The sequence below is a fragment of the Cellulomonas sp. C5510 genome (genome assembly GCF_019797765.1).
GTDB lineage: Bacteria > Actinomycetota > Actinomycetes > Actinomycetales > Cellulomonadaceae > Cellulomonas.
Genome location: NZ_CP081862.1, coordinates 2,059,121 through 2,169,099, shown reverse-complemented (window position 1 = coordinate 2,169,099; position 109,979 = coordinate 2,059,121). Strand labels below are relative to the sequence as shown.

Genomic DNA, 109,979 nt, shown 5'->3' with positions numbered 1-109,979 from the left:
TCGGCATCCTGGCCGCGATCGCGGTCCCGCTGTACCTCAACCAGCAGAACAAGGCGAAGGAGTCCGCGGCTAAGGCGGACCTGTCGACCCTGCGGACGAATGTCGCCGTCGTGCTGTCGGAGTACCCCGACGCGACCGGCATCGGATTCAGCGCCGCCGGGTCGAACCCCGTGGTCATCACCCCGTCGGGCGTGACGGGCGCGACCGCGACCAGCGTCGCCGTGAGCGACGGCGTGGAGTTCGTGAGCGGCACCGTCGACATGGCAGCGGGCACGTTCAGCATCTCCGTCTCCTCGGCGAACGGGAAGACGTTCGAGACCGACCAGGCCGGTTCGATCACCGAGAGCTGAGACTCGTCTCGTCTCCTGCCGGAGGCACGCCGCGGCGGCGTGCCTCCGGCACCGGTATGTGGAGGAGGTGCGGGGTGCGCAACCGTGACGAGGAGTCCGGCTTCAGCATGATCGAGGTCGTCGTGGCACTGACGCTCGCGGGCATCCTGCTCGCCGTACTCGCCCCGCTCGTGATCGGCACCGTCGTCGCGACGGGCAAGATGACCACGATCTCCTCCGCCACCCAGGTGGCCGCGGCAGGCAACGACGCGGCGCGGGCGCAGCTGGACGCGGGAGGCCTCGCGAGCTGCTCGTCGCTCGTCAGCGGCTCCCCGGGCCTCACGACGAGCACGGACCAGCGCGGAGTGACGATGCGGCGCGCGGTGACTGTCACCGGAGCTTGCACCGCGAAGTCGGTCGCCACGGTGGTGGTGCGCGTGACGGCCGTCGGTGACACCGGTCTGTTCCGCGACGGGACGGAGCTCGCTTCGACGAGGACGCGGGTGTACCTGCCGTGAACCGCCCGCGCCATCGGCTCGACACGACCCGGGAGGGCGGCTTCACTCTCGTCGAGCTCCTCGTCGCGATGACCGTGGGTCTCCTCGTGCTCGCCATGGTCACCGGCGGCCTGATCATGCTGATCGGGCAGCAGCGTCGAGTCGTCGACACCGGTCAGACCGGCAGCGAGGTGCAGGCCGCCTTCTCCGGGATCCAGCGCGGGGTACGCAACTCCACGGCGGACGGCATCGAGGTCAGCGACAGCGGGCGGCTCATGGTCGCGCTTACTGGCGGCGGCACCAGCACATCCGCGTGGCGCTGCCAGGCGTGGCGTTACGTACCCGCGGCGGATGCGGGAGACGCCGGGACGCTCTATTGGACGATCCGCCCGCAGGGAACGGCGCTGGATGTCGTCACCGACCCCGAGGCCGCCGGGTGGACGGTGCTGGTCGAGAACGTCGTGACGGACGGGAGCCAACCGGTCTTCACCCTGCAACCGAGCGGGTCGGTGCGGATCGCGATGGTCGCGTCGCGTACGGGTCAGCCTGATGACATCGAGGCTGTACGTATGGACACCGAGGTGGTGCGGTTGCCGCAGGCGCACTCGGGCAAAGGTGGGTGCTTCTCGTGACGGGAGTAGGGATGCGAAGGCTGCTGCCGGGCCGGCCCGGCAATGACGAGGGTTTCGCTCTGGCCTCGGTGATCGGGCTCATGCTGCTCGGTGCGCTGATCGTCTCGCTGATGCTGACGGCCACGCTGCGGTCGATCGGCTCGACCACGGCGACGCGCGCGTCCGTGCAGGCGAAGGCGGCGGCCCAGACCGGCATCGACGACGTCCGCGCGATGCTTGCGGCGGGGACGTGCGTCTCAGGAACCGTGACGGGGACGAACCCCGGCTACACCGTGACCCTCCATCCGTCGAATGCCGGTGACGCCACGGCGGCCCTGCCGGTCGCGTGCCCGACCGCGAGCTCGCGTTCTGTGTTCCTTGTCTCGGCCGGACGAGCGACGGCACGTGGTGTCGGCTCGGACGACGGGGATGTCCGCACGGTGGAGGCTCTGTTCACGAAACCTGCCGGCTCGCCCAAGTTCAGCAAGGCCATGTTCGGGCTGAACGGCGTCAACGTGAGCACCAACGTCTCCGTGTACGACAGCACGGGGACGAACTCGGCGGACATCTTCACCGAGGGCAAGTTCAACTGCGCATCAGCGATGACACTGCAGGGCAGTCTGTACGCGCGCGGCGACATCAACTTCTCCAGCTCCCCGTGCACGGTGAACGGCTCGGTCCTGACCGAAGGTGACTTCCAGTGCTCAGCCGGCACGACGATCGGCGGCAACCTGCTCGTCGGGAAGACCGCGACCTTCCAGAGCAACCCGTGCGACGTCGCCGGCATGACCCACGCGGGGACCAACGTCGTCATGCCGAACGGCGGGACCAAGCTCGGCACGTCGGTGCTGGCGCGCGGCTCGCTGCTCGTCAACGGCGTCCCGTCCACGACGGTGAACACCATCACCCTCGGCGGTGTGGTCAGCGGGTCGCACCGGGCCGCCATCGTCTCGGCGTGGGGCCCGCGGCTCGCCGAGAACCAGACCGTCGCGGCCCCGCCCGCGTACCCGGTGTCTGCGGCGAACGAGTTCCCGCGACTCACCGCCGACGACCCCTCGATCACCTCCGGCTTCACGACGAAGCCCTGGGGCAGCACCGTCCTCGACGCGATGAGCTCCGGTTCGAAGCCCGGCGCGTGCAACCTGAACTGGGGCGGGAATCGGTATCCGTCGCCGATCGTCATCTCCGCGAACACGCGCTTCGATACGCGAACAGAGTGTGCGGGCGGCGTCACCCTCGGCATGTCGCTCTGGTTTGAGCTGAAGGCCGACCTCGTGATCGTGGCCAATCAGATCAACCAGAACGGGAACATCAAGTTCACCTCGGGCGACGGGCAGAAGCACAGCGTCTACCTCGTGAACCCCTGGCCCGCAGCTGCTACGACGTGTAGCTCGACCGCGTCGCCGGGGATCGAGCTCACGTCAGGCACCTGGACCCAAGACCCGAAGCTCGCCGTGCTGATGTACTCCGCCCGTCCGATCTCGGTGAAGAACACGCCTGTTCTCACCGGCCAGATGTATGGCTGCACCATGGCGTTCAGCACCTCCGTGAACCTCACGTACACACCGGTCGGTTCGGTCGTGGACCCGGCAGCCACACCCTGGTCGGTGTCGTTCGAGCGCGACCGGGGCTGACGAGGTGCCTGTCCAGGCGCTCACCGCCTTGCTCTGCGGAGTCCTCGGCCTCGCGATCGGCTCGTTCCTCAACGTCGTCGTCTGGCGGGTCCCGCGGGGTGAGTCCGTCGTGAGCCCACGCTCGGCCTGCCCCCGTTGCAGGCACGAGATCCGCGCCCGTGACAACGTGCCGGTCCTGTCGTGGCTGGTGCTGCGCGGACGGTGCCGCGACTGCGGGGAGTCGATCTCGTCGCGGTACCCGGCCGTCGAGGCCGGGACAGCTGCACTGTTCGCCACCGTCGGCTGGTCGGCAGGCCCGAGCTGGGTGCTTCCGGCCTATCTCTACCTGACCGCGATCGGCGTGGCGCTCGCGCTGATCGACCTGGACTCCCAGCGCCTGCCGGACAAGCTCGTCCTGCCCTCGTACCCCATGGCGCTGGTGCTGCTCGCCCTCGCTAGCTGGAACCCGGGTGGCGCGTCTGACTGGGGCGCTTTGGTCCGGGCCGTGACGGGCGGCGCCGTCATGTTCGCGGTGTACCTGCTGATCGTGCTGCTGTACCCGCGGGGCATGGGACAGGGCGACGTCAAGCTCGCCGGCGTCCTCGGGATGTACCTCGCGTGGGCTGGGTGGGGCAACCTCGTCGTGGGGTGGTTCGCTGCTTTCCTGCTGGGTGGCATCGTCGGCATCAGTCTGGTCGCTGGGCGGCGAGCGGGGCGCAGGACGGCCATCCCGTTCGGGCCCTGGATGCTGCTGGGCGCGGCTACCGGTCTGCTGGTGGGGGCGCAGATCTCGGGCTGGTACGTCGACCTCGTGATCTGACCAGGTGGTCGTCAGCGCGACGTCTCAAGTGGGCGGGGTGTGCGGCCGATAGCACGGAAGACCACCGACAGGGAGGAGAGGCCGACGTGGCGAGCACCCGCGTGATCGGACTCGACATCGGTACGACCGCGGTGCGGGCGGCCGAGCTGGAGTTCAGCGGCCGCGGCAAGACCGGTCAGTCAGCGACTCTCCTGCGCTACGCGGAGGCGCCGTTGCCGCACGGCGCGGTACGCGACGGTGAGGTGGCCGAGCCGGCAACGGTCTCGACGATCCTGCGCCAGCTCTGGTCGCGGGCGAAGTTCAGTACCCGCGATGTCGTCATCGGCGTCGGGAACCAGCGGGTCCTCGTGCGCGAGATCGAGCTGCCGTGGATGCCGCCGGCTCAGATCAGGGAGACCCTGCCCTTCCAGGTGCAGGAGTCGCTCCCGATGTCGACCGATGAGGCACTTCTCGACTTCTTCCCGACGGATGAGGTCTCGGGGCCGCAGGGCCGCACCCTGCGCGGCATGCTCGTCGCCGCCCAGCGGGACACCGTCAACGCGAACGTCGTGGCTGTCGAGGGGGCCGGTCTGCGTCCCACGATGGTCGACCTCAACGCCTTCGCGCTGCTGAGGGCCCTTGCCCGGGGTGATTTGGGTTCGCGGGTCGTCGCGTTCGTCGAGATCGGCGCGGCGGTCACCGACGTGATCGTGTCTGCGCACGGCATCCCGCGCCTGGTCCGAACACTGCCGTCGGGTGGCCAGAACGTGACCCAGGCGATTGCGAGCGGTCTCGGCGTCGCCGTCCCCGACGCCGAGACCATCAAGCGGGAGCTGGGCGTGGCGCACCAGTACCCATCCGGGCAGGAGGCGGCCGGCGAAGCGATCGGCGCCGTGACGAGGACGCTGGTCGAGGCGATCCGCAACACCTTCGTGTACTACCAGGGCAACCATCCGGGCGCGGGGATCGAGGGGGTCGTCCTGACGGGGGGTGGCGCTCACCTTCCCGGGCTCGGTCAGTACCTCTCGTCGGCCAGTCGGCTCCCCGTCGCGCTCGGCGACGCGCTGGTGGGAGTCCGGCGGCCCAAGAAGGGCCCTGACCTCTCGGGGTTCGAGTCGCGGGTCACGATGCCGGTCGGCCTCGCCTTCGGAGTTGCAGCATGAGCGTCACCGAGCTCGCCCACGACCAGGGTGCCGCCGTCGTCCCGATCCTCGGGCGTCCGCCACAAGTCAACCTGCTACCGCCCGAGGTGCGCTCCGCGCGCGGGTTGCGGGTCCTGCAGCGTTGGCTCGCCATCGCTCTCGTGGCGGTCCTGGCCTTGTGTGCCGCGATGTACGGGTATGCGGCTCTCCAGCGCAGCGACGCCCAGGACGAGCTCGCTCGCGAGCAACAGCGCACGGCCGACCTCCAGGTCCAGATCGCGAAGTACGCCGAGCTGCCGCAGGTGGAGTCAGCGCTGAACCGGGCGTGGACGGCGCGCGAGATGGGGATGGCGACCGACGTCCTGTGGGCCGAGCGCATCGGCGCGATCGCCGCGCTGCTGCCCAACGACATGAAGATCGAGGGCTTCGTCGTCGACCAGCCCAGCGTGATCGACCCGGAGGTCGCGAGTGGGAACGCGCTGCGCTTCGCGCCGACCGGTGCCATCTCGCTGACGCTGCGCAGCACGGTGCTGCCGGACACGGCGACGCTCATGGAGACGCTCGAGACGATGCCAGGATTCGTGTCGCCGTGGTTCTCGACAGCGGAGGTCGCGGAGGAGGACGGTGCGGTCTTCTACCGGGTCACCCTGTCGGTTTTCGTCACGCAGGACGCGTACTCGAACCGCTACCTGCGGCCGGACGGTGCCGGCACGACCGAGGGGAGCGACGGCTGATGGGCGCGAAGAGGGGAACCTGGATCGCCGGTGCGGCATTCATTGGCGTCGTGGCTCTGGTCGGCACCTGGTTCCTCGGCGTGTCGCCGGTGCTGGACGAGTCGGCGCGGCTGACGGCGGAGAGTGAGACGACCCGTGCGCAGAACGTCCAGCTGGAGGCGAAGCTGCATCAGTTGTCGGCGGACTCCGCCAAGCTCCCGGAGCTGAAGGCGGAGCTCGCGCAACTGCAGGTCGGCATACCGACCACAGCTCAGGTGGACGACTTCCTGCGGTGGGTCGACGAGATCCAGACCGCACGCCAGATCCCGACGGTCAACGTCGAGGTCGCCGACCCGATGAGCGTCGTCGACAACCGGGGGGCACTGACACCCGAGCCGGCGCCCACCGACGCCTCGAGCGCGTCGCCGAGTCCCGAGCCGTCGGCGAGTCCCGATGACACGTCGGGGGGGGAGAACGCAGACAAGTCGACGGCGGAGACGCCGACGGCCGCCGTCCCAGGTCCTGATGGGTTCGTGGCCGTGCCGGTCACGATCACCGTCCTCGGGAACTTCGTCAGCTCGCTCGGGTTCATCTCCGACCTGCAGAGCGCGGACGGGCGCCTGTTCCTCGTCACCGATCTGGAGGGCTTCGGGCAGGACGACGCGGAGGCCGCCGACGGGCGGCCCGCTACGGTTCGCGGCGACGTCGAGCTGACGATCACCGGCAACTTGTACGTCCTCATCGACCCCGCCGGGCTCACGGCACCGGAGCAGGACGGGAGCCTTCCCCCGCTCGACCCGGGCAAGCCCGCGCTCGGTGCCGACGCCTGACCCGGCACCCCTCCCCGCGCCCCGGCCCACCCCGTGGACCGGGGCGCGGTGCTGCCCGCCCGACATGGGAGGATCGCGACCATGCTCCGTTGGTTGACGTCCGGTGAGTCGCACGGCCCCGCCCTGGTGGGCGTCCTGGAGGGTCTCCCCGCGGGTGTCGAGGTCGAGTCGGCTCACATCCGCGACGCGCTGGCGCGGCGGCGGCTGGGGTACGGCCGCGGCGCGCGCATGAAGTTCGAGCAGGACGAGGTGCGCATCCTCGGCGGCGTGCGGCTCGGGTTGTCGCAGGGCGGCCCGGTGGCGATCGAGATCGGCAACACCGAGTGGCCGAAGTGGGTCGACGTGATGTCGGCGGACCCGGTGGACGACCCGGAGAAGCTGAACCGCGCGCGCAACGCCCCGCTGACGCGGCCGCGGCCGGGCCACGCGGACCTCGTCGGGATGCGCAAGTACGCGTTCGACGACGCGCGTCCGGTGCTGGAGCGGGCGTCCGCGCGGGAGACGGCGACGCGGGTGGCGCTCGGGACGGTCGCGGCGCGGTTCCTGGAGCAGGCGGCGGGCGTCCGGCTGGTGTCGCACGTGGTGGGCATCGGGCCGGTGGCGGTCCCGGACGACGCGGCGCTGCCCGGCCCGGACGACGTCACGGCGCTCGACGCGGACCCGGTGCGCTGCTTCGACGCGGCGACGTCGGCGGCGATGGTGGCCGAGATCGACGAGTGCCACAAGGACGGCGACACCCTCGGCGGCGTCGTGGAGGTGCTCGTGTACGGGCTGCCGTCGGGCCTGGGCTCGTACGTGCACGCGGACCGGCGGCTGGACGCGCGGCTCGCGGGTGCGCTCATGGGCATCCAGGCGATCAAGGGCGTGGAGGTCGGCGACGGCTTCCGCACGGCGACGCGGCGGGGGTCGCAGGCGCACGACGAGATGGAGCGTGACGCGGACGGCGTGATCCGCCGGCGCTCGAACCGCGCGGGCGGGCTCGAGGGCGGCATGACGAACGGCGAGGTGCTGCGCGTGCGCGCGGCGATGAAGCCGATCTCGACGGTGCCGCGCGCGCTGGACACGGTCGACACCGCCAGCGGCGAGCCGGCGAAGGCCCAGCACCAGCGCTCCGACGTGTGCGCGGTCCCGCCGGCGGCGGTCGTCGCGGAGGCGATGGTCGCGCTCGTGGTCGCGGACGCCCTGCTGGAGAAGACGGGCGGCGACTCGGTCGGGGAGGTGCGGCGCAACCTCGAGGCGTACGTCGCGTCCGTGCCCGACCTGCTGCGATGACCGGCGGGGGAACGCCCGGACCGCGGGTCGTCCTGGTCGGGCCGCCCGGGTCCGGCAAGTCGACCGTCGCGCAGGCCCTGGCCCGCCGGTGGGGGCTGGCGGCGCGGGACACCGACGCCGACGTCGAGCGCGTGGCCGGCAAGGCGGTCGCGGACATCTTCGTCGACGACGGCGAGCCGCGGTTCCGGGAGCTCGAGCACGAGGCCGTGCGCGTCGCGCTGGCGGAGCACGACGGCGTGCTCGCGCTGGGCGGCGGGGCGGTCCTGCACCCGGCCACCCAGGAGGCGCTGGCCGCGTACCGCGAGCGGGGCGGCGTCGTGGTGTTCCTCGACGTGTCGCTGCGGCACGCGGCCCCGCGGGTCGGGTTCAACCAGTCGCGTCCGCTGCTGCTGGGCAACCCCCGGGCGCGCTGGCAGCAGCTCATGGAGGAGCGCCGGCCGGTGTACGAGCGGGTGGCGTCCGTGGTGGTGTCCACCGACGGCGTCCCGCCGGCGCGGGTGGCCGAGCGGGTCGAGGAGGCGCTGGCGGACCGGCGCCCGGACGAGGACGGGGCGGGGGCATGACGGGGACGACGGGCTCGGCGGACGTGCCGGGCACGACCGGCGGCACGGCGACGCGCACGGTCGAGGTGCGCGGTGCGCAGCCGTACGACGTGCTGATCGGCCGGCACCTGCTGGGCGAGCTGCCGCGGCTGCTGGGCGACGGCGTCCGGAAGGTCCTGGTGATCCACCCCGCGGCGCTGGCCGCGACGGCCGAGACGGTCCGCGAGGACCTGACGGCCCAGGGGTTCGAGACGCTGCTCGCGGAGGTCCCGGACGCGGAGCCGGCCAAGACGGCGCAGGTCGCGGCGTTCTGCTGGCAGGTGCTGGGGCAGGCGGACTTCACGCGCAGCGACGCGGTGGTCGGGCTCGGCGGGGGTGCGACGACGGACCTCGCGGGCTTCGTGGCGTCGACCTGGCTGCGGGGCGTGAAGGTCGTGCAGGTGCCGACGACGCTGCTCGCGATGGTGGACGCGGCGGTCGGCGGCAAGACCGGCATCAACACGGCCGAGGGCAAGAACCTGGTGGGGACGTTCCACCCGCCGGTCGGGGTGCTCTGCGACCTGGCCGCGCTGGAGAGCATGCCGCGGCACGACTACGTCGCGGGGCTGGGCGAGGTCGTGAAGTGCGGGTTCATCGCCGACCCGCGCATCCTCGACCTGGTCGAGGCGCACCGCGACGAGGTCACCGACCCGGTGCGCGGCGCCGCGTCGCCGGTGCTGGCCGAGCTCGTCGAGCGGTCGGTGGCGGTGAAGGCCCGGGTCGTGGGGGAGGACCTCACCGAGCAGGGGCTGCGCGAGATCCTCAACTACGGCCACACGCTGGGCCACGCCATCGAGCACGTGGAGCGCTACTCGTGGCGGCACGGCGCCGCGGTGTCGGTGGGCATGGTGTACGCCGCCGAGCTCGCGCGGCTCGCGGGCCGCCTGGACGAGACCGTCGTCGCGCGGCACCGGTCGGTGCTCGAGGGGCTCGGCCTGCCGACGTCGTACCGCGGCGACCGCTGGGACCAGCTCCACGCGGCGATGCGACGGGACAAGAAGACGCGCGGCGACCGGTTGCGGTTCGTCGTGCTCGACGACGTGGCCCGGCCGTCGCGCCTGGAGGGTCCCGACCCGACGCTGCTCGTGGCGGCGTACGCGGAGATCTCCGAGGGCGTCTCCGCGCCGCGCGGACTCTCGCTGGGCTGACTGCCGCACAAGGCCCCAGGCTTGTTCGGTGCTGTACAAGGTGCAGACCTTGTATGTGTACTTCACAAGGTCGTAGCCTTGTCCCCATGTGGATCATGACGGTCGACCAGCAGGACAGCCGACGCGTGGGCGACCGCGTCGGCGCGCTGCTCGACGCGCTGGGGGCTGAGACGTCCCCGCTCGCCGCGGCGGCGCCCCGAGGGGTCGTCCTTCCGTTCGAGCGCACCGTCGGGGACGAGGTCCAGGCCGTGCTGGCGGACCCTGCGCTCGTCGTCGCGCTCACGCTGCACCTGGTGCGGCTCGGCGGCTGGAGCATCGGCATCGGCGCCGGGAGCGTCGACGAGCCGCTGCCCGCGTCGTCCCGGGAGGCGTCCGGGAGGGCCTTCATCCACGCCCGGGAGGCCGTCGAGGCGGCGAAGTCCCGCTCGCGCACCGTGCCGGTGGCCGTCCGCGGCGACGACCCGTCCGCGGCGGCCGAGTCCGAGGCGGTGCTCGCGCTGCTCGGCGCCGTCGTCGCCCGACGGACGGCCGCCGGCTGGGCGGTCGTCGACCGCATGACCTCGGTGCCCGGCACCGAGCCGCCGCGGCAGGAGGACGCCGCCGCCGCGCTGGGCATCAGCCAGCAGGCCGTCAGCGAGCGCCTGCGCACGGCCCTGTGGGCCGAGGAGCTCGCCGCCCGCCCCGCCGCGGCGCGCCTGCTCCGCCTCGCGGCCGGACCCCGGGACGATGGGGCGGCCGTCGAGGGGGAGGAGCCGGCATGACGCCGCTGTGGGGGACCGTGGTCGTGGTGGCCGCGCTGGCCGTCAGCGCGGGGCTCGGCTGGGTCGCGGCGGCCGGCGTGCTGCGGCTCGCCGACCGCGGCGGGCGCCGCTCCGGTCCGGCGCCCCGGGCGGGGACCTCCGCGGCCGAGCCGGCCAACGAGCACCAGCGCGACTACCGCAAGGGCCGGGTCAACCGGCGCGCGAAGGGCGGCGCGTCCCGCGGCGGGGACGGGCCGGACGGCGACCGGGCACGCGCGAAGCTGCGCGGCGGCACCTGGATCGGTGTGCTGGAGCGCCTGGCCGTCACCGGGACCCTGCTCGCGGGCGAGCCCGGGGGCGTGGCCGTCGTCGTGGCGGTCAAGGGTCTCGGGCGCTACCCCGAGCTGCGTGCGGGCGACGACCCCGCGGTCTCCGAGCGGTTCGTGATCGGGACCCTCGCCTCGCTGGTGTGGTCCGCGGGTGTCGGCGTGCTGGGACGCTGGTTGCTGCTGCGCTGACCGCACCGGCAGGCCCCGGGGTCCGGGTGGGGCGCCGGCTCACGGGTACCGGTCACCGCCGGGCACGTCGAAGAGCTCCTCGAGGGTGTCCACCCGCTCCCGCGCCAGGTGGGCCGACAGCTCGCGCCCGACGTGCCGCAGGTGCCAGCCCTCGGGGGCGAACCCGGTGAGGTCCTGGTTCGCCGCGGTGTACCGGAGCAGGAACCCGAAGTCCGTCGCGTGCTCCACGAGCCACCGACCCTCGGGTGTCGACCCGAAGCAGTCGCTGAAGTCGCACCCGGGCTGCGTCGTGCTGCCCAGGTCCACCGCCAGGCCCGTCTGGTGCTCGCTGTGCCCGGGTCGCGCGGAGACCTGCTCCGCCCGCTCCCTGCCCAGCTGCGCCACCCAGCCGTCGTGGACGCGTGCCTGGTACTCAGCCGACCGGTAGGCGCTGCGCACCGTCAGGTGGACGCCGTCCTCCTCGGCCGCCGCCAGCAGCGCGGTGAGGTCGGTCGCGGCCGCGGGGTGCAGCAGGTAGCCGCGGACCTCGGTGAGCTCCGGGACGTAAGCACGGTCGAGCGGTCGGGCCTTGTTCACGACGACCCACGGGCTGGACGGGTCGTCGGGGGAGTGCGCGGACAGGTCGGGCCCCCGGTCCCCGGCGTGCCCGCCCTGCGCGCCGGGCGCCGGGCCCGGTGAGGACGGGTCGTCCGCCGCGGGGTCCCGGCCGGCCGGGGAGGTGACGCCCTCCGGCACGGGGGCGGCGTCACCGCCGGCGGGCGTCGCGGAGGCGCAGGCCGCCAGGAGGCCGACGACGACGAGGAGGACGACGGCGGACGCGCAGGCGCGGCCGTGGACGGGGCGGGGATCTCTCATGCCGTGGGAAGTGTCCGGCCGGGCCCGCGTCGTGCCATCCAGGCTGCGGTGTCATGGCCGCGCCCGGTCCGGACACTGCCCAGGGCGGAGCCCCTGCACCGGTCCCCGGAGGTGATGCCGTGCCGGTCCCCGCCCCGCCGCACGAGGTCGACCCGTGGCCGCGCGTCGTCGACCCGGTCCCCGACGACGCGGGCCAGGCGACCCGCCCCGCCGACGCGACCCCGGGCGCGGACGCCACGGATCGCCGCCCGGTCGGCGCCGCACACCTGGAGGACCTGTACGCGGCGCACGCGCGCACGGTGTACCGCTTCGCGCGGACCCGGCTGGACGCCGTGGACGCGGAGGACGTCGTGGCGGAGGTGTTCGCCACCGTCTGGCGCCGGGGAGCGCCCGACCTCGCGGACCCGCGCGCGTGGCTGCTCGCCGTCGCGCGCCGCGTGATGGCGAACCACATCCGGTCGCTCGGGCGCCGGGTGGCCCTGCACGACCGGCTCCGCGCGCTGCCGCCGGCGGTGGGGGAGGACGGCGGTGCCCTCGTGGACGAGCTGTACGACCTGCGGCGGGCGATCGCGCGGCTGCGTCCCGCGGACCGCGAGGTGATCGGTCTGCTCGCCGCCGCCGAGCTGTCGACCGCCGAGCTCGCATCGGTCCTCGGGTGCACGCCCGCCGGCGCGGCGACCAAGGTGCACCGGGCGCGGCGCAGGCTGCGGGCCGTGTACCAGGCGCTGGACCGGGAGGAGGGCTGACGTGGAGGACGAGATGGAGCGCGCCCGCAGGGCGCTGTCGCGCGTGGACGCCGAGCTGGACGTCGCGCGCGTGCTCTCCCGGGTCCGGGACGGGGTGCCACGTGCGTCGGCGGCGACGAGGAGGACCGGGTCGCCCGGGCACCGCGTGCGATCGGCACGGACGGGCGGCGACGACCTGCCCGAGACCGTGGAGGTGGCGGTCCTGCGACCGGTCGACGGCAGCGGCCCGCCCGGCCGCGTGGACCGTCCCGCGCACACCCGGCGCCCCGGGGGGCTGCTCGGCGCCGTCGCCGCGGCGGTCGTCGTCGCGGCCCTCGCGGGCGGAACCTGGTGGGTGGGGCGCCCGACGTCGCCGGCGGTCGCCGCGCGGCTCGCGGGCGCGCCGGTGCCGGCCTCCGGGACGTTGCACGGAGGTGCCGGGGCGGAGGACGTGCTCGCTCGCGTGCGCGACGTCGTGTCGGCGGGCGGCTACTGCGCGGTGCGGGCGCGCACGCGGTCGGGTGACACCGTGGTGGCCCAGCGGGTGGACGCGTCGACACCGCCGGCACCGACGGAACCGCTGGTGCTCGGGGACGGTGGTCAGCCGATCACGGTGCTGGGGGCCCTCGTGGTCGGGGCGCTGCGCTCCCTCGCGCCGGGCGGGACGACCGGGGACGCGCCCGGACCTGTCTCGGCCGTGTCCGTGACCCCCGCGCCGGAGCTCGGTGACCGGGATGCCGACGGAGCCGTGCGGTTGCGCGTGACGGCGTCCGGCCCCCCGCTGCGCGACGCCGACGTGACCCGCGTCGAGTACGTCGTCGACACCGCGACCTGGTTGCCGCGGACGCAGGAGCTGACCGTGCAGCCGGACGAGGGCGAGCCGGTCGTCGTGGCCACGGACCTGGAGTGGACGGTCTGCGGCGGGTGACCCGCCCCGCGGTGCAGTCAGCGCGCCTGTGCGCCCGGCTTCACCCGATCCAGCGGTCCAGTCACGGGCTCCCGCACCCGATGAGGGGCCATGCGTGGGTACCAGGAGCGACAGGGCGAGGACCGTGACGTCACGGCGCGCGACCACCTCGCGATCGGGCTGCTCGTCATGGCGGTCGTCACGGGGCTCGGCGGGGTGTGGCCGGCCGACCCCCTCTCGCCCACGCAGTGGTGGTTCGTGGTGTCGGGGATCGACCTGGTGCTGTGCGGAGCGCTCCTGGCCCTTCCGGTGCACCAGCGCAGCACGCAGGCCGTCGTCATCGCGGGCGTGGTCGTCTCGGCGGTGCTCGTCAGCACCTGCTACAGCGCGCAGGGCGTCGTGGTGTTCGCGCTGGGGTTCGTCGTGGCGGGGCAGTTCGCGGCGTACGCGTTGGAGCGGCGACGCGCGGCCGTGGTCGCCGGTGTCGTGGTCGCCGCGATCGCCCTGTCCGCGACCTTCGCGCCCGCGGCGGTGCACCCCGTCATCGTGGTGGCGTCCGCCGCCATGGCGCTGCTCTCGTGCTGGCTGATGGCGGAGCAGACCGACCGGCTGCGCCGGCAGGCCCGCACGGACCACCTGACCGGTGCGCTCAGCCGGGGGGCCTTCTACGAGCGCGCGGGCGACGTCGTCCCGGGCGCCCTGCGTCGCGGTACGCCGCTGAGCGTCGTCGCGTTCGACGTCGACGACTTCACGGTGGTGAACGCCCGGCACGGCCACCTCGGCGCGGACGACCTGCTGGCAGACCTCGCGGCGGCGTGGCGCAGGATGCTGCCGCCGGCCGCGTTCCTCGGGCGCGTCGGCGGCGACGAGTTCGTCGCGGTGCTCCCCGGCACCGGTGAGGCCGACGCCCGCCGGTGGGCGAGGTCGGCCACGTCCGGCAGGGTGCTCTCGTCCAGCGCGGGCGTCGCGACCCTCCGGCCCGACGACACGGTGCGCAGCCTGCTCGACCGCGCCGACGTCGACCTGTTCGCGGCGAAGGACGCGCGGCGGGCGCTCGCGGGGAACGTCTGACGCGGCGCCCGGGACCGTCGGCACGCTACGATGGTCGGCGGCCCAGCCCCGTCCGCGAACCGCGGGCGCGCGTGGCGGCCCCCCGACCGACGCACCCAGGACAGGAAGCAGCGACACGTGGCGACGACGAACGACCTGAAGAACGGCACCGTGCTGAAGATCGACGGCCAGCTCTGGACGGTCGTCGAGTTCCAGCACGTCAAGCCCGGCAAGGGCGGCGCGTTCGTGCGCACCAAGCTCAAGAACGTCCTGTCCGGCAAGGTCGTCGACCGGACGTTCAACGCGGGCCTGAAGGTGGAGACCGCGAACGTCGACAAGCGCGACATGCAGTACCTGTACAAGGACGGCGACGACTTCGTGTTCATGGACACGGACACGTACGACCAGATCACCGTCCCGGCCGCGACGGTCGGCGACGCCGCGAACTTCATGCTCGAGAGCACGAACGCGATGGTCGCGACCAACGAGGGCGTGCCGCTGTACGTCGAGCTGCCGCCGTCGGTGACGCTCATGGTCACGTACACGGAGCCGGGGCTGCAGGGCGACCGCTCGTCCGCCGGCACCAAGCCCGCCACGCTCGAGACCGGCTACGAGATCCAGGTGCCGCTGTTCCTCGAGGCCGACACCAAGGTCAAGGTCGACACCCGCGACGGCAGCTACCTGGGTCGCGTGAACGACTGAGGTGGGAGCCCGTACCAAGGCCCGCAAGCGGGCCCTCGACGTCCTCTTCGAGGCCGAGCAGCGTCGGCTCGACCCGCTGACGCTGCTCGCGGAGCGGATCGCGCAGCCCGGCACCGAGGCGGCGCTTCCGCAGTACTCGGTCGAGCTGGTCGAGGGGGTGCAGGCGCACCGCGCCCGTATCGACGAGGTCATCGCCACCCACTCGCACGGCTGGACGATCGAGCGGATGCCCGCGGTCGACCGGGAGCTGCTGCGGCTCGGCGCCTGGGAGATCCTCTTCAACGACGACGTGCCCGACGCGGTCGCCGTCGACGAGGCCGTGGAGCTGGCGCGCAGCCTGTCGACGGACGAGTCCCCGGGCTTCGTCAACGGCCTGCTGGGCCGCCTGGTCGACCTCAAGCCGACCCTCCTGGCCTGACTTCCTGCTCCGCAGCACGGCCCCTGTCCCCCTGGTGGGACGGGGGCCGTCGTGCGTCGGGCCCGCGCGAACTCCGGTCCAGCGTTCGGATCCGTTCGCGCCGGCGCACCGGGCGTGTCGGCGCGAACGGATCCGAACAGCCGGGTGGGGGTGGGTGAGGCCGGCGCCCCAGCGTGGCGAGGGTGGATCCGAACAGCCGGGCGCGCCGGGCGTGTCGGTGCGAACGGATCCGAACAGCCGAGCGGGGCGGGCAGGGTGGGCGGGGCGGGCCCGCCGCCGGTCGACGTGTGGCGGGAATGGATCCGAACAGCCGGGCGCGCCGGGCGTGTCGGTGCGAACGGATCCGAACAGCCGGGTGGGGTGGGTGAGGCCGGCGCCCGGGCGTGGTGAGGGTCACGGCGACCGGACCGTGGACGCGCCGCGCCGCGCGCAGGGGCGGACGGTAGGGTGCCCGGGACAGGCATTCCTTTAACACCGTCCCGTGAGGCGGGGAAGGAGAGGCCCGGATGACCTCCGGCACCCCCGTGCCCGACGACGTGAACGTCGAGGGCACCACCGCGACCGTCGTGCTCGGCGAGCAGGACGTGGCCCGCGCGCTGACGCGCATCGCCCACGAGATCCTCGAGCGCAACAAGGGCGGCGACGACCTCGTCGTCCTCGGCATCCCGACCCGCGGCGTCCCGCTGGCGCAGCGCCTGGCGCAGCGTCTGGCCGCCGTGGAGCCCGGCCTGGTGGCCGAGGAGCTGGTCGGCTCCCTGGACGTCACGATGTACCGCGACGACCTCTCCCAGCACCCGACGCGGGCGATCGGCGCGACGAGCGTCCCGGCGGGCGGCGTGGACGGCAAGGTCGTGGTGCTCGTCGACGACGTCCTGTACTCGGGCCGCACGATCCGCGCCGCGCTGGACGCGCTGAACGACCTGGGTCGGCCCCGGGCGGTGCAGCTCGCGGCGCTGGTGGACCGCGGGCACCGCGAGCTGCCCATCCGCGCGGACTACGTCGGCAAGAACCTCCCGACCTCGACCGCCGAGCGCGTCCGCGTGCTGCTCGCCGAGACCGACGGCCGGACGGCCGTGGTCATCGAGGGGGCGGCGCGATGAGGCACCTGCTCTCGACGGCCGACCTGGACCGTGCCGCGGCGATCCGGGTGCTCGACACGGCCGCCCAGATGGCCGCGACCCAGGGCCGGCAGATGAAGAAGCTGCCGACGCTGCGCGGGCGCACGGTGGTGAACCTGTTCTTCGAGGACTCGACCCGGACCCGGATCTCCTTCGAGACGGCCGCCAAGCGGCTGAGCGCCGACGTCATCAACTTCTCGGCGAAGGGGTCGAGCCTGTCCAAGGGCGAGTCGCTCAAGGACACGGCGCTGACCCTGCAGGCGATGGGCGCGGACGCGATCGTCATCCGGCACCAGGCGTCGGGCGCGCCGCACACGCTGGCGCACGCGGGCTGGACGGACGCCGCCGTGGTGAACGCCGGCGACGGGATGCACCAGCACCCCACGCAGGCGCTGCTGGACGCGTTCACGATCCGACGGCACCTGACCGGCGGGCCGGGCAACCCGGACGGCGTCGGCCACGACCTGGACGGTCTGCACGTCGCGGTCGTCGGGGACGTGCTGCACAGCCGGGTCGCCCGGTCGAACGTCGACCTGCTGCACACCCTCGGCGCCCGGGTGACGCTGGTCGCGCCGCCCACGCTGCTGCCGGTCGGCGTGGGTCCGTGGCCGGCGGACGTGTCCTACCGCTTGGACGACGTGCTCGCGCAGGGCCCCGACGCGGTGATGATGCTGCGCGTGCAGCGGGAGCGGATGTCGACGGCCGGGGGCGGGTTCTTCCCGAGTCCGCTGGAGTACACCCGGCTGTACGGCCTGGACGCGCGGCGGCTGGCCGGGCTGCCGGACCACGCGATCGTGCTGCACCCCGGCCCGATGAACCGCGGGCTGGAGATCTCCGCGGACGCCGCGGACTCGCCGCGGTCGGTGATCGTCGAGCAGGTCGCGAACGGCGTGGCCGTCCGGATGGCGGTGCTGTACCTGCTGCTCGCGGGCGACGGCGACACCGGCGCCCCGCCGGCGACCGGCGCCGTCCCCACCCTCACGAGCACGGCCGGCACCACCGGCGCCGCCGCCACGACCCCCGGAGCGACCGCATGACCACCCAGTACCTGCTCAAGGACGTCGCGCCGCTGGGCGGCGACCGCACGGACGTGCTGATCGCGGGCGGCCTGGTCGCGGCCGTCGGCGCGGAGGCGGGCGACGCCGCGGAGAACGCCCCGGACGACCTGCACGTGATCGACGCGACGGGCATGGTGCTGCTGCCCGGCCTGGTCGACCTGCACACGCACCTGCGCGAGCCGGGGCGGGAGGACGCGGAGACGGTCGCGTCCGGCACCCGCGCGGCGGCGCTCGGCGGCTTCACCGCCGTGCACGCCATGGCGAACACGACGCCGACGCAGGACACCGCGGGCGTCGTCGAGCAGGTGTGGCGCCTGGGCCGTGAGGCCGGCTGGGTGGACGTCCACCCGGTGGGCGCCGTGTCGGTCGGGCTGGCGGGGGAGCACCTGGCCGAGCTGGGCGCGATGGCGGACTCCGCGGCCCGCGTCCGGGTGTTCAGCGACGACGGGAAGTGCGTGCACGACCCGGTGCTCATGCGCCGCGCGCTGGAGTACACCAAGGCGTTCGACGGCGTGGTCGCGCAGCACGCGCAGGAGCCGCGGCTCACCGAGGGCGCGCAGATGCACGAGGGCGTCGTCTCGGCGGAGATCGGGCTCGCGGGCTGGCCGGCCGTCGCGGAGGAGGCGATCATCGCCCGCGACGTGCTGCTGGCCGAGCACGTCGGATCCCGGCTGCACGTGTGCCACCTGTCGACCGCCGGCTCCGTCGAGATCGTCCGGTGGGCGAAGTCGCGCGGCATCGACGTCACCGCCGAGGCGACGCCGCACCACCTCGCGCTCACCGACGAGGAGGTGCGCGGCTACGACCCGGTGTTCAAGGTGAACCCGCCGCTGCGTACGCAGGCCGACGTCGACGCCGTCCGCGAGGGCCTGGCCGACGGCACCATCGACATCGTGGCGACCGACCACGCCCCGCACACCCGCGAGGACAAGGACTGCGAGTGGGCGGCCGCCGCCTTCGGCATGACCGGGCTGGAGACCGCCCTGTCCGTCGTGCAGCAGACCATGGTCGACACGGGTCGGATGACCTGGGCCGACGTGGCGCGCGTGCTGTCCACGACGCCCGCGCGCATCGGGCGGGTCGCCGACCAGGGCCGACCGATCGCGGTGGGGGAGCCGGCCAACCTCGTGCTGGTCGACCCCGACGCCCGGCGCGTCGTCGTCCCCGAGGACCAGGCGACCGCCTCGGCGAACTCGCCGCTGCGCGGGCGGGAGCTGCCCGGGCGCGTCGTCGCGACGTTCCTGCGGGGCCGCGCGACGGTGCTGGACGGCGTGCCGCAGGACGACCCCGCGCAGGCGGGGTACGCCGCCGGCCGGGTGACGCCCTGATGCCGCCCTGGCTCTCGGTCACCCTGCTCGTCCTGCTGGGCGCCGGCCTGCTGGTCGGCATGGCCCGCGGCTGGCGGAGGCTCACGCGCGGCACGGGCGAGGTGCCGGCGCCCCCGGCGGTGCCCGGCGAGGACGCCCTCGGGGGCGAGCGCACCGCCGCGTTCGAGGCCACGTACGTCTCGACCACGCGGGCCGGCGACTGGCTCGACCGGGTGGGCACCCACGGCCTGGGCGTCCGCGCGGCGGCGACGGTGCAGGTGCGCGACGCGGGCGTGGTCGTGCGACGACGAGGCGCGCCGGACGTGTTCGTCCCGCGCGCGGCGCTGCGCGCGGTCGGCACCTCCGGCGGCATGGCCGGCAAGGTCGTCGGCGGCGAGGGGCTGGTCGTCCTGACCTGGGTGCCCTCGCCGGAGGACGACCCGCGCGGCCTCGACACCGGCCTGCGCCTGCGGCACGCCCCCGAGGCGGACGAGCTGCGCGCGGCCACCCACGGACTCATCGGAACGGCGCCCGCCCCCGCGGGTGAGGAGGAGAGCTCATGACGGACGCACTGCTGGTCCTGGAGGACGGGCGGACGTTCGCCGGCGAGGCCTACGGGGCCACCGGGCGGACGGGCGGCGAGATCGTCTTCAACACCGGGATGACCGGCTACCAGGAGACGCTGACCGACCCCAGCTACCACCGCCAGATCGTCGTGATGACCGCGCCGCACATCGGCAACACGGGCGTCAACGACGAGGACCCGGAGTCGGGTCGCATCTGGGTGTCGGGCTACGTGGTCCGGGACCCCGCGCGGCGCGCGTCGAGCTGGCGCGCGGACCGCACGCTGGACGAGGAGCTCGTCGCGCAGGGCGTCGTGGGCATCTCCGGGATCGACACCCGCGCGCTCACCCGGCACCTGCGCGAGCGCGGCGTGATGCGCGCCGTGATCCTGTCCGGCGACGCGCTGCTGGACGAGCAGGGCCGGCCGCTCCCCACCGAGCAGGTCGTCGCCCAGGTGCAGGCGCTGCCGGCGATGTCCGGCGCGGACCTGGCGGGCGAGGTGTCCACCGACGCCGCGTACGTCGTGCCGGCCCTCGGGCCCGACGGCGCACCGCTGGCCGAGCCCGTCGCCCGCGTCGCGGCCGTCGACCTCGGCATCAAGGCCATGACGCCGCACCGGATGGCGGAACGCGGCATCGAGGTCCACGTGCTGCCGGCGCAGTCGACCATCGACGACGTCCTGGCCACGGCCCCCGACGGCGTGTTCTTCTCCAACGGCCCGGGCGACCCGGGCGCCGCGACGCACGAGGTCGAGCTGCTCCGCGAGGTGCTGGACCGGCGGATCCCGTTCTTCGGCATCTGCTACGGCAACCAGATCCTCGGGCGCGCACTGGGCTACGGCACGTACAAGCTCGGGTACGGGCACCGCGGCGTGAACCAGCCGGTGCTCGACCGTGCGACCGGCCGCGTCGAGATCACCGCGCACAACCACGGCTTCGCGGTCGACGCGCCGCTCGACGAGGTGTCGGTCGCGCCGCACGACGGCGGGCGGTACGGCCGCGTGACCGTCTCGCACGTCGACCTCAACGACGACGTCGTCGAGGGCCTCGCGGCGCTCGACCTGCCGGCGTTCTCCGTGCAGTACCACCCGGAGGCCGCCGCCGGCCCGCACGACGCCGCCTACCTGTTCGACCGGTTCCTGGACCTGATGCGCGAGCCCGAGAAGGGTGCCGCCGCCGCCGGCCAGGCCACCGACGTCACCTCCACCACGAAGGGCGCCTGATGCCTCGCCGCACCGACATCCACTCCGTCCTCGTCATCGGCTCGGGCCCCATCGTCATCGGCCAGGCCGCGGAGTTCGACTACTCCGGCACCCAGGCGTGCCGCGTGCTCAAGGAGGAGGGCCTGCGGGTCGTCCTCGTGAACTCCAACCCGGCGACGATCATGACCGACCCGGAGTTCGCCGACGCCACGTACGTCGAGCCGATCACCACCGAGGTGCTCACGGCGATCATCGCCAAGGAGCGCCCCGACGCGATCCTGCCGACCCTGGGTGGCCAGACCGCGCTGAACGCCGCGATCGCCCTGGACGAGGCCGGCGTGCTCGACGAGTACGGCGTCGAGCTGATCGGCGCCAACATCCCCGCCATCCAGAAGGGCGAGGACCGCGAGCAGTTCAAGCAGGTCGTCGAGGTCTGCGGCGGCGAGTCCGCGCGGTCCGCGATCGTGCACACGATCGACGACGCGCTCGGCGCGGTCGAGGACCTCGGCTACCCGGTGGTCGTGCGGCCGTCGTTCACCATGGGCGGCCTGGGCTCCGGCATCGCGTTCGACGAGGCCGACCTGCGCCGCATCGTCGGGCAGGGTCTGCACTACTCGCCGACCACCGAGGTGCTCCTGGAGGAGTCGATCCTCGGCTGGAAGGAGTACGAGCTCGAGCTCATGCGCGACAAGCACGACAACGTCGTGGTCGTCTGCTCCATCGAGAACGTCGACCCGGTCGGCGTGCACACCGGCGACTCCGTGACCGTCGCCCCGGCGCTCACGCTGACGGACCGCGAGTACCAGCGGCTGCGGGACATCGGCATCGCGGTCATCCGCGAGGTCGGGGTCGACACCGGTGGCTGCAACATCCAGTTCGCGGTGAACCCGGACACCGGCCGGATCATCGTCATCGAGATGAACCCGCGCGTCTCCCGGTCCTCGGCCCTCGCGTCGAAGGCCACGGGGTTCCCGATCGCGAAGATCGCCGCGCGGCTGGCCGTCGGCTACACGCTCGACGAGATCCCGAACGACATCACGGGCTCGACCCCGGCGTCCTTCGAGCCGACCCTCGACTACGTCGTGGTCAAGGTGCCGCGGTTCGCGTTCGAGAAGTTCCCGGCCGCCGACCCGACGCTGACCACCACCATGAAGTCCGTCGGCGAGGCCATGGCGCTCGGCCGCAACTTCACCGAGGCGCTGGGCAAGGCCATGCGGTCCATCGACCGCAAGGGCTCGACGTTCCACTGGGACGGCGAGCCGCTCGCCGGCGAGGCGCTGGACGCGCTGGTCGCGACGATCTCCCGCCCGACCGAGCACCGGCTGGTCGACGTGCAGCAGGTGCTCCGCGCCGGGGTGTCCGTCGACGAGGTCTACGCCCGCACCGGCATCGACCCCTGGTTCCTCGACCAGGTGCAGCTGGTCAACGAGGTCGCGGCCGAGACCGCGGCCGCGCCCGAGCTCACCGCCGGCGTGCTGCGCCGGGCCAAGCGGCACGGGCTGTCCGACGCGCAGGTCGCGGCCCTGCGCGGCGTCAGCGAGGACGTGGCGCGCGTCGTCCGGCAGGCGCTGGGCGTCCGGCCCGTCTACAAGACCGTCGACACCTGCGCCGCCGAGTTCGCCGCCCGCACGCCCTACCACTACTCGGCGTACGACGAGGAGACCGAGGTCGCCCCGCGCGAGCGGCCGGCGGTGCTGATCCTCGGCTCCGGCCCGAACCGGATCGGGCAGGGCATCGAGTTCGACTACTCCTGCGTGCACGCGACGCTGGCGCTCAAGGGCGAGTACGAGACCGTCATGGTCAACTGCAACCCGGAGACCGTCTCGACGGACTACGACACCGCCGACCGGCTGTACTTCGAGCCGCTGACGTTCGAGGACGTGCTCGAGGTGTACGAGGCCGAGAAGGCGGCCGGCCCCGTCGCGGGGATCATCGTGCAGCTCGGCGGGCAGACCCCGCTGTCGCTCGCGCAGCGCCTCGCCGACGCGGGACTGCCGATCCTCGGCACGCCGCCCGCCGCGATCGACGCCGCCGAGGACCGCGGGGCGTTCGGCGCGGTCCTCGCCGCGGCCGGGCTCCCGGCACCGGCGTTCGGCACCGCGACGACGCTGGACGCCGCGAAGGCCACCGCGAACCGGATCGGGTTCCCCGTGCTGGTGCGCCCGTCGTACGTGCTGGGCGGCCGCGGCATGGAGATCGTCTACTCCGACGAGCAGCTCACCGAGTACGTCGAGCGGGCGCTGGCCGAGGCCACGGCCCGCGGCGGGGCGCTGCCGCCGCTGCTCATCGACCGGTTCCTCGACGACGCCATCGAGATCGACGTCGACGCGCTGTACGACGGCACCGAGCTGTTCCTCGGTGGCGTCATGGAGCACATCGAGGAGGCCGGCATCCACTCCGGCGACTCGGCGTGCGTGCTGCCGCCCGTGAGCCTGTCGGAGTCCGAGCTGCAGCGGATCCGCGTCTCCACCGAGGCGATCGCCGCGGGCGTCGGCGTGCGGGGCCTGCTGAACATCCAGTTCGCCCTCGTGTCCGACGTGCTCTACGTGCTGGAGGCCAACCCGCGGGCGTCGCGCACCGTGCCGTTCGTGTCCAAGGCGACGGGGGTGCCGCTCGCCAAGGCGGCCGCGCTCGTCATGACCGGGCGCTCCATCGCGGACCTGCGCGCCACGGGGCTGCTGCCGGTCGACGACGCCAGCGTGATCGACCTCGACGCGCCCATCGCGGTCAAGGAGGCGGTGCTGCCGTTCAAGCGGTTCCGCACCGGCGACGGCACCGTGGTCGACACCGTGCTCGGCCCGGAGATGCGGTCCACCGGCGAGGTCATGGGGTTCGACACGGACTTCCCGACCGCGTTCGCGAAGTCGCAGTCCGCGGCGTTCGGCGGCCTGCCCACGTCCGGCCGGGCGTTCATCTCGGTCGCCGACCGCGACAAGCGCTCGATCGTGTTCCCGGTGAAGCGCCTCGCGGAGCTCGGGTTCGAGATCCTCGCGACCGAGGGCACCGCGGCCGTCCTGCGCCGCAACGGCATCGCCTCCCGGGTGGTCCGGAAGTTCTCCCGCGGCCGCGGCCCGGCGGGGGAGCCGACCATCGTCGACCTCATCACCGCCGGCGAGGTCGACATCGTCGTGAACACCCCCTCGGGTCAGGGCGCGCGTGCCGACGGCTACGAGATCCGTGCCGCCACGACGGCCGCCGACAAGGCGATCGTCACGACGGTGCAGCAGCTCGGGGCAGCGGTCCAGGGCATCGAGGCCGCTCTGGCCGGGCCCTTCGGCGTCGCCAGCCTGCAGGAGCACGACGCGGCGACCGCCGCGCGCCGCGCGGCGGGGGTGACGGCGTGAGGCCGTTCGGCGCCCGCCTCGCGGAGGCGATGGCGGCGCACGGTCCGCTGTGCGTCGGCATCGACCCCCACACCTCGCTGCTCGAGGCGTGGGGGCTGCCGGACAGCGCCGCGGGCGTGCGGCGGTTCGCGCTGACGGTCATGGAGGCCGTCGGCGGCCGGGTCGCCGCCGTGAAGCCGCAGTCGGCGTTCTTCGAGCGCCACGGCGCCGCCGGGGTCGCGGTCCTCGAGGAGGTCGTCGCGGCGGGCCGCGAGACCGGCACGCTCGTGGTCGTCGACGCCAAGCGCGGCGACATCGGCTCCACGATGGCCGCGTACGCCGACGCCTACCTGCGCGACGGCTCGCCCCTCGCCGGGGACGCGCTGACGGTGTCCCCGTTCCTCGGGTTCGGGTCCCTGGCGCCGGCCGTGGACGCCGCGCTCGCCACGGGGCGCGGGCTGTTCGTGCTCGCCCTGACCTCCAACCCCGAGGGCGCGGCCGTGCAGCACGCCCGGGACGCGGAGGGCGTCGCCGTGGCGGACCGGGTGGCCCGCGAGGCCACGGCCGCCAACGCCGCCGAGCTCGCGGCCCACGGCGGCTCGCTGGGGTCGACCGGGCTGGTCGTCGGGGCCACCGTCGGGGACGCGGCAGCGCGTCTCGGGGTCGACCTCGCCGCCGTGCGCGGCCCGCTCCTCGCGCCCGGCGTCGGCGCCCAGGGCGCCGGCGCGGCGGATCTCGCGGCCGTGTTCGGCGACGCGCGCCCGGCGGTGCTGGCGTCCAGCTCGCGCGGCGTGCTCGCCGCCGGGCCGGACGCGGGTGCGCTGCGGGACGCCGCGCGACGGGCGGCCGACGAGGCCGGGCGGGCGCTGCGCTGAGCCGTCGGTGGAGGTGCCGGACCGGTGCCGTGCCCCGCGCCGCGGACGGCCGGGAGACCCCGTGGAGGCCGGTCCGGGGGCGTGGGCGGCGCGAGGGATTTCGTCCGACACGCTGCCGGAACGTGCCGGGACGGGCGGGGCGTGCCATCCTCGGGTGATGGGGTCCTCGCCGGCCCTGGTGCGGCGTCGCACCGCGGCCCAGCGGATCGCGTATGTTCCATGTCCCTGCCTCCCGACAGTGATGAGAAGGTGACTCACGTGGCACTTCCGACTCTCACCCCCGAGCAGCGCGCAGCGGCTCTCGAGAAGGCGGCGGCCGCCCGCCAGGCCCGTGCGGAGGTCAAGAACCGGCTGAAGTACTCGCAGGGCTCGCTGTCCGAGGTCATCGCCCAGGGTCAGAAGGACGAGACGATCGGCAAGCTCAAGGTGCTGGCCCTGCTCGAGTCCCTCCCGGGAGTGGGTAAGGTCAAGGCGCGCCAGATCATCTCCGAGATCGGCATCTCGGAGACCCGCCGGGTGCGTGGCCTCGGTCCGCACCAGGTGAAGGCGCTCGTCGACCGGTTCGGGTGAACCGGTCGCACGCCCCGTCCCCGGCCCGCTGAGGGTCGTACAACTCCAGGAGCACCAGACCGCATGACGACGCCGCGCGCCCGGCTGACCGTCCTCGCCGGACCGACCGCCGTCGGCAAGGGCACCGTGTCCGCCGACCTCCGTGCCCGGTACCCCCAGGTCTGGCTCTCGGTCTCCGCCACCACCCGTCGGCCGCGCCCCGGGGAGGTGGACGGCGTCCACTACCACTTCGTGTCGCCCGAGCAGTTCGACGCGATGGTGGCGGACGGCGAGCTCCTGGAGTGGGCCGTCGTGCACGGCCGGAACCGCTACGGCACCCCCCGGCGGCCCGTCGAGGACCGGCTGGCCGCCGGGGAGCCCGCGCTGCTCGAGATCGACCTGCAGGGTGCGCGGCAGGTCCGCACGACCATGCCCGACGCGCAGTTCGTCTTCCTCGCGCCGCCCTCGAGGGAGGAGCTGGTGCGCCGGCTCGTCGGGCGCGGCACGGAGGACGCCGAGGAGCGCGCCCGCCGGCTGGCGACCGCCGAGGTGGAGATGGCCGCGGAGTCCGAGTTCGACCACGTGATCGTGAACGACGACGTGCGCCGCGCCACGGACGAGCTGGTCGCCCTGATGGGCCTGCCGGCCGCGGTAGACTGACGGGCAGTCCCCACCCTTCGACAACGGGAGCCACCGTGTCCGGAACCGTCGCCGAGCCCATCGGCATCACCGACCCGCCGATCGACCGCCTGCTGGAGCGCGCCGACTCCAAGTACGCGCTGGTCATCTACTCGGCCAAGCGCGCGCGCCAGATCAACGCCTACTACTCCCAGCTCAACGAGGGCCTGCTCGAGTACGTCGGCCCGCTGGTGGAGACCCGCCCGCAGGAGAAGCCGCTGTCCATCGCGATGCGCGAGATCGACGCCGGCCTCCTGACGGTCACCGCCCAGAACCAGGGCTGAGACCCCGGGGCGCGGCGTGCGCATCGTCCTGGGCGTCGCGGGGGGCATCGCCGCGTACAAGGCGGCGCACGTGCTGCGCCTCCTCACCGAGGCGGGCCACGAGGTCCGGGTCGTGCCCACGCGCGCCGCGTTGGAGTTCGTCGGGCGCGCCACGTGGGAGGCCCTGTCCGGGCACCCGGTGACGCCCGAGGTGTTCGACGACGTCGACGAGGTCGCCCACGTGCGCCTCGGGCGGCAGGCCGACCTCGTCGTGGTCGCGCCGGCGACCGCGGACCTGCTCGCGCGTGCCGCCTCCGGCCGCGCCGACGACCTGCTGGCCGCGACGCTGCTGACGGCCACGTGCCCGGTGCTCATGGCGCCGGCCATGCACACCGAGATGTGGCAGCACCCCGCGACGCGTGCGAACGTCGCCACCCTGCGGCAGCGGGGCGTGCACGTGCTCGACCCCGACAGCGGCCGGCTCACCGGTGCCGACAGCGGTCCGGGCCGGCTGCCCGAGCCCGAGGCGGTCGTCGACGCCGCCCTCGCGCTGGTGGACGCCGACGGCACGCCGCGCACTCCCGACCTGCTCGGCCTCACGGTCGTGGTCTCCGCGGGCGGGACCCGCGAGCCGCTGGACCCGGTGCGGTTCCTCGGCAACCGGTCGTCCGGGCGCCAGGGGGTCGCGCTCGCCCGCACGGCGCTGGCCCGCGGCGCGCGCGTCACGCTGGTCGCCGCGAACCTCGCGGTCAGGCCGCCCGCGGGTGTGCGCGTGGTCCCGGTGGAGACGACCGCCGAGCTGCAGGACGCCGTGCGGGAGTGCGCCGTCGACGCCGACGTGGTGGTGATGGCCGCGGCGGTCGCCGACTTCCGCCCCGCCGCCGGCAGCGACCACAAGATCAAGAAGTCCGCCGACGGCACCGTCGCGCCGCTGGAGCTGGTGCAGAACCCGGACGTGCTCGCCGGGCTCGTGGCGGACCCGCCCCGGCCCGGGCAGGTCGTCGTCGGCTTCGCGGCCGAGACGGGGGACGCCACGGGCGACGTGCTGCACCACGGACGCGAGAAGGCGCGCCGCAAGGGAGCGGACCTGCTGGCGGTCAACGCGGTGGGCGGCGGGCTCGGCTTCGGGACCGAGGACAACGCGGTGACCGTGCTGGACGGGTCGGGCGAGGTCGTCGCGCACGTCGAGGGGACCAAGGACGCCGTCGCCGACGGGCTCTGGGACGCGGTGGTCGACAGACTCGGCCGCTGAGCGTCGGCGCGGCCCGATAGCCTGTGCGCATGACCGCCGACATGCGCCTCTTCACGTCCGAGTCCGTCACCGAGGGACACCCGGACAAGGTCTGCGACCAGATCTCGGACGCGATCCTGGACGCGATCCTCGAGCAGGACCCCGGCGCCCGCGTGGCGGTCGAGACGATGGTGACCACCGGCCTCGTGCACGTGGCGGGCGAGGTCACCACGAGCGCCTACGTCGAGATCCCCCAGATCGTCCGGCAGGTGGTGCGCGGGATCGGCTACACCTCCTCGGAGATCGGCTTCGACGCCGACTCCTGCGGCGTCTCGGTGTCCATCGGGCAGCAGTCGCCCGACATCGCGCAGGGTGTCGACAAGGCGTGGGAGTCGCGGCACGACGCGGACGACCACGACCCGCTCGACCTGCAGGGCGCCGGCGACCAGGGCCTCATGTTCGGCTACGCCAGCGACGAGACCCCCGGTCTCATGCCGCTGCCGATCTGGCTGGCCCACCGCCTGGCCGAGCGCCTCGCCGTGGTGCGCAAGGAGGGCGTGGTCCCCGACCTGCGCCCGGACGGCAAGACGCAGGTCACCATCGGCTACGAGGGTGACCGGGCGGTCCGGCTCGACACCGTGGTGCTGTCCACCCAGCACGGCCCGCGCGTGCAGCTCGAGACCCAGCTCGAGCCCGCGATCGCCTCCGAGGTCGTCGCGCCCGTGCTCGCCGAGGCCGGCATCGACCTCGACACCGACGGGTACCGCCTGCTCGTCAACCCGACCGGGCAGTTCGTCGTCGGCGGGCCGCAGGGTGACGCCGGCCTGACCGGTCGCAAGATCATCGTCGACACCTACGGCGGCATGGCGCGCCACGGCGGCGGCGCGTTCTCGGGCAAGGACCCGTCGAAGGTCGACCGCTCCGCGGCGTACGCCATGCGCTGGGTGGCGAAGAACGTCGTCGCGGCCGGGCTGGCGCGGCGGTGCGAGGTGCAGGTGGCGTACGCCATCGGCAAGGCGCACCCCGTGGGGCTGTACGTCGAGACGTTCGGCACCGGCGAGGTCCCCGACGCCCGGCTCACCGCGGCGATCCGCGAGGTGTTCGACCTGCGCCCCGCCGCGATCATCCGCGACCTCGACCTGCTGCGACCCGTGTACCGCCGCACCGCGGCGTACGGGCACTTCGGGCGTGAGCTGCCCGGCTTCACCTGGGAGCGCACGGACCGCGCGGACGCCCTGCGCGCGGCGCTGTCCTGACCGACGTGACCGGCGCCCCGGCGGGCGGGCAACCGGCGGGCGTCCCCGAGCAGCCCGTGCTCGCGGGGCTCGACGCGCCGGCCCGTCCGCGACGGCGCGCCCGGGCCCGGGACGTCGACGTCGAGCCGGCGGGGACGCTGCCGGTCGCCCGTGTGGCCGTGGAGCTCTCGCCGCCGCACCTCGACCGTCCCTTCGAGTACCTGGTCCCCGCGACGCTCGACGCGGCCGCCCGGCCGGGCACGCGCGTCAAGGTGCGGTTCGGGGCGCAGGACGTCGACGGGTACCTGCTGGAGCGCGTCGCCGAGGCCGACCACGACGGCGGACTCGTGCCGTTGCGCCGCGTGGTGTCGCCCGAGCCGGTGCTGACCCCGGCGGTGGCGCGGCTCGCCCGGGCCGTCGCGGACCGGTACGCCGGCACGCTGCCCGACGTGCTGCGGCTCGCGATCCCGCCGCGGCACGCCCGCACGGAGAGCGAGGTGCCCGGCGCCCCGGCGGGCCCGGGTGCCGCCACGGCGCCGGCCGAGCCGGGTGCCGCCACGGCGCCGGCCGAGCCGGGTGCCGTCGTCGACCCGACCGCGCCCGTCGCCGAGCAGCCCGCGCCTGCCGGGGCCGCCTGGGCGCCCTTCCGCGGCGGCCGGGCGTTCCTCGCGCACCTCGCCGCGGGCGGTGCGCCGCGCGCCGCGTGGTCCGCGCTGCCGGGGCCGGCGGGGGAGCGGTGGCCGGACGCCGTGGCGCAGGCCGTCGCCGCGACCCTGTCGAGCGGGCGCGGGGCCCTCGTGGTGGTCCCGGACGCCCGCGACGTCGACCGCGTGTGCGCCGCCCTGGAGGCCGCGGGCGTGCCCGCGTGGACGCCGGACGGCACGGACGCCTCCCACGTGCGGCTCATGGCGGACGACGGCCCGGCACGCCGGTACCGGTCGTACCTCGCGGCGCTGCGGGGGCTCGCGCGGGTGGTGGTCGGCACCCGGGCGGCCGCGTTCGCGCCCGTGCGGGACCTCGGTCTGGCGGTGTGCTGGGACGACGGCGACGACCTGCACGCCGAGCCCCGCGCCCCCTACCCGCACGTGCGCGAGGTGCTGGCACTGCGCTCGGACTCCGAGGGGTGCGCGTTGCTGCTGGCCGCGCACGGCCGGTCGGTCGAGGTGCAGGCGCTCGTCGCGTCCGGCTGGGTGCGCCCCGTGAGCGCCGACCGGGCCGTGGTGCGCGCCCGCACGCCGCGGGTGCGCGCCCTGACGAGCGTCGAGCTGGCCCGCGAGGGCGCCGCGGCCGCCGCCCGGTTGCCGGGGGAGGCGTGGCGCACCATCCGCGAGCGCCTGGCGCACGGTCCCGTGCTCGTGCAGGTGCCGCGGGCCGGCTACCTGCCGGCGGTGGCGTGCGCCCGGTGCCGTCAGGTCGCGCGCTGCGGCCACTGCCACGGCCCGTTGCAGCTGCCGTCCGGGGACGGGACGGCGCAGTGCGGGTGGTGCGGGCGGCTCGCGACGCGGTGGCGGTGCGACGCGTGCGGGAACGGCACGTTCCGGTCGGTGGCCGTCGGGTCGGACCGTACGGCGGAGGAGCTGGGGCGGGCGTTCCCCGGGGCGACGGTGCGCACGTCGGGGGCCCGCTCCGCGGGCGGCGTGCTGGCGGAGGTCCCGGACCGGCCCGCCCTGGTGGTGTCCACCCCGGGTGCCGAGCCGGTCGCGCCGGCCGGCTACGCGGCGGCCGTCCTGCTGGACGCGGCGGTGACGACCGGGTCCACGTCGCTGCGCGCCACGGAGGACGCGCTGCGCCGGTGGCTCGCCGCGGCGGCGCTCGTGCGGGCGGGGTCCGACGGGGGCGTGGTGCTGCTCGTCGGCGACGGGGCCGAGCGCCCGACCCAGGCGCTCGTGCGGTGGGACCCCGCGGGCCTCGCGGAGCGGGAGCTCGCGGAGCGCACGGAGGTCGGCCTGCCGCCGGCGGTCCGCGTGGCGGAGCTGACCGGGACGCGCGAGGTGGTGGCGGGTGTGCTCGCCCGCGTCGAGCTGCCGCCCGGTGCCGACGTGCTGGGCCCGGTGCCGCTGCCGGGCGACGACTCGCTCGACCCGCCCGTGCGCACGCTCGTGCGGGTCCCCGTGGCGGAGGGCCGGGCGCTGGCCCGGTCGCTCGCCGCGTCCCTGGCCGTGCGCAGCGCCCGCCGGGAGGGCGGGACGGTGCGGGTGCGGCTCGACCCGGAGGAGATGCTGTGAGTGGCGCCGTCGACGCGGTGGTGTTCGACCTGGGGAACGTCCTGGTGCGGTGGGACCCCGTCCTGCCGTTCGCGGGGGTGCTGGACGAGGCGGAGGTCGAGCGGTTCTTCGCGGACGTCGGCTTCGCGGAGCTGAACCACCGGCAGGACGCCGGGCGGCCGTGGGCGGAGGCGCGCGCGGAGGTCGCCCGCACCCACCCGGAGCACGTCGCGACGCTCGACCTGTACGTCGAGCGGTTCCCCCTGTCGCTGCCCGGGCCCGTGCCGGGCAGCGCGGCCGTCGTCGACGAGCTGCGGGCCGCCGGCGTCCGGGTGCTGGGGCTGACCAACTGGTCCGCCGAGACGTTCCACCACGCGGCGCCCGCTGCGCCGGTGGTCGACCGGCTCGAGGCCGTGCTCGTGTCGGGCCGTGAGGGGGTCGCCAAGCCGGACCCGCGCGTGTTCCGGCTGCTCGCCGAGCGGCACGGGCTGGTCCCGGCGCGCACGCTGTTCACCGACGACAGCGCGGTGAACGTGGCCGCGGCGGCCACCGAGGGGTTCCAGTCGGTGCTGTTCACCGGCGCGGCGGGGCTGCGCGCCGAGCTGGCCGCCCGCGGGGTCCTGCCCCCGACGGCCTAGGATCGGTGTCCATGCGCCTGCTCTTCGCCGGGACGCCCGCGGTGGCGCTGCCCTCGCTGGACGCCCTGATCGCCTCCCGCCACGAGGTCGTCGCGGTCCTCACGCGGCCCGACGCCCGCGCCGGCCGCGGCCGCACGCTCGCCGCGAGCCCGGTGAAGCAGCGGGCGCTCGACGCGGGGATCGAGGTGCTGACGCCGGCGACCCTGCGGGACGAGGACGTCCGGGCGCGGCTCGCCGAGCTGGCGCCCGACGCCGCTCCCGTCGTGGCGTACGGCAACCTCGTGCCGGCGGCGCTGCTCGACCTGCCGCGGCACGGGTGGGTCAACCTGCACTTCTCGGTGCTGCCGGCCTGGCGGGGTGCGGCCCCGGTGCAGCACGCCGTCATCGCGGGCGACGAGGTGACCGGCGCGAGCACGTTCCGGCTGGAGGCCGGCCTCGACACCGGCCCGGTGTACGGCACGCTCACGGAGACCATCCGCCCGCGCGACACCGCCGGCGACCTGCTGGGGCGCCTGGCGGAGGCCGGTTCCGGGCTGCTGGTGCGGACCCTCGACGCGCTGGAGGAGGGCATCCTCACGCCGGTCCCGCAGCCCGCTGACGGCGTCAGCCTCGCCCCGCGGCTGACCACCGAGGACGCCCGGGTGCGCTGGCAGCACCCCGCGATGGCGGTCGACCGGCGGGTGCGGGGCTGCACCCCGGCCCCGGGCGCGTGGACGACGCTGCCGGACGGGTCCCGGCTGGGTCTCGGCCCGGTGCGGCCGGAGCCCGCGGTGACCGACCTGCGCCCCGGCGAGCTGCGGGCCGGGCGCGGCGAGGTGCTCGTGGGCACCGGCACGCACGCGGTCCGGCTGGAGGAGGTCCGGCCGGCCGGCAAGCGCGCGATGCCCGCGCCGGACTGGGCCCGCGGTGCCCGCCTCGCGCCCGGCACGGTGCTCGGCGAGGACGCGGCGTGAGCGCGGCGCAGGGAGCCCGGGGCCCCCGGGGCGGAAAGGGCGGCCAGGGCACCCAGGGCGGTGGTCGCGGCCCGCGCCGGCGCACCGCGGCAGCACCCGCCGAGCGGCGTCGCGGGACGGATCCGGCGCGGACCGTCGCGTTCGACGTGCTGCGGACGGTCGCCGACTCGGACGCCTACGCCAACCTCGTGCTCCCGCCGCTGCTGCGCGAGCGCGGCATCCGCGGCCGGGACGCCGGCTTCGCCACGGAGCTGGCGTACGGGACGCTGCGGCTGCGCGGCCGGTACGACGCGGTGATCGCGCAGTGCGCCGGCCGCCCCCTGGACCGGGTCGACCCGCCGGTGCTGGACGCGCTGCGCCTCGGCGCGCACCAGCTGCTCGGCATGCGGGTGCCGCCGCACGCGGCGGTGTCGGAGACTGTCGGGCTGGTGCGCGAGCGGGTCGGCGCCGGTCCCGCGCAGTTCGTCAACGCCGTGCTGCGCGCCGTCGCCCGGGAGCCGCTGGACGTCTGGCTGGCGCGGGTCGGCGACGACGCGGCGGCCCAGGAGCAGGGGACCGCGGCGGAGGTCGCCCGCCTGTCCGTGGTGGAGAGCCACCCCGCGTGGGTGACGCGGGCGCTCCGCGAGGCGCTCGTCGGTCACGGGCGCGACGCCGCCGAGCTCCCGGCGCTGCTCGCCGCCGACAACGAGGCGCCCCGCGTGACCCTCGTCGCCCGGCCCGGCCTGGTCCCGCAGGACGAGCTGCTCACCGCGGCCGGGGACGGTGCCGCGCCCGGCCGCTGGGCGCCCACGGCGGTCACCCTCGCGGGCGGCGGCGACCCCGCGGCGCTCGCGCCGGTGCGGGCGGGACGGGCGGGCGTGCAGGACGAGGGCAGCCAGCTCGTGGCGCTCGCCCTCGCGGACGCGCCGCTCGACGGCCCCGACGCCCGCTGGCTCGACCTCTGCGCCGGCCCCGGCGGGAAGGCCGCGCTGCTGGCGGCCCTCGCCGGCGAGCGGGACGCCCGGCTCGTCGCCAACGAGGTGCAGCCGCACCGCGCCCGGCTCGTGCGCCAGGCGCTGGCGGCCGCGCCGGAGGGAGCGGTCGAGGACGTGCGGGTGGGCGACGGGCGCCAGGTCGGCGACGACGAGCCGGGCGGGTACGACCGCGTCCTGCTGGACGCCCCGTGCACCGGGCTGGGCGCGCTGCGCCGGCGCCCGGAGTCGCGCTGGCGGCGCACCCCCGCGGACCTGGCGGCGCTGGGCGCGCTGCAGCGCGAGCTGCTGGCCTCGGCGCTGCGCGCGGTGCGTGTCGGGGGAGTCGTCGCGTACGTGACGTGCTCGCCGGTCCTCGCGGAGACGAGCCTCGCGGTGGTCGACGCGCGCCGCGCCGCCCGCCGGGCGGGCCTGGAGACCGAGGTGCTCGACGCGCCGGCGGTGCTGCACGGCACCGCCCCGGGGCTCGACCTGCCGGCCCGCGAGGACGCGCAGCTCTGGCCGCACGTCCACGGGACGGACGCGATGCACCTCACGCTGCTGCGCCGCACGTCCTGACGGCCGCGCGACCGGTGTCGCGGCCGGGGCTGCGAGCGCGCCGGGCCGGCTCCGGCGGACCCGGGAGGTGCTCGATACCCTGGGAGGCGTGCCCGCACTGATCAGCCCCAGCATCCTGTCCGCCGACTTCGTCAACCTCGAGCGCGACCTGGGCCGCATCGCCCGGGCCGACTACGCGCACGTCGACGTGATGGACAACCACTTCGTCCCGAACCTCACGCTCGGGCTGCCGGTGGTGCGGCGCATCGCCGAGGTGTCTCCGGTGCCGCTCGACGTGCACCTGATGATCGAGGACGCCGACCGGTGGGCGGTGGACTACGCACGGGCGGGCGCGGCCTCGGTGACGTTCCACGCGGAGGCGGCCCAGGCGGCGGTCCGGCTGGCGCGCGAGCTGCGGTCGGCGGGCGCCCGGGCCGGCATCGCGCTGCGGCCCGCGAGCCCCGTGGAGCCCCTGCTGGACCTGCTGCCGGAGTTCGACATGGTGCTGGTCATGACGGTCGAGCCCGGGTTCGGCGGGCAGTCCTTCATCGAGGGGACGCTGCCCAAGATCCGCCGCCTCCGGGCCGCGATCGAGGAGCAGGGGGCCGCGACGTGGGTGCAGGTGGACGGGGGCGTCTCGCGCGACACGATCGCGGCGGTGGCCGAGGCGGGCGCGAACGTGTTCGTGGCGGGGTCGGCCGTGTACGGGGCGCCGGACGTCGCGGCGGAGATCGACGCCCTGCGGGGGCTCGCGGACGAGGCCCTGGCGCGGCGCTGACCCGGGGCCCCGCCGTCGCCGGGCCGCAGCCGTGGCGCGCGGCGTCCGCGGCCCGGTGCGGGACGAACGGCCGTCCCGGCGGGAATGCCGGCTGTGGCATCATCGTTGCCGAAGTACACACACGTGCTCCGGGGTCGGTGCAATTCCGAGCCGGCGGTGACAGTCCGCGACCCGCAAGCGCCTCGGCGTGAGCGGTTGACCTGGTGGAACTCCAGGACCGACGGTGACAGTCCGGATGGGAGGAGACGTGGCGGCGTGCTCGGCGTGAGCCGGGTGCGCCGTGGTCGTCGTGCACCAGCGCGCCGCCCGCACCCCGGAGCCTGACGGCGACGGAGGGAGCGGGGCGGTGGAGGCCACGGCGGTCGAGCGGGACGCGATGCGGCGTGCCCTCGACCTCGCGCGCCGCGGTCCGGCCCACGGACCGAACCCCCGCGTGGGGTGCGTCCTGCTCGGTCCGGAGGGCAGTGTCCTGGGCGAGGGCTGGCACCGCGGCGCGGGCACCGCGCACGCGGAGGTCGCCGCCCTCGCCGCCGCCCGCGAGCGCGGCGCCGACGTCCGGGGCGCGACGGCCGTCGTCACCCTCGAGCCCTGCGACCACACCGGCCGCACCGGACCCTGCTCGCGCGCCCTCGTCGACGCGGGCGTGCGTCGGGTCGTCGTGGCGGTCGCGGACCCGAACCCGGACGCCGCCGGGGGAGCGGCCCGCCTGCGGTCCGCGGGAGTCGACGTGGTCGTCGACGTCGAGGCGGCGGCGGGGCGCGCGCTGCTGCGCCCGTGGCTGGTCGCGGTGGGGCGCAGCCGACCGTTCGTCACGCTCAAGACCGCGGCCACGCTGGACGGCCGGGTCGCCGCGGCTGACGGCACGTCGCGGTGGATCACCTCCCAGCAGGCGCGCGCCCACGCCCACGCGCTGCGCGCCGAGGTCGACGCGATGGTGGTGGGGACCGGGACGGCGCTGGCCGACGACCCCGCGCTCACCGCCCGCACGCCCGACGGCGCGCTCACCGCCCACCAGCCGCTGCGCGTCGTCGTCGGCGAGCGCGCGCTGCCCCCGGGGGGCCGGCTCGCGGGACCGGGCGGCGAGGTCGTGCACCTGCGCACCCGCGACCCTCGGGAGGTCCTCGCCGCGCTCCACGCCCGCGAGGTGCGGCACGTGCTCGTCGAGGGCGGGCCGACGCTCGCCGCGGCGTTCCTGCGCGCCGGCGTCGTCGACGAGGTGCACGCCTACGTCGCACCGGTCCTGCTCGGGGCCGGGCGCAGCGCCGTCGGCGACCTCGGCGTCGGGACCATCGGGGACGCGATCCGGCTGCACCCGCGCGAGGTGCTGCCGCTGGGGCCCGACGTGCTCGTCGTGGCCGACACCGAGGAGGAGGACGGCTGATGTTCACCGGCATCGTGGAGGAGGTCGGCGCCGTGGTCGCGCTCGACCTGGCGCCCGGCACGCAGGGAGCCGCGGACGGCGGCGACGGCGACGCCCGGCTGACCGTGCGGGGCCCGCTGGTGGTGTCCGACGCCGCGCTCGGCGACTCGATCGCCGTCGGCGGGGTCTGCCTCACGGTCGCGGTGCTGCCGGGGGACGGCACCTTCGTCGTCGACGTCATGCCGGAGACCCTGCGCCGCACCGCCCTGGGCGACCTGCGGCCGGGGGACCCCGTGAACCTGGAGCGCGCCGTGCGGGCGGACGCGCGGCTCGGCGGGCACGTGGTCCAGGGGCACGTCGACGGCGTGGGCACGGTCCGCCGGCGCACGCCCGGACCGCGCTGGGACGAGATGGAGATCGCCCTGGACCCGGCGCTCGCCCGGTACGTCGCGGAGAAGGGCTCGGTGGCGGTGGCCGGGGTCTCCCTCACGGTGACCGCGGTCGGCCCGGACTGGTTCGGCGTCTCGCTGATCCCGACCACGCTCGCCGCGACCACGCTCGGGCGCGCCGCGCCGGGCACCCGCGTGAACCTGGAGGTCGACGTGCTGGCCAAGTACGTGGAGCGGCTGCTGACCGCAGGGGCGGTCGCGGGCGCCGCGCCGGTCGAGGGAGGTGCACGGTGAGCGCCGCCACCGCCGGCGAGGACGTCGTGCTCGGCACCGTCGAGCAGGCGCTGGCCGAGCTGCGCGCGGGCCGGCCGGTGCTCGTGGCGGACTCCCCGGACCGCGAGAACGAGGCGGACGTCATCCTGGCCGCGGACCGGGCCACGCCCGCGTGGGTCGCCTGGACCATCCGCCACTCCTCGGGCTACCTGTGCGCCCCCATGACCGGTGCCCGCGCCGACGCCCTCGACCTGCCGCTGATGGTGCCGCAGAGCCAGGACCCCCGGCGCACCGCCTACACGGTCACCGTCGACGCGGCGCACGGCGTCACGACGGGCATCTCCGCGGCCGACCGCACGCAGACCCTGCGCGTGCTGTCGGACCCGGCGTCCGGGAGGGAGGACCTGATCCGGCCTGGGCACGTCCTGCCGCTGCGCGCGGTGCCGGGCGGCGTGCTGCACCGCGCGGGCCACACGGAGGCCGCCGTCGACCTGTGCCGGCTGGCGGGCGTCGAGCCGGTCGCCGCGATCGCCGAGCTGGTGAACGACGACGGCACGATGATGCGGCTCCCGCAGACCGCCGCCCTGGCGCGCGAGCACGGGCTGGTGGTGCTGACGATCGCCGACCTCATCGCGTGGCGTACCGCGCACGGCGACCTGCCCTCCGAACCGGCGCCGGGCCCCGACGCGGCGGCGACCGCGCCGGAGCGGCGGGTGCACCGGGCGCACACCGCCCAGCTGCCCACGCGGCACGGCGCGTTCACGGTGCACGCGTACCGGGACCTGAGGACCGGCGCGGAGCACGTGGCGCTCGTCGCGGCGACCGGCCTGGTCGAGCAGCCCGTGGTGCGGGTCCACTCCGAGTGCCTGACGGGGGACGCGTTCGGCTCCGAGCGGTGCGACTGCGGCCCGCAGCTCGACGCGGCCCTGGCGCTCGCCGCCCGCGACGGCGGCGCCGTGGTCTACCTGCGTGGCCACGAGGGCCGGGGCATCGGCCTCGTCGCGAAGATCGGCGCCTACGCGCTGCAGGACGCCGGGCGGGACACGGTCGAGGCGAACCTCGACCTCGGCTGGCCGGCCGACCGGCGGGAGTACGGCGCCGCCGCGGCGATCCTCGAGGACCTGGGCGCCCGCCGCATCACCCTGCTCACGAACAACCCGGCGAAGGTCGCCGGCCTGACCGCGCACGGCATCGAGGTCGCGGAGGTCCGCGGCCTGGAGGTCGGGCGCACCCCCCACAACGAGACCTACCTGCGCACCAAGGCCCGGGCGATGGGACACCTCCTGCCCGGCCTCGACCACACCCCGGAGGACCCACGATGAGCGGCAGCGGCGCACCCCAGATCACCACGGACGGCACCGGCCTGCGCGTCGTCGTCGTCGCGGCCTCCTGGCACACCACCGTCATGGACGGCCTCCTCGCGGGCGCGCGGCGGGCGCTGGCCGCGGCCCACGTCGAGGACGTCCGCGAGATCCGCGTCCCCGGGACGTTCGAGCTGCCCGTCGCCGCGGCCCGGGTCGCCCGCAGCGGCGAGGCGGACGCCGTGGTCGCGCTCGGGGTCGTCATCCGTGGCGGTACGCCGCACTTCGAGTACGTCTGCCAGGCGGCCACCTCGGGCCTCACCGACGTCGCCGTGGCGACGGGGGTCCCCGTCGGCTTCGGCGTCCTCACGTGCGACGACGAGGCCCAGGCGCTGGACCGAGCCGGCCTGCCCGGGTCGCGCGAGGACAAGGGCGCCGAGGCGGCCGAGGCGGCCGTCGCCACGGTGGCCGCCCTCCGCGCGCTGTGAACCTGGTCACCTGGCTGTTCGACGCGCAGCTCGTCGTCGCCGGCCACCCCGTCCTGTGGCGCGAGGTCGTCGGCAACCTGTTCGGTCTCGCCTCCGCGCTCGGCGGCCTGCGGCGGCGGATCTGGGCGTGGCCGGTGGGCATCGTCGGCAACGTCCTGCTGTTCACGGTGTTCCTCGGCGGGGTGTTCCACACCCCGCAGGCCCGCGACCTCTACGGGCAGGCCGGCCGGCAGGTGTTCTTCGTCGCGGTCGCGGTGTACGGCTGGGTGCGGTGGTCCCGCACGCGGCGGGCGGCGCGCGAGCACGGTGCGCCGGACGCGCCGGCGGTCGTCCCGCGGTGGGCCGGGCGTTCCGGGTGGGTGCAGATCATCGGCATCGGCGTGGTCGGGACCGTGGTCTGCGCGCTCGTGTTCGACGCGCTCGGGTCCTGGGGCCCGTGGGCGGACGCGTGGATCTTCGTCGGCTCGTTGCTCGCCACGTACGGCATGGCCCGCGGCTGGATCGAGTTCTGGCTGATCTGGATCGCGGTGGACGCGGTGGGCGTGCCGCTGCTGCTCAGCGCCGGGTACTACCCCTCGGCGGTGCTGTACCTGGTGTACGCCGGGGTGGTGCTGTCCGGGTTCGTCGTGTGGTGGCGCGCCCGGAGCGGGGAGACGCCGCAGCAGGTCACCGCCGCGGCCGGCGTGGCGGGCTGACACCGTGGCGGCGCCCACGGACCGCCCGCGGGTGCCGCCGCCGGCGCCGTCCCGGGGAGCGGTCGCCGCGGGGGGTGCGTGCCCGCGACCGTCTACCCTGACGGGCGTGAAGACGTTCGACGCGCTGTTCGCTGAGCTGACCGAGAAGGCGACCACCCGGCCCGCCGGCTCCGGGACCGTCCGGGAGCTCGACGCCGGGGTCCATGCGATCGGCAAGAAGATCGTCGAGGAGGCGGCCGAGGTCTGGATGGCCGCGGAGCACGAGGGGGACCACCGCACCGCCGAGGAGATCTCCCAGCTCCTGTACCACCTGCAGGTGCTCATGGTCGCGAAGGGCCTGACCCTCGACGACGTGTACGCGCACCTGTGACCCGCCCCTGCCGCACCACCGACCTGAGGACCCCCCTGTGCTGAGGATCGCCGTCCCGAACAAGGGCTCGCTCGCCGAGCCCGCCGCCGAGATGCTGCGCGAGGCGGGCTACCGCCAGCGCCGCGACTCCCGCGAGCTCGTCCTGCCCGACGCCGACAACGGCGTCGAGTTCTTCTTCCTGCGCCCGCGCGACATCGCGGTGTACGTCGGGACCGGCACCGTCGACGTCGGCATCACCGGCCGCGACCTGCTGCTGGACTCGGGCTCGCCCGCGACGGAGCACCTGCCGCTCGGGTTCGCGCGCTCGACGTTCCGGTTCGCGACGCAGGCCGGCACCATGAACGACGTCCGCGAGGTGGCCGGACGGCGCGTCGCGACGTCCTACCCGGTGCTCGTCGGGCAGTACCTGACGGCGCAGGGCGTGGAGCCGGCCGAGGTCGTGCGCCTGGACGGAGCGGTCGAGACGGCCATCCGGCTCGGGGTCGCGGACGTCATCGCCGACGTCGTCGAGACCGGCACGACCCTGCGCGCCGCGGGCCTCGACGTCTTCGGGGCACCGATCCTGACCTCGGAGGCCGTCCTGGTGCGGCGTGCCGACGGCCCGGAGCCCGCGGGTCTCGACGTGCTGACCCGGCGGCTGCAGGGTGTGCTGACCGCCCGCGAGTACGTCCTCATGGACTACGACGTCCCGATGGAGCTCGTCGACCGGGCCGTGGCCGTGACGCCCGGCCTGGAGTCACCGACCGTCTCCCCCCTGCACAACACCGACTGGGCCGCCGTGCGGGTCATGGTGCGGCGCAGCGAGACGAACAAGGTCATGGACGCCCTGTACGACGTGGGCGCCCGGGCGATCCTCGTGACGTCGATCCACGCCTGCCGGCTGTAGGGGGGCACCGCGTGCCGGGACCGGGGGACGGCGGGACGACACCGGACGGCGCGCCGTCCGGGAGGGCGCTGGACGACGTGTTCAGGCCGCGGGCCGCGCGCTGGGTGACGGTCGTCCTGGCGGCGCTCGTCGCGGTGGCCACGGTGCTGCTGCTCGTGCTGCTGCCGGGGACGGGCCTGGTCGGGCTCGGTGTCGGGGACCGGCTCGGCATCGGCCTGCTCGGTGCCGCCATCGTGTGGTTCTGCTGGCGCCAGGCGACCGTCTCCGCGACCCCGACGCCCGAGGGCCTGCGGGTGCGCAACCTCGCCACCACCCGCACGGTCCCGTGGGCGCAGATCGTCTGGGTGAGGTTCGGCGAGGGCCGGCCCTGGGTGCAGCTCGACCTGGACGACGGCGACACGCTGGCGGTGATGGGCGTGCAGCGGGCCGACGGCGAGCTCGCGCAGCGCGAGGCGCGCCGCCTGGCGACGCTGGTCGCGTCCCGGACGCGGACCGCGCGCGACGACTGACCGGTCGGCGCTCCACCGCCCCGGTCCGTCGACCCGGCCCGTCAGACCGGCGCGTCAGACCTGCGGAGCGGGCCAGTCGTCGACGCCCCGTGCGAGCCGCGCGGCGTGCACGCCGGCCGCGGCCGCCGCGAGGAACGCCGCCGGGTCCTGGGCGAGCCCGCGGCCCATCGTGGAGAGCCGGACGGGGGACGCACCGAGCGCGGTCAGCAGGTCCGCGCCCGCCGGGACCTCGACCAGCCGGTGGCGGCCGGCGGGGGCCCCCAGCGCGAGCGCCTGCTGCCGCACCCGCCGCCCGACCGCCGCCAGGTGGGCACCGGGGTGCTCCTCGGCGTCCGGGACCGCGACGCCTGCCGGCGCCTCCCCGGCGCGCGGGCCGGCACCGTCCTCGGCCGGTGCCGCCGGGTCGAAGACGGGCACCACGACGTCCGCGGGGGCGAGGGCCACGCGCCCGTACGCGGTCAGCGAGTGGTGCGACACCCCGAGGTGCCGCTCCCGGGCGTCCGCGCCGGACACCCGCAGCGAGGCGACGGGCCGGCCGCCGAGCACGGCTGCGGCGTTCACGGCCTCCCCGGCGGCGACGCCCGAGAAGCCCCAGCGCGTCCCGGTGCCCAGGTTGCCGGGACCCTGCGCCACCACCACGACGTCGGCCCGCACGACGTGGCGTGCGGCGAGCAGGGCGGTGTGCACGGTGACGGCCTCGAGGTCGCCGCCGAACGCCTGCCCGGCGGTCAGGCACGAGGCGATCCAGCCGGCGTCCCGCAGGCCGGCCACCGCACGCGAGAACCACGCCGGCAGGGCGCCGCCGTCGGACATCACGTACGCGACGCGCAGCGGCTCGCCACCGTGGCCGCCCGTCGACGCGTCGGCGTACCGGACGCCGGCGACGACCGCCGGCAGGGCGGAGTGCAGGTCGGCGACGACGACCGGCAGCCCCGCCAGGTCGTCGGCGTCGCGCAGCACGTCGTGGTGCGGCGACTCCTGGTCGTCGACGCCGAGCACCATCGCCTGCAGCGGCGTGTAGCGGGCCTTCACCAGGTGGCCCGGCCCTGACTGCGGGTCGGCGGGCAGCCGGTCCGCCGTGCCGGGCGCGACCACGAGGGCGTACCCGCCGGTCCCGAGCCCCCGGGCGAGCGCCGAGACGTTCAGCAGCACCCGGTCCCCGGGCCGCGGCGAGCCGACCAGGGCCGGGTAGGCCAGCGCCCGCACCACCACCGGGTCGGGGCCGCTCACGCCGTCCTCGACGACGACGGACAGCTCGACGGCACCCGGCCACGCGCGTCCGACCGACTCCACCACACCCGAGCGCCATGTGATCACCGGACCACGCTACCGGCCACTACGGTTGTGCCGATGCCCGAACAGATCCAGCCCGCCGAGCGGTTGCTCAACCTCGTCATCGCCCTGGTGCACACCCCGGGACGCATGACGAAGGAGCAGATCCGCCGCACCGTCGCGGGCTACGGCGACGCCGCCTCGGACGAGGCGTTCGAGCGGATGTTCGAGCGCGACAAGGACACCCTGCGCGAGCTCGGCATCCCCGTGACGACCGTGACCGCCGCCGGCCACGGCGACGACATCGGCTACCGCGTCGACCAGGACGCGTACGCCCTGCCGCCCCTGGAGCTGACGGCCGCCGAGCTCGGTGCGCTGTCGCTGGCCGCCGAGTTCTGGCAGGACCGCTCGGTCCGCGCGGACACGTCGCGGGCGCTGACCAAGCTGCGCGCGGTGGGCGCGGGCTCGGGCGCGACCGACCTCGCCGCGGGTCTCGTGCCGCGGGTGCGGGCCGGCGGCGACGCGTTCCGGCCCCTGCTGGACGCCGTGCAGGCACGGCAGCGGGTGCGGTTCACCTACCGCGCCGCGAACACCGGGGAGGTGCGCGAGCGCCTCGTCGAGCCGTGGCGGCTGGTGGCGCGCCGCGGCGGCTGGTTCCTGGTCGGCCGCGACGTCGACCGCGCGGCCCCCCGGTCGTTCCGCCTCAGTCGCATCGAGGGCCGCGTGCGTCCGGTCGGGGACGACGGCGCGTTCGACCCGCCCGCGGTGGAGCAGATGGAGACGGCCCTGCGGTCGTGGGACGCCGGGCGGGAGCGCACGGCGGTGCTGGCGCTCCGCCCGGAGCGGGCCGAGGCGCTGCGCGCGCGGGGCTCGGCGACCGCGCTGCCGGCCGACGCGGACCCGGCGCTGCGCGCGGTGGTGGCCGACCGCGACCTGGTCCGGGTGCCGTACCGCGCGACGTGGGAGCTCGCGGAGGAGGTCGCCGGGTACGGCGACGCTGTGCTCGTCGCGGACCCGCCGGAGCTGCGGGCGGCCGTCCTGCGGCTGCTGCGGAGCGCCGCGGCGCTGGCGGGTCCGGGCACCGGCGTGGGCGACGGCGCGGGGGAGGACGGACGTGGCTGAGCGGGCGAGCGAGCGGCTGCTGCGGCTGCTGGGGATGATCGGCTACCTGGACCGGCACGACGGCGTCCCGGTGGACCAGCTGGCGGAGCACTTCGGGGTGTCGTCGTCGCAGGTCATGGCGGACGTCGACACCCTCTGGATGAGCGGGACGCCCGGGTACTACCCGCACGACCTCATCGACTTCGACGCGGACTCCTACGACCGCGGCGAGATCCGGCTCACCGAGGCGCGCGGCATGACGCAGCCGCTGCGGCTGGGCACGCGGGAGGCGGTCACCCTGCTCGCCGCCCTCAGCGCCATGGTCGCGGACCTCGGCCCGACGCTCGAGCCGGAGCACGCGGCGGTCCTGCGGTCGGCGCTCGACAAGCTGGTGGCCGCGACGGGGGAGGCGGCGAACGCGGTGGACGTGCGGCTCGCGGTCGACGGGCTGCCGGAGGTGGTCGCGGCGATCCGCACCGCGCTCGCCCGGGGCCGGCGGCTGCGCATCCGGTACGTCAACGCCTCGGACGTCACCAGCGACCGGGACGTCGACCCGCTGCGCCTGACCACGAGCGACGAGCGCTCGTACCTCCAGGCGTGGTGCCTGCGTGCGGGCGACGAGCGGCTGTTCCGGCTGGACCGCGTGCTCGGCGCCGAGGTGCTCGACGTGCCGGCCGACCCGCACCCCGGGGCGGGACGCGGTGCCACCGCGGAGTTCCGGCCCGACCCGACGGGCGACGTCGTGACGCTGCACCTGCGGAGCACCGGCCGCTGGGTGGCCGAGACCGTCCCGGTGGAGGAGGTCCGCAACCTCTCCGACGGCTCGTTCGAGGTCGACGTGCGGGTGGTCCAGCCCGCGTTCCTGCGCAACCTGCTGCTGCAGGCGGCGGACGACCTGCTGGGCGTGCGACCGCCCGAGGTGGCGCGCGACGTCGCCGCCCGGGCCCAGGAGGCCCTGGCGGCCTACGGCCCGTTGGCCGGCACGGCGGGATAGGTTGGCCGGCATGGTGTGGGTCGTCGTGTGGGTGGTGCTCGTCCTGGGCACGCTCGTGGGTGCCTTCCTGCTCGGACGCGACCTGTGGCGCCGGGCCCGGGCGCTCGTGACGGAGCTCGAGCGCGCCTCGGCCGTGCTGGGCGAGCTGGCGGAGCACGCCTCGACGCTGGCCGAGCAGGCGCAGGAGGCCGAGCGCGCCGCCCGCGCCGCCCGGGAGGCGGTGCTGCTGCCCGAGCCCCGCGAGGCGCGCGCCCGGTGGTCGCGGCTGCGCGCCGAGGCCGCGGTGCGCCGCGAGCGGCGCCGCGCGCGCGACCGGGCGGTGCGGGAGACCTGGCGCGGCTACACGCGCTGACGCCCCGTGGCGTCGGGGGACGCCCGGGGGACGGCCTGTAGACTCACCTGACTGCTGATCCAGCACCAGGGAGTTCTGCCATGGCGAGGCTCTTCGAGCATCCCGTTTCGATCCTCATCCTGATCCTCATCATCGTCCTGCTGTTCGGCTCCAAGCGGCTGCCGGACCTGGCGAGCGGGATCGGCAAGTCCCTGCGGATCTTCAAGCGCGAGGTGCGCGACCTGGCGGACGACGACGACAAGCCCGGACGCGCGGACGCGACCGCGCAGCCGCCCGTCGCCCCCGTCGTGACGCCTCCCGCCCCGGGCGCGACCGGCACGCCCCTCGCGCCCCCGGTGGTCACGCCGCCGCCCGCGGCGCCGGCGCCCGGCACCACCGCGGAGCCCGGGACCACCGACCCTCGCCCCTGAAGCCCCCGTGGCCCTGCGTCGCCCCTCGGCCAACCCCGAGGGCAGGATGCCGCTGCGCGAGCACCTGATCGAGCTCCGCAAGCGGCTGGTCCTCGCCGCGCTCGGCGTCGTCGCCGGCGGCGTGCTCGGCTGGATCGCGTACGACCCGGTGTTCCGGTCGCTGCAGGACCCGCTGCTGGACGCCGCGGCCGAGCGCGACGTCGTGGCTTCGGTGAACTTCGCCGGCCTGGCGTCCGCGATGGACATGAAGTTCAAGGTCGCGCTGTTCATCGGCGCGCTCGTGTCGAGCCCGTGGTGGCTCTACCAGCTGTGGGCGTTCGTCACGCCGGGGCTCACCCGCCGGGAGCGCCGGTCGGCCGTCGGGTTCGTCGCCGTGGCGGTGCCGATGTTCCTGGCCGGTGCGGGGTTCGCCTGGTACGTGCTGCCGCGCGCCGTGGCCGTGCTGACCGAGTTCGTACCCGAGCAGGCGACGAACCTCATCGACGCCTCGACGTACCTGAGCTTCGTCATGCGGTTCGTGCTGGCGTTCGGTGTGGCGTTCCTGGTCCCCGTGCTCATGATCTGCCTCAACCTGGTCGGCCTGGTGCGCGGGTCGACGTGGCTCAAGGGGTGGCGCTGGGCGGTTCTCCTGTCGTGCATCTTCTCGGCGGTCATGACGCCGACGCCGGACGTGGTGACGATGCTCGTGCTCGCCGCGCCGACCGCCGGCCTCTACATGGCGGCGGTGGGGCTGTCGCTGCTGCGGGACCGGCGCGTCGACCGGCGCCTGGCCGCCGCCGACGCGTCGGACGGCGCGACCGGCCCGGACGGCGCGACCGGCCCGGACGGCACGGTGGGCCGGTGAGCCACGTCGGGGTCGTCGTGAACCCCGTCGCGGGCGTCGGGCGGGGGAGCGGGGTCGGTGCCGCGGCCATGCAGGAGCTGCGCCGTCGCGGTCACCACGTCGAGGACCTCACCGCACGGGACCTGCTGACCGCCACCGCGCACGCGCGCCGGGCGGCGGTTGCGGGGCTCGACGCGCTGGTCGTGGTCGGCGGCGACGGCCTGGTGCACCTCGGCGCGAACGTGGTCGCGGAGACGGACCTGCCGCTGGGCATCGTGGCCGGCGGCACCGGCAACGACGTCGCTCGGGCGCTCGGCCTGCCACGGGGGGACGTGACCGCGGCGGTGGCGGCGATCGAGCGGGCGCTGCTCGTGGGGCCCCGCGTGATCGACGCGGTGAGTGTCGGGCCGCCCACGCACAGCGCCCGCGAGTGGTATCTCGGGGCGCTGTCCTGCGGCATCGACGCCGCCGTCAACGCCCGCGCCAACGCGCTGCGGTGGCCGCGGGGCTCCGCCCGCTACGTCCGTGCCCTCGTGCCCGAGCTGCGGGCGTTCCGGCCGTACGGCTACCGCCTCACGACGGACGAGGGCGTGTGGGAGTCGGCCGGCACGGTCGTCGTCGTGGCCAACGGACCGTGGATCGGCGGGGGGATCCGGGTCGCGCCGGACGCCCGGCCGGACGACGGGCTGCTCGATGTGGTCGTGGCGGGCCCCGTCACCCGCGCCGGCGTGCTGCGGATCTTCCCCGGCATGTACGCGGGGCGGCACGTGCACCACCCGCAGGTCCAGGTGCTGCGCAGCCGGCGGGTGCTGGTCGAGCCCGCGCCCCACCTGGGCGGGACGCCCCCGGAGGCGCACGCCGACGGCGAGCGCATCGGCCCGCTGCCGCTCGTCGCGGAGGTCGTGCCGGGCGCCGTCCGGGTGCTCGCGCCGCGACCCACCTAGGCTGCAGGGGTGGCACGACGCGACCCCTCCCGCACCCCCCGCGACCCCGAGGAGCCCGCTCCCGCCGACCGGTACGCCGTGGCCCGCCGCCGCGCCCGGTCCGAACGCAGCGAGCTCGCCCGGTTCCGCGAGCTGCTGGACTTCCCCCTCGACGACTTCCAGGTCGAGGCCTGCGAGGCGCTGGAGCGCGGGAGCGGTGTGCTCGTCGCCGCGCCCACCGGTGCCGGGAAGACGGTCGTGGGCGAGTTCGCGGTGCACCTGGCGCTGCGGACCGGGCGCAAGGCGTTCTACACGACCCCGATCAAGGCCCTGTCGAACCAGAAGTACCACGACCTCGTGCGGCGCCACGGCGCGGACCAGGTCGGCCTGCTGACCGGCGACACCACGCAGAACGGCGAGGCGCCGGTGGTCGTCATGACCACCGAGGTGCTCCGCAACATGCTGTACGCGGGCTCGAGCACGCTCGACGGCCTGGGGTACGTGGTCATGGACGAGGTGCACTACCTGGCCGACCGGTTCCGCGGTCCGGTGTGGGAGGAGGTGATCATCCACCTGCCCGACGACGTGCAGCTGGTGTCGCTGTCCGCGACCGTCTCGAACGCCGAGGAGTTCGGCGACTGGCTGCGGACGGTGCGCGGGGACACGGCCGTGGTGGTGAGCGAGCACCGGCCGGTCCCGCTGGGGCAGCACGTGCTGGTGCGCGACGACCTGCTCGACCTGTACGCCGGCCACGTCGACCCCACGGCCCCCGGGGCGAACCCCCCGATCAACCCGGAGCTGGCGCACCTGCTGCGGCGGGCGGAGCGCTCGGGCGACGGCCCGCACCGGGGACGGAGGGGGCCGGGCGACCGCGGGTTCCGCGGGCCGGGCGGCCGACGGCGGGACGGTGGCGCGGCCGGGCCGTCGGGGCTCGGCGGCGTGCGCCCGGCCCCGCGTCCGGTCATGGTCGACGTGCTGGACGAGGCGGGGCTGCTGCCCGCGATCGTCTTCATCTTCTCGCGGGCCGGCTGCGACGCGGCGGTGGCGCAGTGCCTCGCGGGCGGGCTGCGGCTCACCTCCCCGGCGGAGCAGGAGGAGATCCGGGAGATCGCGGAGACCCGCTGCGCGTCCGTGCCCCGCGAGGACCTGGACGTGCTGGGGTACTGGGGCTTCCTCGACGGGCTGGTCCGGGGGGTCGCGCCGCACCACGCGGGGATGCTGCCGGCGTTCAAGGAGACGGTCGAGGAGGCGTTCGCGCGCGGCCTGGTCAAGGTCGTGTTCGCGACGGAGACGCTGGCGCTCGGCATCAACATGCCGGCGCGGTCGGTCGTCCTCGAGAAGCTCGTGAAGTGGGACGGCTCGCAGCACGTCGACATCACACCGGGGGAGTACACCCAGCTGACGGGCCGGGCGGGGCGCCGCGGCATCGACACGGAGGGTCACGCCGTCGTCGTGGGGCGCGGCGGGCTCGACCCGATGGCGCTGGCAGGCCTGGCGTCGAAGCGGCTGTACCCGCTGCGGTCCGCCTTCCGCCCGACCTACAACATGGCCGTCAACCTCGTGGCGCAGGTGGGCCGCGTGCGGGCCCGCGAGGTGCTCGAGACCTCCTTCGCGCAGTTCCAGGCGGACCGCGGGGTCGTCGGCCTCGCCCGCCAGGCGCAGAGCCACGCGGAGGCGCTCGAGGGCTACGCGGAGGCCATGTCGTGCCACCTGGGGGACTTCCGCGACTACTGGTCGCTGCGCCGGGAGCTGGGCGACCGGGAGCGCGGCGCGCACCGGGCCGCGGCGGGCGCGCGGCGGGAGGCGGCCGCTCGGAGCCTGGCGTCGCTCGCCGTCGGGGACGTCGTCGCGGTGCCGGGCGGCCGACGGTCCGTCCACGCCGTCGTGGTCGAGCCCGGGAGCGCCGGCGGCTTCGAGGGGGCCCGGCCCCTGGTCCTCACCACCGAGCGGGACGTGCGCCGCCTGTCCAGCCAGGACGTCGGGGACGGCGTGCGCACCGTCGGACGTCTCCGCGTGCCGAAGGGCTTCTCGCCCCGTGCGGCCTCGCACCGCCGCGACCTCGCTGCGTCGCTGCGGGCCGAGATCGCCGCCGGACGGGTCGAGGGGGCCGCGCCGCAGCGTCGCCGGGGCCGGCCGGCCGCGCAGGACGAGGACGAGGCGATCGCCGGGCTGCGGCGCCGGCTGCGCGCCCATCCCTGCCACGCGTGCCCCGACCGCGAGGAGCACGCGCGGTGGGCGGAGCGGTGGCAGCGGCTGGACGGCGAGCACCGTGCGCTCGTGCGGCGCATCGAGGGCAGGACCGGGTCGATCGCCACCGTGTTCGACCGGATCTGCGACGTGCTGGTCAGCCTCGGGTACCTCGAGAAGGTGCCCGACGAGGGCACCCGGGTCACCGAGGACGGGCGCTGGCTGCGCCGCCTGTACGCCGAGAACGACCTGCTGCTGGCGGAGTGCCTGCGCCGCGGCGCGTGGGAGGACCTCGACGTGCCAGGGCTGGCCGCGGCGGTGTCGGCCGTCGTGTACTCCGCCCGCCGCGACGACCGGGAACGCACCCCGGCCGTCCCGGGCGGCCCGGCGAGCCGTCTCGGCATCGCGCTGGATGCGACGACCCGGATCTGGTCCGAGCTGGACGACCTGGAGGGCGCGCACCGGCTCGAGACCGTGCAGCCGCTCGACCTGGGCCTCGTGCAGGCCGTGCACCGGTGGGCGGCGGGGCGCTCGCTCGACGCCGTCCTGCGGGACGCGGACCTGGCCGCGGGCGACTTCGTCCGCTGGTGCAAGCAGGTCGTCGACGTGCTCGACCAGGTGGCCAAGGCGGCTCCCGACCAGCGGGTCCGTCAGACGGCGCGGTCGGCGGTCGGGGCGGTGCGACGTGGGGTCGTCGCCTACGCGGGGACCTGACGGCGGGGCGGGGGGCGCGGCGCGGCGACGGCGTTCCCGGGCGACGCGACGCCGACGGGTGGGGTCGGCCCGCGTCCCCTATCGTGCGGTCGTGACCACCACGCTGTACCGGGGCGGCACGGTGCTGACGCCCGACGCCCCCGACGCGACGTCGATCCTCGTCTCCGGCGGCGAGGTCGCCTGGGTGGGGGGCACCGACGCGGCGGACGGCCTCGCGGACGCGGCCGACTCCGTCGTGGAGCTCGACGGTGCGCTGGTCACGCCCGGGTTCGTCGACGCCCACGTGCACGCGTTCGAGACCGGGCTCGCGCTCGACGGGGTGGATCTCGCCGACGCGTGCGGGGTCGACGACGTGCTCGCGCGCGTCCGGGACGCAGTGCGCGGGCCGGCCGGCCGGCGCGCGGCGGCCGGCGGCGCTCCGCTGGCGGGGTCGGGCTGGGACGACGCGGTCTGGCCCGAGGACCGGCCGCCCCGGCGGGACGAGCTCGACGCCGCCGGCGGTGGCGCACCGGTCTGGCTCGGGAGCGCGGACCGGACGGCTGCCGTGGTGTCGTCGTCCTTCGCGCGCGTGCTCGGGCTGGACGCGGTGCCCGGGTGGCGGGACGACGGCCTGGTGACCGGAGAGGCCCTGCGGGTGGCGTGGGGTGGCGTCCGGGAGGCGTCCGAGAGCCGCCGGACGGCCCTCGAGGACGTCGCGCTGCGGACCGCCGCGGGCTCCGGGGTGGTCGCGGTGCACGAGCACAGCGCCCCGGGGTCGGCCGCCCGCAGCGATCTGGCCGCACTGCTCGCGCGGACCGCCGACCCGGGCTCTGGACTGCCGCTGGTGGCGGGGTACCGCGCGGAGCTGTGCGTGACGACGGACGACGCCCGGGACCTGCTCGAGGAGCTGCCGGGGGTGCGGGGGATCGGTGGGGACCTCGCCGCCGACGGCACGATCCGCGCCAGGACCGCGGCGCTGCGGCAGCCGTACGACGACGCTCCGGGCCCGGGCGACCGGACGGGGGAGCTGCTGCTGACGGCGGAGCAGGTGAGCAACCACGTCGCGGCCGTGACCCGGGCCGGGGTGCAGGCGGCCTTCCGCCTGACGGGCGACCGTGCGGCGGCCGAGGTGCTGCTCGGCTTCCGGGCGGCGGCGGAGGTCGAGGGCGTCGAGGCGCTGCGGGCGGCCGGCCACCGGCTGGAGCGCGCGTCGATGCTGGACGCGCCGGCGCTCGCCACGCTCGTCCTGCTGGGGCTGACCGTGGCGGTCGAGCCGGTGCTGGACGCCGCGTGGGGAGGTGCCGACGGCCCCGCGGTCCGCCGTCTCGGGAGCGGCCGGGCCGCCTCGCTCCACCCCCTCGCGGACCTGCGGGCCGCCGGGGTGCCGCTCGCGTTCGGGTCCGGGAGCCCCCTGACGCCCTGCGGGCCCTGGGCGGCGGTGCGCGCGGCGGTCCGGCACCGGACACCGGACCAGCGGATCCCCGTCGCGGCGGCGGTGGAGGCCCACAGCCGTGGGGGCTGGCTCGCCGCGGGCCTCGGCGGCACGGGCGCGGGTGTGCTCCGTGCCGGTGCGCCCGCGCACCTGGCCGTGTGGCGCACGGAGCGCCCGGGGCTGCCGGCGCTGGACGCGCAGGACCCGGATCCCGCGTGCGTGCTGACGGTGCGTGCCGGCCACGTCCTGTTCGACGCGTCGGGCGTGACGGCGTGACTGACGGCGGGTGATCCGGCGGACGGGTGAACCGCGGGGGTGGGCCCGCGGCACGCGCTCACCCGGACGTGTCGTCCGACACGCCGGACGACACGCCGGGTCGACCTCGCGATCCGGACAATCCGGGCAGCGGGCTCCGGTGCTGGTGACGTGCCCGGACGTCCCTGACCAGCCCGCCGGCGCCCTTGACACGGCGGGACGGTTCGGTAGGTTCTCGGCAGTGGTCCGAACGGCGGCGCCCCCCACGGGGGCGCTCCGGAGGGGGCGGGGACCGGGCCACGTCGGGCTCCGGCCGGGCCCGCGTGTTCATCAGAGAACGCCGCACCGCTGAGCGGTGTCGTGCGGTACGAAGGACACGCGGGCCGGCCGGTCGGCCCGCGTCGCGCGCGTCGGTCCCGCCGCGCGCAGGGCGCGTCAGCCCGCCTCCGTGCGCGGCGCTACCTCAGCCCCGAGCGGACGAACGCGTCGACGACGTACCGCTGCAGGAACAGGTAGATCAGCAGGATCGGGACGCACGCCAGGCCCGACGCCGCCATGACGGCGCCCCAGTTGTTGCCCTCCGCACCCAGGAACGACCGGATGCCGACCTGGACCAGCTGGTCCGTGGACCGCAGCACGAGCGACGGCCAGAGGTACTCGTTCCACGCCGAGATGAACAGCATGATCGCCAGCGCGGCCAGTGCGGGCTGCATGTTCGGCACCACGACCCGCCACAGCGTGCCCCAGGACGACCGACCGTCCATCTGGGCGGCGTCGAGCAGGTCGGTCGGGAACGCCTGCATGTGCTGCCGCATCAGCAGCACGGCGAACGCCGAGCACAGGTTCGGCACCACCACGCCGGCCACGGTGTCCAGCAGGCCGAGGCGTGACACCAGCAGGTAGTTCGGGATCATCGTGACCTGGAACGGCACCAGCCAGGACCCCACGAAGAGCAGGAAGAGGAGCTTGCGTCCCGGGAACGACCACCGGGCGAACCCGTAGGCCGCGAGGATCGCGACCAGCAGCTGCGCGACGGACAGCACGAGCGCCATGCCGAACGTGTGGAGCAGCATCGACCCGAGCGGGATGGCCTCCCAGACGTACCGGAGGTTGTCCAGGCTCACGGGCCAGACCACCGGGTTCTGGGACAGTGCGTCCTCCGGGTCGCGCAGCGCGGTGGCGAACATCCAGTAGACCGGGAGCACGCTGACCAGCGCGAGCACGACGAGCAGCAGATGCGCGCCGGACAGCCCCGCGAGCCGGGCGAGCCCGCGGGGCCGCTCGGACACGGCGGACGGGGGTGCGGCGGGCACGCGCACCGTGGGCGCGGGCAGGACGACGAAGGCCATGACGGTCTCCTCCTTCAGCTGTCGTAGAAGCTCAGGCGCTCGGACAGCTCGACGAACACGGCCGCGACGACCGCGAAGCCGACGAAGAAGACCGTCCCGGCTGCGGCCGACAACCCGGCGTCGAAGTTCCGGAACCCGAACTGGTAGAGCAGGTAGTAGATGGTCGTCGACGCGGTCCCGGGCCCGCCCTGGGTGAGGATGTCGATGACCGGGTAGGTCCACTGGGCCGACAGCAGGATCGTCATGAGCGCCAGGAACACGAGCGTCGGGGAGAGTAGCGGCAGCGTGATCCGCCACGTGATCGTGCTCGGCCCGGCCCCGTCCACCGACGCCGCCGAGGCGTAGTCCGGGTTGATGCCCGCGAGGCCGGCGGACACCACCAGCACGCCGAACCCGAGCATCTGCCAGCCGACGATCACGATGACCGCCCAGATGACCGTCGACGGGTCGCGGAAGACGTTGCCGATCTCGATGCCGGCCGAGCGCAGCGCCTCGGTGATCGCGCCGCCCTCCTCGGCGAGGAGCCACCGCCACACGGCGCTCGTGGCGACCGGGGTGATGAGGAACGGGACGAAGATCAGCGCCTGGTAGACGGTCCGGGCCCGTCCGGTGACCCGGCGCGCGACGAGCGCGATCACGAGCGGCAGCACCACCGAGAACACCAGGAAGGCTCCGGTGCAGAGCAGTGTGTTGCGCAGCGCGGCGTGCAGCTCGGGCAGCGCGAGCACGTCGGCGTAGTTCTGCCCGCCGACGAACGTCATCGGCGACGTCGGGACCAGATTCCAGTCGTACACCGACAGCCGGAACGTCTCGACGAGCGGCTTGTAGACCCACACCACCAGCAGCGCGACGGCCGGCAGCAGGTACAGGTACGGCACGAGCCGGCGTGCGGACCGCCGACCGGCGGAGGAGACGGCGGTGACGGGTCCCGTCGCCTCCTCCGCCGGAGCAGCCGACCCGGCGGAGGCCGGGGGGTCGAGGACGAGGAACACGGCGCGTCAGCCCTCCACCGACGCGGCGACGGCAGCGAGCTGCTGCTCCTCGGACATCGCCAGGAACGCGGCGAGCTGCTCGGCCGACATCTCGTAGACGGTCGGGAACCGGCCGATCGGCACCACCGAGTGCACCACGCGGTCGCCGTAGACGTGCACCAGGTTGTACGCCTGCCCGCCGTCCTGGCCGCGGGCGGCGGGGTACCGCACCTGCAGGTCCTGCGTGTAGCAGGTGGCGGACGCGACGGACACCGGCACCCCGGCGAACGTCGAGGTGGTCGAGTAGTGCAGGTGGCCGCCCAGGACGCCGCGCACGTCCGTGCCGCGGACCACCTCGGCGAGCCGCTCCTGGTCACGGAGCTCGACCAACGCGATCAGCCCGAGCGGGCTCGGCACCGGCGGGTGGTGCAGCGCGAGCAGCGTGCCGTGCGGCGCCGGGGTCGCGAGCACGTCCCGCAGCCAGGCGAGCTGGGCCTCGTCGATCTCGCCGTAGTGCTGCCCCGGGACCGTGGAGTCGAGGACGACGACCCTCAGGCCCGCGACGTCGTGCACCCGGTCGACGGGTGCGGTGCCGTCCTGGTCGAGCAGCCCGTTCCGGAACGCGCCGCGCTCGTCGTGGTTGCCCATCACCCAGATGACCTCGGCGCCCACGGCGGCCGCGGCCGGCTCCACCATGGCCCGGAGCCGGGCGTAGGCGTCCGGGCGGCCCGTGTCGGCGAGGTCGCCGGTGAAGACGATCGCGTCAGGACGCGCGCCCGACCTCGCCAGTCCCTCGAGCAGCAGGGCGAGGTTCGCGTCGGGGTCGACGACCTCGTGGAGCGTCGCGCCGTCGGCGACGAAGTGGGTGTCGCTGATGTGCAGGATCGTGTGGTCGGGCAGGCCGTGCTGGCTGTGCAGCGCGCTCATCGGGGGTCCTCCACGAGGGTCGGGATGGTGCCGGGGGATGCATCGACGGCCTGCTCGGCCGGCTCGACCAGCCGGGCGCGCAGCGCCGCCAGGTCGTCGTCCGTGAGCCCGTGGGCCACGAGATAGGCCGCCGCGGAGCCGTGCTCCGCCTCGACCCGCGCGAGCAGGGCGGTCAGCACCGGCTCCGGGCTCGCCGTGACGATCTCGACGACGCCGGGCGGCAGCTCGTCGCCGGGGCCGAGCGACGACGCGGCCGCGAGCGCCTCCCGGGCCCAGTCGCCGGCCAGGTGCTCCGCGCTGCGGCCGTAGTCGGCGGCGACGGCCTCCACCGGGACGCCGACCGCCCGCAGGGCGAGCGCGACGACCAGACCCGTGCGGTCCTTGCCGGCCGTGCAGTGCACGATCGAGGCGCCGTCGCCCGCCCGGGCCAGGACGGCGACCGCGCGGGCCAGGGCCTCCCCGCGCTGGTCCACCATCGCGTCGTACAGCGTGGCCAGGTCGATCCGTCCGGTGACCAGCGTCGCGGGGGAGGCCTCCCCGAGCACGGGGAGGTGCGCCACCTGCACGTCGAGGCCGTCGAGCCGGTTCGGCGCCGCGAGCAGCTCGCGCTCGTCCCGCAGGTCGACGACCAGCCGGACGCCGCGACGGGCGAGGTCCGCGAGATCGCCCTCGGACAGCCGGTGCAGGGCGTCCGAGCGGAGCAGCACGCCCCACCGGGTGCGGCCGACGACGGCGCCCGCCGCGTCGAGCACCGGGTACCCGCCCGTGTCGCGGAGGTTGTACGTGCCCTCGAGGGCGATCAGCCGGTCCGTGCCGGGCAGGGAGCCGGTGGCGCTCACTCGGTGATCAGCTCCTGCGCCCGTTCCTGGGCCTCGGCCATCGTGGCGGCCGGGTCCTCGCCGTAGAACACCGAGTCCTCGATCGCGGCCGCCAGCAGATCGTCGACCTGGACGTAGGAGTCGCCCGGGTAGGAGACCCACGGCTCCAGGTCGTCGAGCTGGTCGAGGTTGGGCTGCACGAGCGGGTTGGACCGGGTCCACTCGTGCAGGGCCCCGCCCTCGTCGGTGAGCGACGTGCGCAGCGGGAGGTAGCCGATGCCTGTCGCGATCTTCTCGTAGGCGTGATCGCTCGTCATGAAGGTCATGAACTCCCACGACGCGCGCTGCTCGGCCGGGTCCTCGCTGAACATGAACAGGGCCGAGCCGGAGTTCGTGGGGACGACCTGCTGGTCGCCGAGGGCCGGCATCCCCGCGCTCGCCAGCGTCCAGCCGCCGGCGTCCGCGGCCGCCATGTACGTCGACTGCAGGGCCGAGGTGTTGAGCTGGAGCACGGTCTCCCCGCGCGCGAACGACTCGTACTGGGCGGTCGTGTCCTCGTTGGCCAGCACGCCGGCGTCGAACAGGTCGCGCAGCTCCTGCACGGCCGCGACCGCTCCGTCCTCGCCGAACTCGATCGTGGTGCGGTCCTCGCTGAGCACCCGGCCGCCGGCGGACCGGATCATGCCCTGCATGCACCACGAGCCGCCCTTCACCGCGCACGAGATCGACAGCGACGGCGTGCCGGTCTGCGCGGTGACGGCTGCGGCGGCCTCCTCGACGGCGTCCCAGGTCGAGAGGTCCACGTCGGCGGGGAGACCGGCGGCCTCCAGCGCCGAGGCGTTGTAGAACAGCACCGGCGTCGAGAACACGTACGGCATGCCATAGAGCTCGCCGTCCCAGTCACCCAGGACGGCGGCCCGCTCGTGCATCGGGTGCTCGCCGCCGAGCGCCTCGTCGACCGCGTCGGAGCCGACCAGCCGCTCGACCGGCTGCGCTCCGAGCTCCGTGACGGCGAAGTCGAGGGCGTCGAAGGTGAGCTGGGCGACGTCCGGCGGGTTGCCCGCGAGCATCTGCGTCTGCACGGACCCGACCGTGTTGGTTCCGGCGGTCCCGGTCGTCTGGGTCGGCTGGGTCGTGACGGTGATGTTCGGGTGCTCGGCCTCGAAGTCGTCGACGAGGCCTTCGATCGTGTCCGTCCAGGCCCCGGCCTGGAGCAGGTTGTAGCTCTCGAAGACGATCTCGACCTGCTGGTCCGGGTCGAGCGCGGGGATCACGTCGGAGGTGCTCGCGGCGGTCGTGGTGCCGGCGGTCGTGCAGCCGGTCAGCGCGAGCGCCGTGACGCCGGCCACGGCCAGCGTGCGCGTACGGGCAGGGGTGTGCATGGGGGTCTCCTGCGTTCGGGGGCGGTGCGGGATGGGTGGGGTGGCGGTGCGGGTGGGGTGCTGGTGCCGGCGCGGGGCCGTGTCAGGCGACCGCGAGGGCGGGGTCGCCCACGGGCGTGCTCTCCGGGCTGGGCACCCACTCGAGGCGCCGGCCGGTCGACCTGTCGAACAGGTGGGTGTGCGCGACGGCGGCCCGGAGCCGGGCGCGGTCGCCGACCCGGACGGCCACCTCGCGGGACGCTCGGACCGCCAGGCGCCCGCTGCCGCTGCGGACGTAGACGACCTGCTCGCTGCCGAGGTTCTCGACGGTGTCCACGACCCCGTCGACCGCGACGCCCGGGTCTGCACCCGCGGGCCCCGTCGGGTCGACGAACCTCAGGTGGTCGGGCCGGACGCCGAGCACCGCGTCGAGTGGCGGCGTCTCCCCGGGCCAGAGCAGCCCGGCGACGTCGGGTGCCGACACGTGGACGGAGCCGCCGTGCGACGTGAGCGAGGCGTCCACGAGGTTCATCGCCGGGCTGCCGAGGAACCCGGCGACGAACACCGACGCGGGCCGGTCGTACACCTCGGCGGGCGTCCCCAGCTGCTCGAGGTCACCGTCGTTCAGGACGGCGATCCGCGTCGCCATCGTCATGGCCTCGACCTGGTCGTGCGTCACGTAGACGAACGTGGCGCCGAGGCGTCGGTGCAGGTCGGTCAGCTCTTGCCGTGTGGCGGTCCGGAGCTTGGCGTCGAGGTTCGACAGCGGCTCGTCCATGAGGAACGCACGGGGAGCACGGACCAGGGCGCGGCCGACCGCCACGCGCTGCCGCTGGCCGCCGGACAGCTGGCGGGGCTTGCGCCGCAGCAGGTGGTCGATCTCCAGGCTCCTCGCGACCTCCGCGATCCGGGTCGCGATCTCGGGTGCCGGGACCCGACGCACCTTCAGCGGGAAGGCGAGGTTCTTCGCGACGGACAGGTGCGGGTAGAGCGCGTAGCTCTGGAACACCATGGCGAGGTCGCGTCGCTTGGACGGCTCGTGGGTCACGTCACGGCCGTCCACCAGCACCTGGCCGGCGGTCGGCTCGAGGAGGCCGGCGAGCATCCGCAGCAGGGTCGTCTTGCCGCAGCCGCTGGGCCCGAGCAGGACGAGGAAGTCCCCGTCCTCGATCGCGAGGTCGACGCTGTTCACGGCGACGGTGGTGCCGAAGCGGCGGGCGAGGCCGCGGATCTCGATGGCGCTCATCGGTCCTCCGGGATGGAACGGCGTTCCACTCCGGTCATCTGGTGCGGAGTGGCGTTACATCCGCAGCATGGGCCTCATCCGTGAACGGCGGGTGTGCGGGAGGAGAACCCTCGGCCCCCCGTTCCGGAACTCTGCCGCACCGGACCCGGCCGCCGGCCGGGACCCGGTCAGAGCTCCGCCGGACCGTCCTCGTCGTCGTCCGCGACCAGACCGAGGACGGCGTCCCGGGCGCGGCGGCCGGCGTCCGCGGATGCGGCGGTGCGCTCCGACACGGCGATCTGGAGCGCGGACAGCAGCAGGATCTGGGCGAGGTTCCCGGTCACCGAACCGGTCTCCCACGACCCGTACGACGCCCCGACCACCAGGGTGTGCGTCGCGGCGCGCCCGAGCCGTGACCGCGCGTACCCCGTGACGCCGACGACCGTCGCTCCCGCGGCCACGGCGCTGTCCACGGCGTGCAGCGTCACGGCGTTCATCCCGCTGTCGCTCACCGCTAGGCACACGTCGGCGGGGGACAGCAGCGTCCCGGTCAGCTGCTGGGTCACCGCGTCGACCGGCGCCTCGCACGACCGCCCTGACACCAGCAGGCGCAGCGCGACCATCTGCGCGGCCGGCGCCGACCCGCCGTTGCCGACCACCAGCACCCTCGGTGCGTGCGCGATCGCGTCGGCAGCCCGCTCGAACGCCTCGAGATCCAGCGACCCGGGTGCGTCCCGCAGCTCGTCGGCCGCCCGGGCGAACAGGGCCGCGACCCGGTGCGCCGGAGCCGGACCCGCCGCGTGCTCGGCAGCCGCGGCGTGTGCGGCGCCCGCGTCGCGCAGCAGCAGCAGGCGCAGGTGCTGGAATCCCTTGAACCCGAGCGTCTGGCACGCCCGCACGACGGTCGCCGAGGACGTGGCCGTGCGGGCCGCCAGGTCGCCCACGGACAGCAGGGCCACCTCCTGCGGCGCCCGGACGCACTCCTCGGCCACGCGTCGCTCGCCGGGCCCCAGCGACGGCAGGATCGACGCGATCAGAGCGACCGTGCCACCCACGGGCGGCTCGACGGCGGGCGTGGCGGTGTTCACCGGGCATGCTTACCACGAGGGGAGCGGCTCCCGGCTGGGGTGCCGGGAGGGCCCCGAGGGCGAGCCTGCGGCCGGTGACAGACGTGTGCCGTACCCTGGCGCGGTGCCTGCTCGTGACCCCTCCCGCTGGTGGAGCGCGGTCCAGGCGCTCGCCGGGGGGCTGCTGACCTGGACGGCGTTCCCCGACCTGGGCTGGTGGTGGGCCGCCCCGCTCGGCATGGCCCTGCTGCTGCTCGCGATGCGGCGCGACAGCGCCCGGTGGAACGCGCTGCTCGGCCTCGTCTGGGGCGCGGCGTTCTTCCTCCCGCTGCTCACCTGGGTCGACGTCTCGATCGGCGTCGTGCCGTGGGTCGCGCTGTCCCTGGCCGAGGCCGGCTTCGTCGCGCTGTTCGGCGCGGCGTGGTCGTGGGCCCGGCGCGGGGAGGCCGTGTGGCGGCGCGCGTCGCTGCAGCTCGTGGTGTTCACGGTCCTGTGGGTGGCCGTCGAGGAGCTCCGGTCGCTCTGGCCGTTCGGCGGCTTCCCGTGGGGACGGCTGGCGTTCTCCCAGGCCGACTCGCCGCTGCTCGCGCTGGCCCGGCTGGGCGGCGCGCCGCTCGTCTCCGCCGTCGTCGTGGCGGCGGGCGCCGCGCTGGCCCTGGCCTGGCTCGCCGCCCGCCGGTTCGCCCTGCTCCCGGCCCTCGGCCGGCTCGCCGTGGCCGCGGTGCTCGTCGGCGGCGGGCTGCTGGTGCCCATGGACACCCGGGCGGAGAACGGCACGCTCATGGTCGGCGCGGTGCAGGGCAACGTGTCGGAGCCGGGCCTGCACGCGTTCGACAACCGGCGCGAGGTCCTCGACAACCACGTCGCCGGCACGCACGCCCTGCTCGACCAGATCGCGCCGGGCGACCTCGACCTGGTGCTGTGGCCCGAGAACGGCACCGACATCGACCCGCAGGTGGACGCCGAGGCCGCCGCCGCCATCGACGGCGCCGCGCGCGAGGTCGGCGCGCCGCTGCTGGTCGGCACGATCGAGTACCCGGAGTCCGGCGGGCGCTACAACACGTCGCTGCTGTGGGTGCCGGGCACCGGTCCCGTGGCGCGGTACTCCAAGCAGCACCCGGCCCCCTTCGCGGAGTACATCCCGCTGCGCGACCTCGTTCGGCCGTTCTCCTCGGCCGTGGACCTGGTCCGCAACGACATGCTGGCGGGCACGGAGCCCGGGGTGGTGCCCCTGGAGTCCGCGCGGCTCGGCCGGACCGTCGTCATCGGGGACGTCATCTGCTTCGAGGTGGCCTACGACCCGCTGGTCCGCGAGAGCGTGCGGGAGGGGGCGGAGGTCCTGGTCGTGCAGACCAACAACGCGAACTTCGGGTACTCGGCCGAGTCGACCCAGCAGCTGGCGATGTCCCGGCTGCGGGCCGTCGAGAGCGGCCGGGCGACCGTGCAGGTGTCGACTGTCGGCGTCAGCGCCGTGATCAGCCCCAACGGGACGGTCGCCGCCGACACCGGGCTGTTCACCGCCGAGCAGCTGGTCGCGCGCCTGCCGCTGCGCGAGTCGCTGACGCCCGCGACCCGGCTCGGCGCGTGGCCGAGCCTGCTCGTCGGCGTGCTGGCCGTGGCGATGACGGTCGCGGGTGCCGCCGGGGCCGCGCGGGTGCGCCGCGCCGACCGCCCGGAGGGCGCCGCGTGACCGCCGCCGCCCGCGTGCTCGTCGTCGTCCCCACGTACGACGAGCGCGACAGCCTCCCGCACGCGCTCGAGGCCCTCGCCCGCTGGGTGCCCGACGCGGACGTGCTGGTCGTCGACGACGCGTCCCCGGACGGGACCGGCGAGCTGGCCGAGCGGATCGCGGCGAGCGACGCGACCGAGCGCGGGCGCCGGGCGGTGCACGTCCTGCACCGCGCGGGCAAGCAGGGCCTGGGCACCGCGTACGTCGCCGGGTTCCGCTGGGGGCTGGAGCGCGGGTACGACGTCCTGGTCGAGATGGACGCCGACGGCTCGCACCGCGCCGAGGACCTGCCGGCGCTGCTCGCCCGCGTGCCCACGGCGGACCTGGTGATCGGGTCGCGGTGGGTCAGGGGCGGGCGGGTGGTCAACTGGCCGCTGCACCGGCAGCTGCTGTCCCGCGGGGCCAACGTGTACGCGCGCGTCGCGATGGGCCTGCCGGTGCGGGACTCCACCGCGGGGTTCCGCGCCTACCGCGCGGAGACGCTCGCGGGTCTCGCTCTCGGCGAAGTCGCGTCGCACGGGTACTGCTTCCAGATCGACATGGCCTGGCGGGTCGTGCTCGCCGGCGGGAGCGTCGTCGAGGTGCCCATCACGTTCGTCGAGCGCGCCGAGGGCCGGTCGAAGATGAGCCGCGCCATCGTGGGGGAGGCGCTGGTGCGCGTGACGGTCTGGGGCGCCCGGCGCCGGTGGCAGCAGCTGCGGGGCCTCCTGCGGGCGGGGAGCCGCACGGCAGGACGGTGAGGCGTCCCCGGACCCGGGTCCGGGCGGGCGCCGGGCTGCACGACGACGGGCCCCGCCCCCCGGTGCGGGGGACGGGGCCCGTGCGTGTCGTGACCCGGGGCCTCAGGCGCTGCGGCGCAGCTTGCCGGCGCGCAGCAGGTCGAGGCGCTCGTCGAGCAGCTCCTCGAGCTCCTTGATGGTCCGGCGCTCCAGGAGCATGTCCCAGTGCGTGCGCGGCGGCTTGGTGGCCTTCGGCTCCGGCTTGGACGCGTCGCGCAGCAGCGCCTCGGCGCCGCACCGGCACTCCCACACCACCGGGACATCGGCCTCGACCGAGAACGGCAGGATGATCGTGTGCCCGTTCGGGCAGTCGTAGTACGCCTGGAGACGCGGGGCGAAGTCGACGCCCTCGTCCGTCTCCATGCTGTGGGACCCGATGCGCATACCGCGCAGGGACCGGTTCGACATCAGGACCTCCGTGCCTTGACGTGCAGACGTGTGGCTTACTCAGATCGGTCAACGTCCGGGGACCGTTCAGTGTTCCAGTCTGGCGTGAAGGTCCCGTGAACGCGCGGGGAGGGCCGTCTGCAGGGCTCAGGCGAGGGTCGCGCGGACCGCCCGGCGCACCAGCTCGGCGTCGTCCGCCCCCTCGTGCCGCCAGCGTCGCTGCTGCTGGGCGCCGTTGCCGCGCCCGAAGAGAGTCGCGACCCCGTCACGGACGCGATCCAGGTCGCCGCCCGCCGCGAGCGCCGGCTCGACGTGCCGGAGCAGCTCGTCGACCACGGCACGCGCCGGCGCCGGGCGGCCGGTCAGCGGGCTGAGGAGCTCGTCGTCGACGCCGGATCGCGCGGCCCGCCAGGTGGCGACGCGCACGACCTCGGTCCGCGGCTGCGGCGCCGGCTCGGGTCGCCCCGACACCGCGGTCTCCGCGAGCGCCCGGACGAGCGCGGCCAGCAGCACGGCGTCCTGCGGGTCCAGGCAGACGTCGGCCACCCGGACCTCGACGGTCGGGTACCGGGCGGACAGCCGGGCGTCGAAGTAGACCATCCCGTCGTCGAGGATCGTCCCGCTCGCCACGAGGTCCTCGACGCTCCGGCGGTAGGTCGCGGCGTCGCCGAACGGCGCCGTCGGGCCGGCGGTCGGCCAACGGCCCCAGATCTGCGACCGGAAGCTCGCGTACCCGGAGTCGTCGCCCTGCCAGTACGGGCTGTTGGCGCTGAGCGCCAGCAGCACCGGGTTCCACCGGCGCAGGTGGTCGACGACCCGCACGCCCTCCTCGGCGTCCGCGACCTCGACGTGGACGTGGCAGCCCGACGTGAGCTGGTCCCGCGCGGTGCGGGCGAACTGCGCGGCGATGTCCTGGGCGCGCCGGTTGACGACGACGGTCGGGTCGGCGGGCCGCGGCGACGTCGCGAGCGCCGCGATCCGGGCGCCCGCGTGCTGCGCGGAGGAGTCGGCCCGCCAGCGCCCGCCGCGCACCTCCTCGAGCAGGTCGTCGAGGTCGGTGCAGGGGTGCGTCGAGGTCTCGACCTGCTCCTGCGCGAACTCCTTCTCCAGCGACCCGCCCGGCTGGGCGGGGTCGTCGTCGCGGTCCACCGAGGAGGCGTGCTGCAGCACGGCCGCCCCGACGGCGCGCGGCGAGCCGTCCTCCGCCACCAGCAGGAACTCTTCCTCGACACCGATCGTGCGCACGCAGGAATTGTGGGGTCCGCGGGGGCGTCTGTCCTGCGGAGCGGCCGGCGGGGTCGGGGGCGGCGCCGGCCGTCCGGCCGCAGGTGGGAGCCCGCCCCGCCGCGCACTACGCTGGCCGCGCCCCCAGCCCCGACCCCGGAGGACCCGTGGCCCCCTGGCACACCCGCGCGTCGACGACCGTGTACGAGAACGCCTGGATCCGCGTCCGCGAGGACGCCGTGACCCGCCCGGACGGCCGGCCCGGCGTCTACGGCGTCGTGGAGGTCCGCCAGCCCGCGGTGTTCGTCGTGCCCGTCACGCCCGAGGGCGAGGTCGTGCTGGTGGAGGTCGAGCGCTACACCACCGGGCTCCGCTCGCTCGAGGTGCCGGCGGGCGGCTCCGACGGCCAGGACGCGCTGACGGCGGGACGCCGCGAGCTGCTGGAGGAGACCGGCCTGGTCTCGGACAACTGGCAGGAGCTCGGTGCCGTCTACTCGCTCAACGGCGTCAGCGACGCGCCCGGGCACGTGCTGCTCGCGCGCGACGTGCGGCCCGCACCCGACGCCGGCACGGTCGCGGCGGACGGGCAGGCGGAGGAGGGCATCGTGCAGGTGCAGCGCCGGACGTGGCCGGAGGTCGTGGAGCTGCTGCGCACCGGCGCCCTGACCGACGGGGAGTCCGTCGCCGCCCTCATGCACGCCGCGGTGGCCCTGGGCCGCCTCACCTGACACCCGCCGGGGCCGATCCGGGGTCCGCCCGAAGGCCCCGAGCGCCGTTCGGATCCGGACGCACGGGCACGCCCGGCGTGTCCGCTCGGACGGATCCGAACGGCACCGGCGGGCGGTCACGCGGGGGCGCGGTGCACGAGGGTCCAGCGCCAGAACAGCCGGCGGCGGACCCGTGCACCGGGCAGCACCCGCGCGACGCACTCCCGCACCTCGGCGAGCATGGCGGTCGCGGGCCCCAGCGCGTCCCGCCACCGGGTGAGAGCCTCCTCCGCCGGGAGGTGGTGCAGGACGGCGACGGCCGTCACGACGTCGTAGCGGCGGCCGCCGAGGTCGAGGGCGTCGCCCACGGCGAACGTCGCGCCGGGGACCTGGGGGCGCACGTCGCGGGCCGCAGCGACCACCCGGGGGTCGGCGTCGATGCCGTGCGCCCGGGCGCCGCGCCCGGCGAGCGCGCGGACCAGGTCGCCGGTCCCGGAGCCGACGTCGAGCGTGGTGCCGGGCGCGCGCGGCAGCCGGCGCAGCAGCCAGCGGGCGTACAGGTCGTCGTGGCTCCAGGGGTGGGCGGCGTTCCAGCGGTCGAGGGCGTCCGCCACGGCTGGGTGCACCCCGTCACCCTGCCAGGAGACAGCCCCGCGCCGTGGCACATCGCACCGTGCGCAGGATTGCATCTGTGCGCACAGACGCAGATGTGGCACGATGACGCGTGCTCCTCGTCCTGCGCGACCGCGCGTACCGCCGGCTGTTCGCCTCCCAGGTCGTGTCCCTGACCGGGACGGGGCTCGCCACGGTGGCACTCGGCCTGCTGGCGTACGACCTGGCCGGGGGACGGGCGGGCGTGGTGCTCGGGACCGTGTTCGCGCTCAAGATGCTGGCGTACGTGGCGGTCGCACCCGTCGCCGCGGCCGTGGTCCACCGCCTGCCGTCGCGCGCCGTGCTCGTCGGTGCGGACGTGGTCCGCGTGGTCGTGGTGCTGGGCCTGCCGCTCGTCTCGTCGGTCGCCCAGGTGTACGCGCTCGTGCTGGTGCTGCAGGCGGCGTCGGCGGTGCACACGCCGGCGTACCAGGCCGTCGTCCCGCGGCTCGTCCCGGACGAGCTCCGGTACACGCAGGCACTGTCGCTGTCGCGTCTCGCGGAGGACCTGGAGATGCTGCTGTCGCCCGTGTTGGCGGCCGCGCTCCTCCTGGTGCTGCCGGGTCAGCAGCTGTTCCTCGGGACCGCGGCGGGCTTCGCCGTCTCGGCGGCCGTCATCAGCCGGACCCGGATCCCGGCCGGCACCGCGGCCGCCGTGCAGGACGCGGACCTGCCCTTCGGTGCCCGGGTGCGGCGGGGTGCCGTGCTGATGGTGCGCACGCCGGCGCTGCGTGCCGTGCTCGCGCTCGACCTGGCCGTCGCCTCTGCCGGCGCCTTCGCGCTCGTGCAGTACGTGGCGGTGGCGCGCGACGCCTTCGGCGGTGGCGCGCGCGCGGCCGCGCTCCTGCTGGCGGCGCTCGGCGCGGGGTCGCTCACCGTGGCCGTGCTGCTGCCGTGTGTGCTGGCGCGCCGGCCGGAGCGCGCGGTGGTGCTCGGCGGTGTCGGGGCCCTGACGCTCGGCACGGCCGCGGTCGCCGCGGGGCTCACGATCCGTGGCACGGCGGGGCTGGCCGTGGTGGGCGCGCTGTTCGCCCTGGTCGGCGCCGGGTGGGCGGCGGCCGAGACCCCGGTGGGCCGGGTCGTCGCGCGCAGCGTCGGGCAGGGTGAGCAGCCGGCGGTGTTCGCCGCCCAGTTCTCGCTCTCGCACGCCTGCTGGCTCGTGACCTACCCGCTCGCCGGGGCGCTGGGGACGTTCGGCCCGGGGGTGGCCGCCCTGGCGCTCGCCGGCCTCGCCGCGGTGGCCGGCACCGCGACGGCAGCGCTCTGGCCGCGTCCCGCCTCCCTCACCGCGGTGGTGGCAGGCTGAGCGGGTGACCACCGAGACCACGGGGACCACCGAGACCACGGGGACGGCTGTGCCTCCGACGCCGGAGGCCGACCTGGAGGCCGCCGTCGACGTCCTGCGGCTGCTCGCGGACCCGACCCGGCTGCGCATCCTCGAGCTCCTGGAGGGCCGGGAGCTCTCGGTCGGCACGCTCGCGGGTCTGGTCGGGCGTCCGGCACCGGCCGTCTCCCAGCACCTCGCCCGGCTGCGGGCCGGCCGGCTGGTGCAGACCCGGCGCGACGGGGTGACGGTCCACTACCGCCATGCGAACGAGCACGTCGGCACGCTGGTGCGCCACGTGCTGCACCAGGCGGAGCACGTGCGCTACGAGGAGCCGCCCCACCACCGACGTTGACGCGCGGTGCTGTCGGAACGCCCCGGAGACGTGACACAGTGAGGCTCGGGGCGCCGCGGCACCGGATCAGGTATCAGCCCACGGTGCGCACGACGCGGCCGGGGTCGACAGCGGGAGCGCCACCGGTCAGGGGGATCCATGCGCAGCACCATCACCACCGAGCAGTCCGGTGGCGAGACCGTCGTCCGGCTCGTCGGCGAGATCGACCTGTCCGTGCGGGACCAGGCCGCCGGGGCGCTCAGCGCGGTCCAGCGGGCCGGCCGCCCGGTCGTCCTGGACCTGTCGGGCGTGACCTTCCTCGACTCGTCCGGGGTGTCCTTCCTCCTGCAGTGCCGCAAGGCCTGCGCGCGCGACGGCCTGGCCTTCCAGCTGCGGGACGTTCCGGGGCGGGCGCGTCGCGTGCTCGAGGTGCTCGGTCTCGTGGACGTGCTCGCCGCGGGCTGAGCGCGGCCCCGGTCGTGCTGGGCTGCGGCCCGCGCATCAGCGACGGGGCGTGCTCGGCACCACGCGGGCGTACCGGCGCGGCCGTGCCGGGTCGGCGCCGGTGAACCACTCGCCGTGCACGCGCATGCCGACGGCGTCGAGGTGCACGTCGACGCCGAGGTGCCCGGACGGGTCCTGGCCGGGGAGCACGTGCAGGTGCTCGCGGCCGAGCGGCCGCCCGGTGACGTCCGCGAGGCTCAGTGCCCACAGCAGTCCGCGGCCGTCCGGTTCGCCGTCGTGGAGGACGACGATCTGAGCCTGCCGGCGTGCGGGGGCCCCGAGGTCGCGGAACCGGGGGAGGGCGGTGTCACCGGCGGTGCCGGGGGAGGAGTGCATGCCTCACTGTGGTGCCGGACGGGCCGGCGCGCCGCCCGGCGACGGGTGAACCGGTGCCGCTCCGGGTGCGGGCTCGTCGCCCGGTCAGGACGCGAGCGCCTGTGCCGACCCTGCGTCGGGCGCGCTGACCTCTGCCCACAGCGTGTCGAGCGACAGGTCGATCGCTGCGGCGATCGCGGCGATCGTCGGGAACGCGGGCGTCGCGACCCGGCCGGACTCGATCTTGCGGAGGGTCTCGGGCGACACACCGGCGTCCCGCGCTGTGCGGACCATGGAGCGGTCGCCGCGGGCGCGTCGCAGCGCCGCGCCCAGCCGGCGCCCGCGTTCGACCTCGGCGTCGGTGAGGGGCAGACGGACCATGGGCCGATCCTAGGACGACGTCGGGGACCGGGACAGTCGTCCGGGGTAGCGGCGCGACGGGATAGTCTGACCGGGATAGTTGTCCCGAATCGCCGCCCGCCGGCGGCCGCACCGGAGGTCACCCGTGATCGAGATCCTCAGCCCCGACGAGCTCCGGCGGGCACGCGACACCGGTGCGCTCGTCCACCGGATCCTGCGGACCCTGCGCGACCGCACGCGGCCCGGCACCAACCTGCTCGAGATCGACCGCTGGGCGCGGCAGATGGTCGAGGAGGCGGGCGCCGTCTCCTGCTACGTCGACTACGCGCCGTCGTTCGGTCGCGGGCCGTTCGGCCACTACATCTGCACCTCGGTGAACGACGCCGTCCTGCACGGGCTGCCCCACGACCGCGCGCTGGCGGCGGGCGACCTGCTGACGCTCGACCTCGCGGTGTCCCTGCGGGGAGTCGTCGCCGACTCCGCCATCAGCTTCGTCGTCGGGGGCACGCGCCCGCCCGAGGCCGTCGCGCTGATCGACGCCACCGAGCGCGCGCTCGCCGCGGCGATCGCGACCGCGGGGCCCGGCGTGCACCTGGGTGACGTCTCGGCAGCCATCGGGGGCGTCCTCGAGGGCGCCGGCTACTCGGTCAACACGGAGTTCGGCGGGCACGGGGTCGGGTCGACCATGCACCAGGACCCGCACGTGTCGAACACCGGCCGGCCCGGGCGGGGGTACCGGCTGCGACCCGGGCTGCTGCTCGCGATCGAGCCGTGGGTCATGGCCGACACCGCCGAGCTCGTGACCGACGCGGACGGCTGGACGCTGCGCAGCGCGACCGGCTGCCTGACGGCCCACAGCGAGCACACCGTCGCGATCACGGAGGAAGGGGTGGAGGTCCTGACCTGAGGCGTCCGTGCCGGTGAGCGGGCGGCAGGGCAGGATGGCCCGATGGATCGTGCGACCACGCTGACCCACGTCGACCACGAGCGCGCCGCCCTGGCGGACCAGCTCCGAACCCTCCACGACGACGACTGGCGGACCCCGTCGCTGTGTGACGGCCTCTCGGTGCGCGAGGTGCTCGCGCACCTGACAGTGAGCGGGGCGGTGTCCCCGCTGCGCTGGTTCCTGGGGGTGCTGCGGGCACGCTTCGACTTCGACCGCCAGGTGGACGACCGGCTGCGCGAGCAGCTCGGGGCGGACCCCCAGGAGACGCTCGCCCGGTTCCGCGCCACCATCGGCAGCCGCACCTCCCCGCCGCTGCCCGCGCCCGCCCTGCTGGGCGAGCTCGTCGTGCACGGGACCGACATCCGGCACCCGCTCGGGCTGACGCGGGACCACCCGCACGAGGTGCTGGACCTGCTGCTGCGCTACTACGCCGGCACCGACCAGGTCGTCGTGGCGCGGTCCCGGGTGACCGGGCTGCGCCTCGAGGCCACCGACACGGGGACGACGGCGGGCGAGGGGGAGGTGGTGCGCGGACCCGCCCTCTCGCTGATCATGGCGATGACGGGCCGTGCGGCGGGCTGCGCCGACCTGACGGGTCCCGGGGCGGCCGTCCTCGCCGGGCGGTGCGCGTGAGACCGGGTCAGGCCTGCGTGTCCGCGCCCTGGAGCACCGGCGCCGCTCCTCGAGCAGAGCAGCATCGTCCGATCGGCGGGCGCGTCCGGGCCGTCGACGTCCCGGGCGCCCGTGTCAGTGCGCCGCGCCACGGGGGGCTGGGGGAGGAGGCCGGCCGGACCCGGCAGCGGTGAGCCAGTCGACGCCGAGGAGCGCGAGCATCGCCGCCACGTCCTCGGGGACGTCCCGCAGCACGCACTCCTGGTCGGACTGACCGCAGGCGCGGTGGCACTGGATGACGAACGCGAGCCCGGTCGAGTCGATGAACGTCACCTCGCGCAGGTCGAGCACGACGGGTCCACCCGCCGTGAGCGCCGTCGCGAGCGCACGACTGGCGTCCGCTCGCAGGGAGGCGTCGACCTCACCGCTCAGGCGGATGACCGTCGTGCGGCCGTCGGCGTGAGCGGAGATGGCGCCGGTCCGGGCCGCATGACCGCCGGCGCCGGCGGGCGTCCAGCCGGGGCGACCCTGCATCGCACCGTCCTCCTCGAGGCGGTCGCAGCGTCCGTCCCCGTCCCGAACGGTGGGGCCGGGCTGCTCGCCGGACGTGCGACCGGCGGCGGCGCTCGACCCGGGTCGAGTCTGCCACCGGGCCCCGGGCGTCGCCCGGCGAGCGCCGAGGCCCGGTGCCGGGTCGTCGCGAGGTCGGCCGGGCGCTCAGGCGGCGACCCGTCCCGCGGCGATCACGGCCCGGGCCGGCAGGTGCAGCATGCCGGCGGCGCCGGTGTGCGCGGCGGCGAGCTCGACGAAGGCCCGGCGCATCGCCTCCCGGCCCGCGTCGCCCTGGCTCCGGTAGGCAGCGCCGATGCTCGCGACGCCGCGGGTGACGGCGCTCCACCACACGGCGGACGGCGCGAGGTGGACGAAGCGGACCTCCCGTGCCCGGACCTCCTCGAGACCCGCCCCGGTCAGCAGCGCGCCGAGGCCGTCCGGCGTGCGCGGGAAGTCCAGGCCGACCGGCAGCGCGGTCGGGGCCGGTGCGACGCCCGCGCGGTCGAGCACGTCCGCCCAGAGCTGCTGCGCGGGCCCCGGCGGCGTCGGCCACACCGACACGGCGACCCGCCCGGCCGGCCGGGCGGCCCCGGCGAGCGCGGCGGCTGCCGCGCGCGGGTCGCCGACGTGGTTGAGCACGAAGTTCGCGGTCACGACGTCGAACCGCGAACCGACCGCGGCCGGGAGGCGGGGGAGCGCGCCCACCAGGACCAGGGCGTCCGGGACGGCGGCCCGTGCGAGCGCGACCATCTCCGGGTCCGGGTCCACGCCCGTGACCCTGCACCCGCGGTCCGCGGCGGCGCGGGCGACCGATCCGGGTCCGGTGCCGACGTCGAGCAGCGCCTCGCCGGGCCGGACCGCCGCGTCGTCGAGGAGCGCCGGCACCGCGTGGGCGCAGAGCCCGGCGAACGTCTCCGCGTACGCGGCCGCCGTCCCCGCCCAGGCGGCACGCTCCGCCGCGTCGTGCGCGGCGGCGTCGCCCCCGCGCGGGCCCTGCGTCGGCGCGGGGTCGGAGGGCACAGGCCGAGCATGCCGCCCGGCGGCGTCGGCCGGCGGGACGATCGTCCCCGGCGGCGCCCCGGGCGGCCCCGGCGCGGTCGGGCTCGCGCGTCCGGAGTCCCTCACGCACCGCATCGTGCCAGCCGCCCGGCCCCCGGGTACGGGCGACGACCCGCGCCGGGGCGCCCGGCCCGTTCCCGCCCGCGACGTCAGCGCGCGCGCTACGGTCGTGAGGTCATGGAACGGACGAAGAAGCCCTGGTGGCAGATGACCCGCACCCCGACGAGCGGGTTCGTGCTCGCGGGCCTGTGGGCGGCGGTCGCGCTCGTCCGATGGCTCACCTGGGCACCCGGGGAGCGGTTCGAGCTCGCGGCGGCGTGCGTGTTCACGCTCGGTGCGGCCGCTTACCTGGCCAGCGCCGCGGCGATGCTCCGCCGTGAGCGCGCGGCCCGCCGGACGCAGCGGGCCTGAGCGGGCCGCACCGGATCCCGCGGCGGAGGCCGTAGGGCGTCATGCGCGATCGTGCAGCGTGACGTGGTAGCCGTCCGGGTCGGCGAAGGTGAACGTGCGGCCGAACGGACCGTCCACCGGGGCGGAGACGATGGTGCGGCCGTCCGTGACGAGGGCGTCGTGGATCGCCTGCACGTCGGTGGCGTGCAGCCAGAGGGCCACGCCGAGACCGGGACGGGGGAGCGGGGCGAGGTCGGTGCCGGGGAGCAGGTCGCGCAGCGCGAACGCGATCGGCTCGGTGGTGAACACCACGGCGTGCGGCGGCCCCGCGGGCGAGCGCACCAGGCCGAGGTAGTGCTCGTAGAACGCCTGCGAGGCCGCGAGGTCGCGGACCTGGAGGGAGATGAAGTCGGGGCCGGTGACGGGCATGCGTGCTCCTCGAGTGAATGTCAGTAGACCTGACACGCAACCTATGTCAGGATGTTGACATGACGCAAGAGGCAGCCGGGATCGACCTCGAGACCTCCCTGGGCTACCTGCTGAAGGAGGCCTCCAGCGCCCTGCGCGCCGCCATGGAGGAGGCCCTGCGGCCGCTGGGGCTGACCGTGACCCAGTACTCGTGCCTGGAGCTGCTGGCGCAGCGACCCGGGCTGTCGGCGTCCGACCTGGCCCGCGGCGCGTTCGTCACGCGGCAGTCGATGAATGTCGTGCTCCAGGGGCTCGACCAGGACGGCCTCGTCACGCGGTCCGCCGAGCCGGCCGTCGGCAAGACGCTGCCCACGCGCCTGACGTCGCGCGGCCGCGAGACGCTCGACCGTGCGACGGCGGCCGTCCGCGGCGTCGAGGTGCGGATGCTCGACGGGATGTCCGACGACGAGCAGGCCGAGGCGCTGCGGCTGCTGCGGAGCATGCTCCGGTCGCTCCGGGACGCCGGGGCTTGATCGTGAGCGCGCTCCAGGTCCCAGGATGGCGCGCATGACACAGGACACGGCAACCGCCCGGCTCGTGCTCGGGACGATGGACTACGGCACGGTCGTCGACCGTGGACGGGCGTTCGCGCTCATGGACCGGTTCGTGGAGGCGGGCGGGGTGTGGCTCGACACCGCCGACTGCTACTCGTTCTGGACGGACCCCTCCGGCGTCGGCGGCGCCAGCGAGCGGGTGATCGGCGAGTGGCTCCGCGCCCGGCCCGGCGTGCGGGACGAGGTCAGGATCGCGACGAAGGTCCGACAGAACCCCCTGGTCCCGCACCGGTGGCCGGAGTCCGCCGAGGGGCTCTCGCGCGACGCGGTCCTCGCCGGCGTCTCCGGCAGCCTGGAGCGGCTGGGGGTCGACTCGGTCGACCTGCTGTGGGCGCACGCGGAGGACCGCGGCGTCCCGCTGGCGGAGACCGTGACGACGTTCGGCGAGCTCGTCGACCGCGGCGTGGCGGCCCGCGTCGGTGCGGCCAACCACCCGGCCTGGCGTGTGGAGCAGGCGCGCACGATCGCCCGGTCGACCGGGGTGGAGCCGTGGACGGCGCTCCAGCTGCGGCACTCGCTGGTGCTGCCGCGACCCGAGGCGGTGCTGCCGAACGCGGGCCACCGGCACCTCGTGCCGGACGACGCCGACTACGCGCGCACCGAGGGGCTCGACGTCTGGGTGTACACGCCGTTGCTCCACGGGGGGTACGTCCGCGCCGACAAGCCGTTCCCCGACGCCTACGATCATCCCGGCACCACCCGGGCGCTCCGGGAGCTCGACGACGTGGCGGCGGAGACCGGCGCCACGCGCAACCAGGTGGTGCTCGCCTGGCTGCTCCACCAGGGCATGAGCCCGATCATCGGCGTCAGCAGTGTCGCGCAGCTGGACGAGGCGCTCGGGGCGACGCAGGTGACGCTGCACGCCGAGCACGTCCGGCGGTTCGCCGCAGCGCGGTGACGCGACGACGAGGAGAGGCCATGACGAGGACGTGGACGCCCGCGGATGCCGCCGCGAAGACCGGGCTGTCTCTCGACACGCTGCGCTACTACGAGCGTGAGGGGCTGATCGGGCCCGTGTCGCGGACCCTCGGCGGGCACCGCGCGTACACGGACGACGACCTCTTCTGGATCGGGCTGATCGGCTGCCTCCGGGACGCCGGCCTGGGCATCGCCGACCTGCGGGAGTTCACCGTGCTGCTCCGTGAGGGCGGCAGCGGCGACCGGGTCGCGTTCCTCACCGAGCACCGCGCCGAGCTCCAGCGGCGGGCGGCCCAGCTGCAGAAGGCGATCGGGGTGCTCGACGAGAAGATCGCGCACTACTCCGACGTCGGCCGGCACGTCTGACCGTGTGGGGGGCGGATCGCCCAGCCGGGCGCGGTCACGTGTCGGCGCGTCGCCACTGCGCGAGGCGCTCCCGGCTCCGGACGATGCGGAGCATCGTGGTCAGGAGCAGACCTCCGACGAGGTTGCTGAGCACGACCCACCAGAACCAGCCGAGCCACGAGGCCATCGAGGCGCCCGGCTCGCCCGCGTGCACGGCCACGAAGATGACGAGGGTGTCGAGCACGGAGTGCAGCAGCCCGGTGCCGACGATCACGAAGGCGATCCCGACGGCGGCGACCACCTTGGCGACGTCGTCATCGGTCCCGTTCTGCATCCGGGTCAGCAGTGTGATGGCCGCGCCGGCCAGCGCGGCGAGCGCGAAGCCCCGAAGGTCGAGATCGTGGTCCGTGAACTCGCGGCTCAGCCGCCCGGCTGTGCCGTGCAGATCCGGCAGCGCCACCGCCACCAGCCACGCAAGCACCCAGCCGCCGGCGAGGTTGCCGAGCAAGGTCCCGGCCCACAGCCTCGCCAGGTGGATCCAGCGCGCCTCACCGGCCACGACCACCATCACCGGGACGTGGAACCCCTCGGTGAACAGCTCGCTGTGCCCCAGGCGGAGCGCCACCAGGCCGATCGAGAAGGCCAGCGCACCGAGCAGCATGCTGCCCGTCTCGTGCACGACCACCAGCAGCGCCAGCACGCCGACGCCCACCTCGACGCCCGCGACGGTGCCGGTGGCCAGCAGGTCGGGTGTGCTGCGGTAGAGCCGGGGGCGGCCTTCGAGGACGACCCGGTCGAGCGCCTCGTCCTTCTCCTCGGTCGTGCCGGCGTCGTCATCGCGCTCGTCCGGGCTCGTCCGCTCGTCGTCGGCTCGTTCCACGTCGTCCTCCGCTCCGCACGACTGTCCGCGCCGTGGCGCACTCAGGGTGCGCCACGGCGCGGCGATGCGCGCGCTCGGGGCCGCGCTACTCGTGTTGGATGGACGCCGATAATGGACGTTATGTCAGATCACCGTCTGCGCACGGCGTCTGTCGTCCTCGCCGGATCAGAGCTCAACTCCCCGACCGTGGCCGATCACCGCGTCGACCACGGCGAGCAGTCGATCTGCAGGACCGCGACCCGGCACCCGCCTGCACTCGCCGGGTCGGTCACCCGGGGATCAGACGCGAGCGTTCCGAACCAGAGCATGACGACGGCCGCGCACCACGCAGCGACCAGAGCCACCGCCTTCAGCGCGTTCCTTGGCCTGCCCCGCACGGGCCCTGACCGAGTGTCGCTACGTGCTGATGTCCCGTGTGGCGTAGTGGATCGTCTGGGCGACGATGCGGCCGTCTCGTACGACGTAGGAGTCTGCTCCGTCGTGGACCTGTGTGCCTCGGCCGCGGCCGCGCCACTGCAGCATCGCGAACTGGTCCTCCACCAGGACCTGGTCGTACTCGTAGGAGCCGACCGGCAGGTAGGTGTTGAGAACGTGTGCGGAGCGACGGAGGGCGTCGATGCCCCGAGCTGCTCCCTCCCCCCACGTCAGAACGACGACGTCCGGAGCGTAGTTCTCGCGTAGATCCCGCTCGAGGTCTCCGGCCTTGCGGCATTCGAGGTGGGCTTCGACGACGTCCCGGGTTGATCGCATGCGTCCTCCTCGTGCGGCATCGGCGTGGACACGCGGTGCACTGGAACCCCCTGCGTCTGGGCCCAGCCGGCGATCGCGTCACCCACCAGGCCGTTCGCACGTCGGCGGGTCGCACCGGTGAGGTCGACCGCGGTTCGCGTGTCGGGCGTCAGCGCGGTGATGGCGCTCGGGTCGTGCACGCCTCCCACCCCCCGGTCGCCGTCAGGGCCGCAGCGGCACGCGGTGGCCCGTCCGACTCCGTGTCCGAGGCGGACCGCCGTGTGACGTGCGCCGTGCACGACTACCGTGCCACAGGCCGCCGCCCACGGTGAAGCGGGCGACGGTCAGCGGTCCCCGGGCTCCAGCGCGGTGCCGTCGCCCAGCTGGGCGGTGGTGATGACGCTCAGGGTGCCGTCGGTCTCCAGCACGACGCGTGCGACCTGGTCGAACCCGCCGGCCCCGCTGCTGCGGACCGCCTGGCGCACCTCCGCCGGTGTCAGCCGCTGCGCGCCGAGCGCAGCGTCGTCGAGCACCCCGTCGCGCAGCACCGTCGTGGGCCGCGCGGTCACGACGGACCGGCCGGGGCCGAGGTGGGACGTCGTCCAGGACACGAGCAGCTGCAGCAGGACGAGCACGACGAACGCCGCGACACCTTCGGTCCACGCGACGTCCGCGCTCAGCAGGATCGTCGCGAGCGTCGACCCGAGCGCGACGGTGACGACGAGGTCGAACGCGTTGAGCTTGGCCAGGGTGCGCTTGCCCGAGACCCGCAGCAGCAGGACGAGGGCGGCGTAGGCCGCCGTCCCGACCAGCACCACCCGGAGCAGGTCGCCCCACGAGTCGAACCACATGGCACTCCCCCGTCGTCGCCGTGCCATCCACCCTCGCGCGGCTCAGCCGCGGCGGCCACTGCGCGCACGCTCGGGTGGCGACCCCAGATGCATCCGCCTGACCCCGCTCCTAGCGTGGACGGCGCGCCCAGGCAACGGGCCGACTCCGGGACACCCCACCTCGAGGGAGAACGTGATGCGCACGACCGAGATGCTCCAGACCTACCCCGCCACGATGAACGTCGACCGCGAGGCTCTCGCCCGGGCGATCGAGTCGCTGGTCGAGTGCTCCCAGGCGTGCACCGCCTGCGCGGACGCGTGCCTGAGCGAGGAGATGGTCGCCGAGCTGCGCACGTGCATCCGCACGAACCTGGACTGCGCCGACAGCTGCGGCACGACGGCGCGGATCCTGTCCCGGCACACCGGGTATGACGCGAACCTCACGCGGGCCCACCTCGAGGCGTGCATCGCCGCGTGCCGCGCGTGCGGCGACGAGTGCGAGCAGCACGCGGGCATGCACGAGCACTGCCGGGTGTGCGCCGAGGCGTGCCGCGCGTGCGAGCAGGCGTGCCGCGAGCTGCTCGCGACCATGTCCTGAACGGTCCGTGCGATGACGACATACCTGCGTCTCGCGGTCACGTTCGCCGCGGTGCTGGCCTCCGGCGTCCTGCTCGCCCGCACCCGGACGGTCGTCGGGGAGGAGGCGTTCCTGCGCTCGATGATCCCGCACCACTCCCGCGCGGTACTGGTGTGCCAGGAGGCGCAGATCACCGACCCCGAGATCATCGAGCTGTCCGACCAGATCGTCTCGAGCCGGCTCGAGGAGATCGACCAGATGCAGGACATCCTGCGCCGGCTCGGCTGACCGGCGGGACATGGAGCAGCGGGCCATGCCTCCCGACCACGATCTCGAGGAGCTGCCGTGCTGATCCTCGGGATCACGTCGCTGTGCTCTCCTGCTGGGCCTCCCCCTGACCCTGGTCGTCACCGCGGTCCTGGCGCGCACGGTGGCGGGGCTGCCGTGGCTGGAGGCGTTCCTCGTCGGCGCGGTGCTGTCCCCCGGGACCCGGTGCTCGCCGCGGCCGTCGTCGGGAGGCGGGAGGTCCCCGGCCGGTTGCGGCAGCGGCCCCGCGCATCCCTGCCGAGGGTGGACCCGTGACCTCGCAGCTGCCCGTGGTGTACGCCGCCGTCGGTCTCACCGCGCTCGCCCTGGCTCTGGTGAGCCGATCCGTCCGGCGACTGCCGCTCAGCGAGCCGCTCGTCGCGCTGCTCCTGGGCGTCCTGATCGGCCCGCACGTGCTCGGGTGGCTCGACGTGCCCGAGCCCGTCGCGCACACGGTGCTGCTGGAGGGCACGCGCCTCCTGCTGGCCGCGTCGGTCATGGCGGCAGCCCTCAGGTTCCGGGCACGAGCCCTCGAGGACGTGGTGAAGGCGACCGCTGTGCTCCTCGTCGTGGCCATGCCGGCGGCCGCGCTCATCACGGGTGCTCTCGGGCTCCTGCTCGGCCTGCCGCCGGCGCTCGCCCTGCTCCTGGGCTGCTGCCTGAGCCCCACGGACCCGGTGCTGGCGGCGTCCGTGGTCACGGGAGAGCCGGCGCGGCGGGACCTGCCCGGGCGCCTGCGACGACTGCTGACCACGGAGAGCGGGGCGAACGACGGCCTGGCCCTGCCGCTCGTCGGGGTGGCGATCGCGTGCGTCCTGCCGACGCAGGCGGCAGGCGGGGCGACCCAGCGGGTGCTGGTCGACGTCCTCGGAGGGGTCGCGACCGGTCTGGTCACGGGAGCGGTGACCGCGGGCGCGCTGCGCGCGGCACGGCGCCGCGGTGACCTCGAGCCCGGCCCCGCCCTCGTCGTGACCCTGCTGCTGGCGCTCGCCACCCTGGGAGTCGCGCGCGTGCTGGATGTCGCCGGCGTCCTCGCCGTCTTCGTCGCCGGCCTCGCCTACGGGGCCGTGCTGGACGTGGGCCGGCACGCCGACGACGATCAGCCCGAACGCTCCGCGCAGGACGAGGTCGACGAGGCCGTGAACCGGTACGCGGTCCTGCCCGTCTTCGTCCTCCTCGGCGTCGTGCTGCCGTGGCGGGAGTGGCTCGCCCTGGGCCCCCCAGCCCTGCTCTTCGCCGCCGGGGTCCTCCTGGTCCGCCGGCCCCCGGTGGTGCTGGCGCTGCGCCGCCCCCTCGGGCTGAGCGTCGGAGCCGCCGCCCTCGCCGGATGGTTCGGGCCCACGGGTGTCAGCGCACTGTTCTACCTGGCCCACAGCGAGCACGAGGGAGTCACCGACCCCCGCCTGTTCGCGGCAGGGACGCTCGCCGTCACGGCGAGCGTCATCGCCGCCGGCGTCTCCGCCGTCCCGGCACGGAGCGCATACGCACGGCGGGCGAGCACCGGGCACGCGGCGGGGCGCGGGGAACCCTGACGAGCCGCGCCGCAGCTGCCGGTACTCGGCGCCCCCCTCCGTAGCGGTCGGGCACCGCGGGGCGACCGGACGGCCGGTCCGCACCGACAGGGCCTGCCGGGCGCCGTCCGCGCTCCGACGACCAGGCGGCGTGGCGGTACGTCACGCCGGGCGCTCTCCTGTCCGGTCGCCCGGCAGCAGCGAGCGGTCGTCCAGGTCGATCCGGACGAGCGGGCTCCCGCTGACCCAGTCGTCGACCGCGCCGACGATGCCCTGGACTCCCCCGCGGTTGTCGGGGTGCCGGAGCTCCTCGACGATCTCGCGCAGCACCCGCTCGCGCTCGACGGGGTCCGTGATGACGACCCCGGTGGCGGGCAGGTCGGCACGCACGCCGTGCCTGAGGTGCACGACGATCCTCGGGTGGGCCCGGACGTTGGCGTACCAGTGGCGGCGTGCCGGCGTCGTGGTCAGGTAGAGCTCGTCGCCCGCCCGGTAGAACCAGATCTCGATCGTGCGGGGGCGCCCGGAGCGCGCGCCGGTGGTGGTCAGGTCGATCGTGCGTGCGGCAGCGCTCGACCGCCGGTCGATGGACAGCGCCGCCCTGACGGCCGCCCGGTCGGGACGGCTGTCCTGAGCGTTCTCGGGGTCAGGCACGGGCTGCGGCCTCCGTCGGCAGGGCCGGTCCCAGCAGCAGTCCCCCGTCGACGACGAACTCGGCGCCGGTGACGAAGCCCGCCTCGCGGGACGTCAGCCAGAGCAGCATGTCGGTGACCTCGTGCGGCTCGGCCAGGCGCGGGACCGCGAAGGCGTCGGGAGAGAAGGCGTCGGCGATCACCGTGGCGGAGCCGGGCACCGGCTCGGTGACGAACGGCGTGGCGACGACCCCGGGGTGGATCGAGTTCACCCGGATCCGGTCGCGGCCCAGCTCCAGGGCGGCCGTCCGGGTCAGCCCGCGGACGGCCCACTTGGCGGCCGTGTACGGCGCGAACAGCGCGGTGCCGACGTTCGCCATCGTCGAGGCGACGTTGACGATCGACCCGCCGCCGGCCCGCCTCAGCGACGGGGTGACCGCGCGGATGCCGAGGAACGTGCCGGTGGTGTTGACCGCGAGGGCACGCGCCCAGTCGGCCGGGTCGGTGTGCTCGATCGGCGCGGGCGGTGTCTGCAGGCCCGCGTTGTTGACCAGGACGGAGATCGGGCCGAATGCCGCCTCGGCGACGGCGACCGCGCTCCCCCAGTCCTCGGGTTCGGTGACGTCGAGGTGGGCGAACACCGCGCGGGCGCCGAGCTCGTCGACCAGCGCCTTCCCCTCGGCGTCGCGGCGGCCCGTGACGACGACACGCGCACCCTCGGCGTGGTAGCCCCGGACGTGGGACGAGCCCATCCCGCCCGTGGCTCCCGTCACGAGGACGACGTCCCCGCTGAAGCGTTCGGTCATGTTGGCCCCCCATTCGGTGATGCGAGTCGTTCGACTCGCTGCACGCCATCGTCACCCTCCGTGTGAGGCGAGTCAAGCCACTCGCGTGTCGCTAGACTCCCGTCCCGTGCCAGGGATGTCCTCGTTCCACGAACGCGTCGCCGCCGACAAGCGGGCCGCGATCCTCGCCGCCGCCACCGCGCTGTTCGGGACACAGGGATATGCCCGCACGTCCCTGGCGCAGGTCGCCGCGGCCGCGCACGTCTCCCGGTCGACGTTGTTCAAGCGGTTCCCGACGAAGGACGCGCTGTTCGACGCGATCGTCACCGACGTGTGGACCCCGCAGGCACCACCTGCCGAGCTCGACCCCGCCGACCCCGAGGCGGGACTCAGGGCACTCGGGACCCTGTACGCCGAGCTGCTCAGCAGGCCGGGCATGACCGCACTGCTCCGCCTCGTCATCAGCGAGGCGCCGACGTCCCCCGAGCTGGGTCGCCGGCAGTTCGACCTCGGCAAGATGCCGTTCTTCGAGGAGGTCCGTGGCTACCTCGAGGCGACCTCCCGAGCCGGGACGCTGGCAGTCGACGACCCGACGATGGCGGCCACCCAGATGCTGGGCATGATCTCGAACTTCGTGCTGTGGCCCCGCATGTTCCTGCCCGACTGGGATCCCGAGGCAGGCGAGGTCGCCCGCGCCGTCGAGGAGGCCGCGCTGACCATGTCCGCCCGCTACGCGAGGTGCTAGCGCCGCGATCCCGATGACCACCGAGGTGCCGGCCGCGGCCCCACGCCCGGGATCTGGTCGGGCACGGGGACGTGTCAGTCGGCGCGGAGCACCAGGATGGCGACGTCGTCGTCGTGCGTGCCGTGGAACGCGTGCAGGAGAGCGTCGCAGAGCTCCTCCGCGGACATCGCCTGCCGTCCCGCGACCGTCGCGACGAGCCAGTCGAGGCCGTCCTGGACCCGCGCCCCTCGTCGCTCGACGAGCCCGTCGGTGTACAGGACCACCAGCGACCCGGGCGACAGCTCGATCTCGTGGTCGTGCCGCGGGGTGTCCGGGATGATGCCCAGCAGCATGTCCGGCGTCGTGTGCAGCAGGCTCGCCGTGCCGTCGGGCCGGAGCAGGACCGGTGAGTAGTGCCCGGCGCTCGACCACCGCAGGGTGCGGGTGCCGGTGCGCTCCTGGTCCGGGCTCTGATCCACCTGCGCCAGGAGCGCCGTGGCCACGGCGCCGACGGAGAGCGCGTCGAGCGCCCGGTCGAGACCTGTGAGCACGGCGGCGGGCGGTTGCTGCAGGGTGACGCCGATACCGCGCAGCAGGTTCCGCACCTGGGCCATCGCGGCCGCCGCCTGCCGGTCGTGCCCGGCGACGTCGCCCACGACGAGGTTCAGCGTCCCGTCGGGCACCGCGTAGGCGTCGTACCAGTCGCCGCCGACCTCGGCGTGCTCGGCTGCCGGCCAGTAGCGCACCGCGACCTGGACGTGCTCGGTCCGGGCCGGCTCGGTCAGCAGACTGCGTTGCAGGGCCTCGGCCAGTCCGCGCTCCGCCGCGACGGCACGCCGCTCCCGCTCGGTCGCCTGGATGCGCTCCAGTGTCTGCGCACACATCGCCGCGAACGCGGCCATCAGGTCGGTGTCCCGCTCCGTGAACGTCTGGGCCTGCCGCCACCCGATGGTGAGCGAGCCCAGCATCTTGCCCTGGGCGACCAGCGGGTACGCCGCCCACGCGACCAGACCCGTCTCGGCCAGCAGGCCGGCCATCTCCGGGGACCACGCGGTGCTCGCCGCGACGTCGGGCAGCAGCACGGGCGCTCCGCTCGACATGGCGCTCGACGCAGGCAGCTCGCTGCCGACCCCGATGACGCCGAACCGCTCCTGCGCGCCGGCCCCGGGCGAGGTCGTCACGGTGAGCTCGAGCTGCCGGCCGTCTGCATCGAGGACCGCGACGGCACCGCCGTCGGCGCCGAGCACGCCGAGCCCGCGGTGGACGACCACGTCGGTGAGCTCGGCGACGGTCGAGGTCCGGCCCAGCTGCTGCGCCACGTCCACCAGGCCCTCCAGGCGCCGCGAGGTGGCCGCCTCGTCGGTCAGCGCCCTGCGTAGCGCCTGCCCCTGGTTGTAGATCGCCTGCTCGCTCCCGTCGCCCGCCCCTGCGCCACCGCCGCCTGCCATGTAGCTGGTGACGTCCTCGACGCGGTGCACGATCAGCTGGAGGTCGCCGTCGCGGTCGAGCACCGGGACGTTGACCGGCGTCCACCACCGCTGCTCGAACCCGCCGAGCGCGTCCGGGATGTTGTACCGCTGGACCGGCATCACGTCCGGGCGTCCCGTCGCGATCACCCGCTCCAGGGACTGGCGCAGCAGGGTCGTGCCCTGCGCGTCCGGGTCATCGGGGTCGTCGGGGAACGCGTCGAACAGGTACCGCCCCACGACCTCGTGGCCCGGCACGCCCGTCGCGTCCTCCCGGGCCCGGTTCGTGGCGACGATGCGCAGGTCCGGGTCCAGCACCAGGTAGGGCGTGGGGAGCGCATCGAAGATCGCGGCGAAGTCCGCCACCTCGACATCTGCCACCTGCGTCCCCCTCCCCCGGTCGGACGGCCGTTCCTCGACAGGTCGTCCGCGCCCAGTATGGATGAGCGCGGACGCGTCAGGGAGGCCGCCGCGAGCGAGGCGGGAGGGACCAGCGGCAGCACGAGGAGCCGCGGCGCCGACACCGTCACCCTGCAGGCTCCGAGACCGCTCCCCGCTGCGGACGGTCAGGACCCGCGGACCGACGCGACGGCCGGCACTCCCGGGCTCGATCGCGTCGCCAGGAGCGCCGGATCACCGGGCACGCCGGAGCGGGCCCCTGCCCGCCGACGGCGTCAGTTGACGATCTCGCCGCCCCCGTCGGACAGCAGCACCGCCAGGCGCTCACGCCAGGCCGCGAGGTCCTCCGGGCTCAGCCGCGGCCAGTCGTCGACCTCGCGGACCACCCGGAGCGGCTCGCTGGTGCGGAACGACCGCGTCGGGTTGCCGGGGAACTTCTTGTCGGTCACGTTCGGGTCGTCCTCGAACGGGCCGAGCGGCTCCACCTCGTACACGCGCGGCGTGGCGTCCCCCGGCGCGAGCTCGGCGGCGATCTCCGCGGCGAGGCCCGCGCCGGCCACCCGCGACGTGAAGTACACGTGGTTCATGGTGATCTCGGGCCGGTAGTTCGACGGGAAGCCCGCCGTCAGGAGGTCGCCGGGGCGCAGGTCTGCCCTCGTGCCGTGGAAGAACGGCCCCTCGTCGGGCCCCGCGCTCACGCGCCCACCGCCGCGCGCGAGGGTCGCTCCTCCGTGACGACCGCCGGCCACCGCAACCGGTCGACGAGGGCGGAGACCGCGGGGGCCTGGACCAGCGCCGCCGGCACGACCGCGGCGAGCGGGACGACGACCGGGAGGACGGGGACCTGGTGGAGCACGACGACCTGCGCTTTCCTCGAGGACCGGCGGCGCGGCGGCTGGACGCCCGCCATGCGCCAGGCTGCCAGACGACCGGGGTGTCACGCGGAGCTCCGCGTGCTCGCCGTGCTCGGGACCCTGGTCGTGGCCGCCCGTCGGCGGGACGTCGGAGCTCTACTGGTGCGCCAGGACGCCGAGCGCCAGCACCAGCACGGCCAGCACGGCCTCCGCGGCCAGGATCACCAGGCGGTGCAGCGGCGGCAGGTCGAGGTTGCGGACGGCCAGCACCCCGACCGCCGTCAGCGTCGCCACCGTGACCACCATCGCCGCGATCAGGCCGGCCGACGTCGAGTACAGGCCCGTGCCGGACAGGGCGATGCACACGAGGGGCGGCAGTGCGACGGACGCGGCGCCGAGCGTCCCCGTGACGATGCGCCGGTGCTCGGTGCGGTCCGGGAGGTGCGAGTGCACGACCATGTGGCTCAGCAGGTCGGCGAGATAGACCGCGCAGACCGTCGCGGCGACGGCGACCGCCAGCGTCCCGGCGGCCGTGCCCGCGCCCGCGTGCGGGTCGTGGGCCCGCAGGGTGACGATCACCGCCAGCGCCGTGAAGGACACGTAGACGCGCTCCTTGAGGGCGGCGGCACGGTGCGTTCTCGTGCCGGCGTCGTCGTCGGCCGCACCCGCGCCACCCGGCACCGCCCCGTGGTGCGCTGTCGTCATCGTCCTCCCCCGTCCTCGATCCGCGACCCTGCACGGACCCGCCCGCAACTGTACGACACGGTGTAGTGCGACCGGTGGATCCGCGGACTGCGCAGCAGCGCGGGTGCCCGGCGCCGCCGTCCCGGGCGCAGCGTCAGCCCGCGGCGGTGCGGACCAGCTCCCGCAGCCGGGCCTCGACCTCGTCGGTGGCGTCGAGCACGGCGAACGCGGTCGGCCAGAAGACGCCGTCGTCCAGCAGGGCGTCCTCGTTGAACCCGACCGTGCCGTACCGCGTCCCGAACTTGGCGCGCGGCTGGTAGAACACGACGACCTTCCCGTCGCGGGCGTACGACGGGAAGCCGTACCAGGTCTTCGGGTCCAGGTGCGGGGCCTCCTGCGTGACGACGGCGTGCAGCAGCTCGGCGACCCGGCGGTCGCTGTCGGTGAGGGCGGCGATGGCGTCGAGGCAGGCCTGCGCCTCGCGCTGCTTCTTGGCCGAACCGTTCCCGCCCGCCTGGGCACGGAGCTCGGCGGCCCGCTGCTTCATCGCGGCGCGCTCGGCCTCGCTGAACGCTCCCTGGTGCTCGTCGTGGTCGCTCACGGTGTCGTCCCCTCCTTCGGCAGACACCCAGGATGACCTGCCGCGGCGCTGTCGTGCCACCCCGTCGACCGGGCGCTGGGCGTCAGCCGTGCGACGGCTCGCCGGTCCCCGTCACCGTCGTCAGCAGGATCGCCGCGTCGCTCAGCGCCTCGACGGCGTGCCGGTCGTGGGTCAGCGTGACCAGGTACCCGGCGGGCAGCGTGTCGACGCGGTCCCCGGTGCTGACGCCGACCGTGCCGCGCAGCACGAGGATGCTCCCCGCGGGCGGCGAGTTGTGCTCCGCCAGGCGGGTGCCGCGGGTCAGCGCGATGACGGTCTGGCGCAGCGGTCCGTCGTGCACCACGATCTGCGCGGAACGGCCGTGCGGGTCCTCGTGGGCGGCGGCGAGCTGGTCCTGGGCGAGCTGCTGGGTGTCCATGCGGCGTCCTTCCGTCGTCGTCGGCGGGCTGGGTCCACTCTGGCACGTGCCGGCCCGCCCCGCGGCGCGATCCGACGGGTCAGCGGCCTGCGACGGTCTCCGGTCTCTTCTGCCGGGCGGGCCGGGCCGGTTCGTGCTCGCCGTTCCAGACCTGGACGGCCCCCCAGATCGAGGCCGCCACCGGGACGGCGAGCACGGCTCCCGTGATGCCGGCGACCACGGTGCCGATGGTCAGTGCGACGAGGATCACCAGGGGGTGCAGCCGCAGCGACCGCCCCATGACGACGGGCTGCAGCAGGTCCCCCTCGAGCTGGTTCACCACGACGACGATCGCGACCACGATCAGCGCGTCGACCCAGCCGTTGGCCACGAGCGTCACGAGGGCGGCGAGCACGCCGGCGAGCGTGGCGCCGACCAGCGGGATGAACGCGAGCAGGAACACGAGGACCGCGAGCGGGATCGCCAGCGGCACCCCGACGACGAGCAGGCCGACGCCGATCCCGACCGCGTCGACCGCCGCCACGATGGCGGTGCCCCGCACGTAGCCGCCGAGCGTGCTCACCGTGCGGTCCCCGACCCGCCGGGCGCGGGCGTAGTGCTCGCCCTCGAACGGCCGCAGCAGGAACTCCCAGATGCGCGGCCCGTCCTTCAGGAAGAAGAAGAGCACGACGAGCATCAGCACGAAGCCGGTGAGGAAGTTCGCCGTCGCGGAGACCCCGGCCGCCGCGCTCGCGCCGAACGACGAGGACGTGAGGAAGTCGGTGACCGCGGTGCGGGCCTCCTCGATCTGGTCCTGCGAGATCTGGACCGGCAGGGCGGTGAGCGAGTCCTGCAGCTCGGCGAACCCGTCGACGGCCTGGTCGACGAGCTCGTCCCACTGGTCGACGACGGCCCGCACGACCGCCCACAGCACTCCCGCGAGCACCACGACGACCAGCAGGAGCGCCGCCCAGGTGGCGAGCATCGACGGGAGACGGTGCCGCCGGAGCCACGAGACCAGCGGGTGGATGGCCGACGCCAGGACGAGGGCGATGAGCACCGGGATCACGACGAGCGTGAGCCGTGTCAGCACGTAGCCCACGACGACCACGACGGCCGTGAGGGCCAGCACCTGGAGCGAGCGCGTGCCGATGCGGCCGAGGCCGTCGGACCACAGCGCCGCCACCCCGCGTGCGGACCCCGTCGTCGGCGCGGGCGTCGCAGCGGGCGAGGCGTCCGCTGCGCTCCGTCCCCGTCGTCCCTGTCCCCACCAGCCCACGCGTCCTCCTCCGCTCGGCACCGGGACGCGATCCGCCCGGTCCTCGGACCGTACGGCGCGCCGCGCGCGCCCGCGACCGCTGCGCGGCGGCGGACCGGGGCGGTCGGGGCAGGCACCCGGGCACGACGCTGCACCGTGAGGTCCCGCGCCGTCCACCCTGCGGTGGACCCCCGGTACGCCGCAGGTCCGCCCCCGGGGCGACGACGCCGCGCGGTCGGTGACGGCACGCTGGACGCATGACGAGAGAAGGCTGGTCCGGGGACACCCGTGCTCGGCGGCGCGCCGAGCTGCTGGCCCGGCGCAGGCGCCGCCGCACGCGGCTGCCGCTGGAGGTCGCGCTCCGCCTCGCCATGGACCCGGCGATGCGCCCACGTCCCGGAGTGCGGGTCTGAGGGGCGGCTCCCGTCCCGCCTTCTCGCCGCAGCGGTGCGCGCGCGTGCGCGAACCGATGGCTTAATCGATATCGATAACGTTGTCGGAGCGCTACGATCACCGCATGGGGCAGCGTGTGACCATCACCGACGTCGCGCGGACCGCGGGGGTCTCCGTGGCGACGGTGTCGAAGGTCATCAACGGACGGTACGGGGTCGCGCAGGCGACCACCACCCGCGTCATGGAGGTCATCGACTCCCTCGGCTACGAGTCCAGCCTCGTCGCGCGCTCGCTGCGCTCCCACCGCACGCACGTCATCGGCATCCTCGTCGCCGAGTTCGAGCCGTTCTCGGCCGAGATCCTCAAGGGCGCGGCCGGTGCGCTGGCCGACTCCGGGTACGAGCTGCTCGCCTACACCGGCGGCCTGCACGGCCGCGGCGAGGGCTGGGAGCGCCGCTACCTGTCGCGGCTCAGCGGGACGCTGATCGACGGCGCCGTGCTCGTCACCCCCACGGTCGTCGAGGCCGGCAACGGCGTCCCCGTCGTCGCGATCGACCCCCACACGGGACCCACCGGCCTCCCGACGGTCGACTCGGACAACCACGGCGGTGCCGTCATCGGGACGCAGCACCTGCTGGAGCTGGGCCACCGTCGCATCGCGTTCGTCGGCGGGCGAGCCGACCTCGAGTCCTCGCGGCTGCGGGAGCAGGGCTTCCGCGCCGCCATGGCGGACGCCGGGGTCCCGGTGGACGACGACCTGGTCCGCGCGGGCGACTACCGCAAGGAGTCGTCCCGGGAGCCCGTGCGTGAGCTGCTGTCGCTGCCCGACCGCCCGACAGCGGTGTTCGCGGCGAACGACCTCTCCGCGACGGCCGCCCTGGAGGTCGCGCGGGAGCTCGGCCTCCGCGTCCCCCAGGACGTGTCGGTGATCGGCTTCGACGACATCCCGGAGTCCGCGCAGACCGAGCCCCCGCTCACCACGGTCCACCAGCCGATCCAGCAGCTCGGTGCCGCGGCGATCGCCCTGCTCACGGCGCTGCTCGACGGCGGCGAGGTGACGGAGCCGCACGTGCGCCTGCCCACGTCACTGGTCCGGCGCGGGTCGACCGCGGCGCTCTGACGTCCGGTCGCCCTGCGCGCTCTCCCCTGCTCCCCCGCCACCTCCCCCCGACCGCCAACACCCGGCACCGCCCACCCGCACGAAGGAGTGCACCGCATGACCCACGCCGCCGTCGCCCCCCGGTCCCCTGAGCTCGCCCACCGCGGCGCGCGTGCCCTCGTCACAGTGCGGGACGCCGACGGGGCCCCGCTCCCGGACGCCCCGGTCACCGTCGCCCAGACGCGGCACGCCTTCGGGTTCGGCTGCACCGCGTTCGAGGTGGTCCCGCTCGCGAGCGGCGAGCGTCCCGGCCCCGAGGACCCGCCGGCCGACGTGCTGCCGGGCCTCCTGGAGCGCTGGCTGGACGTGTTCAACACCGCGACCCTGCCGTTCTACTGGGCACGGTTCGAGCCCGAGCGCGGCCGGCCCGACACGGAGCGGCTGCTGCGGGCGGCCCGGTGGCTGGCCGAGCGGGGCGTCGCCGTGAAGGGCCACCCGCTCGCGTGGCACACGCTGGCGCCCGCATGGCTGCGGGACCTCCCGGAGGACGACGTCGCGGCGGCGGTGCGGGACCGCATCACCCGGGACGTCACGGCCTTCCGCGGCGTGGTCGACACCTGGGACGCCATCAACGAGGTCGTGATCATGCCGGTCTTCGACAAGGAGCCGAACGGGTTGACCCGGCTGGCCGCCCGGGACGGGCGCGTCGCGACCGCACGGCTGGCCTTCGACGCGGCTCGGGCCGCGAACCCCGGCGCGACGCTGCTGCTCAACGACTTCGACCTGTCCGCCGACTACGAGCAGCTGGTCGAGGACTGCCTCGCGGCCGGGATCCGGATCGACGCCCTCGGCCTCCAGACGCACATGCACCAGGGCTACCGCGGCGAGGAGTGGACGCTCGGGGTCCTCGACCGGTTCGCACGCTTCGGCCTGCCGCTGCACCTCACCGAGACGACGCTGCTGTCCGGAGACCTCATGCCGCCGGAGATCGAGGACCTCAACGACTGGCAGGTGCCGTCGTGGCCGTCGACGCCGGAGGGCGAGGCCCGCCAGGCGGACGAGGTCGTGCGGCACTACCGCACGCTGTTCGCGCACCCGGCAGTCCAGGTGGTCACGTACTGGGGCCTCGGCGACGCCGGCGCGTGGCTCGGGGCGCCCGCCGGCCTCGTACGGGCCGACGGCACCCCGAAGCCCGCCTACGACGCACTGCGCGGCCTCGTCAAGGGCGCGTGGTGGCTGGAGCCCACGCCGCTGCACACCGACGCCGACGGGCGGTTCGTGCTCGACGGGTACCTCGGCGACTACCGGGTGACGACGCCCGACGGGCGCGAGGCATCCGTGACGCTCGCCGCGGACGGCGCCGACCTCGATGCGCGTCCGGCCGTTCCGGCCTGACGGCAGATGGCGCGTGGGGCGGGTCAGCGCACCGGCGGCTCGTACACGAGCGGCTCGGCGGCGGTGAGGCGGCGGTACTCCTGCGCGCCCCCGAGGCCGCCGACCAGCCGGTCCACCAGCGCCCGCCCCGCGTCGGACAGGATCGCGTCGTGGATCGGGACGGCCAGCCGCGGACGCACCGCGCGCACGTAGTCCACCGCCTCCGCGACCTTCATCCAGGGCCCGGCCACCGGGACCAGCAGCACGTCCACGGTCGCCCCGTCAGGGGGCGGGGTGAACGAGTCGCCCGGGTGCAGGAGCACGTCCTCGACCAGGTAGGCGACGTTGGCGATCCGCGGCACGTCGGGGTGGATCACGGCGTGCTGCTCCCCCGTGACCCGGACGTCGAAGCCGGCGGCGGTGAACCGGTCGCCGCCGGCCGCCACGTGCAGGCGGTCGCGGGGCGCGCCCTCCTCCGCGAGACGGTCGACGAGCGGGCCGGGCGCCCACACCTCCAGCCCGGGTCGGGCCGACACCGCCGCGACGAGCTCGTCCGCCGCGACGTGGTCCGGGTGGTCGTGCGTGACGAGCACGGCGTCGGCGTCTCCCAGCACGGACAGGTCACCGAACGAGCCGGGGTCGAGGACCAGGCAGCGACCGTCACGCTCGAGACGGACGCAGGCGTGGCCCCAGTGGGTCAGGGTGAGGGCTGCGGGCATGGTGCCAGCATCACCCCGGTACGCCTCCGCGTCGAACGCTGCGCGGCCGGGTGGTGGCGGACGTCGTCGCAGGACGATTCCGCGACCGCGTACGTCGGCGGCTACCGTGTGCCTGTGCTGGTGCTGGGTGTGTGCTCGCTCAAGGGCGGCGTGGGCAAGACGTCGGTGACGCTCGGCCTGGCGTCCGCGGCGCTGGAGCGTGGGCTGCGCACGCTCGTGGTCGACCTCGACCCGCAGGGCGACAGCACCCTCGCGCTGGCGACCGCCCCCGCGGCCGGCGACGTCGCCGGCGTGCTCGAGACCCCCTCGGCCGACACGCTCGCCGCCGCCACCTCCCCGAGCGCGTGGGCGGAGGCCGGGCTGGACGTGCTGGTCGGTTCAGCGGCGTCGGCTCGCCACGACGCCCGAGACGGCGACGACCTGGACCGCCTCCGGTTCGCCCTCGCCTGGGTGCACGACTACGACCTCGTGCTGGTGGACTGCCCGCCGTCGCTCGGCGGCCTGACCCGCACCGGGCTGACCGCGTGCGACCGTGCGGTCGTCGTCACGGAGCCCGGGCTGTTCTCCGTCACCGCCGTCGGTCGCGCCATGCGCACCATCGACGACCTGCGGCGCGGTCCGGCCGCACAGCTCCAGCCGCTCGGCGTCGTGGTGAACCGGGTGCGCGCCCGCTCCGTGGAGCAGGCGTTCCGGCTCGAGGAGCTCCGCGGGCTCTACGGCCCGCTGGTACTGACGCCGTTCGTGCCCGAGCGGGCCGCGCTGCAGCAGGCGCAGGGAGCCGCGCAGCCGGTCCACGCCTGGCCCGGAGCCGGAGCGCGCGAGCTGGCCGGGGCGTTCGACGACCTGCTGGACCGAGCCCTGCGCGCACCGCGCACCTGACCGGGCAGCACCCGGCCCCCGGAGAACCACCGGGCCGCGTCCCCGCTCCGACCGCCCCGCGAGTCACGTCCCCGTCGGAGGCTCCGAACGCGGTGGGAGGGTGCCGCGCGGTATCGGAGGTGTCCGCGGAGGTCTCCGATGGCGTGCGGCACCCTCCGAGAACGTTCGGAGCCTCCGAGGGTGGGGCGGGGGGGTCAGCCGGCGGTGCGGGCGGCGCGACGCGCGGCGAGCTCGTCGTGGGCGTGGACCACGGAGTGCTCGTCCTCCGCCCGCTCGGTCGGCATCTCCGCCAGCGTGCCCTCGACCTCGCGCCACACCCGGCCGACGGCGATCCCGAAGACGCCCTGCCCGCCCTGCACGAGGTCGATCACCTCGTCCGCGGAGGTGCACTCGTAGACGCTCGCCCCGTCGGACATGAGCGTGATCTGCGCGAGGTCCTCGACGCCGCGCTCACGCAGGTGGCCGACCGCGGTGCGGATCTGCTGGAGGGACACCCCGGTGTCGAGCAGCCGCTTGACGACCTTGAGCACGAGGATGTCGCGGAACGCGTACAGCCGCTGCGTGCCCGACCCGGTCGCCGGGCGCACGGACGGCTCGACGAGGCCGGTACGGGCCCAGTAGTCGAGCTGGCGGTAGGTGATCCCCGCGGCGCGGCAGGCGGTCGGCCCCCGGTAGCCGGTGGTGGTGTCGAGGTCCGGCAGGTCGTCGCCGAACAGCAGACCCTGGGCGCGCTGGGGGACCCCTCCGGCCGCCTCGGCGGTCTGCTCGGTGCCGGTCACGGGGGTCCTCCGCTCGTCGCGTCCACGGCCACCGGTGCGGCGCCGCGGAACTGTGCTGTCCTGGTGCAACGCTAGGGCCGGGCCTGGGGGCGGTCAACGACCGCGGCGCCGGCGGTTCCCGGCGTGTCGCGGACGGCGTGTCTCACCCTCCACCTGAGGTTGAACCCCGCCCGGGATCGCCCGGCTCCCCGGGCTCCCCGCGCTCGAAGTCGTCCGCCGACACCTGGTCCAGGAACTCGCGGAACTGCGCCACCTGGTCGTCGGGGCTGCCGGCCTCCTGGTCGTCGGGGCTGCCGGCCTCCTGGTCCTCGTCCTCCGCCGGCGCGGCCTCGACGCCGACCTCCGCGAGCACGTCCGTGGCGCACAGCACCGGGCAGCCCACACGCACGGCCAGGGCGATCGCGTCGGAGGCCCGGGCGTCGACGCGGGTCGGCCGGTCCCCCAGCACGAGCGCCGCGTGGAACACGCCGCCCACGAGCTCCGTGATCTCCACCTGACGCACCCGCACCCCGAGTGCCACCAGCACGTCCCGCAGGAGGTCGTGCGTCATCGGCCGCGGCGGGACGACGCCGGCCTGCGCCGTGGCGATCGCGCCGGCCTCGCTGGGCCCGATCGCGATCGGGACGATGAGCTCGCCGACCGGCTCCAGCAGCAGCACGACGAGCTCGTCGTCGCCGGGGTGCCGGCGCACGCCGAGGACCTCCAGCTCGACCAGGTCGTCCTCGTGCATGCACCCCACGCTACGACCGTCCGACCGTCCGCGCACCGGTCGCGGGCACGTGCGCGGTCAGGGCGTGAGATCGGCGACCCCGGCGCGGACGAGCGCCGTGTGCAGCCGCGTGCACAGCTCTCCGACCTCTGCCGCGACGGTGCTCGCCCGGCCCCGCGCCGACGGCGACGCCTGCCCCCGCCACGGACGCACCACGGCCTCGACCATGTCGACCTGCCGGTCGGCCGCGCTGCGGAACGCCCTCAGGTGCCGCGCCTCGATCCCGTGCTCCGCCAGGGCCGCCGCGGCGACGACGACGTCCTTGGCCCACGCGTCCAGGTGGCCCGACGCCGACGGGCGGAGCACCCCGGCCTGCACGAGGTCGGTGACCAGGCTCTCGTCCACCGCCGCGTCCCGTGCCAGCGCCGCTGTGGTGTAGCGCGCGTCGACCGGGCCGGTGCGTGGCACCCCGTCCTCGGTCACGATCAGCGACGGCGGCTCGGTGTCCGTGCCGGCGTCGAGCGCGGCCAGCCGCTCGCCGATCACCTTGAGCGGCACGTACCGGTCGCGCTGCTCGCGGAGCACGAAGCGCAGCCGCTCCAGGTCGGCCGGGCTGTACTGCCGGTATCCGGACGGCGTCCGCACCGGCTCGACGAGCCCCTGCTCCTCGAGGAAGCGCAGCTTGGAGTTGGTGACGGCCGGGAACTCGATCCGCAGCGCGGCGAGCACGTCGGAGATCCGCATGGTCGCGTGCCGCGACAGGCCGCGTGGCCACGGGCCGGGCGACTCGGGGAGATCCGCCGCGGGCTGCCCGTGCGCGTCGGGGCGTGACGGCTGCTGGTCGGGCTCCGGGCGCCGGGCGGGACGCGCCGGGCTCACTGCGCGGGACCGGCCGGCTGGGCTCCCGAGCGCGCCGCGGGACTCGGGTGGAACGTCATGCGGAACTTGCCGATCTGCACCTCGTCGCCGGCCCGGAGCACCGCCGAGTCGATCCGCTCACGGTTCACGTACGTACCGTTGAGCGAGCCGACGTCCCGCACCACGAAGTCGTCGAGCTCGCGGACGAACTCGGCGTGCTTGCGCGACACGGTCACGTCGTCCAGGAAGATGTCCGCGCTCGGGCTGCGCCCGGCGAGGGTGCGCTCGGCGTCGAGCAGGAAGCGCGCGCCGCTGCTCGGCCCCCGCTGCATCACGAGCAGCGCGGACGTCGGCGGCAGCGCCTGCACGGCCGCCGCCTGCTCGGCGGTCAGCCCGACGGGGCCGCCGGCATCGTGGTCCAGCGCCCCGAGAGAGCCGAAGCTGATCGTCGTGTCGGGGGCCGCGGGCGCCGTCGCCCCGTCGGGCGCCGCCGGGGGCGTGACGTCCCGCGCCTGCTGCTCGTCGCTCATGCCAGTCTCCAGACCTGCTGCTGCACCGGCCCCGACCTGCACCGGGGTCCCCGACAGCCTAGATGCCGCAGGGCCGCCCAGCACAGCCCGCGGTCGGGTGGCGTGCGCCCGCGCGGGCGTCACCCCTGCTCGGGCGACCTCGGCGTGGCGTGCTCGGGTTCCGGGACGGTCCTGGTGGCGGTGACCTGGACCAGGTCCTGGGTCTGGACCGCCGTCTGGCCCCCGTCGATCTGCACCTTCGCCAGCGCGCCGCCGGGGATCGCCAGCGCGGTCGCGATCGTGTCCGGGTCCCCGATGGCGATCCAGCGGTACGGCGGTGAGAGCAGGCTCCCGTCCACCTCGATCCCGGCGTCCGTCCCGAGCACGTACGACGACGCCGTGAGGCGCCGGTCGTTGAGCTGCACGGCCTCCGCACCGGCGTTCCGCAGCTCCTCCAGCAGGTTCAGCAGCGTCAGCGCGGAGACCTGCGCCTCCGGGTCCCGGACCGTCACCGTCACGCCGGGGCCCTCCGCCGGCAGCCGGCCGGACAGGATGCCCTGCGCCGCGGCGCTGCGGGTCGCGGCGTCGAGGGCCGCCTCGCGGCTGGTCGAGCCGGACTGGAGCTCCTGCTGCGTGCGCTCGAGCTCGGACACCTGGTCCTGCAGCTCGTCGGCCTGCCGCGTCGTCTGGTCCAGCAGCGACACCAGCTCGGACTCGCGCATGGTGGACAGGCTGGCGGTGTCCGTCTGGCGTACCTGCACCGCGATCGCGAAGCCCAGCATGACGCACAGCACCCCGGTCAGCGCCTGGGCCGGCGTCGCGCGGGGTCGCAGGGCGCGTGCCAGCGCGCGCCAGCCCACGACCGGCGTGGCGGGCCGGGCAGCGGCCTCCGTCGCGGGGTCGGGCGTCGTCATCGCTCAGGCCTTGAACAGGTGGCGGCGGATCGCCGCGACGTTGGAGAAGATCCGGATGCCCAGGACGACGACCACGGCGGTCGAGAGCTGCGAGCCCACGCCCAGCTGGTCACCGAGGAACACGATCAGCGCCGCCACCACGACGTTCGACAGGAACGACACGAGGAACACCCGGTCGTCGAAGAGCCCGTCCAGCACCGCCCGCAGGCCGCCGAACAGGGCGTCGAGCGCCGCGACCACCGCGATCGGGAGGTACGGCTGCAGGGCCGCGGGCACGGTGGGCTCGAGCACGAGGCCCGCCACCACGCCGATGAGCAGTCCGATGACCGCGATCACAGGTCCCCCTCGCTGTCGTGCGCGTCGTCCGGTGCCAGTGTGCCTGAGCCGAGCGCCACCCCGGAGGGCCCCGGGTCCCGGGTGCCCGGCACGATCTCCACGCCGTCCGGGAGGCGGGCGGAACGCAGCGTCGTCGTCGCGGCGGACGGGAGGTCGAGCGCGCGCTGCGACGACACCTGCGTCCGGATGCCGTAGGTCGACTGCAGCACCGCGAGGAGCTGCCCGCCCGAGGTCCGCGCCAGGCGGGTCTGCAGGTCCTGCGGGTCCCCGACCGCCTCGATCGTGTACGGGCCGACGAGCGGGACGACGTCGACGAGGATCGCGTCGCCGGCCGTGCGGATGGCCGTCGTCGTCGCCAGGCGCTGGCCGTTGACCGCGATCGCCTCGGCGCCGGACGCCCACAGGCCGTTCACCACGATCTGCAGGTCGGAGTCGCGCACGCGGGAGTCCGGGTCCTCGTCGCCGGCGACCTGCTCGGCGTCCTCGAGCGTGATCCGCAGCCCCTCGCCGCGGACCGCCGCCGCCCCCGACGCGACGGAGTCCGCGGCGAGCCGGTCGAGCAGCGGCGAGTCGGACGCCGACAGCGCCTGCTCCTGGAAGGCCGCGATCTCGTCGGTGAGCTCCGCGCTGCGCTCCCGCAGCCGCTCGACCTCGGCGCTGCGCTCGTCGATCTGACCGGCGAGCACCTCCCGCGCGGCGAGCGCCGAGGGCTGCGGCGCCCGCAGCGCCAGCACGGACCACGTGGTCGCGACGCCGAGCAGCACCGCGATCGCCGCCACCGCCACCGTGCCGGGGCCCCACCGGCGCCGCGAGTGCCCGGCCTGCGAGCGGCGCTCGGCGGCCTCGCGGTACTCGGGGTCGAGCGGGTTGCGCGTGACCTCCGTCAGCAGCGACATCGAGGCGTCCGGACGCCGGGGCCACCGCGACCCGGCCCCCGACGACCGGGAGCCCCCCTCGCCGCCCGGGGACGTCACACGGCCACCGTGCGGGGCTCCCCCGCGTCCGCACCGCCCCGGCGCCCGACGAGCAGCCACGCCTGGCGGACGTACAGCATCCCGGCGAACCAGTAGAGCGCGATGCCCCACCACGCGCAGGCCCAGCCGAGCACCGACGCGAGGTCGCCCACGATCCCGCCCCAGTGCGCGAGCAGCAGCAGGGGGAAGGCGTACAGCAGCGCGAACGTGCCGGCCTTCCCGGCCAGGTGCACCTGCAGCGGGCCGTAGCCGTGCCGTGCGAGCACGACCAGCATGACCAGGAGCATCGCCTCGCGCGCGAGCAGGACGGCGACGAGCCACCACGGGACCACGCCGCGGGCCGCGAGGCCGAGCAGGGTGACGAGGATGAAGAGGCGGTCGGCGGCGGGGTCGAGCACCTGCCCGAGCCGTGACACCTGCCCGAGCCGGCGCGCGAGCACACCGTCGAGCCAGTCGCTCGCCCCGGACACGGCGAGCACGACCAGCGCCCAGCCGTCGTGGCCGGCGGCGATGAGGACCGCGAACACCGGCACCATCAGCAGCCGGACCAGGCTGATCAGGTTCGGGACCGTGAGCACGCGGTCGCTCACCACGTCGCGCTCGGCCACGCCCGCTCCTGCCTGTCGCTGCTGATCAACGCCCCATCCTACGCACCGGCCCGGACCGCCCGGGGCCACGACGCCACGGCCGCGAGCACGTGCCCGGGGGTGCCGGGCCGCCGCCGGGCCGGACGACCGTCCCGGGCCCCGTCCCGCGCGGTGTGGTTCCCTGACGGGCATGGTCCACGTCGACGACCCCGTTGTGGTGCGCCGCCTGCTGACGACGCCCGGCACCTGGGCCGTCGTCGGCCTGTCCGCCAACCGGGCGCGCGCGGCGTACGGCGTCGCCGCGTACCTGCAGGGGCTCGGGCACCGGGTCGTGCCGGTGCACCCGCGGGCGGAGACGGTGCACGGTGCCCCGGGCGTCCGGACGGTCGCGGAGGCGGTCGCCGCCGCCGGAGCGGTCGACGTGGTGGACGTGTTCGTGAACTCGTCGCTCGCGGGCGAGGTGGTGGACCAGGCCGTCGCCGCCGGCGCCCGCGCGGTCTGGCTGCAGCTCGGGGTCGTCGACGAGGCCGCCGCGGCGCGGGCCGCCGCCGCCGGGCTGGACGTCGTGATGGACGCGTGCCCCGCCATCGAGGGGCGCAGGCTCGGCCTCGGCTGACCCCGGACCGCGGGTCGGCCGCGGCCGCTCCCTCGTCCGCTGTGCCCGAGGTCACCACGCCCGCGCCGGGGGCCCGGCGCCCCGCGGCGGTACGATGGGACCACTCGGAGTTCGTCGCAGGTTCCCGTGATGTGCGTGCCGAGGTCCCGCCGACCGTCACCGGTCCCCTGCGCGGCCTCGTGATGTGTGGGTGTGGGAGTGCGACCGCCGCCGGCCGACCGGGCCGGACCAGCAGCTCCCCCCAGCGACACGAAACGGTGCTGACCCGATGACGTCCGTGCTCGACCCTGCCCTGCCCGCCTCCGACGACGCGACCCCGGCCGCCGTCCCCGCGGTGACCTTCGCCGACCTCGACCTGCCCGCCGCCCTGCGTGCTGCCGTCGACGAGCTCGGCTTCACCGCCCCGACCGCCATCCAGGCCGAGGCGATCCCCGCCCTGCTGGCCGGGCGGGACATCACCGGGGTCGCCCAGACCGGCACCGGCAAGACCGCCGCGTTCGGGCTGCCCCTGCTCGCCGCGGTCGACCCGGACCGCCGCGAGGTGCAGGCCATCGTCCTCGCGCCGACGCGCGAGCTCGCCATGCAGGTGGCCGAGGCCCTGGAGTCGTTCGCCGCGCACCTCCCCGGCCTCCAGGTCGTCCCCGTGTACGGCGGCGCGCCCTACCTGCCGCAGCAGCGCGCGCTGCGTGGCGGCGCCCAGGTCGTCGTCGGGACGCCCGGGCGCGTCATCGACCACCTGGACCGCGGTTCCCTGACGCTCGACGGGGTGCGGTTCCTCGTCCTCGACGAGGCCGACGAGATGCTGCGCATGGGCTTCGCGGAGGACGTCGACCGCATCGCCTCCGCCACGCCCGCCCGCAAGCAGGTCGCGCTGTTCTCGGCGACGATGCCCCAGGCGATCCGGCGCGTCGCGGCCCAGCACCTCACCGACCCGGTCGAGGTCAGCGTGGCACGGCAGTCGTCGACCGTCTCGAGCGTGCAGCAGACGTACGCGGTGGTGCCGTTCCGCCACAAGGCCGGGGCGCTGGCGCGCGTGCTCGCCGTCACGTCCGCCGAGGCGGCCATCGTCTTCGTCCGGACGCGGAGCGCCGCGGAGGACGTCGCGGTCTCCCTGGTGGAGCGCGGCGTCGCCGCGGCCTACATCTCCGGGGACGTCGCGCAGTCCGACCGCGAGAAGATCGTCGAGCGGGTGCGCAGCGGCGCGATCACCGTGCTGGTCGCCACCGACGTCGCGGCGCGCGGCCTCGACATCGACCGCATCGGGCTGGTCGTCAACTTCGACGTCCCCGGGGAGCCGGAGGCGTACGTCCACCGCATCGGGCGCACGGGACGCGCCGGGCGCACCGGCGAGGCGCTGACGTTCGTGACCCCGAACGAGCAGGGCCGCCTCCGCGCGATCGAGCGCACGACGCGCCAGCGGCTCGCGCAGATCGAGATCCCCTCCCCCGCCGACGTCTCCGCGCACCGCGTCGCGGCTCTGCTCGGCCGCGTGCCGGCGCGCGCCGAGGCCGGCCGGCTGGACCTGTACCGCACGGCCGTCGCGGACTTCCTCGCCGCGAACCCGGCTGTCGAGGCCGCCGAGCTCGTGGCCGTGCTCGCGGCGCTCGCCGTCGGCGACGAGGGCCCCGCGCCCCGGCCGGCGGACGGCGACGACCTGGACGACGCGCTCTCGCGGGCACGCCTGGCCCCGGAGCGCGGCGAGCGCGGCCCGCGTCACGACCGCAGCGCGGGACCCGACGGCGAGCACCGCCGCAACCCCGCGCGGCCGACCGGCGCGCTGCGCTACCGCCTGGCCGTCGGGCAGCAGCACGGCGCACAGCCCGGCGCCATCGTGGGCGCCCTCACCAACGAGGGCGGCCTGCAGGGCAAGGACCTGGGGAAGATCGACATCTTCTCCACGTTCTCGCTGGTCGAGATCCCGGCAGGTCTGACCCCCGAGGCGTTCGACCGGATCGGCCGCGCCCGCGTGGCCGGCCGTCCCCTGCGCATCCGGGTGGACGAGGGCCCGCGGGCCGCACGGCCGGAGCGCGGGGCGTCCCGCGGTCCCGTGCACCACGCCCGCGAGCCGCGTGCCGGCGGCCGGGACGCGCGCCCGCGCCGCAGCGCCACCCCGCGCTGAGCCGACCGCCCGCCCGCCGGGTCGCACCTCGGTGCGGCCCGGCGGCGTCGCGTCAGGCCGCCCGGCCCACGACCTCGCGCACGGCGGCGACGAACGCGTCGACGTCCTCCGCGCGGGTGTCGAACGCGCACATCCAGCGCACCACGCCCGCAGCGGCGTCCCAGTCGTAGAAGCGCCGCACCTCCCGCAGGGCGTCGGCGCAGCCGGGCGGCAGGGCGGCGAAGACCGCGTTCGCCTGCCGGGGCTGCACGACCCGGACCCCGGGGACGTCCGCTACTCCCGCGGCGAGGCGGGCGGCCATGGCGTTCGCGTGCCGCGCCGACCGGAGCCACAGGTCGCCCTCGAACAGGGCGATCAGCTGCGCGGACACGAACCGCATCTTCGACGCGAGCTGCATGTCGACCTTGCGCTGGAACCCGATCCCGGGCGTCGCGTCCGGGGTCAGCACGACGACGGCCTCCCCGAACAGCGCACCGTTCTTCGTACCGCCGAGCGAGACGACGTCGACGCCCACGTCGGTGGTGAGCGCCCGCAGCGGCACGTCCAGGGCGGCGGCCGCGTTCACGAGCCGCGAACCGTCCAGGTGGACCCGCATCCCCAGCGAGTGGGCGTGGTCCGCGAGCCCGCGGATCTCGTCCGGCGTGTACACGGTGCCGAGCTCGGTGGCCTGGGTGATCGAGACGACCCCGGGCTGCGCGCGGTGCTCGTCGCCCCAGCCGTGCGCCCGCGAGGCCACGAGCTCGGGCGTGAGCTTGCCGTCCGGGGTGGGGACGGTGAGCAGCTTGAGACCCCCGACCCGCTCGGGGGCGGCGTTCTCGTCCGTGTTGATGTGCGCGGTCTCGGCGCAGATGACCGCCCCCCAGCGCGGCAGCATGGTCTGCAGCGCGAGGACGTTCGCCCCGGTCCCGTTGAACACCGGGTACGCCACCGCGTCCGTCCCGAAGTGCCCCCGCAGGACCTCCTGCAGGTGCGCGGTGTACGGGTCCGCGCCGTAGCCGGGCACGTGGCCCTCGTTGGCGACGGCCAGCGCCGTCAGGATCTCGGGGTGCACCCCGGCGTAGTTGTCGGAGCCCAGCTCGCGTCGGTCGGCGTCGTGCAGTCTGTCCACCCGCCCATCCTGCCGCAGCACGGAACCCGACCCGTCCGCGGCACGCACCGCCGAGATGCCACGACACGCCAGCGCGCAGGCACGGAACCCGCGCGTGTCCTGGAGTCTCGGGGAGCCACGGGGCCTGGGCGTGCGCGGGTGGTCCGTGCGGCCCGTCCGCGGCGCGGATCGTCGAGATGCCAGGACATGCCGACGGGCAGGCGCGGAACCCGGGCGTGTCCTGGCATCTCGAGGGAGGCACGAGCGCGGGGTGGGCGCGCGGGGGCGCGCGCGGTGGGCGCGCGAGGGCGCGTGGGGTGGGTGCGCGGGGCGCGGGTGCGCGGGCTACGCGGTGCGCGTGGCGCGGCAGTCCGCGCAGGTGCCGAGGAGCTCGATGGTGTGCTCGACGTCCGAGAAGTCGTGCGCGGCGCCGACCTGCTCGGCCCACGACTCCGCACCCGGGCCGTCGATCTCCACGGCCTTGCCGCACCACCGGCACACGAGGTGGTGGTGGTGGCTGCGGCGGACGCAGCGCCGGTACACCGCCTCGCCCTCGGGGGAACGCAGCACGTCGACCTCGCCGGCGTCGGCGAGCGTCTGGACCGCCCGGTAGACGGTCGCCAGGCCGGTCGTGGACCCGCGGCCCTTGAGCAGGTCGTGGAGCTGCTGGGCGCTGCGGAACTCGTCCAGGTCGTCCAGGAGCGTCAGGATCTCGGCGCGCTGCCTCGTGTTGCGCTGCATGACCGCCATCGTGGTCGCTCTCCCTCCGCCACCGCCCGAGACGGGCGACTGACCATGGTACTCAACATCGCCGGGCCCGGCGGAAGTCCCGCGGGACGCCGCGAGCCGGGACCCCGTCGGGGACCCGGCTCGCGGTGCGGTGCAGGTCGCTCAGCTCGCGACGGCGCGCTTGAGGGCGCTGCCGGCGGTCAGCTTGACGCGGTAGCCGGCGGGGATCTCCAGCTTCTCGCCCGTCTGCGGGTTGATGCCCGTGCGGGCGGCGCGGTCGGCGCGGGACACCGCGAGCAGACCCGGGATGGTCACGCTCTCGCCGGCGCTGAGCTGCTCGACCAGGACCTCCTGGAAGGCCTTGAGGGCCGCGTCGGCAGCGGTGTTGGTGAGCCCGGCCTTGGCAGCGATGGCCTGGACGAGCTCGGTGCGGTTCACGCTCACGGATGTGCTCCTATGTGTTCGAACGGGGTGCGCGGGCCGCTCGGCGCCTGCGTGGGGCGTCAGCATCCGGCGGACCGACGCGGACGACCATAACGGCAGGCAGGGCGCTTCCCCCAACGCCACGCGGTCGGAGTGTCGCTCAGGGAGCGACCTTCCGGCCCTCCAGGTGCGCCTGGAGACGCTCCAGGGGCCAGGCGTCGAGCACCCTGTCGGGGCCGATCCCGTGCGCCGCGGCGCGCGCGCAGCCGACCGGCTGCCACGCGAGCTGGCCGGGGGCGTGCGCGTCGGTGTCCACGGTGAACAGGCAGCCGGCGTCGACGGCGACCTCGAGCAGCGCGTGCGGCGGGTCGAGCCGGTCCGGGCGGCAGTTCACCTCCACGGCCACGGCGTGCTCCGCGCAGTCCGCGAACACGGCCGCCGCGTCGAACTCGCTCGGGGGGCGCCGGCGGCGTCCGGTGAGCTGCCGTCCCGTGCAGTGCCCGAGCACGTCCACGCGCGGGTTCGCGACGGCGGCCCGCATCCGGCGCGTCATCGCGTCACGGTCCATGCGGAGCTTGGAGTGCACGGACGCCACGACGACGTCGAGCCGGTCGAGCAGCTCCGGCTCCTGGTCGAGCGAGCCGTCGTCGAGCACGTCGACCTCGATGCCGCTGAGCACCCGGAACGGCGCGATCGCGCGGTTGAGCGCGTCGAGCTGGTCGAGCTGTGCCCGCAGCCGCGCGGCGGAGAGGCCGTTCGCGACCGTCAACCGGGGCGAGTGGTCCGTGATGGCGAGGTACTCGTGCCCGAGGTCCATCGCCGCGAGGACCATCTCCTGCACGGACGTCGAGCCGTCGCTGGCCTCGGTGTGCGCGTGCAGGTCCCCGCGGAGCGCCGCCAGCAACGGCGCTCCGTCCCCGGGGTCCGCCGCCGGGTACTGCTCCTCGAGGTCGTCCAGGTAGGGGACGTCCCCGCCCGCCGCGGCCGCCTGCGCCACCTCCGCGGTCCGTGCACCGACGCCGGGCAGGTCGGTGAGCGTGCCGGACGCGAGCCGCGACCGGACCTCGTCCTCACCCGCCCGCTCGAGCGACCGCACGGCCGCCCGGAACGCGTCCGCGCGGTACGACGTCGCCCCGCCGCGCTCCAGCAGGTACGCCGCCCGGCGCAGCGCGGCGACGACGGTCTCCAGCGTGCGGTCGGCCACGGGTCAGGACGCCCGCTTGCGCCGGGGCCGGGCCGGCTTGCCCTCGGGCGGGTCGTCGTCCCCGGACCCGGCCCGTCCCTTGCCCCGGCCGGACGAGGCAGCCCCGGCGTCCTTCGCGGCGGTCTTCTTCCCGCCCCGGGCCGGGGCCTTCGACCCGGAGCCCGCCGCCTTGCCGCCCGCGGACGTCGCCGCGCGCCGGCCGCCCGGGCCGCCGGTCGTGCCGGTCGCCCGCCCGGCCTCCTCCTCGGCGGGTGCCGCCCCGTCCTCGCCGCGTCCCGCACGGGCCTTCTCCACGCTGCGCTGCAGCGCGGCGAGCAGGTCGACGACCTCGCCGCGGCCGCCCTCATCGCCGGGTTCCTCGGCCTGCGGCACGGCCTGCGTGCGGCCGGAGGACACCTTCTGCGCGATGACCTCCTCGAGCGCCGCGCGGTACCGGTCCTCGAACCCGGACGGGTCGAAGTCCCCCGCGAGCGACTCGACGAGCGACGACGCCATCGCGAGCTCCTGCGGCCGTACCGTCACGTCCTGGTCGAGGATCGGGAAGTCGGCCTCTCGCACCTCGTCGGGCCACAGCAGCGTCTGCAGGCAGATGACGTCGTCCCGCACCCGCAGCACCGCCATCGACTCGCGCTGCCGCAGAGCCACCTTCACGACGGCCATGCGGTCCGTGCTCGTGAGCGCCTCGCGCAGCAGGGCGTACGGCTTGGCGGCCGTGCGGTCGGGCTCCAGGTAGTAGGTCTTGGCGAGCAGGATCGGGTCGACCTGCTCCGAGGGCACGAACTCCAGCACCTCGATCTCGCGCTCGGTGGCCAGCGGGAGCCGGTCCAGGTCCTCGTCCGTGAGGACCACGAGCTGCCCGTCGTCGGTCTCGTACCCCTTCGCGATCTCGGAGTACTCGACCTGCTCGTCCTCGATGGAGCAGAACTTCTTGTACCGGATGCGGCCACCGTCCTTCTTGTGGACCTGGTGCAGCGGCACCTCGTGCTCGCCGGTCGCGGCGTAGAGCTTCACGGGCACGTTGACGAGCCCGAACGCGACGGCACCCTTCCAGATCGCGCGCACGGTCGCCTCCCTCCCCGGCGCGGCGCCTCCCCGCGACGGAACGTCGTGTCCTGGGCAGGATGGACCCGTGCAGCCCATGCTCGCCACCCCGACGGCGGTTCCCGGCCGGCTCCCGGACGGCCCCGGGTGGCGGTTCGAGGTCAAGTGGGACGGCGTGCGCGTGCTCGCGGACACGACCGGGGACCGTCTCCGGCTGCTGGGACGCAACGGCCGGGACGCCGCCGTCGCGTACCCGGAGCTCGGGGTGCTGGCGGGCGTCCTGCCCCCCGGCACGGTGCTCGACGGGGAGGTCGTGGCGCTGCGCGACGGCGTTCCGTCCTTCCCGGCGCTGGCCGAGCGCATGCACGTGCGGGACCGTGAGCGCGCCGCCGCCCTCGCCCGGCGCGTGCCGGTGTCGTACCTGGTCTTCGACGTCCCGGTGCTGGCCGGCACGGACCTGACGAGCCGCCCGTTCACCGAGCGCCGCGCAGCGCTGGAGTCACTGGACCTGCCCGAACCCGTGCGCCTGTCCCCCGTCTACGAGGACGGTTCCCTCCTCTGGCAGGCGACCTCGACGCAGGGTCTCGAGGGCGTCGTCGCGAAGCGCGCGACCTCCCGCTACCAGCCCGGTCGGCGTTCGGCGGACTGGGTGAAGGCGGTCCACCACCGCACGCGCGCCGCGGTCGTCGGAGGGTGGCGTCCGGAGAGCACCGGCAGCGGGCGTCTGGGGGCGCTGCTGCTCGGGGCTCCCGACGAGGACGGCGGCCTGCGGTTCCTGTGCCGGGCCGGCAGCGGGCTGGCCGGCGGGCTGGCGCGCGACCTGACGGCGGCGCTCGCCCCGCTCGGGCAGGACCCCTCCCCCTTCGCCGAGCGGCTGGAGCCCGTGGATGCGCGCGGCACCGTCTGGGTCGACCCGCAGGTCGTGGTCGACGTCCGCTACCTCACCCGCACGCCGTCGGGCCGGCTGCGGCAGCCCGTCATCCGCGGCCGGCGCACCGACGTCGGCCCCGACCCCTGGGAGGCCCCGTGAGCCCCACCGACCCGCCGCAGACCGTCCGCGTGGGCGGGCGCGACGTCCGCCTCACGCACCTCGACCGGGTGCTGTACCCGAGCACCGGGACCACGAAGGCCGAGGCCGTGGACTACGTCGTCCGCGTCGCACCCGCGCTGCTGCGGCAGCTCGAGGGCCGGCCGGTGACCCGCATCCGGTTCCCGGAAGGCGTCGGCGGCGAGCGGTTCTTCGAGAAGAACACGCCGCGCGGCGCGCCGTCGTGGCTGCGGCACCAGCACCTGCGTGCCGCCCCCGGGACGGACGACGAGGGGACGGAGCTCGACCTGCCGTTCCTCGACGACGTCGCCGGGCTGGTCTGGGTCACGAACGGCGGCGCCCTCGAGCTGCACACGCCGCAGTGGCGGGTGGGTCCGCGCGGCGGGGTGCGCCCCCCGGACCGCCTGGTCGTCGACCTCGACCCCGGTGCTCCCGCGGGGCTGGCCGAGTGCTCGCGGGTCGCGCACCTGGTGGCGGACCGGCTGCGGGAGGACGGTCTCACCACCGCGGTCCCGGTGACGTCCGGGAGCAAGGGCATGCAGCTGTACGCGCCGCTCCCCGGCCGCCGCAGCGCGATGGAGGTCCGTCAGTACGCACGCGACCTCGCCCACGAGCTCGCCGCCGCGCACCCGGACCTGGTGGTCGCCGTCATGCGCAAGGAGGTGCGGGCCGGGCGGGTGCTGCTGGACTGGAGCCAGAACCACCCCGCGAAGACCACGATCACCCCGTACTCGCTGCGGGGCCGGGAGCGTCCCGCGGTCGCGGCACCCCGCTGGTGGGACGAGGTCGGGCCGGACCTGGCGCAGCTGACCCCCGCCGAGGTGCTGCGGCGGCTGGAGTCCGACGGGGACCCGTTCGACGCCGCATGACCGGGCGCGCACGCCGGAGCGGCCGAGGCCCGCGGCGACCGTCCCCACCAGCGATTGCGGAGCCGCGCGGGTTGCGGCAGCGTGGACGGCGTAGGGCGCCGCCGGGCGCCGGACGTCACGAGGAGGACACCCATGGCCCGCACCGAGCTGCCGAAGTACACGGTCCCGTCGCTGACCGTCGAGGACGGTGCGAAGGTCGCCGAGGTCCTGCAGCAGCGGCTCAACGCGCTGAACGACCTGGCGCTGACCCTCAAGCACATCCACTGGAACGTCACCGGCCCGCACTTCATCGCGGTGCACGAGATGCTCGACCCGCAGGTCGAGGCCGTGCGCGCGATGGTGGACGCGATCGCCGAGCGGATCGCGACCCTCGGTGTCGCCCCGGTCGGGACGCCGGGCGCGCTCGTCGCCGCGCGGACCTGGGACGACTACTCGATCGGGCGAGCGAGCGCCATCGAGCACCTGGGGGCGCTCGACGAGGTGTACGTCGGCGTGATCGGCGACCACCGTGCGGCCGCGGAGGCCACCGAGGAGCTCGACGCGGTCACGAACGACCTGCTGATCGGGCACCTGCACGAGCTGGAGCTGTTCCACTGGTTCGTCCGCGCCCACCTCGAGTCCGCCGGGGGCGAGCTCAGCACGCAGGGCGCGCACACCGAGCAGGACGCGGCCCGCAGCGCCGGCGCCGTGGACCCGGCGGCGCGCTGACCCGGTCGCCGCACGCGGCGCCCCACGGGCGCCCACCGACGCCGAGGCCCCGGCCACCCTCGAGGTGACCGGGGCCTCGTGCCGCCCGGCGTGCGACGCCTCAGAGGCGCTCGGGCTCGTCCCAGTCGTCGGAGGCGGCGATGGGCTCGTCGTCGGGCACGAGCTCGCTCTCCCGCAGCGACCGCGGCGCGTGGCGGGGGTCACCGCCCGAGCGGGCGTCGGCGGCGCGGAGCTCCGCCTCGGAGGTCCGCGGCTCGGCCAGGTGCTCGGCGGCGGGGTCGGAGGTGAGGTTGCGGGGGCGGGTGGTCATGACCCGGTTCTACCCCGATCCGGTGCCGGCGACCACCCCGGGCGCACGGCGCCGCGCCTCAGCCGCCCGACGCGAGGGCCGACACCCAGTCCGCGAGGGTGGTCCCGGTCGTGAGCACCACGAGCCAGGCGATCGCGATCTGGAGCAGCGCCGCGCCCACGACGAGCAGGCGGCGCCGGGGCGACGGGTTCCGCGGCGCGAGCAGCAGGACCCACAGCGCCGTCAGCACGACGTACGTCTGGCCGGCCGGGGACCGCAGCCCGAGCCACAGCGACAGGTACAGGCCCACGAGCGCGATGCCCGGGGCGATCAGGGACCACGGGTCACGCAGCCCGCGGATCGTGCCGGCGACCAGCACGAGCGGCGCCGCCAGCAGCGACAGCGCCATCTGGCGGGCGGCGGAGACCGCGGACGCGCCGACGCCGCCGGGAAACCAGCCGTCGGCCGTCGCCCGGGCGAAGCCGCCGAGCGGGTCGTCCGAGAACCACCAGGACAGGTAGAGCCAGAACAGCACCGCCGCGACGGCCGGGAACAGCAGCACCGCGACCGTCGCCGACGTGGCGCCCCGCCCCGCGCGGCCCGCGTGCCGTGCGAAGAACGGGGCCGTCGCCGCCAGCCCGAGCGCGTACAGCCAACCGCCCGGCTCCAGCACCACCAGCACGCCCATCGCCAGACCGGCCCGGAACCCCGCCTCCGTCGACCGTCGCTCGACGAACGACGCGATGCCGTCCAGCGCGAGGACCACCAGCGCGAGGCCCAGCAGCGACTCCAGGTCGTTCGCCGCCAGGTACGCCAGCGGCGGCGTGAGGACCAGGGCCGCGATCACCGCGGCCGTCGCCCACGGACCGTGGCCCTCGCGCACCAGCACCCCGGCGAGCCGCTGCAGCGTGAACCCGAGCACCGCGGCCGCGAACAGGCTCATCAGCAGCAGGTCGCCGCCGAGCACCGAGGCCGCCGCCGCCGACAGGGGCGGGAAGACCTCGGCCGTCCACGTCAGGGCGGCGTCGCCCCAGCGGATGAGCGCGCCCCGGGCGGCGAGCTCCTCGTTCGCGACGGCCCGCCACGGGGACGCGCGCGAGACGAGCGCGACCACCACGAACGGTGCCGCGAACGCGAGGCGCAGCAGCCAGCGCGCACCTGGGCGCGCGGGCCACGTGTCAGGCGCCGGGAGCCGGGACGCCGTCGCCCGCGGGGTGGGCTGCGGTGCCGGTGAGACCAGTGAGGCCATGTGCGGTCTTCTCCCAGTAGTGCGGTCTCGTGACGAGCTGCCACAGCGCCTTGTACGCGGCGACCGCGTGGAGCAGCCAGTAGACGGGGTTCGCCAGGCCCCAGAGCACCAGCCGGTACCGGCGGCGCTTGAACGCGCCCATCATCGACACGTAGATCATCAGCGCGCTGCCGACCCCGAGGTTCGCGAGCGAGAGCCACAGCACCCACCCCGGGAACAGGGCGGCGAGGGCCGCCGGGTCGACCAGCAGGGACGCCACGAACACGGCGTACAGCGGCGGGACCGCGAGGAACGTCGCCGGCGTGCCGCCCACGAGGAACAGGAACGACAGCGCCTGCCGCGGCCCCGCGACCCGCAGCAGCCGCAGCGGGTCGCGCAGGTGCACGAGGGTCGTCTGCATGTACCCCTTGATCCACCGGGAGCGCTGCCGCACGAAGTTGGGGTACGAGGTGTTGGCCTCCTCGAACGTGGTCGAGTCGATCACCCCGACGCGCAGCCCCTCGGCCGCGGCGCGGATGCCCAGGTCGGCGTCCTCCGTGACGTTGAACGGGTCCCAGCCGCCGAGCCGCCGCAGGCCGCCGACCCGGAAGTGGTTGGACGTGCCGCCGAGCGGGATCGCGAACCGGTTGGCCTCCAGCCCGGGCAGCATGTAGTCGAACCAGAACGAGTACTCGAGCGTGAACATCCGCGTGAGCGCGTTCTCCTCGGCGTTGAAGTAGTTCAGCGCCGCCTGCACGCACACGAGGTCGTCCCCGGCGTCGCGGAACGCGAGGACGGCCTTCTTGAGCTGGTCCGGCTCGGGGCGGTCCTCGGCGTCGAAGATCACCAGGTACTCCCCCGTGGCGAACTCGAGGCCGACGTTGCAGGCCTTGGGCTTGGTCTGCGGCTGCCCGGCCGGGACGGTCACGAACCGGAAGTGCGGGGGCGGCGAGGCGGCCTCGGCCGCGGCGCGGGTCTCCAGGTCGTCCTCCTCGACCAGCACGATCACCTCGAGCAGGTGGGTCGGGTAGTCGAGCGCACCGAGGTTGCCGATGAGCTGGGCGACGATGTTCGCCTCGCGGTACACGGGCACGAGCACCGTGTACCGGGGCAGCTCGTGGTCGGCCAGCGCCGCCGGCGGGGTCCGCAGCACGTGCTCCATGCGGGCGCCGCGCAGCGACAACCAGAACTTGAAGCCGGTGCCGAGCAGGAACGACAGGCCGACGAGCAGCGACAGCCCGACCACCAGCGCGGCGGGTGCCAGGACCGCGGCGGTGACGGACGCGAGCGCGAGAACCACCAGCGCCACGCGCTGCCAGGGCACCAGGACCGTGCGCGCGGACTGCGCCGGCGACCGGCCCCACAGCCCGAGGCTCGCCCGCTCCCGCAGCTCCGCGCCGTACCGGTCGAGCACCGCCTGCTGGAACTCCCAGCGGTCGGCGAGCACGAGGAACGGGTCCTGCCCCACGGCGGCGGCGATGCGGGCCCGCAGCTCCGGGGTGGGCTCGTCGGTGACCGCGACCACCGGGACGCCGTCCGCGCGCTGCTCCAGCGGCAGCCAGCCCTCGGCCAGCACGGTGCCGACGTCGAGGCCCGGCACGTCCAGCGCGGCCGCCGTGCGCGTCGCGGCGACGTACGGCAGCCCCCACAGGTCGGCGAGGGCACGCGTCAGCGAGACGGAGTCGAGGGCGCCGATCGCCACGAGGACCTCGCCGATGCGCGCGCCGCTGCCCGCCGCGACCTCCTGCGCCGCGTCGAGCGTCGCCGTGGTCACCAGCCCTCGGTCGACGAGGTGGTCCCCGACCCGCCGGTCCTGCTCGTGCCGCCCCACGCGTACCCCCGTCCGGATCGGCTCAGGCTACCGACGCCCCCGGCGCGTCGCGCGGCGGGGCGGCACCGCCCGGGGACCGGGGCGGGACGGCGCGGGCGAACCAGCGGCGGGCGGATCGTCGCCGACGGTTCAGGTGGTGCCGGATCCGGCCGATGAGGAGGACGTGACCCTCGTGTGCCCGTCGGACCTGCGGGGGCGCGTGCCGGTTCCCGACCTGCTGCGCACCGGCGGTGTGCACTGCGCGTACCAGCCCGTCGTCGAGCTCGCGACCGGCGAGGTGGTGGGCCGCGAGGCCCTGCTGCGCACCCCGGAGGGCTCCGGCTGGGGCTCCCCGCTGGAGGTCCTCGACGCCGCCCAGGAGGAAGGTCTGCTCGGGGAGCTCGAGCAGGCGTCGATGTCGCGGGCGCTCGCGGACGCCGCCGAGGCGTCCCGCGGCGCCGGGCACACGCTGTTCCTCAACATCGAGCCGCGCACCCTGTCGCGACACATCGGGCTGGTGCTC

123 protein-coding genes and 1 riboswitch (2 of these 124 running past the window's edge) are annotated in these 109,979 nt (G+C 75.3%); of the genes, 77 read left to right on the top strand and 46 right to left on the bottom strand.

Features of this window, described 5'->3' with window-relative positions:
- From K5O09_RS10165 to K5O09_RS10105, 13 genes are all read left to right on the top strand, one after another.
- Window positions 1-350 carry the 3' portion of a prepilin-type N-terminal cleavage/methylation domain-containing protein gene (locus K5O09_RS10165; protein WP_222169456.1) on the top strand. The gene continues 91 nt to the left of window position 1, outside the view, so the window shows 350 of its 441 coding nt (coding positions 92-441); its start codon lies off the left edge, out of view; its stop codon occupies window positions 348-350.
- A 74-nt stretch (window positions 351-424) separates the two neighbouring features.
- Window positions 425-847: a type II secretion system protein gene (locus K5O09_RS10160; protein ID WP_222169455.1), complete on the top strand. Its 423-nt coding sequence runs from the start codon at window positions 425-427 to the stop codon at window positions 845-847.
- On the top strand, window positions 844-1,458 hold the full coding sequence (locus K5O09_RS10155; protein ID WP_222169454.1) for a prepilin-type N-terminal cleavage/methylation domain-containing protein: 615 nt from the start codon (window positions 844-846) through the stop codon (window positions 1,456-1,458). Before K5O09_RS10160 ends, K5O09_RS10155 begins: the two co-directional genes overlap by 4 nt.
- Before the next feature lie 11 nt (window positions 1,459-1,469).
- Window positions 1,470-3,071: a hypothetical protein gene (locus K5O09_RS10150; RefSeq protein ID WP_222169453.1), complete on the top strand. Its 1,602-nt coding sequence runs from the start codon at window positions 1,470-1,472 to the stop codon at window positions 3,069-3,071.
- 4 nt (window positions 3,072-3,075) lie between these two features.
- Window positions 3,076-3,870 (top strand): A24 family peptidase, encoded by a 795-nt coding sequence (locus K5O09_RS10145; RefSeq protein ID WP_222169452.1) that lies wholly within the window; start codon window positions 3,076-3,078, stop codon window positions 3,868-3,870.
- Window positions 3,871-3,956: 86 nt separating this feature from the next.
- Window positions 3,957-5,012 (top strand): type IV pilus assembly protein PilM, encoded by a 1,056-nt coding sequence (gene pilM / locus K5O09_RS10140; protein WP_222169451.1) that lies wholly within the window; start codon window positions 3,957-3,959, stop codon window positions 5,010-5,012.
- Window positions 5,009-5,725 carry a PilN domain-containing protein gene (locus K5O09_RS10135; protein ID WP_222169450.1) on the top strand — a complete coding sequence of 239 codons (717 nt, stop codon included), beginning with the start codon at window positions 5,009-5,011 and terminating at the stop codon, window positions 5,723-5,725. Before pilM ends, K5O09_RS10135 begins: the two co-directional genes overlap by 4 nt.
- Complete coding sequence (locus tag K5O09_RS10130; protein ID WP_222169449.1) at window positions 5,725-6,534, top strand: hypothetical protein; 810 nt, start codon at window positions 5,725-5,727, stop codon at window positions 6,532-6,534. The genes K5O09_RS10135 and K5O09_RS10130 overlap by 1 nt, the downstream gene beginning before the upstream one ends.
- Before the next feature lie 81 nt (window positions 6,535-6,615).
- Window positions 6,616-7,806: a chorismate synthase gene (gene aroC / locus K5O09_RS10125; RefSeq protein WP_222169448.1), complete on the top strand. Its 1,191-nt coding sequence runs from the start codon at window positions 6,616-6,618 to the stop codon at window positions 7,804-7,806.
- The gene (locus tag K5O09_RS10120) at window positions 7,803-8,369 is read left to right on the top strand and encodes a shikimate kinase (protein WP_222169447.1); all 567 of its coding nucleotides are present in this window, start codon (window positions 7,803-7,805) and stop codon (window positions 8,367-8,369) included. Before aroC ends, K5O09_RS10120 begins: the two co-directional genes overlap by 4 nt.
- Window positions 8,366-9,535, top strand: coding sequence for a 3-dehydroquinate synthase (gene aroB / locus K5O09_RS10115; protein ID WP_222169446.1), 1,170 nt, complete (start codon window positions 8,366-8,368; stop codon window positions 9,533-9,535). The genes K5O09_RS10120 and aroB overlap by 4 nt, the downstream gene beginning before the upstream one ends.
- An 86-nt stretch (window positions 9,536-9,621) precedes the next feature.
- Window positions 9,622-10,296 carry a SatD family protein gene (locus tag K5O09_RS10110; RefSeq protein ID WP_222169445.1) on the top strand — a complete coding sequence of 225 codons (675 nt, stop codon included), beginning with the start codon at window positions 9,622-9,624 and terminating at the stop codon, window positions 10,294-10,296.
- A complete protein-coding gene (locus K5O09_RS10105) occupies window positions 10,293-10,793 on the top strand; it encodes a hypothetical protein (RefSeq protein WP_222169444.1) in 501 nt (166 codons plus the stop codon). The genes K5O09_RS10110 and K5O09_RS10105 overlap by 4 nt, the downstream gene beginning before the upstream one ends.
- Before the next feature lie 39 nt (window positions 10,794-10,832).
- On the opposite strand, the gene K5O09_RS10100 is transcribed toward K5O09_RS10105, so the two are convergent.
- Window positions 10,833-11,648: a M15 family metallopeptidase gene (locus K5O09_RS10100; protein ID WP_222169443.1), complete on the bottom strand. Its 816-nt coding sequence runs from the start codon at window positions 11,646-11,648 to the stop codon at window positions 10,833-10,835.
- Between the two features lie 119 nt (window positions 11,649-11,767).
- Between K5O09_RS10100 and K5O09_RS10095 the strand changes: the two genes are divergently transcribed.
- The 30 genes from K5O09_RS10095 to K5O09_RS09950 all read left to right on the top strand — a co-directional run bounded on the left by K5O09_RS10095 (window position 11,768) and on the right by K5O09_RS09950 (window position 41,204).
- A complete protein-coding gene (locus K5O09_RS10095) occupies window positions 11,768-12,394 on the top strand; it encodes an RNA polymerase sigma factor (RefSeq protein WP_255595210.1) in 627 nt (208 codons plus the stop codon).
- Between the two features lies 1 nt (window position 12,395).
- The gene (locus K5O09_RS10090) at window positions 12,396-13,301 is read left to right on the top strand and encodes a hypothetical protein (protein WP_222169441.1); all 906 of its coding nucleotides are present in this window, start codon (window positions 12,396-12,398) and stop codon (window positions 13,299-13,301) included.
- A 90-nt stretch (window positions 13,302-13,391) separates the two neighbouring features.
- Window positions 13,392-14,351: a GGDEF domain-containing protein gene (locus K5O09_RS10085; protein ID WP_222169440.1), complete on the top strand. Its 960-nt coding sequence runs from the start codon at window positions 13,392-13,394 to the stop codon at window positions 14,349-14,351.
- Window positions 14,352-14,468: 117 nt separating this feature from the next.
- Window positions 14,469-15,032 carry an elongation factor P gene (gene efp, locus K5O09_RS10080; RefSeq protein ID WP_222169439.1) on the top strand — a complete coding sequence of 188 codons (564 nt, stop codon included), beginning with the start codon at window positions 14,469-14,471 and terminating at the stop codon, window positions 15,030-15,032.
- Between the two features lies 1 nt (window position 15,033).
- Window positions 15,034-15,450, top strand: coding sequence for a transcription antitermination factor NusB (gene nusB / locus K5O09_RS10075; protein ID WP_222169438.1), 417 nt, complete (start codon window positions 15,034-15,036; stop codon window positions 15,448-15,450).
- Window positions 15,451-15,956: 506 nt separating this feature from the next.
- On the top strand, window positions 15,957-16,550 hold the full coding sequence (gene pyrR / locus K5O09_RS10070; protein WP_222169437.1) for a bifunctional pyr operon transcriptional regulator/uracil phosphoribosyltransferase PyrR: 594 nt from the start codon (window positions 15,957-15,959) through the stop codon (window positions 16,548-16,550).
- Window positions 16,547-17,605: an aspartate carbamoyltransferase catalytic subunit gene (locus tag K5O09_RS10065; protein WP_222169436.1), complete on the top strand. Its 1,059-nt coding sequence runs from the start codon at window positions 16,547-16,549 to the stop codon at window positions 17,603-17,605. The genes pyrR and K5O09_RS10065 overlap by 4 nt, the downstream gene beginning before the upstream one ends.
- Window positions 17,602-18,954 carry a dihydroorotase gene (locus tag K5O09_RS10060; RefSeq protein WP_222169435.1) on the top strand — a complete coding sequence of 451 codons (1,353 nt, stop codon included), beginning with the start codon at window positions 17,602-17,604 and terminating at the stop codon, window positions 18,952-18,954. The genes K5O09_RS10065 and K5O09_RS10060 overlap by 4 nt, the downstream gene beginning before the upstream one ends.
- Complete coding sequence (locus tag K5O09_RS10055) at window positions 18,954-19,496, top strand: hypothetical protein (RefSeq protein WP_222169434.1); 543 nt, start codon at window positions 18,954-18,956, stop codon at window positions 19,494-19,496. Before K5O09_RS10060 ends, K5O09_RS10055 begins: the two co-directional genes overlap by 1 nt.
- Window positions 19,493-20,719: a glutamine-hydrolyzing carbamoyl-phosphate synthase small subunit gene (gene carA, locus K5O09_RS10050; protein ID WP_222169433.1), complete on the top strand. Its 1,227-nt coding sequence runs from the start codon at window positions 19,493-19,495 to the stop codon at window positions 20,717-20,719. The genes K5O09_RS10055 and carA overlap by 4 nt, the downstream gene beginning before the upstream one ends.
- Complete coding sequence (gene carB / locus K5O09_RS10045) at window positions 20,719-24,042, top strand: carbamoyl-phosphate synthase large subunit (protein WP_222169432.1); 3,324 nt, start codon at window positions 20,719-20,721, stop codon at window positions 24,040-24,042. The genes carA and carB overlap by 1 nt, the downstream gene beginning before the upstream one ends.
- Window positions 24,039-24,896, top strand: a complete 858-nt coding sequence (gene pyrF, locus K5O09_RS10040; RefSeq protein ID WP_255595207.1) for an orotidine-5'-phosphate decarboxylase — start codon at window positions 24,039-24,041, stop codon at window positions 24,894-24,896. The genes carB and pyrF overlap by 4 nt, the downstream gene beginning before the upstream one ends.
- A gap of 258 nt (window positions 24,897-25,154) precedes the next feature.
- Window positions 25,155-25,466 carry an integration host factor, actinobacterial type gene (mihF, locus tag K5O09_RS10035; RefSeq protein WP_166937670.1) on the top strand — a complete coding sequence of 104 codons (312 nt, stop codon included), beginning with the start codon at window positions 25,155-25,157 and terminating at the stop codon, window positions 25,464-25,466.
- Between the two features lie 63 nt (window positions 25,467-25,529).
- Window positions 25,530-26,105, top strand: a complete 576-nt coding sequence (gene gmk / locus K5O09_RS10030; protein WP_222169431.1) for a guanylate kinase — start codon at window positions 25,530-25,532, stop codon at window positions 26,103-26,105.
- 35 nt (window positions 26,106-26,140) lie between these two features.
- Entirely contained in the window at window positions 26,141-26,407 is a 267-nt protein-coding gene (gene rpoZ / locus K5O09_RS10025) for a DNA-directed RNA polymerase subunit omega (RefSeq protein WP_222169430.1), read from the top strand.
- A gap of 16 nt (window positions 26,408-26,423) precedes the next feature.
- A complete protein-coding gene (gene coaBC, locus K5O09_RS10020; RefSeq protein WP_222169429.1) occupies window positions 26,424-27,638 on the top strand; it encodes a bifunctional phosphopantothenoylcysteine decarboxylase/phosphopantothenate--cysteine ligase CoaBC in 1,215 nt (404 codons plus the stop codon).
- A gap of 29 nt (window positions 27,639-27,667) precedes the next feature.
- Window positions 27,668-28,873 (top strand): methionine adenosyltransferase, encoded by a 1,206-nt coding sequence (metK, locus tag K5O09_RS10015; RefSeq protein ID WP_222169428.1) that lies wholly within the window; start codon window positions 27,668-27,670, stop codon window positions 28,871-28,873.
- Window positions 28,874-28,878: 5 nt separating this feature from the next.
- Entirely contained in the window at window positions 28,879-31,077 is a 2,199-nt protein-coding gene (locus tag K5O09_RS10010; RefSeq protein WP_222169427.1) for a primosomal protein N', read from the top strand.
- The gene (locus tag K5O09_RS10005; protein ID WP_222169426.1) at window positions 31,074-31,694 is read left to right on the top strand and encodes an HAD family phosphatase; all 621 of its coding nucleotides are present in this window, start codon (window positions 31,074-31,076) and stop codon (window positions 31,692-31,694) included. The genes K5O09_RS10010 and K5O09_RS10005 overlap by 4 nt, the downstream gene beginning before the upstream one ends.
- Window positions 31,695-31,705: 11 nt before the next feature.
- Window positions 31,706-32,647, top strand: a complete 942-nt coding sequence (gene fmt / locus K5O09_RS10000) for a methionyl-tRNA formyltransferase (protein ID WP_222169425.1) — start codon at window positions 31,706-31,708, stop codon at window positions 32,645-32,647.
- Window positions 32,644-34,176 carry an RsmB/NOP family class I SAM-dependent RNA methyltransferase gene (locus K5O09_RS09995; RefSeq protein ID WP_222169424.1) on the top strand — a complete coding sequence of 511 codons (1,533 nt, stop codon included), beginning with the start codon at window positions 32,644-32,646 and terminating at the stop codon, window positions 34,174-34,176. Before fmt ends, K5O09_RS09995 begins: the two co-directional genes overlap by 4 nt.
- A gap of 88 nt (window positions 34,177-34,264) precedes the next feature.
- Window positions 34,265-34,933: a ribulose-phosphate 3-epimerase gene (gene rpe, locus K5O09_RS09990; RefSeq protein WP_222169423.1), complete on the top strand. Its 669-nt coding sequence runs from the start codon at window positions 34,265-34,267 to the stop codon at window positions 34,931-34,933.
- Between the two features lie 119 nt (window positions 34,934-35,052).
- Window positions 35,053-35,184, top strand: a riboswitch (FMN riboswitch).
- Window positions 35,185-35,309: 125 nt separating this feature from the next.
- A complete protein-coding gene (gene ribD, locus K5O09_RS09985; RefSeq protein ID WP_222172711.1) occupies window positions 35,310-36,314 on the top strand; it encodes a bifunctional diaminohydroxyphosphoribosylaminopyrimidine deaminase/5-amino-6-(5-phosphoribosylamino)uracil reductase RibD in 1,005 nt (334 codons plus the stop codon).
- Entirely contained in the window at window positions 36,314-36,976 is a 663-nt protein-coding gene (locus K5O09_RS09980) for a riboflavin synthase (RefSeq protein WP_222169422.1), read from the top strand. Before ribD ends, K5O09_RS09980 begins: the two co-directional genes overlap by 1 nt.
- Window positions 36,973-38,277, top strand: a complete 1,305-nt coding sequence (gene ribB, locus K5O09_RS09975) for a 3,4-dihydroxy-2-butanone-4-phosphate synthase (protein ID WP_222169421.1) — start codon at window positions 36,973-36,975, stop codon at window positions 38,275-38,277. The genes K5O09_RS09980 and ribB overlap by 4 nt, the downstream gene beginning before the upstream one ends.
- Window positions 38,274-38,744 (top strand): 6,7-dimethyl-8-ribityllumazine synthase, encoded by a 471-nt coding sequence (gene ribH, locus K5O09_RS09970; RefSeq protein ID WP_222169420.1) that lies wholly within the window; start codon window positions 38,274-38,276, stop codon window positions 38,742-38,744. The genes ribB and ribH overlap by 4 nt, the downstream gene beginning before the upstream one ends.
- Window positions 38,741-39,439 (top strand): nicotinamide riboside transporter PnuC, encoded by a 699-nt coding sequence (gene pnuC, locus K5O09_RS09965; RefSeq protein WP_222169419.1) that lies wholly within the window; start codon window positions 38,741-38,743, stop codon window positions 39,437-39,439. The genes ribH and pnuC overlap by 4 nt, the downstream gene beginning before the upstream one ends.
- A 106-nt stretch (window positions 39,440-39,545) precedes the next feature.
- Window positions 39,546-39,809 carry a phosphoribosyl-ATP diphosphatase gene (locus tag K5O09_RS09960; protein ID WP_222169418.1) on the top strand — a complete coding sequence of 88 codons (264 nt, stop codon included), beginning with the start codon at window positions 39,546-39,548 and terminating at the stop codon, window positions 39,807-39,809.
- A 37-nt stretch (window positions 39,810-39,846) separates the two neighbouring features.
- Window positions 39,847-40,695: an ATP phosphoribosyltransferase gene (gene hisG / locus K5O09_RS09955; RefSeq protein WP_222169417.1), complete on the top strand. Its 849-nt coding sequence runs from the start codon at window positions 39,847-39,849 to the stop codon at window positions 40,693-40,695.
- Between the two features lie 11 nt (window positions 40,696-40,706).
- Window positions 40,707-41,204, top strand: a complete 498-nt coding sequence (locus tag K5O09_RS09950) for a PH domain-containing protein (protein WP_255595205.1) — start codon at window positions 40,707-40,709, stop codon at window positions 41,202-41,204.
- A gap of 54 nt (window positions 41,205-41,258) precedes the next feature.
- Here K5O09_RS09950 and K5O09_RS09945 read toward each other — a convergent pair whose 3' ends face one another.
- Complete coding sequence (locus tag K5O09_RS09945) at window positions 41,259-42,521, bottom strand: DUF3866 family protein (RefSeq protein ID WP_222169416.1); 1,263 nt, start codon at window positions 42,519-42,521, stop codon at window positions 41,259-41,261.
- Window positions 42,522-42,554: 33 nt separating this feature from the next.
- On the opposite strand from K5O09_RS09945, the gene K5O09_RS09940 reads away from it, so the two are divergent.
- The 8 genes from K5O09_RS09940 to K5O09_RS09905 all read left to right on the top strand — a co-directional run bounded on the left by K5O09_RS09940 (window position 42,555) and on the right by K5O09_RS09905 (window position 51,667).
- Complete coding sequence (locus tag K5O09_RS09940) at window positions 42,555-43,598, top strand: YafY family protein (RefSeq protein WP_222169415.1); 1,044 nt, start codon at window positions 42,555-42,557, stop codon at window positions 43,596-43,598.
- Window positions 43,591-44,571 (top strand): YafY family protein, encoded by a 981-nt coding sequence (locus K5O09_RS09935; RefSeq protein WP_222169414.1) that lies wholly within the window; start codon window positions 43,591-43,593, stop codon window positions 44,569-44,571. The genes K5O09_RS09940 and K5O09_RS09935 overlap by 8 nt, the downstream gene beginning before the upstream one ends.
- A 10-nt stretch (window positions 44,572-44,581) precedes the next feature.
- The gene (locus K5O09_RS09930; protein WP_222169413.1) at window positions 44,582-44,923 is read left to right on the top strand and encodes a hypothetical protein; all 342 of its coding nucleotides are present in this window, start codon (window positions 44,582-44,584) and stop codon (window positions 44,921-44,923) included.
- An 80-nt stretch (window positions 44,924-45,003) separates the two neighbouring features.
- Window positions 45,004-45,333, top strand: coding sequence for a twin-arginine translocase TatA/TatE family subunit (tatA, locus tag K5O09_RS09925; protein WP_222169412.1), 330 nt, complete (start codon window positions 45,004-45,006; stop codon window positions 45,331-45,333).
- A 7-nt stretch (window positions 45,334-45,340) separates the two neighbouring features.
- Complete coding sequence (gene tatC, locus K5O09_RS09920) at window positions 45,341-46,177, top strand: twin-arginine translocase subunit TatC (RefSeq protein ID WP_370635419.1); 837 nt, start codon at window positions 45,341-45,343, stop codon at window positions 46,175-46,177.
- Window positions 46,174-47,100 (top strand): diacylglycerol kinase family protein, encoded by a 927-nt coding sequence (locus K5O09_RS09915; protein WP_222169411.1) that lies wholly within the window; start codon window positions 46,174-46,176, stop codon window positions 47,098-47,100. The genes tatC and K5O09_RS09915 overlap by 4 nt, the downstream gene beginning before the upstream one ends.
- A gap of 9 nt (window positions 47,101-47,109) precedes the next feature.
- Window positions 47,110-49,980, top strand: a complete 2,871-nt coding sequence (locus K5O09_RS09910) for an RNA helicase (RefSeq protein ID WP_222169410.1) — start codon at window positions 47,110-47,112, stop codon at window positions 49,978-49,980.
- A 91-nt stretch (window positions 49,981-50,071) separates the two neighbouring features.
- Window positions 50,072-51,667: an amidohydrolase gene (locus K5O09_RS09905; protein ID WP_222169409.1), complete on the top strand. Its 1,596-nt coding sequence runs from the start codon at window positions 50,072-50,074 to the stop codon at window positions 51,665-51,667.
- Window positions 51,668-52,104: 437 nt separating this feature from the next.
- On the opposite strand, the gene K5O09_RS09900 is transcribed toward K5O09_RS09905, so the two are convergent.
- The 7 genes from K5O09_RS09900 to K5O09_RS09870 all read right to left on the bottom strand — a co-directional run bounded on the left by K5O09_RS09900 (window position 52,105) and on the right by K5O09_RS09870 (window position 59,385).
- Window positions 52,105-52,995, bottom strand: coding sequence for a carbohydrate ABC transporter permease (locus tag K5O09_RS09900; RefSeq protein ID WP_222169408.1), 891 nt, complete (start codon window positions 52,993-52,995; stop codon window positions 52,105-52,107).
- 14 nt (window positions 52,996-53,009) lie between these two features.
- Complete coding sequence (locus K5O09_RS09895; protein ID WP_222169407.1) at window positions 53,010-53,987, bottom strand: carbohydrate ABC transporter permease; 978 nt, start codon at window positions 53,985-53,987, stop codon at window positions 53,010-53,012.
- A gap of 6 nt (window positions 53,988-53,993) precedes the next feature.
- Window positions 53,994-54,893 carry a phosphodiesterase gene (locus K5O09_RS09890; RefSeq protein ID WP_222169406.1) on the bottom strand — a complete coding sequence of 300 codons (900 nt, stop codon included), beginning with the start codon at window positions 54,891-54,893 and terminating at the stop codon, window positions 53,994-53,996.
- The gene (locus K5O09_RS09885) at window positions 54,890-55,732 is read right to left on the bottom strand and encodes a tyrosine-protein phosphatase (RefSeq protein WP_255595204.1); all 843 of its coding nucleotides are present in this window, start codon (window positions 55,730-55,732) and stop codon (window positions 54,890-54,892) included. The genes K5O09_RS09890 and K5O09_RS09885 overlap by 4 nt, the downstream gene beginning before the upstream one ends.
- Window positions 55,729-57,093, bottom strand: coding sequence for an extracellular solute-binding protein (locus tag K5O09_RS09880; RefSeq protein WP_222169405.1), 1,365 nt, complete (start codon window positions 57,091-57,093; stop codon window positions 55,729-55,731). The genes K5O09_RS09885 and K5O09_RS09880 overlap by 4 nt, the downstream gene beginning before the upstream one ends.
- 82 nt (window positions 57,094-57,175) lie before the next feature.
- Window positions 57,176-58,318 carry an ABC transporter ATP-binding protein gene (locus tag K5O09_RS09875; RefSeq protein WP_222169404.1) on the bottom strand — a complete coding sequence of 381 codons (1,143 nt, stop codon included), beginning with the start codon at window positions 58,316-58,318 and terminating at the stop codon, window positions 57,176-57,178.
- A gap of 167 nt (window positions 58,319-58,485) precedes the next feature.
- Window positions 58,486-59,385: a MurR/RpiR family transcriptional regulator gene (locus tag K5O09_RS09870; RefSeq protein WP_222169403.1), complete on the bottom strand. Its 900-nt coding sequence runs from the start codon at window positions 59,383-59,385 to the stop codon at window positions 58,486-58,488.
- Between the two features lie 103 nt (window positions 59,386-59,488).
- Between K5O09_RS09870 and lnt the strand changes: the two genes are divergently transcribed.
- Window positions 59,489-61,054 (top strand): apolipoprotein N-acyltransferase, encoded by a 1,566-nt coding sequence (gene lnt / locus K5O09_RS09865; protein ID WP_222169402.1) that lies wholly within the window; start codon window positions 59,489-59,491, stop codon window positions 61,052-61,054.
- A complete protein-coding gene (locus tag K5O09_RS09860) occupies window positions 61,051-61,833 on the top strand; it encodes a polyprenol monophosphomannose synthase (RefSeq protein WP_255595203.1) in 783 nt (260 codons plus the stop codon). Before lnt ends, K5O09_RS09860 begins: the two co-directional genes overlap by 4 nt.
- Before the next feature lie 102 nt (window positions 61,834-61,935).
- Here K5O09_RS09860 and K5O09_RS09855 read toward each other — a convergent pair whose 3' ends face one another.
- Window positions 61,936-62,280, bottom strand: coding sequence for an RNA polymerase-binding protein RbpA (locus K5O09_RS09855; RefSeq protein ID WP_146838390.1), 345 nt, complete (start codon window positions 62,278-62,280; stop codon window positions 61,936-61,938).
- 126 nt (window positions 62,281-62,406) lie between these two features.
- Window positions 62,407-63,504 carry a glutamate--cysteine ligase gene (locus tag K5O09_RS09850; RefSeq protein ID WP_255595202.1) on the bottom strand — a complete coding sequence of 366 codons (1,098 nt, stop codon included), beginning with the start codon at window positions 63,502-63,504 and terminating at the stop codon, window positions 62,407-62,409.
- 146 nt (window positions 63,505-63,650) lie between these two features.
- Here K5O09_RS09850 and K5O09_RS09845 point away from each other — a divergent pair, with 146 nt between their 5' ends.
- Complete coding sequence (locus tag K5O09_RS09845) at window positions 63,651-64,211, top strand: NUDIX domain-containing protein (protein ID WP_222169401.1); 561 nt, start codon at window positions 63,651-63,653, stop codon at window positions 64,209-64,211.
- 116 nt (window positions 64,212-64,327) lie between these two features.
- Here the strand turns inward: K5O09_RS09845 and K5O09_RS09840 are convergent, their stop codons facing one another.
- Window positions 64,328-64,816: a bifunctional 2-polyprenyl-6-hydroxyphenol methylase/3-demethylubiquinol 3-O-methyltransferase UbiG gene (locus K5O09_RS09840; RefSeq protein ID WP_222169400.1), complete on the bottom strand. Its 489-nt coding sequence runs from the start codon at window positions 64,814-64,816 to the stop codon at window positions 64,328-64,330.
- 98 nt (window positions 64,817-64,914) lie between these two features.
- Between K5O09_RS09840 and K5O09_RS09835 the strand changes: the two genes are divergently transcribed.
- The 3 genes from K5O09_RS09835 (at window position 64,915) to K5O09_RS09825 (ending at window position 66,964) form a co-directional block, all read left to right on the top strand.
- Window positions 64,915-66,147, top strand: a complete 1,233-nt coding sequence (locus tag K5O09_RS09835; protein WP_222169399.1) for an MFS transporter — start codon at window positions 64,915-64,917, stop codon at window positions 66,145-66,147.
- A 4-nt stretch (window positions 66,148-66,151) separates the two neighbouring features.
- On the top strand, window positions 66,152-66,520 hold the full coding sequence (locus K5O09_RS09830) for a helix-turn-helix transcriptional regulator (protein WP_304518587.1): 369 nt from the start codon (window positions 66,152-66,154) through the stop codon (window positions 66,518-66,520).
- A 138-nt stretch (window positions 66,521-66,658) separates the two neighbouring features.
- Window positions 66,659-66,964, top strand: coding sequence for an STAS domain-containing protein (locus tag K5O09_RS09825; RefSeq protein ID WP_222169398.1), 306 nt, complete (start codon window positions 66,659-66,661; stop codon window positions 66,962-66,964).
- 36 nt (window positions 66,965-67,000) lie between these two features.
- On the opposite strand, the gene K5O09_RS09820 is transcribed toward K5O09_RS09825, so the two are convergent.
- Entirely contained in the window at window positions 67,001-67,339 is a 339-nt protein-coding gene (locus tag K5O09_RS09820; RefSeq protein WP_222169397.1) for a hypothetical protein, read from the bottom strand.
- 84 nt (window positions 67,340-67,423) lie between these two features.
- A complete protein-coding gene (locus tag K5O09_RS09815) occupies window positions 67,424-67,699 on the bottom strand; it encodes a helix-turn-helix domain-containing protein (RefSeq protein ID WP_222169396.1) in 276 nt (91 codons plus the stop codon).
- A gap of 124 nt (window positions 67,700-67,823) precedes the next feature.
- On the opposite strand from K5O09_RS09815, the gene map reads away from it, so the two are divergent.
- On the top strand, window positions 67,824-68,585 hold the full coding sequence (map, locus tag K5O09_RS09810; RefSeq protein WP_222169395.1) for a type I methionyl aminopeptidase: 762 nt from the start codon (window positions 67,824-67,826) through the stop codon (window positions 68,583-68,585).
- 42 nt (window positions 68,586-68,627) lie between these two features.
- Window positions 68,628-69,257, top strand: coding sequence for a maleylpyruvate isomerase family mycothiol-dependent enzyme (locus K5O09_RS09805; RefSeq protein ID WP_222169394.1), 630 nt, complete (start codon window positions 68,628-68,630; stop codon window positions 69,255-69,257).
- Between the two features lie 114 nt (window positions 69,258-69,371).
- Here K5O09_RS09805 and K5O09_RS09800 read toward each other — a convergent pair whose 3' ends face one another.
- Both K5O09_RS09800 and K5O09_RS09795 read right to left on the bottom strand, forming a co-directional pair.
- Complete coding sequence (locus K5O09_RS09800) at window positions 69,372-69,770, bottom strand: STAS domain-containing protein (protein ID WP_222169393.1); 399 nt, start codon at window positions 69,768-69,770, stop codon at window positions 69,372-69,374.
- A gap of 183 nt (window positions 69,771-69,953) precedes the next feature.
- Entirely contained in the window at window positions 69,954-70,808 is an 855-nt protein-coding gene (locus K5O09_RS09795) for a class I SAM-dependent methyltransferase (RefSeq protein WP_222169392.1), read from the bottom strand.
- 216 nt (window positions 70,809-71,024) lie between these two features.
- Here K5O09_RS09795 and K5O09_RS09790 point away from each other — a divergent pair, with 216 nt between their 5' ends.
- Complete coding sequence (locus tag K5O09_RS09790) at window positions 71,025-71,258, top strand: hypothetical protein (protein ID WP_222169391.1); 234 nt, start codon at window positions 71,025-71,027, stop codon at window positions 71,256-71,258.
- 39 nt (window positions 71,259-71,297) lie between these two features.
- On the opposite strand, the gene K5O09_RS09785 is transcribed toward K5O09_RS09790, so the two are convergent.
- Window positions 71,298-71,666, bottom strand: a complete 369-nt coding sequence (locus tag K5O09_RS09785; protein ID WP_222169390.1) for a VOC family protein — start codon at window positions 71,664-71,666, stop codon at window positions 71,298-71,300.
- A 59-nt stretch (window positions 71,667-71,725) separates the two neighbouring features.
- Between K5O09_RS09785 and K5O09_RS09780 the strand changes: the two genes are divergently transcribed.
- The 3 genes from K5O09_RS09780 to K5O09_RS09770 are packed head-to-tail and all read left to right on the top strand — an operon-like array spanning window position 71,726 to window position 73,543.
- Window positions 71,726-72,178, top strand: coding sequence for a MarR family winged helix-turn-helix transcriptional regulator (locus K5O09_RS09780; RefSeq protein ID WP_222169389.1), 453 nt, complete (start codon window positions 71,726-71,728; stop codon window positions 72,176-72,178).
- A 34-nt stretch (window positions 72,179-72,212) separates the two neighbouring features.
- A complete protein-coding gene (locus K5O09_RS09775) occupies window positions 72,213-73,157 on the top strand; it encodes an aldo/keto reductase (RefSeq protein ID WP_222169388.1) in 945 nt (314 codons plus the stop codon).
- Window positions 73,158-73,177: 20 nt separating this feature from the next.
- Entirely contained in the window at window positions 73,178-73,543 is a 366-nt protein-coding gene (locus K5O09_RS09770) for a MerR family transcriptional regulator (RefSeq protein ID WP_222169387.1), read from the top strand.
- A gap of 34 nt (window positions 73,544-73,577) precedes the next feature.
- On the opposite strand, the gene K5O09_RS09765 is transcribed toward K5O09_RS09770, so the two are convergent.
- The 3 genes from K5O09_RS09765 to K5O09_RS09755 all read right to left on the bottom strand — a co-directional run bounded on the left by K5O09_RS09765 (window position 73,578) and on the right by K5O09_RS09755 (window position 75,982).
- A complete protein-coding gene (locus K5O09_RS09765) occupies window positions 73,578-74,402 on the bottom strand; it encodes a formate/nitrite transporter family protein (RefSeq protein ID WP_222169386.1) in 825 nt (274 codons plus the stop codon).
- Between the two features lie 396 nt (window positions 74,403-74,798).
- Entirely contained in the window at window positions 74,799-75,152 is a 354-nt protein-coding gene (locus K5O09_RS09760) for a nuclear transport factor 2 family protein (protein WP_222169385.1), read from the bottom strand.
- A gap of 323 nt (window positions 75,153-75,475) precedes the next feature.
- A complete protein-coding gene (locus K5O09_RS09755) occupies window positions 75,476-75,982 on the bottom strand; it encodes a DUF421 domain-containing protein (RefSeq protein ID WP_222169384.1) in 507 nt (168 codons plus the stop codon).
- Between the two features lie 175 nt (window positions 75,983-76,157).
- On the opposite strand from K5O09_RS09755, the gene K5O09_RS09750 reads away from it, so the two are divergent.
- The 3 genes from K5O09_RS09750 to K5O09_RS09740 all read left to right on the top strand — a co-directional run bounded on the left by K5O09_RS09750 (window position 76,158) and on the right by K5O09_RS09740 (window position 78,376).
- Window positions 76,158-76,559, top strand: a complete 402-nt coding sequence (locus tag K5O09_RS09750) for a four-helix bundle copper-binding protein (RefSeq protein ID WP_222169383.1) — start codon at window positions 76,158-76,160, stop codon at window positions 76,557-76,559.
- Window positions 76,560-76,571: 12 nt separating this feature from the next.
- Window positions 76,572-76,826, top strand: coding sequence for a DUF305 domain-containing protein (locus K5O09_RS09745; RefSeq protein ID WP_222169382.1), 255 nt, complete (start codon window positions 76,572-76,574; stop codon window positions 76,824-76,826).
- A 290-nt stretch (window positions 76,827-77,116) separates the two neighbouring features.
- Window positions 77,117-78,376, top strand: coding sequence for a cation:proton antiporter (locus K5O09_RS09740; protein WP_222169381.1), 1,260 nt, complete (start codon window positions 77,117-77,119; stop codon window positions 78,374-78,376).
- 141 nt (window positions 78,377-78,517) lie between these two features.
- Here K5O09_RS09740 and K5O09_RS09735 read toward each other — a convergent pair whose 3' ends face one another.
- A complete protein-coding gene (locus K5O09_RS09735; RefSeq protein WP_222169380.1) occupies window positions 78,518-79,009 on the bottom strand; it encodes a nitroreductase/quinone reductase family protein in 492 nt (163 codons plus the stop codon).
- Window positions 79,002-79,793, bottom strand: a complete 792-nt coding sequence (locus tag K5O09_RS09730; RefSeq protein ID WP_222169379.1) for an SDR family oxidoreductase — start codon at window positions 79,791-79,793, stop codon at window positions 79,002-79,004. The genes K5O09_RS09735 and K5O09_RS09730 overlap by 8 nt, the downstream gene beginning before the upstream one ends.
- A gap of 115 nt (window positions 79,794-79,908) precedes the next feature.
- Between K5O09_RS09730 and K5O09_RS09725 the strand changes: the two genes are divergently transcribed.
- Complete coding sequence (locus tag K5O09_RS09725) at window positions 79,909-80,517, top strand: TetR/AcrR family transcriptional regulator (RefSeq protein WP_222172704.1); 609 nt, start codon at window positions 79,909-79,911, stop codon at window positions 80,515-80,517.
- A gap of 74 nt (window positions 80,518-80,591) precedes the next feature.
- Here K5O09_RS09725 and K5O09_RS09720 read toward each other — a convergent pair whose 3' ends face one another.
- The 7 genes from K5O09_RS09720 to K5O09_RS09690 form a co-directional block, all read right to left on the bottom strand.
- Entirely contained in the window at window positions 80,592-82,343 is a 1,752-nt protein-coding gene (locus tag K5O09_RS09720; RefSeq protein WP_222169378.1) for a SpoIIE family protein phosphatase, read from the bottom strand.
- A 293-nt stretch (window positions 82,344-82,636) separates the two neighbouring features.
- The gene (arr, locus tag K5O09_RS09715) at window positions 82,637-83,059 is read right to left on the bottom strand and encodes an NAD(+)--rifampin ADP-ribosyltransferase (RefSeq protein WP_222169377.1); all 423 of its coding nucleotides are present in this window, start codon (window positions 83,057-83,059) and stop codon (window positions 82,637-82,639) included.
- Complete coding sequence (locus K5O09_RS09710) at window positions 83,056-83,217, bottom strand: hypothetical protein (RefSeq protein ID WP_222169376.1); 162 nt, start codon at window positions 83,215-83,217, stop codon at window positions 83,056-83,058. The genes arr and K5O09_RS09710 overlap by 4 nt, the downstream gene beginning before the upstream one ends.
- A gap of 154 nt (window positions 83,218-83,371) precedes the next feature.
- Window positions 83,372-83,920: a hypothetical protein gene (locus K5O09_RS09705; RefSeq protein WP_222169375.1), complete on the bottom strand. Its 549-nt coding sequence runs from the start codon at window positions 83,918-83,920 to the stop codon at window positions 83,372-83,374.
- 133 nt (window positions 83,921-84,053) lie between these two features.
- A complete protein-coding gene (locus K5O09_RS09700) occupies window positions 84,054-84,446 on the bottom strand; it encodes a hypothetical protein (RefSeq protein WP_222172703.1) in 393 nt (130 codons plus the stop codon).
- Between the two features lie 136 nt (window positions 84,447-84,582).
- Complete coding sequence (locus K5O09_RS09695) at window positions 84,583-84,918, bottom strand: cupin (protein WP_222169374.1); 336 nt, start codon at window positions 84,916-84,918, stop codon at window positions 84,583-84,585.
- A gap of 79 nt (window positions 84,919-84,997) precedes the next feature.
- A complete protein-coding gene (locus K5O09_RS09690; protein ID WP_370635417.1) occupies window positions 84,998-86,176 on the bottom strand; it encodes an AI-2E family transporter in 1,179 nt (392 codons plus the stop codon).
- A 236-nt stretch (window positions 86,177-86,412) separates the two neighbouring features.
- Between K5O09_RS09690 and K5O09_RS09685 the strand changes: the two genes are divergently transcribed.
- From K5O09_RS09685 to K5O09_RS09675, 3 genes are all read left to right on the top strand, one after another.
- The gene (locus tag K5O09_RS09685; RefSeq protein ID WP_222169372.1) at window positions 86,413-86,568 is read left to right on the top strand and encodes a hypothetical protein; all 156 of its coding nucleotides are present in this window, start codon (window positions 86,413-86,415) and stop codon (window positions 86,566-86,568) included.
- A 104-nt stretch (window positions 86,569-86,672) separates the two neighbouring features.
- Window positions 86,673-87,668, top strand: a complete 996-nt coding sequence (locus K5O09_RS09680; RefSeq protein WP_222169371.1) for a LacI family DNA-binding transcriptional regulator — start codon at window positions 86,673-86,675, stop codon at window positions 87,666-87,668.
- A gap of 96 nt (window positions 87,669-87,764) precedes the next feature.
- A complete protein-coding gene (locus K5O09_RS09675) occupies window positions 87,765-89,042 on the top strand; it encodes an endo-1,4-beta-xylanase (protein WP_222169370.1) in 1,278 nt (425 codons plus the stop codon).
- Window positions 89,043-89,065: 23 nt separating this feature from the next.
- Here K5O09_RS09675 and K5O09_RS09670 read toward each other — a convergent pair whose 3' ends face one another.
- Window positions 89,066-89,740 (bottom strand): MBL fold metallo-hydrolase, encoded by a 675-nt coding sequence (locus K5O09_RS09670; RefSeq protein WP_222169369.1) that lies wholly within the window; start codon window positions 89,738-89,740, stop codon window positions 89,066-89,068.
- Between the two features lie 114 nt (window positions 89,741-89,854).
- Here K5O09_RS09670 and K5O09_RS09665 point away from each other — a divergent pair, with 114 nt between their 5' ends.
- Window positions 89,855-90,619: a ParA family protein gene (locus K5O09_RS09665; RefSeq protein WP_222169368.1), complete on the top strand. Its 765-nt coding sequence runs from the start codon at window positions 89,855-89,857 to the stop codon at window positions 90,617-90,619.
- A gap of 194 nt (window positions 90,620-90,813) precedes the next feature.
- On the opposite strand, the gene K5O09_RS09660 is transcribed toward K5O09_RS09665, so the two are convergent.
- The 8 genes from K5O09_RS09660 to K5O09_RS09625 all read right to left on the bottom strand — a co-directional run bounded on the left by K5O09_RS09660 (window position 90,814) and on the right by K5O09_RS09625 (window position 96,306).
- Complete coding sequence (locus tag K5O09_RS09660) at window positions 90,814-91,398, bottom strand: MerR family transcriptional regulator (protein ID WP_222169367.1); 585 nt, start codon at window positions 91,396-91,398, stop codon at window positions 90,814-90,816.
- A gap of 142 nt (window positions 91,399-91,540) precedes the next feature.
- The gene (locus K5O09_RS09655; RefSeq protein ID WP_222169366.1) at window positions 91,541-92,128 is read right to left on the bottom strand and encodes a bifunctional nuclease family protein; all 588 of its coding nucleotides are present in this window, start codon (window positions 92,126-92,128) and stop codon (window positions 91,541-91,543) included.
- Between the two features lie 57 nt (window positions 92,129-92,185).
- Window positions 92,186-92,851: a MerR family transcriptional regulator gene (locus K5O09_RS09650; protein ID WP_222169365.1), complete on the bottom strand. Its 666-nt coding sequence runs from the start codon at window positions 92,849-92,851 to the stop codon at window positions 92,186-92,188.
- Window positions 92,852-92,982: 131 nt separating this feature from the next.
- Entirely contained in the window at window positions 92,983-93,495 is a 513-nt protein-coding gene (locus tag K5O09_RS09645; protein ID WP_222169364.1) for an FHA domain-containing protein, read from the bottom strand.
- Window positions 93,496-93,614: 119 nt separating this feature from the next.
- Entirely contained in the window at window positions 93,615-94,388 is a 774-nt protein-coding gene (locus K5O09_RS09640; RefSeq protein WP_222169363.1) for a DUF881 domain-containing protein, read from the bottom strand.
- Window positions 94,389-94,391: 3 nt separating this feature from the next.
- Complete coding sequence (locus K5O09_RS09635; protein ID WP_222169362.1) at window positions 94,392-94,724, bottom strand: small basic family protein; 333 nt, start codon at window positions 94,722-94,724, stop codon at window positions 94,392-94,394.
- Complete coding sequence (locus K5O09_RS09630) at window positions 94,721-95,620, bottom strand: DUF881 domain-containing protein (RefSeq protein ID WP_222169361.1); 900 nt, start codon at window positions 95,618-95,620, stop codon at window positions 94,721-94,723. Before K5O09_RS09630 ends, K5O09_RS09635 begins: the two co-directional genes overlap by 4 nt.
- Window positions 95,621-95,694: 74 nt before the next feature.
- On the bottom strand, window positions 95,695-96,306 hold the full coding sequence (locus tag K5O09_RS09625; RefSeq protein ID WP_255595201.1) for a CDP-alcohol phosphatidyltransferase family protein: 612 nt from the start codon (window positions 96,304-96,306) through the stop codon (window positions 95,695-95,697).
- Window positions 96,307-96,475: 169 nt separating this feature from the next.
- Here K5O09_RS09625 and K5O09_RS09620 point away from each other — a divergent pair, with 169 nt between their 5' ends.
- A complete protein-coding gene (locus K5O09_RS09620; RefSeq protein ID WP_222169359.1) occupies window positions 96,476-96,901 on the top strand; it encodes a CoA-binding protein in 426 nt (141 codons plus the stop codon).
- Between the two features lie 268 nt (window positions 96,902-97,169).
- On the top strand, window positions 97,170-99,020 hold the full coding sequence (locus tag K5O09_RS09615; protein WP_222169358.1) for a DEAD/DEAH box helicase: 1,851 nt from the start codon (window positions 97,170-97,172) through the stop codon (window positions 99,018-99,020).
- Window positions 99,021-99,072: 52 nt separating this feature from the next.
- Here the strand turns inward: K5O09_RS09615 and K5O09_RS09610 are convergent, their stop codons facing one another.
- The 5 genes from K5O09_RS09610 to K5O09_RS09590 all read right to left on the bottom strand — a co-directional run bounded on the left by K5O09_RS09610 (window position 99,073) and on the right by K5O09_RS09590 (window position 103,525).
- On the bottom strand, window positions 99,073-100,128 hold the full coding sequence (locus tag K5O09_RS09610; RefSeq protein ID WP_370635416.1) for a low specificity L-threonine aldolase: 1,056 nt from the start codon (window positions 100,126-100,128) through the stop codon (window positions 99,073-99,075).
- A 324-nt stretch (window positions 100,129-100,452) separates the two neighbouring features.
- Window positions 100,453-100,848 carry a Fur family transcriptional regulator gene (locus K5O09_RS09605; protein WP_222169357.1) on the bottom strand — a complete coding sequence of 132 codons (396 nt, stop codon included), beginning with the start codon at window positions 100,846-100,848 and terminating at the stop codon, window positions 100,453-100,455.
- A 150-nt stretch (window positions 100,849-100,998) separates the two neighbouring features.
- On the bottom strand, window positions 100,999-101,280 hold the full coding sequence (locus K5O09_RS09600; protein WP_222169356.1) for an HU family DNA-binding protein: 282 nt from the start codon (window positions 101,278-101,280) through the stop codon (window positions 100,999-101,001).
- A 139-nt stretch (window positions 101,281-101,419) separates the two neighbouring features.
- On the bottom strand, window positions 101,420-102,463 hold the full coding sequence (locus K5O09_RS09595; protein ID WP_222169355.1) for a PHP domain-containing protein: 1,044 nt from the start codon (window positions 102,461-102,463) through the stop codon (window positions 101,420-101,422).
- Window positions 102,464-102,466: 3 nt separating this feature from the next.
- A complete protein-coding gene (locus K5O09_RS09590) occupies window positions 102,467-103,525 on the bottom strand; it encodes a Ku protein (protein WP_255595200.1) in 1,059 nt (352 codons plus the stop codon).
- Window positions 103,526-103,601: 76 nt separating this feature from the next.
- On the opposite strand from K5O09_RS09590, the gene K5O09_RS09585 reads away from it, so the two are divergent.
- The 3 genes from K5O09_RS09585 (at window position 103,602) to K5O09_RS09575 (ending at window position 106,129) form a co-directional block, all read left to right on the top strand.
- On the top strand, window positions 103,602-104,534 hold the full coding sequence (locus K5O09_RS09585; protein WP_370635576.1) for an ATP-dependent DNA ligase: 933 nt from the start codon (window positions 103,602-103,604) through the stop codon (window positions 104,532-104,534).
- Window positions 104,531-105,421, top strand: coding sequence for a non-homologous end-joining DNA ligase (ligD, locus tag K5O09_RS09580; protein ID WP_222169353.1), 891 nt, complete (start codon window positions 104,531-104,533; stop codon window positions 105,419-105,421). The genes K5O09_RS09585 and ligD overlap by 4 nt, the downstream gene beginning before the upstream one ends.
- A 132-nt stretch (window positions 105,422-105,553) precedes the next feature.
- Window positions 105,554-106,129, top strand: coding sequence for a Dps family protein (locus tag K5O09_RS09575; protein WP_222169352.1), 576 nt, complete (start codon window positions 105,554-105,556; stop codon window positions 106,127-106,129).
- Window positions 106,130-106,229: 100 nt separating this feature from the next.
- Here K5O09_RS09575 and K5O09_RS09570 read toward each other — a convergent pair whose 3' ends face one another.
- From K5O09_RS09570 to K5O09_RS09560, 3 genes are read right to left on the bottom strand one after another with little or no spacing between them, the layout of a single operon-like run.
- On the bottom strand, window positions 106,230-106,439 hold the full coding sequence (locus K5O09_RS09570) for a hypothetical protein (protein ID WP_222169351.1): 210 nt from the start codon (window positions 106,437-106,439) through the stop codon (window positions 106,230-106,232).
- A gap of 58 nt (window positions 106,440-106,497) precedes the next feature.
- Entirely contained in the window at window positions 106,498-107,667 is a 1,170-nt protein-coding gene (locus K5O09_RS09565) for a hypothetical protein (RefSeq protein WP_222169350.1), read from the bottom strand.
- Window positions 107,597-109,420, bottom strand: coding sequence for a glycosyltransferase (locus tag K5O09_RS09560; RefSeq protein ID WP_255595197.1), 1,824 nt, complete (start codon window positions 109,418-109,420; stop codon window positions 107,597-107,599). Before K5O09_RS09560 ends, K5O09_RS09565 begins: the two co-directional genes overlap by 71 nt.
- A gap of 193 nt (window positions 109,421-109,613) precedes the next feature.
- On the opposite strand from K5O09_RS09560, the gene K5O09_RS09555 reads away from it, so the two are divergent.
- Window positions 109,614-109,979: the 5' portion of an EAL domain-containing protein gene (locus K5O09_RS09555; RefSeq protein ID WP_222169349.1), read on the top strand. Its footprint extends 948 nt past the window's final position; 366 of the gene's 1,314 nt are visible here — the first part of the coding sequence; the start codon lies at window positions 109,614-109,616; its stop codon lies off the right edge, out of view.

Excerpts from the sequence above, each read along its gene's own strand:
- K5O09_RS10150 (WP_222169453.1), top strand. The coding sequence starts at position 1,470 with ATGCGAAGGCTGCTGCCGGGCCGGCCCGGCAATGACGAGGGTTTCGCT.
- K5O09_RS10135 (WP_222169450.1), top strand. The coding sequence starts at position 5,009 with ATGAGCGTCACCGAGCTCGCCCACGACCAGGGTGCCGCCGTCGTCCCG.
- K5O09_RS10130 (WP_222169449.1), top strand. The coding sequence starts at position 5,725 with ATGGGCGCGAAGAGGGGAACCTGGATCGCCGGTGCGGCATTCATTGGC.
- aroC (WP_222169448.1), top strand. The coding sequence starts at position 6,616 with ATGCTCCGTTGGTTGACGTCCGGTGAGTCGCACGGCCCCGCCCTGGTG.
- K5O09_RS10120 (WP_222169447.1), top strand. The coding sequence starts at position 7,803 with ATGACCGGCGGGGGAACGCCCGGACCGCGGGTCGTCCTGGTCGGGCCG.
- aroB (WP_222169446.1), top strand. The coding sequence starts at position 8,366 with ATGACGGGGACGACGGGCTCGGCGGACGTGCCGGGCACGACCGGCGGC.
- K5O09_RS10110 (WP_222169445.1), top strand. The coding sequence starts at position 9,622 with ATGTGGATCATGACGGTCGACCAGCAGGACAGCCGACGCGTGGGCGAC.
- K5O09_RS10105 (WP_222169444.1), top strand. The coding sequence starts at position 10,293 with ATGACGCCGCTGTGGGGGACCGTGGTCGTGGTGGCCGCGCTGGCCGTC.
- K5O09_RS10100 (WP_222169443.1), bottom strand. The coding sequence starts at position 11,648 with ATGAGAGATCCCCGCCCCGTCCACGGCCGCGCCTGCGCGTCCGCCGTC.
- K5O09_RS10085 (WP_222169440.1), top strand. The coding sequence starts at position 13,392 with ATGCGTGGGTACCAGGAGCGACAGGGCGAGGACCGTGACGTCACGGCG.
- pyrR (WP_222169437.1), top strand. The coding sequence starts at position 15,957 with ATGACCTCCGGCACCCCCGTGCCCGACGACGTGAACGTCGAGGGCACC.
- K5O09_RS10065 (WP_222169436.1), top strand. The coding sequence starts at position 16,547 with ATGAGGCACCTGCTCTCGACGGCCGACCTGGACCGTGCCGCGGCGATC.
- K5O09_RS10060 (WP_222169435.1), top strand. The coding sequence starts at position 17,602 with ATGACCACCCAGTACCTGCTCAAGGACGTCGCGCCGCTGGGCGGCGAC.
- K5O09_RS10055 (WP_222169434.1), top strand. The coding sequence starts at position 18,954 with ATGCCGCCCTGGCTCTCGGTCACCCTGCTCGTCCTGCTGGGCGCCGGC.
- carA (WP_222169433.1), top strand. The coding sequence starts at position 19,493 with ATGACGGACGCACTGCTGGTCCTGGAGGACGGGCGGACGTTCGCCGGC.
- carB (WP_222169432.1), top strand. The coding sequence starts at position 20,719 with ATGCCTCGCCGCACCGACATCCACTCCGTCCTCGTCATCGGCTCGGGC.
- gmk (WP_222169431.1), top strand. The coding sequence starts at position 25,530 with ATGACGACGCCGCGCGCCCGGCTGACCGTCCTCGCCGGACCGACCGCC.
- metK (WP_222169428.1), top strand. The coding sequence starts at position 27,668 with ATGACCGCCGACATGCGCCTCTTCACGTCCGAGTCCGTCACCGAGGGA.
- fmt (WP_222169425.1), top strand. The coding sequence starts at position 31,706 with ATGCGCCTGCTCTTCGCCGGGACGCCCGCGGTGGCGCTGCCCTCGCTG.
- ribD (WP_222172711.1), top strand. The coding sequence starts at position 35,310 with ATGCGGCGTGCCCTCGACCTCGCGCGCCGCGGTCCGGCCCACGGACCG.
- K5O09_RS09980 (WP_222169422.1), top strand. The coding sequence starts at position 36,314 with ATGTTCACCGGCATCGTGGAGGAGGTCGGCGCCGTGGTCGCGCTCGAC.
- ribH (WP_222169420.1), top strand. The coding sequence starts at position 38,274 with ATGAGCGGCAGCGGCGCACCCCAGATCACCACGGACGGCACCGGCCTG.
- K5O09_RS09940 (WP_222169415.1), top strand. The coding sequence starts at position 42,555 with ATGCCCGAACAGATCCAGCCCGCCGAGCGGTTGCTCAACCTCGTCATC.
- K5O09_RS09930 (WP_222169413.1), top strand. The coding sequence starts at position 44,582 with ATGGTGTGGGTCGTCGTGTGGGTGGTGCTCGTCCTGGGCACGCTCGTG.
- tatA (WP_222169412.1), top strand. The coding sequence starts at position 45,004 with ATGGCGAGGCTCTTCGAGCATCCCGTTTCGATCCTCATCCTGATCCTC.
- K5O09_RS09900 (WP_222169408.1), bottom strand. The coding sequence starts at position 52,995 with ATGGCCTTCGTCGTCCTGCCCGCGCCCACGGTGCGCGTGCCCGCCGCA.
- K5O09_RS09890 (WP_222169406.1), bottom strand. The coding sequence starts at position 54,893 with ATGAGCGCGCTGCACAGCCAGCACGGCCTGCCCGACCACACGATCCTG.
- K5O09_RS09880 (WP_222169405.1), bottom strand. The coding sequence starts at position 57,093 with ATGCACACCCCTGCCCGTACGCGCACGCTGGCCGTGGCCGGCGTCACG.
- K5O09_RS09875 (WP_222169404.1), bottom strand. The coding sequence starts at position 58,318 with ATGAGCGCCATCGAGATCCGCGGCCTCGCCCGCCGCTTCGGCACCACC.
- K5O09_RS09855 (WP_146838390.1), bottom strand. The coding sequence starts at position 62,280 with ATGTCGAACCGGTCCCTGCGCGGTATGCGCATCGGGTCCCACAGCATG.
- K5O09_RS09825 (WP_222169398.1), top strand. The coding sequence starts at position 66,659 with ATGCGCAGCACCATCACCACCGAGCAGTCCGGTGGCGAGACCGTCGTC.
- K5O09_RS09820 (WP_222169397.1), bottom strand. The coding sequence starts at position 67,339 with ATGCACTCCTCCCCCGGCACCGCCGGTGACACCGCCCTCCCCCGGTTC.
- K5O09_RS09815 (WP_222169396.1), bottom strand. The coding sequence starts at position 67,699 with ATGGTCCGTCTGCCCCTCACCGACGCCGAGGTCGAACGCGGGCGCCGG.
- K5O09_RS09805 (WP_222169394.1), top strand. The coding sequence starts at position 68,628 with ATGGATCGTGCGACCACGCTGACCCACGTCGACCACGAGCGCGCCGCC.
- K5O09_RS09800 (WP_222169393.1), bottom strand. The coding sequence starts at position 69,770 with ATGCAGGGTCGCCCCGGCTGGACGCCCGCCGGCGCCGGCGGTCATGCG.
- K5O09_RS09790 (WP_222169391.1), top strand. The coding sequence starts at position 71,025 with ATGGAACGGACGAAGAAGCCCTGGTGGCAGATGACCCGCACCCCGACG.
- K5O09_RS09785 (WP_222169390.1), bottom strand. The coding sequence starts at position 71,666 with ATGCCCGTCACCGGCCCCGACTTCATCTCCCTCCAGGTCCGCGACCTC.
- K5O09_RS09780 (WP_222169389.1), top strand. The coding sequence starts at position 71,726 with ATGACGCAAGAGGCAGCCGGGATCGACCTCGAGACCTCCCTGGGCTAC.
- K5O09_RS09775 (WP_222169388.1), top strand. The coding sequence starts at position 72,213 with ATGACACAGGACACGGCAACCGCCCGGCTCGTGCTCGGGACGATGGAC.
- K5O09_RS09770 (WP_222169387.1), top strand. The coding sequence starts at position 73,178 with ATGACGAGGACGTGGACGCCCGCGGATGCCGCCGCGAAGACCGGGCTG.
- K5O09_RS09760 (WP_222169385.1), bottom strand. The coding sequence starts at position 75,152 with ATGCGATCAACCCGGGACGTCGTCGAAGCCCACCTCGAATGCCGCAAG.
- K5O09_RS09755 (WP_222169384.1), bottom strand. The coding sequence starts at position 75,982 with ATGTGGTTCGACTCGTGGGGCGACCTGCTCCGGGTGGTGCTGGTCGGG.
- K5O09_RS09750 (WP_222169383.1), top strand. The coding sequence starts at position 76,158 with ATGCGCACGACCGAGATGCTCCAGACCTACCCCGCCACGATGAACGTC.
- K5O09_RS09745 (WP_222169382.1), top strand. The coding sequence starts at position 76,572 with ATGACGACATACCTGCGTCTCGCGGTCACGTTCGCCGCGGTGCTGGCC.
- K5O09_RS09730 (WP_222169379.1), bottom strand. The coding sequence starts at position 79,793 with ATGACCGAACGCTTCAGCGGGGACGTCGTCCTCGTGACGGGAGCCACG.
- K5O09_RS09725 (WP_222172704.1), top strand. The coding sequence starts at position 79,909 with ATGTCCTCGTTCCACGAACGCGTCGCCGCCGACAAGCGGGCCGCGATC.
- K5O09_RS09705 (WP_222169375.1), bottom strand. The coding sequence starts at position 83,920 with ATGACGACAGCGCACCACGGGGCGGTGCCGGGTGGCGCGGGTGCGGCC.
- K5O09_RS09700 (WP_222172703.1), bottom strand. The coding sequence starts at position 84,446 with ATGAAGCAGCGGGCCGCCGAGCTCCGTGCCCAGGCGGGCGGGAACGGT.
- K5O09_RS09695 (WP_222169374.1), bottom strand. The coding sequence starts at position 84,918 with ATGGACACCCAGCAGCTCGCCCAGGACCAGCTCGCCGCCGCCCACGAG.
- K5O09_RS09685 (WP_222169372.1), top strand. The coding sequence starts at position 86,413 with ATGACGAGAGAAGGCTGGTCCGGGGACACCCGTGCTCGGCGGCGCGCC.
- K5O09_RS09680 (WP_222169371.1), top strand. The coding sequence starts at position 86,673 with ATGGGGCAGCGTGTGACCATCACCGACGTCGCGCGGACCGCGGGGGTC.
- K5O09_RS09675 (WP_222169370.1), top strand. The coding sequence starts at position 87,765 with ATGACCCACGCCGCCGTCGCCCCCCGGTCCCCTGAGCTCGCCCACCGC.
- K5O09_RS09670 (WP_222169369.1), bottom strand. The coding sequence starts at position 89,740 with ATGCCCGCAGCCCTCACCCTGACCCACTGGGGCCACGCCTGCGTCCGT.
- K5O09_RS09655 (WP_222169366.1), bottom strand. The coding sequence starts at position 92,128 with ATGCACGAGGACGACCTGGTCGAGCTGGAGGTCCTCGGCGTGCGCCGG.
- K5O09_RS09650 (WP_222169365.1), bottom strand. The coding sequence starts at position 92,851 with ATGCGGATCTCCGACGTGCTCGCCGCGCTGCGGATCGAGTTCCCGGCC.
- K5O09_RS09645 (WP_222169364.1), bottom strand. The coding sequence starts at position 93,495 with ATGAGCGACGAGCAGCAGGCGCGGGACGTCACGCCCCCGGCGGCGCCC.
- K5O09_RS09640 (WP_222169363.1), bottom strand. The coding sequence starts at position 94,388 with ATGACGACGCCCGACCCCGCGACGGAGGCCGCTGCCCGGCCCGCCACG.
- K5O09_RS09630 (WP_222169361.1), bottom strand. The coding sequence starts at position 95,620 with ATGTCGCTGCTGACGGAGGTCACGCGCAACCCGCTCGACCCCGAGTAC.
- K5O09_RS09620 (WP_222169359.1), top strand. The coding sequence starts at position 96,476 with ATGGTCCACGTCGACGACCCCGTTGTGGTGCGCCGCCTGCTGACGACG.
- K5O09_RS09615 (WP_222169358.1), top strand. The coding sequence starts at position 97,170 with ATGACGTCCGTGCTCGACCCTGCCCTGCCCGCCTCCGACGACGCGACC.
- K5O09_RS09605 (WP_222169357.1), bottom strand. The coding sequence starts at position 100,848 with ATGCAGCGCAACACGAGGCAGCGCGCCGAGATCCTGACGCTCCTGGAC.
- K5O09_RS09585 (WP_370635576.1), top strand. The coding sequence starts at position 103,602 with ATGCTCGCCACCCCGACGGCGGTTCCCGGCCGGCTCCCGGACGGCCCC.
- K5O09_RS09575 (WP_222169352.1), top strand. The coding sequence starts at position 105,554 with ATGGCCCGCACCGAGCTGCCGAAGTACACGGTCCCGTCGCTGACCGTC.
- K5O09_RS09570 (WP_222169351.1), bottom strand. The coding sequence starts at position 106,439 with ATGACCACCCGCCCCCGCAACCTCACCTCCGACCCCGCCGCCGAGCAC.
- K5O09_RS09565 (WP_222169350.1), bottom strand. The coding sequence starts at position 107,667 with ATGGCCTCACTGGTCTCACCGGCACCGCAGCCCACCCCGCGGGCGACG.